Here is a 114,144-nt window from a genome sequence, read left to right as displayed (position 1 = left end):
CCACCGCCGCCGCGGCCAGCACCGCCGCCGCGGCCGCCGCGAGCACCACGGGCTCGACCCGGGAGAAGCGGCTGCGCGCCCCCACCGCGTTGCCGGCGAACAGCCCGATGCCGGCGGCCGCGCCGACCATCCCGATCACCACCAGCTGGCCCGCGGGATCGCCGTCGGGGGACTGCTCGGCCCCGGCCTTCACCACGAACGCGACGAACAGCGTGAGGAACCCGGTCAGCACCCGCACCGTGCTCGTGCCCCACAGCGCGACGAGCACCGCCCGCGTCGCGGGGGCGCGGGACCGGCGCTTGCCCGGCCGGGTGGCGGGCACCGCCGCGGTCACCTCGCCCGCGGTGGACTCGACCCGGCGGGGGATCCGCAGGCAGAGCACCGCACCGGCGACGCCGAGCACCGCCGTCCACCACAGCGGCCCGGCCCCGCCGACGGCCAGCGCCGCCCCACCCGCGACGGCCCCGGCGACCCCGCCCGCGGCCATCCCGAACGTGGTGAGCCGGGAGTTCGTCGTCGCCAGGGTGATCGTCGACGGCAGCACCCGCGGGGTCACGGCCGCCTTGAGCACCAGGAACGACTTGGACAGCACCATGATCCCCAGCGCGGCCGGGTAGAGCAGCCAGTCGTCGAGGTGGAACACCAGCACGACGGCGAGCACCGCGCGGCCGGCGCAGGACACCGCCATCGCGATCCGCCTGCCCCGCTGCAACCGGTCCAGCGCGGGACCGATCACCGGCGCCACCAGCGCGAACGGCGCGACGGTGATCGCCAGGTAGAGCGCCACGTTCGCGGTGGACTCCGCCGTCGCCGCCGCGAAGAACAGCGTGTTCGCCAGCGCGACGGCGACCGCCGCGTCGAGCGCGTAGGTCAGCATCGTGGCGTAGGTGAGCGCCGTCAGCCCGGACCGGTCGGCGCCGTCGGCGGTCGCGGCGCGCCGGAACAGCGCGACCGCGCGCCCGCCCAGCTCGCGGGTGCGGTGCACGGCGACCCGGGTGACCGTCGGCCTGCGGGGGACCGTGGCCGGGCCGGGGCGGGGCAGCTCGTCGGTGGCGGCACCGGCGGGGCGCGCACGGCGCAGCGCCGGGTCCGAGGCGATCGGGGTGGTGGTCGGGCCGGTGGTCGGGGCGGTGCGCGGGTCCGGGCCACGTCTCGACCCGGCCGCCCGGCGGCGGCTGCGGAACGGGTTCGGTGCCACGCGGTCATTGTGCAGGCGGGCACCGACGGTTCCGGTGATCCCGCCGAGTGGTGTCACCCGCCCGGCGCAGCGCGGGTCAGGCCGGGGGCACCGGGAGCCGCACCCGGAACGTCGTCGGCCACAGCTTTCCGGTGAGCAGGTACTCGTCGCCGTCGACGTGGGCGATGCCGTTGAGCACGTCGGCCCCGGCCCGCTGCCCGGCCGGCAGCAGCCCGGTCGCGTCGACCACGGCGTCGACCACCCCGGTCGACGGGTCGATCCGCACCAGGTCGTCGGTCTGCCAGACGTTGGCCCACACCCGGTCCCCGACGCACTCCAGCTCGTTGAGCCGGGTCACCGGGGCGCCGTCCAGGGTGACGGCCACCGAGCCGGTCCCCGCCAGGTCGGCCGGGTCGTGGAGGAACAGCCGGTCGGTGCCGTCCGAGCGCACCACCCGGTCGCCGGAGCCACCGGAGAGCAGGCACAGCCCCCAGCCCTCGCCGTCGACGGGCACCTCGCGCAGCGGCCGCAGCGTCGCCCGGTCCCACTCGACCGCCACCCCGTCCTGCCAGGTCAGCTGCCAGATCCGGTCCCCGACGACGGTGATGCCCTCCCCGAAGTACGCCGGCGGCAGCGGGCTCGCCGCCCGCACCGCGCCCGTCGCCGGGTCCAGCGCGCGCAGCTGCGAGCGACCCGCCCGCCCGGTCCCCTCGTAGAGCGTCCCGTCGCGCAGCTCCAGGCCCTGGGTGAACGCCTGCGGGTCGTGCGGGATCTCGGCCAGGACCTGCGGGCGGACCACCGGTACCGGGCCCGGGGCGGGCAGCCCCGGCGCCGGTGCGGCGGCCCCGCAGGCGGCCAGGGCCAGCAGGAGGGGGAGCAGCCCCGTCACGGAGGGGCGGCGGAGCAGCGCTCGGGCGGGCACCCGCCCAGGATGCCCGGGCACGGGTGGCACACTGGTGAGGTGAGCACTGGTGAGGTGGGTGTCGAGGTCGGCGACTCCGGTGACGAGCGGGCGGAGACGCCGCAGCCCCGGGTGACACCCGCGCCGTCGCACCTGGTCGACGCGGTCGACGACGCGCGGGCCGCGGCCGTCGAGGAGGCGGCCGACGAGCTGGGCGACGACGCGGCCGTGGCCGCCGTCGGCGCGCACCTGGGCACGACCGTCGAGGACGACGGCTCGGTCACCCACTCCTTCGCCGCGCACCTGCCCGGCTACCGCGGCTGGCGCTGGGCGGTCACCGTCGCCGCCGCGGCCGGTGACGGGCCGGTGACGGTCTCGGAGTCGGTGCTGCTGCCCGGCTCGACCGCACTCGTCGCGCCCGACTGGGTGCCGTGGGACCAGCGCGTGCGCCCCGGTGACCTCAAGCCCGGCGACCTGCTGCCCACCCCGGCCGACGACCCCCGCCTGGTGCCGGGATACGTCGACTCCGGGGACCCGGCCGTCGACGCGCTGGCCCGCGAGGTCGGCCTCGGCCGCGAGCGGGTGCTGTCGTTCGAGGGCCGCGCCGCCGCCGCCGAGCGCTGGCAGGACGGGGAGCGCGGCCCGGCCGCCGACCTCGCCCGGTCCGCGCCCGCGTCCTGCGGGACCTGCGGGTTCCTGGTGCCGCTCGCCGGGTCGCTGCAGGGCGTCTTCGGGGTCTGTGCGAACGGCTCCTCCCCGGCCGACGCCCAGGTCGTCGCCGTCGGCTTCGGCTGCGGCGCGCACTCCTCGGTCGCCGAGCCGTCCGGCTCCCCGGTCCACGTCTCGGCCCTGGTCTACGACGACGGCGTCGACCTCGAGCCGGTCGGCTCCTGAGCCCGACCGGCGTCGCGGGCGGCACCGATCCGTTCGGCACGGCGGCGCTGCGGGACGGGGTCCTGGCTGCCTGGTCGTCGTCGCCGACCCGGTTCCGGGAGGACGTCAACGCCGAGGACGACCTGCGCCGCGGCGGGTACGCCGACACCTGGGTCGCCGAGCTGCTCCAGAACGCCGCCGACGCCGCGCTCGCCGCGGACCTGCCCGGCCGGGTCCGGGCCGTCGTGGTGGACGGTGAGCTGCGCGTCGCCAACACCGGTGCCCCGCTCGACGCCGCCGGGGTCGCCGCGCTCGCCGCGCTGCGGGCCTCGGCCAAGCGGGACGCGGCCGGCGCGACCGGCCGGTTCGGCGTCGGGTTCGCCGCGGTCCTCGCCGTCTGCACCGCGCCCCGCCTGGTGACCGCCGCCGGCGGCGTCGCGTTCTCCGCGGCCCGGACCGCGGTCGAGGTGGCCGGGCTGGGCGGTGCCGCGGCCGCCGAGCTGGCCCGCGACGCCCGGGTGCCGGTGCTGCGGCTGGCCTGGCCAGCGCCGGAGGAGGAACCGCCGCCGCCCGGGTTCGCCACCGAGGTCCGGCTGCGCCCGGCGCCCGGCACCGACCCGCACGGCCTGCTCGACGAGCTCGCCCGCACCGCCGGGGACCTGCTGCTGGCCCTGCCGGGGCTGGAGTCGGTGACGGCGGGCGCGGTGACCGTCGCCCGCACCGACCTCGGCGACGGCCGGGTCCGCATCGGCGACGCCGGGTACCTGCTGGTCACCGGGGAGGCGGGTGTCCGCTGGGCGCTGCCGTTGCACGGCGACCGGCCCGCCCCGTACGGACCCGACGACGGCGAGGTCCTGCACGCCCCCACCCGCAGTGCCGAGCAGCTGTCGCTGCCCGCCCGGCTGGTCGCACCGTTCCCGCTGGACCCGGACCGGCGCCGGATCCGCGCCGGCGACCCGGGCGTCGACGTGCTGGTCGACGTGGCCGCGGCCGCCTACGCCGACCTCGTCCGGCGGGTCGACCCCGTCCGGCGGACCGCGCTCGTGCCCGGGCCGGGCTTCCCGCGCTCCCCGCTGGACGGGCGCCTGCGCGACGCCCTCTCCGCGACCCTCGCCCGCACCCCCTGGCTGCCCGCCGCCGCACCCCCCACCGGCACCGCACGAACGGACCCCTCGTCCGACGGGTCCGCACGAACGGCCCGTTCGTGCGGCGACGCGGGGCTGCTCGCGCCGGAGCGGGCGGAGTGGCTCGACGTCCCGGGCGACGGCCTGCCGGAGCTGCTCGCGGAGGCCGACCCGGCGTTCTCCCGGCTCGTCGCCTCCGGGGTCGTCCCGCCGGCGGGGCTCGGGGTGGACCCGGTCGGCGCGGCCGCGCTGGCCGAGCGGCTCACCGGCGTCGACGCGGCCCCGGGCTGGTGGCGCGCGCTGTACGCCGCGCTCGCCCCGGCCGTCGACACCGTCCCGGGTCTGGCCGCCGAGCTGGGCGCGCTGCCCGTCCCGCTCGTCGACGGTCGCCCGGTGCCCGGGCCCGCCTCGGTGCTGCTGCCCGTCGGGGGCGACCCGACCGGCGCGGCGGTGCTGCCCGAGCTGCGGATCGCCCACCCCGACGCCGTCCACCCGCTGCTGCGCCGCCTCGGCGCCGCCGACGCCGACCGCGACACCCTGCTCGACGCGCCCGCGCTGCACGCGGCCGTCGAGCGGTCCGCCGACGACGCCGAGGCGGGCCTGGACACCGTGCCGCTGGCCCGCGCCGTCCTCGCCCTGCTGGACACGACCGCCGCGCCGGACCCGCGGTTCGGCGCCCTCGCCCTCACCGACGACGACGGCCGCCCCGCCCGCGCGGACGAGCTGGTCCTGCCCGACGCCGCCGTCCGGGACCTGCTCGACCCGGACGCCCCGGTCGGCGTGCTGGGGCCGGAGTGGGCCGACGTTCCCCGCGACGCCCTGGTCGCCGCGGGCGTGCTGGACCGGTTCACGGTCGTCGCGTTCGACCCCGACGTGCTGCACGACGCCGAGCACTACCCCGGCGACGGCGACCCCCCGCCCGCCGTCCGCGACCTCGACCTCGTCGCCGACGATCGCTGGCCCGCGGCGCTGGCCGTGCTCGCCGGCGACCGCGACACCCGGGCCGCGCTGCTCACCGGCTACACCGCCTGGTGGCTGTCGCGCCACGTCCGCCTCGACGGCCGGCTGGCCGGCACGTGGCGGCTGCGCTCGGCGACCGGGCTGACCGGGCTCTACGACGAGGTCGGCGCCCTGCCCGGCGTCGACGACGCGGTGCTCGCCGCCGTCGGCGTCCGGGACCGGGTCGTCGTCGACGGGCCGGACGAGGTCGCCGAGCTGCTCGACCGGCTGGCCGATCCCGCGCGCACGGTGACCGGGGAGGTGGCCGCGGCCGCCTACTCCGCGCTCGCCGCGGCCGTCGCCGACGGCCGGGTGGACCTCGACGACGTCGACCCGCCGGACCGGGTCCGCACGGTGACCGGGTCGGTCGCGCCGACCGACCGCGCCGTCGTCGTCGACGCGCCGTGGGTGCTGCCCGCGCTGGACGCGCTGCCCGCCGTCCCCGGCGGGCCCGATCCCGCCGCACTCGCGGAGCTGCTCGACGTGCCGCTGGCCTCGGACCGGGTCGCCGGGACCGCCCGCGGCACCGGCACCCCCGGCCCGTGGACCGCCGACCCCGAGGTCGTCCTGGCACTGGCCGCGCTGGGGGAGACCGCGCCCCCGGGGCGGCTGCACCGGCACGACGAGCTGGTCGTCGACCTCGACGACGGCGGGACGGTGACCGTCCCGGCCTGGCCCGGCCGCGGCGACGACTGGCACGCCGCGGACCCGCTGCGGGCTCTGGTGGCTGCGCTGGCGCTCCGGCGCCGTGTCAGGATGCTCCGGTGAGTGAGCGACTGCCCCGACGGGTCGCGGTGCTGTCGGTGCACACCTCCCCGACCGAGCAGCCCGGCACCGGCGACGCCGGCGGGATGAACGTCTACGTCGCGCAGACGGCGATCCGGATGGCCCGCCGCGGCGTCGAGGCGGAGATCTTCACCCGCGCCACGTCGTCGGAGCAGCCGCCGACGGTGGAGCTGGAGCCGGGCGCGACGGTCCGGTTCGTCGCGGCCGGCCCGTTCGAGGGCCTCGGCAAGGACGACCTGCCGAGCCAGCTGTGCGCCTTCACCGCGGGGGTGCTGCGGGCCGAGGCCCGCCACGACCCGGGCTGGTACGACGTCGTGCACTCCCACTACTGGCTCTCCGGCCAGGTCGGGTGGCTGGCCCGGGACCGCTGGGGGGTCCCGCTGGTGCACTCCGCGCACACCCTGGCCAAGGTCAAGAACGCCGCGCTGGCCGCCGGGGACACCCCCGAGCCGCGGGTGCGGGTGATCGGCGAGGACCAGGTCGTCGCCGAGGCCGACCGGCTGGTCGCCAACACCGAGATCGAGTCCAAGCAGCTGCTGGACCTCTACGACGCCGACCCGCACCGCACCGTCACCATCCCGCCCGGGGTGGACACCGACCGCTTCCGGCCCGGGGACCGGGCCGCGGCCCGCGCCGGGCTGGGCCTGCCCGCCGGTGCCGTGGTGCTGGCGTTCGTCGGGCGCATCCAGCGGCTCAAGGCCCCCGACGTGCTGCTGCGCGCCGCCGCCGAGCTGGTCGCGCGGGCGCCGGAGCTGCGGGAGCGCCTCGTCGTGCTCGTCGCGGGCGGGCCGTCCGGGTCCGGCCTGGCCGAGCCGACGTCGCTGCACGAGCTGGCCGCCGAGCTGGGGATCACCGACCTCGTCCGGTTCCTGCCGCCCCGGGCCGGCGACGAGCTGGTGACCGTCTACCGGGCGGCCGACGTCGTCGCCGTCCCGAGCCACAACGAGTCCTTCGGGCTGGTCGCGCTGGAGGCCCAGGCCTGCGGGACGCCGGTGGTGGCGACCCGGGTGGGCGGGCTGCCGGTCGCCGTCGCCGAGGGCCGGTCCGGGCTGCTCGTGACGGGGCACGACATCTCCGACTGGGCCGACGCGCTGGGCGAGCTCGCGCTCGACCCGGGCCGTCGCGAGCAGATGGGGCGGACCGCGGCGACGCACGCGCACCGCTTCTCCTGGGACCGCACGACCGACGCCCTGCTGGGCGCCTACGACGAGGCCCGCACCGAGTTCGCGGCGCGGCGACGGAGGGACGTATGAGCGACCTGGAGCAGCGGATCGGGGCCGCGCTGGCCGACTCCGGCGCCGAGCACGTCCACCGCGGGCCCGGACAGTGGCTGGTCACCCTCCCCGGCGAGGCCCGGCTCCAGACCCAGACCTGGCTGATCCTGCGCGAGCAGACCCTCGCGGTGCAGGCGTTCGTGTGCCGCAGGCCCGATGAGAACCACGAGGGCGTCTACCGGTTCATGCTGCTGCGCAACGCCAAGCTCTACGGCGTGCACTACTGCCTGGACCGGGTCGGGGACATCCACCTCGTCGGGCGGCTGGCGCGCCACGCCGTCACCGCGGACGAGCTCGACCGTGTCCTCGGTTCGGTGCTGGAGGCCGCCGACGGCGACTTCAACACCTTCCTGGAGCTGGGCTTCGCCTCCTCCATCCGCCGCGAGTACGCCTGGCGCAGCGAGAACGGCGAGTCGACCGCGAACCTGGCGGCGTTCGAGCACCTCTTCCAGTGACCCACGGGTAACTTTTCACCGCGCTACGGGGACGGCACCTGGAGGGTGCGCCTAGCATGGCGCGAACCCCCGACCGGACGTCCGTCACGTCCGGCCCGCAGGACCTCGCGAAGGAGCGAACCTTGTCGTTGCGCAGCCCGTACCCGGACGTCGAGATCCCCGACGTCTCGCTCACCGAGTTCCTGTTCGCCGACGGGTTCGGCGACCGGGCGGACGCGCCGGCGATCGTCGACGGCACCACCGGCGACCAGCTGACCTACACCGAGTTCCACGGCCTGGTCGAGAAGATCGCCGGCGGGCTCGCGGCCCGCGGTGTCGGGACGGGCGACGTCGTCGCGCTGTTCGCGCCGAACCTGCCGCAGTGGGCGGCGCTGTTCCACGGCATCCTGCGCGCCAACGGCATCGTGACCAGCGCGAACTCGATGTACACCGGCGGCGAGCTGGCCCACCAGCTCAAGGACTCCGGCGCGAAGATGGTCATCACCGTCTCGCCGTTCCTCGACCGCGCCGTGGCCGGGGCGAAGGAGGCCGGGCTGTCCTCCGACGTCGTCCTCACCATCGACGCCACCGAGGGCCACGACTCGCTGCGCGACCTCGTCTCCTCGGGCGCGCCGGCCCCGGAGCTCACCACCTCCGCGGACGACACCGCGGTGCTCCCCTACTCCTCCGGCACCACCGGCCTGGCCAAGGGCGTGGTGCTGACCCACCGCAACCTGGTGGCGAACCTGCTCCAGATCCAGGTCATGGGCGACGTGACCAGCGAGACCAAGATCATGGCGTTCCTGCCGTTCTTCCACATCTACGGCATGACCGTGATGATGAACCAGGGTCTGCACGCGCGCGCCACCGTCGTCACCATGCCGAAGTTCGACCTCGAGCAGTTCCTGACCATCACCCAGGACCTGCAGGTCGACCGCCTCTACATCGCCCCGCCGGTCGCCGTCGCGCTGGCCAAGCACCCGATCGTCGACAAGTTCGACCTGTCCTGCGTGACGACGATCTTCTCCGGGGCCGCCCCGCTGGACGGGGAGCTCGGCCGCGCCGTCGCCACGCGGCTGGACTGCACCGTGCTGCAGGGCTACGGCATGACCGAGCTGTCCCCGGTCAGCCACTGCATGCCCGACGACCGCGGCGACCTCGACCTGAACTCGTCGGGCTTCGCGCTGCCGAACATCGAGTGCAAGCTGGTCGACCCGGAGTCCGGCCAGGAGGTCGGCGTCGGCGAGCGCGGCGAGCTGTGGGTGAAGGGCCCGAACGTGATGGTCGGGTACCTGAACAACACCGACGCCACCGACGCCACCAAGGACGCCGACGGCTTCCTGCACACCGGTGACATCGCCGTCGTCGACGACGAGGGCGTCTACTCGATCGTCGACCGGGTCAAGGAGCTCATCAAGTACAAGGGCTACCAGGTGCCGCCGGCCGAGCTGGAGGCGCTGCTGCTGACCCACGACAAGATCGCCGACACCGCGGTCATCGGGGTCAAGGACGCCGACGGCGAGGAGGTCCCGAAGGCGTTCGTGGTGAAGCAGGCCGCGGGTGCGGACCTGACCGAGGACGACGTCATGAGCTTCGTCGCCGAGAAGGTCGCGCCGCACAAGAAGGTGCGCGTGGTCGAGTTCATCGAGCAGATCCCGAAGTCGGCCTCGGGCAAGATCCTGCGCAAGGACCTGCGGGCCCGGGAGAACGAGAAGGCCTGACGCTCTGAGCGGCCGTTCCGTCGTCGGCACCCTTCCCGGCCCCGCACCCGAGCTGCCGGCACGGATCCGCGGTCCACGGGGAGGGGCTCGGCCGTGCCTCGGTGACGGCCCGGGGCGTCCGGGACGACCGCGGCCGGCTCCTCGCCGCGTGCGGGTCGAGGTGTGCGACGACGTCGCCCGGGTGGACCGCCTGGTCGTCGCGCCGGACCGGCAGGGGCAGGCCTCGGGTCGGACTGCTCGCGTCGCGTGGTGCCGGCTCGGCGACGCCGTGACGACGGTCGCGCTGTTCACCGGCGAGCACAGCGCGGGCAACCTCCGCCTGTGCCGGCGGGCCGACTACGCCGAGACGCACCGGACGGGCACCGGCACCTACGTGCCGGTCCACCTGACCCAGGCCGGCACGTCGTTCTCGGGGTGACGGGCGGGTGCGACGGGGCGGGTGCGGGTCAGCGGCCCGCGGTCTGCTCGGGGGTCTCGCCGAAGGCGCGCGTGTAGGCCACGCGGAACCCGCCCGGGCGCACGAAGCCCCACCGGCCCGCGATGCGGCCGACCGAGGTCGCGTCGCCGGAGGCGCGGAGGTCGGCGCGCACGCCGTCGAGCCGGGCCCGCCACAGCACGGCGCCCGGGTCGGTCCCGGCCCGGCGCAGCCCGGCGACCGCGGCGCGGGCCGGGCCCCCGGTCAGCCGGGCCAGCTCCGCGGGGTCGACGGGACGGTGCGCGTGGGCGCGCAGGTGCTCGGTGACGCGGCGGACCAGCCGGGCGGGCAGGGCCGGGGTGCGGGGCCGGCCGCGCCGGGCGACCTCGTCGAGCACGGTGTTCGGGAACGTCTCCAGGAACCGCGACGCCAGCAGCCCGAACGCCTCGTCGACCGCGACGGACCCGTCCAGCAGCATCGGGTTGCCGAGCACCCGGTCGCGCACGTGCACCACGGTCGCGGCCCAGCGCTGCGCGTGCGCCCCGCTCAGCGGGGTGATCCCGGACAGCCGCACCCGGTCGACCACGACGCCGTGCACCTGCCCGGCCCAGCGGGTCAGGGCCGCCGCGTCGAGGGCGACGACGTCGAGGTCGATGTCCTCGGCGAGGTCCCGGAAGCGGCCCTCGGGCGGGAGCACGCCGACGTCGCCGGGCTGCAGCAGCACGGTGCCGTACGCCTCGGTGTCCATGCGCATGCGTCCGCCCTGCACCAGGTCGATCATGAAGTCGTTCTCGACCGGGTCCACCGTCGCGTCGATCTCGGCGGTCACCCACAGGTCGCTCAGCGAGAACCCCGGGGCGGCGAGGGTCTCGTTCCCCACCTCGAAGTCGCGGCCGTCGCCCATCGGCCGCACGACCGCGCCCGCGTAGAACTCCGCGGCGAACCGTTCGACGTCGGCCGCCGACCCCATGCGGAGGCTCAGGCGTCGCACTCCGTTGCCGGGCGGTTGTCCGTTCACTCGCCCTCCACCGGTGCACCGGGTGATCGGATGCGGAAAGCTACCCCGTGACCGGGCGTCGGCGCGACCCGCGTCACCGCGGAACGGCCGGGCCCCGGCCGTAGCCTCCACACATGGCGACCCCCTGGACGATCACCGTCGACTGTGCCGACGCACGCCTGCTCGCGGAGTTCTGGAGCGCCGCGCTCGGCTACGCCCCGGCCCCTCCGCCGACCGGGTTCGCGACCTGGGAGGCGTGGATGGTCCACCACGAGGTGCCCGCCGACGAGTGGGGCGACGTCGCCGCGATCAGCGACCCGGACGGTGCGGGCCCGCGGATCTCGTTCCTGCGGGTCGACGAGCCGCGCACGGTGAAGAACCGGCTGCACCTGGACCTGCAGGTCTCCGGCGGCCGGCACCTGCCCGCCGAGCTGCGCGGCGAGCGCCTGGCGGCGGAGGCACGTCGGCTGTGCGCGCTCGGCGCCCGGGTCGTCGAGGAGCACCTGTCCCCGGGTTCTCCCCATGTGGACCACCTGTGGATGGCCGACCCGGAGGGCAACGACTTCTGCATCGTGTGAGCGGTCAGGGGGCGTCGGCGAGGTCCGCGACGTCGTCGGCGCAGCCCCAGGACAGGGTGATGCCGGAACCGCCGTGCCCGTAGTCGTGGATCACCCGCGGCCGGGTCGCGGTGGCGGGCTCGGCCTCCAGCCGCACCTCCGGGCGGGCCGGGCGCAGGCCCGCGAGGTGCTCCAGGACCTCGGCGTCACCCAGGGCGGGGACGATGTCGCGGCAGCGTCGCAGGATCGCCTCGCCGGCGGCCGGGTCCGGCGTCGCGTCCCAGACGCCCTCGTCGAGGGTGCCGCCGAGGACGCAGTCGTGCGCGCGGGGGTGCACGTACGCGCGTCCGCCGGGGTGCGCCTCGTCGCGGACCGACATCGTCAGGCCGGGGTTGGTGACGCGCACGATCTGTCCCCGCACCGGGGTCACCGCGGTGTCACCGACCAGTGTGCGCGCGCCCATCCCGGAGCAGTGCACGACGAGGTCGGCGTCCCGGCCGGCCTCGTCGAGCGAGGTGACGCGGCGGCGTTCCAGGACGATCCCGAGGCGCCCGGCCTCGGCGGCCAGCCAGGGCAGGTGCACCGGCATCTCGACCAGCGGCACGGCGAAACGCAGGCCGTGGGCGTAGCCGGGTGGCAGCTCGCCGGGCCGGGCCGGGCGGACCTCGCCGACGGCGTCGGCCCACCACTGCGGCTCCGGCTCGGTCCGGTAGAGGGTCAGCGACTCCCGCATCACGACGCCGGGGACGCCGTCGGCGGCCTGTCGGGCCAGCTCGGTGAAGGTGCGCCGGCCCCAGTCGAGGACCTTGTCCCGCGGCCCGGCGCGGGTCGGGAACCACACGGCCGCGGCCAGGTGCGACGTCGACGCCTCCACCGGTGCGTCGGCCAGCACCCGCACCGACCAGCCCCGCTCCCGCAGCCGGACCGCGCAGCTCAGGCCCGCGATCCCGGCGCCGACCACCACCGCCCGCCGGTTGCCTCCCATGCCGGCGATCCTCGCAGCCACCGGCCCCGGATCGTCATCCGGACGTCGACGCCCGGCCACCCGCGGGGCGCACACTCGGCCCGTGACCGCACCGCTGCTGACCGGCCCGGCACTGGCCCGCCGGGCCGCGCTCGTCCTCGCCGTCCCGCTGCAGGCCGCGCTGGGCGCCCGGCTGCTCGACGACGCCGACCCGGCCGCCGGGGTCGCGTTCACCGTCGACGAGCTCGCCGACGGCGGCGCGGGCGGTGCGCACGCCGGTGCGCTGGCCGTCGGGCTGGAGGTGGCCGCGCTGCTCGCGGTCCTGCCGCACCTCACCGAGGCCGAGCACGCGGTGTCGGTGTCCACCGCGGTCACGCTGCCCGCGCAGGCCCCGCGGGGCCGGGAGGTCGCGTTCCGCGGAACGCTCGACCGGCGCACCGGCCGCTCCGCGTTCACCGCGGTGACGGCCGTCTGCGACGGCGTCGTGGTCGCCCGGGCCCAGGTCGTGAAGGCCGTCGTCGGCCTTCAGCCGGGGTAGGCGGCGTCGAAGAACGCCAGCTCCAGATCCACCGCGCGCACGAACAGTGCCGCGACACGCTCCCGCTGGGCGGTGTCGAGCCGGTCGGCGGCGCGGTCGAGCTCGTCGCGCAGGAACGCGACCCACTCCTCGAACTCGACGCCGCGGTGCAGCTCGATCCACTCACGGGAGATCCGGTCGTCGGGGGTGGTGGCGCCCGGCCGTGTCGCCCAGTCCAGGTACAGCCACTCGGCGACGACCAGCACGGCCAGCGTCTCGGCGTACCCGGCGTCGCGCGCGGAGTCCATCAGGTCGACGAACCCGACGGTCGGCGCGGTCCGCTCCGGCTCGGTGTTCCCGTCCAGCTCACCGAGCGAGCGCTCGAAGTAGTCGTTCTCCGGGCCCGCGACCAGCCCCAGCTGACGGGCCAGCCGGACCCGCGGGCCGGGCCGGTCGGCCGTCGCGACGGCGGCGCCGAGCAGCGCGAGGAACGAGTCGACGAACTGCAGGTCCTGCTCCAGGTAGTGCCGCAGCACGCCGCGGTCCAGGCTGCCGTACCACAGCTCGTCGACGAACCGGTGTCCGACCGCCGCGTCCCAGGTCGCGGCCGTCGACTCGCGCAGCTGCACGCTGAATCCCATGCCGCCCAGGCTAGGCGCAGCCCCCCGGACGCGGCCCGGGGTGTGACAACGGGCGACGCCCGGGTGACCATTGCGCAACGCACCGGCCGCCGCCGGCTGTGGCACCGAGGAGGGGAGGCGCCATAACGGAGACCGCGAACCGGACGGAGGCCGGTGGCGAGCTGAAGGCGGGGCTGCGCGACCGGCACGTCACGATGATCAGCATCGCCGGGGTGATCGGCGCCGGGCTGTTCATCGGCTCCGGCAGCGCGATCGCCACCGCGGGCCCCGCGGTGCTGCTGGCCTACCTCTTCGCCGGGACGCTGGTCGTGCTGGTGATGCGGATGCTCGGCGAGATGGCGGCCGCGCAGCCGGACTCCGGCTCGTTCTCCACCTACGCCGACCGGGCGATCGGGCCGTGGGCCGGGTTCACCGTCGGCTGGCTGTACTGGTGGTTCTGGGTCCTCGTGATCCCGGTGGAGGCCACCGCGGCCGCGGTCATCCTCCATTCGTGGCTGCCGGGGGTGCCGCAGTGGGGCTGGGCGCTGGCCGTCACCGTGCTGCTGACGGTGACCAACCTGTCTCCGTCGCCAACTACGGCGAGTTCGAGTTCTGGTTCGCACTCCTCAAGGTGGTCGCGATCATCGCGTTCATCGTCGTCGGGGTGCTCGCGGTGCTGGGCCTGTTGCCCGGCTTCGTCGGCGACGACTCGTCGGTGTCGGGGCTGTCCCGGCTGGTGTCCGAGGGCGGGTTCCTGCCGAACGGGCCGGGCGCGGTGGTCGCCGCGGTGCTGGTGACGATGTTCAGTTTCATGGGCACCGAGATCGTCACGATCGCGGCCGCGGAGTCCGGCGACCCGGCCCGCGGGATCGGCCGGGCCACCCGCTCGGTGATCTGGCGGATCGCGGTGTTCTACCTGGCCTCGATCCTGCTCGTCGTCGCGATCGTGCCGTGGAACGACCCGCGGCTGCCCGAGGTCGGCTCCTACCAGGCGGCCCTGGAGGCGCTGGGCGTCCCGTCGGCCAAGCTGATCGTCGACGTCGTGGTGCTCGTCGCCGTCGCCAGCTGCCTGAACTCGGCGCTGTACACGGCGTCGCGGATGCTGTTCTCCCTCGGTCGCCGCGGGCAGGCCCCGGACCTGGTCAACCGGACCACCGGGCAGGGCGTGCCGCGGTTCGCGGTGCTCGGGTCGACGCTGGTCGGGTTCGTCGCGGTGATCGCGAACTACGCCTTCCCGGAGGAGGTCTTCGCCGCGCTGCTCGCGACCTCCGGCGCGATCGCACTGCTGGTCTACCTGGTCATCGCGGTGTCCCAGCTGCGGATGCGCCGGGTGCTGGAGCGCGACGGCGTCGCGATGCCGGTGCGGATGTGGGGCTACCCGGTGCTCACCTGGGCGGTGATCGTCGTGATCCCGGTGGTGCTCGTCTACATGGCCACCCGCGAGGGCTCGCGCTTCGAGCTGGGCATGACCGCGCTCATCGCGGCCGGCGTCGTGGGTGTCGGCGTGCTGCTCACCCGGCGTCGCGCGCGGGCTGCCGTGCGGTGACCCCACGGCGCTCGCCTACGGTGATCACGCGCGAGGGGGTGGGGCGATGACGGCGCGAGCACTGGTCCGCAACGGGGCCATGCCGCTGTGGCAGCAGCTGTTGGCGGACCTGCGCCGCCGGCTGTCCGACGGCGAGTTCGACGAGGCGCTGCCCGGCGAGTTCGCGCTGGCCGCCGACTACGGGGTCAGCAGGCACACCGTGCGCGAGGCGCTGCGCCGGCTGCGGGACGACGGCGCCGTCGTCGCCGGGCGGGGGCGGGTCGCCCGCCCGACCGTGCGCTCGGAGATCGAGCAGCCGCTCGACGAGCCGTACTCGCTCTACGTGGCGGTCGAGTCCGCCGGGCGCACCCAGCGCAGCGTGGTGCGGACCTTCGAGGTCCGCGCCGACGGCGTGGTCGCGGCCCGGATGGGGCTGGAGGAGTCCACGCCGCTGGTACACCTGGAGCGGCTGCGTCTCGCCGACGCCGAGCCGCTCGCCGTCGACCGGGTGTGGCTGCCCGAGGAGCTGGCGGCGCCGCTGCTCGACGTCGACTTCACCCACACCGGCATCTACCCCGAGTACCGGCGCCGCTGCGGGATCCGCGTCGACGGCGGCATGGAGAACATCCGGGCCGTGCTGCCCGGGCGCGGCGAGCGGGAGCTGCTCGGCATCGACGAGGGCGTCGCCGCCCTGTCGATCGAGCGGCTCGGCCTGTCCGCCGGGCGCCCCGTGGAGTGGCGGCACACCCTGGTCCGCGGCGACCGGTTCTCGGTCACCGCCCGGTTCTCGTCCCGCTCGGGTTACCGGGTGGACCTCAACGAGCCCGGCTGAGACGGGCTCAGGCCGGGACCGAGACGCCGATCCCGCCGCGGGTGTCCGCGCCGTAGCGGGCGATCTCGGCCGCGATGTCGAGCGGCTCGATGCGCATGTCGTGGTCGTCGCCGTCGATCAGGGCCGCCGGGACCAGCCAGCACACCTCGAACTCCAGACCGTCGGGGTCCTTCGCGTAGAGCGCCTTGGTCGTGCCGTGGTCGGAGGCGCCGACCAGCGCCCCGGCCGCCTGCAGCCGCTCGCCGATCCGGGCGAGCTCGCCGAGCGTGTCGACCTCCCACGCCAGGTGGTAGAGCCCGACGGTCCCGCGGCCCGCCTGCGAGGCCCCGGCCTGCGCGCCGATCCCGAACAGGGCGAGGTCGTGGTCGTTGGTCGAGCCCTCGGCCTGCAGGAACGCGCCGCGCCCGCCCGGGAGCTCGACGACCGGGCGGAAGCCGAGGGTGTCGCGGTAGAAGCCGACGCTGCGCGGGACGTCGCGGACGTAGAGGACGGCGTGGTTGAGTCGCTGGACGGGCACGGCTGCTCCTTTGGTTGAACTCTCAATCGACTACGGTACGCGGTGTCCCGTGAGAGTTCAACGAGTCACCAGCCAGGTCAGGACCACGGCCGAGCGGGTGTGGTCGACGTTGGCCGCGAGCCGCAGCCGCTCCAGAGCGTCCTCCAGGGACCGCACGTCGCGCGAGCGCAGCAGGACCAGTGCGTCGGCCTCCCCGGTGACCGTCCCCGCCGTGACGACCTCGGGCACCGCCGACAGCATCCGCTGCAGCTCGGCCGGGGCCACCGTGCCGCGGCAGAACAGCTCGACGTAGGCCTCCACGCCCGGGCCCTGCTCGACGTCGGGGTCCACCTGCACGGTGAAGCCCCGCACCACGCCGCGGGTGGTCAGCCGGTCCACCCGGCGTCGCACCGCCGACGCCGACAGGCCCACCCGCTCGCCCAGCTCGGCCCAGCCGGCCCGCCCGTCGACCCGGAGGAGGTCCAGCAGTCTGCGGTCGATCGCGTCGATCCCGTCCACGACGCCGGATGCTAGACCGGAGCGCGCGGAACCAGCGCCGAACCGGGACGGCACGCGCAGATCGTGCGCCCGAAGCCGAGAAACGCACGGGGTAGGCGCGCCATGCTGTGCCCATGACCTCTGTGCTGATGTGCCGCCCCGAGCACTTCACGGTGAGCTACCGGATCAACCCCTGGATGCGTCCGGAGCAGGCGACCGACACCCGGCTCGCGCTGGCGCAGTGGGAGACCCTGCACGCGGTCTACCGCGACCTCGGGTTCGACGTCCGGCTCGTCGACCCGCTGCCCGGGTACCCGGACATGGTCTACGCCGCCAACGGCGGCACCGTGATCGACGGGACCGCGCTCACCGCCCGGTTCCGGCACACCGAGCGCGCCGCCGAGGGGCCTGCGTACGGCGCGTGGTTCCGGGCCGCCGGGTTCGCCGTGCACGAGGCCCGCCACGTCAACGAGGGCGAGGGCGACCTGCTGCTCGTCGGCGACACCGTCTACGCCGGCACCGGGTTCCGCACCGACCCGCGCGGGCACGCCGAGGCCGCGGAGGTGTTCGGCCGCGAGGTCGTGTCCCTGCAGCTGGTCGACCCGCGTTACTACCACCTCGACACCGCGTTCGCGGTGCTCGACCCGGCCGGCGGGCCGGGCGCGGTCGCCTACCTGCCCGGCGCGTTCGACGACGCCTCCCAGGAGGTGCTGCGGTTCCGCTTCCCGGACGCGGTGGTCGTCTCCGACGACGACGCGGCGGTGCTGGGCCTGAACTGCTTCTCCGACGGGCGCACCGTCGTCCACGCGCCCCAGGCCGAGAAGTTCGCCGCCGACCTGGCCGAGCGCGGGTTCGGCACCGTCGGCGTCGACACCTCGGAGCTGCGCCGGGGCGGCGGCGGGATCAAGTGCGCCACGCTGGAGCTGCGGTCGTGACCGCCGTGGTCCCGGGCACCGACCCGCAGATCGCCCTCGCCGAGGAGTTCGGCGTACGGAACTACGCGCCGTTGCCGGTCGTGCTGTCCCACGGCGACGGCGCCTGGGTCACCGACGTCGACGGCGTCCGCTACCTCGACGCGCTGGCGGGCTACTCCGCGCTCAACTTCGGGCACCGCCACCCCGCGCTCACCGCGGCCGCGCACGCCCAGCTCGACACGCTCACCCTGACCGCGCGGGCGTTCCACAACGACCGGCTGCCGGCGTTCCAGCGCGACCTCGCCGCGCTGACCGGCACCGAGGCCGTCCTGCCGATGAACACCGGCGCGGAGGCCGTCGAGTCCGCGGTGAAGGTCGCCCGCGCCTGGGGGTACCGGGTGAAGGGCGTGCGGCCGGGGACGGCGCGGATCGTCGTCGCCGGGGGGAACTTCCACGGCCGCACGACGACGGTGGTCTCCTTCTCCGACGACCCGGTCGCCCGCGACGACTTCGGCCCGTTCACCCCCGGCTTCGACCGCGTCCCCTACGGCGACGCCGACGCGCTGGCCGCCGCGCTCACCGACGACACCGTCGCGGTGCTGCTCGAACCGGTCCAGGGGGAGGCCGGGGTGCTCGTGCCGCCACCCGGTTACCTGCGCGCGGTCCGCGCGCTCACCGAGCGGCGGGGCGTGCTGCTGGTCTGCGACGAGATCCAGTCCGGGCTCGGCCGGGCCGGGGCCACGCTGTGCACCGACCTGTCGGGGGTGCGCGCCGACCTCTACACCCTCGGCAAGGCGCTCGGCGGTGGGATCGTGCCGGTCAGCGCCGTCGTCGGGCGGCGCGACGTGCTGGGCGTGCTGCGCCCCGGCGAGCACGGCTCCACCTTCGGCGGCAACCCGCTCGCCGCCGCCGTCGGGTCCGCGGTGTGCGCGCTGCTGGCGACGGGGGAGTACCAGGCGCGGGCCCGCGAGCTCGGCGCGCACCTCGACGCGCGGCTGCGCGCGCTGCCCGGGCTCACCGCCGTGCGCGGGGTGGGGCTGTGGTCCGGCGTCGACGTCGACCCGCGGATCGGCACCGGCCGCGACGTGTGCGTCGCACTCGCCCGGCGCGGGGTGCTGGCCAAGGAGACCCACGGCGTGACCGTGCGGCTGTCCCCGCCGCTGGTGGTCACCCACGACGAGGTGGACGTGCTGGTGGACACGTTCGGGGCCGCGCTCGGGGACCTTTCCCGGGGATAGGTGGCAGGCTGTCCGCCATGCCGACCCTCGTACTGCTGCGTCACGGTCAGAGCGACTGGAACGCGAAGAACCTGTTCACCGGCTGGGTGGACGTGCCGCTCTCCTCCCAGGGCGAGGCGGAGGCCCGCCGGGGCGGCGAGCTGCTGGCCGAGGCGGGCGTCGCGCCCGACGTCGTGCACACCTCGCTGCTGCGCCGCGCCATCTCCACCGCGAACATCGCCCTCGACGCCGCCGACCGGCACTGGATCCCGGTCAGGCGCGACTGGCGCCTCAACGAGCGCCACTACGGCGCGCTGCAGGGCAAGGACAAGAAGCAGACCCTGGAGCAGTACGGCGAGGAGCAGTTCATGCTCTGGCGCCGCTCCTACGACACCCCGCCGCCCGCGATCGAGAAGGGCTCGGAGTTCTCGCAGGACGCCGACCCGCGCTACGCCGGCGTCGACGCCCCGCTGACCGAGTGCCTGGCCGATGTCGTCGACCGGTTCCTGCCGTACTGGACCGAGGCCGTGGTGCCGGACCTGCGCGACGGGAAGGTCGTGCTGCTCGCCGCGCACGGCAACTCGCTGCGCGCGCTGGTGAAGTACCTCGACGGGATCTCCGACGCCGACATCGCCGGCCTCAACATCCCCACCGGCATCCCGCTGGTCTACGACCTCGACGACGACCTGACGCCGACGAACCCGGGCGGGCGCTACCTCGACCCGGCCGCGGCGCAGGAGGCCATCGCCGGAGTGGCGAACCAGGGTCGCTGACCCGTCGCCGCGCCCTCCGGCGCCGGGAGCGCCGGGGGGACGGACGGGGTTCGCTGAACCCACGGTGAACGGGGACCGAACAGTGTCGCGCGAAGGGGTCGCGGGCGTCACCATCCGGTGTCCGGCGCTGGTCAGGGGGTACCCCCGGCTGCCTACCATGCAGCCGTGACCACGCTCGCGTGGCTGATCTCGGCCCTCGCCCTGCTCCTCGGTCTCACCGCCGGGGCGGCACTGGCGCGACGGCCGTCGCACGGCCGGCCCAGCCCCGGCACCGGCCGCCCCCCGGCGGACCCCGTGGCCGCCGACGGACCCACCCTCGGCGAGCTGCTGCACCGCACGTTCCGCCAGTCGAGCTCCGGGCTCGCCGTCGTCGGGGCCGGGGGCGAGGTGCTCCTGCACAACCCGCGGGCCGCCGCGCTCGGCGCCGTCACCGGCGAGCGGCTCGATCCGCGCGCACTGGCCGCCTGCCGGCGGGTGCAGGGCGGGGACCGGCTGCTCGGCTCCGGCGACTACACCGTCGACCTCTCACCGCTGGACCGCACGCCCCGCCGCCCGGTCGCGGTGCAGGCCAGGGTCCGCTCCCTCGGCGACGGGTTCGCGCTGGTCGAGGCCGTCGACACCTCCGAGGTGGCCCGGCTGGAGGCGACCCGGCGCGACTTCGTCGCCAACGTCTCGCACGAGCTCAAGACCCCGGTCGGCGCGGTCGCGCTGCTGGCCGAGGCCCTGCTCGACAGCCTCGACGGCCTGGAGCCCGCCGGCGGCGGGGAGCCCGATCCGGAGGCCGTCCGCGAGGTCCGCCGGTTCGGCGACAAGCTGCTGCGCGAGGCGACCCGGATGGGGAACCTGGTCTCGGAGCTGATCGCGCTGTCCCGGCTGACCGGCGCCGAACGGCTGCCCGCGCTGGCCGCCGTCGACGTCGACGAGGTCGTCTCCGAGGCGCTGACCCGCAGCCGCATCTCCGCCGAGTCGCACGCCGTCGAGATCACCGCCGACGAGACCTCGGGGCTGGTCGTCGACGGCGACCGCACGCTGCTCGTCACCGCGCTGACGAACCTCCTGGAGAACGCGATCGCCTACTCCGCGGCGGACTCGTCGGTGTCGGTGAGCCGACGCGCGGTCGACGGCTCGATCGAGATCGCCGTGACCGACCGCGGCATCGGCATCGCCCCCGAGCACCAGCAGCGGGTCTTCGAGCGCTTCTTCCGGGTCGACCCGGCCCGCTCGCGGGCCACCGGCGGCACCGGTCTCGGCCTGGCGATCGTCAAGCACGTCTGCGCCAACCACGGTGGCGAGGTGCGGCTGTGGAGCCGCCCCGGCACCGGATCGACCTTCACCATGCGCCTGCCCGCCCGGATGGGCATCGGCGGCGCCCCCCACGGTGAGGCTGCCGCCGGCAGCTCCCCCCAGACCGCCGGAACCGGAGGATGAGATGACCAGGGTGCTGATCGTCGAGGACGAGGAGTCCTTCGCCGACCCGCTCGCGTTCATGCTGCGCAAGGAGGGGTTCACCACCGCCGTCGCGGCCAACGGCAACGACGCGCTGAGCGAGTTCGACCGCAACGGCGCCGACATCGTGCTGCTGGACCTGATGCTGCCCGGCATGAGCGGCACCGACGTCTGCAAGGCGCTGCGCTCCCGCTCCGCCGTGCCGGTGATCATGGTGACCGCCCGCGACAGCGAGATCGACAAGGTCGTCGGGCTGGAGCTCGGCGCCGACGACTACGTCACCAAGCCCTACTCGGCACGCGAGCTCATCGCCCGCGTCCGCGCGGTGCTGCGCCGCGGCGGTGAGACCGGCGGCGAGACCGAGGGCGGCACCGGTGTGCTGGAGGCCGGCCCGGTGCGGATGGACGTCGAGCGGCACGTCGTGTCGGTCAACGGCGACGAGGTCGCGCTCCCGCTCAAGGAGTTCGACCTGCTGGAGTACCTGCTGCGCAACGTCGGGCGGGTGCTCACCCGCGCCCAGCTGATCGACCGGGTGTGGGGCGCGGACTACGTCGGCGACACCAAGACCCTCGACGTGCACGTCAAGCGGCTGCGGTCCAAGGTCGAGGGCGACCCCTCGACGCCCAAGCACCTGGTCACGGTGCGCGGGCTCGGCTACAAGTTCGACGTGTGAGCCAGGGGTTGCCCGACGGTCGATAACGGCTCGGTAACCTGATCGGGTGCGCCTGGCCGTTCTCGACGTGGGGTCCAACACCGTTCACCTCCTGGTGGTGGACGCCCACCGCGGTGCTCACCCGAAGCCCATGTCGTCGGAGAAGGACCAGCTGCGCCTGGCCGAGCACCTCGACCGCAGGGGAGCGCTGGGCCGCGACGGCGTGAAGGCGCTGCTGGAGAGCGTGCACCGGGCCCGGGACACCGCCCGGGCCGCCGGCTGCGACGACCTCCTGGCGTTCGCCACGTCCGCGCTGCGCGACGCGACGAACTCCGCCGAGGTCCTCGCCCGGGTGCAGCGCGAGACCGGGGTGGCGCTGGAGGTCCTGCCCGGCGAGGACGAGGCCCGCTGGACCTTCCTCGCCGTCCGCCGCTGGTGCGGCTGGTCGGCCGGGCGCCTGCTCGTGCTCGACATCGGCGGCGGCTCGCTGGAGCTGGCCGTCGGGCGCGACGAGACCCCCGACGTCGCCGCGTCGGTGCCGCTGGGTGCGGGCCGGCTGACCCGCGAGGCGTTCACCTCCGACCCGCCGTCGCGGGCGGAGGTCGCCGCGCTGACCGAGCGCGTCCGCGACGAGATCGCCCCCGTCGCCGGACGGCTGCGTGCTGCGGGGCGCCCGGACCGGGCCGTCGGCACCTCCAAGACCTTCCGGACGCTGGCCCGGCTCGCCGGTGCCGCGCCGTCCAGCGCCGGGCCGGGCGCCCGCCGCACGCTGACCGCGCAGGGCCTGCGCCAGCTGTCGGCGTTCATCACCCGGATGTCGGGTCCCGACCTCGCCCAGCTCGACGGCGTGAGCGCCAGCCGGGCGCACCAGCTCGTCGCCGGGGCGGTCGTCGCGCAGGCCGCGATGGACGCCCTCGGCGTGACCGAACTCGAGATCTGTCCGTGGGCGTTGCGCGAGGGAGTGATCCTCCGGCGCTTCGACATGCTCGATGGGACGAACGGGGACGACCGCTCGGCGCAGACATCCCCGGGCGGGCTTGGACCCTTGACAACACACAGGGCACGGTGGTCGTGATGAGTGTGGACAGCGGAGAGCCTCGCCAGCGGACGGTCGCGGAGCTCCTGGCCGCCAACGGCGGCCAGCAGCCCGGACGACGCCGCCGTCGTCGCGCCGCGGAGGACGACGAGGGGCCCGGCGCCCCGTCGTCCGCGGCACCCGCGCGGACCGACGTGGCGGCCCCGCCGCGACGCCCGGCGGCCGGCGACCGTGTCCGCCCGCCCGAGGGCGCGGGCGGGTTCGCCCCGCGCGGCGGCGACGGTCCGCCCCCCACCGAGCACCCCTCGTTCCCGCCCGCGCGCCGCCCCGACCCCTCCGAGGGGCCGGCCGGGCGCGCACCGGAACCGTTCGTGCCGAACGGCAACGCCCCGAACGGCGGTGCTCCCCACGGCGGCGCCCCGAACGGCGGCGCCCCGAACGGCGGCGGCCCGAACGGCGGCGCGCCCCACGGGACCACGGCCTTCGGCGGCGCCCCGAACGGTGCCCCGCCCAGCAGGCCGCAGGGCCCGCCCCCCGGGCAGTGGTCCGCCGGTCCCGGCCCGGCCCCGCAGGCCCGGCCGCTGCCGCCCGAGCCGCAGGGCCCGCCGAACGGCCGTCCCTACGGCCACGACGACGGCCCCGCCACCCAGGCCTGGGGCCCCCGCGGCGACGGCCCGCGTCCGGCCGGTACGTACGGCCCGCCCGGTGCGGCCGACGACGTCCCCGACGAGATCCCCACCAGCAGGCTCGGCGCCCGCCGCCCGGCCCCCGCGACCGACGACGACGGCGGCCCGCCCACCCAGTTCGGCGCCCCGCCGCTGGACGACGAGCACGACGGCCCCCGTCCGCATCCGGCCGACGCGGGCCCGCCGACCGGTGCCTACGACCCGTACGCCGACGACGACCGGCAGGGCTACGACGACCGGGGCCGCGACGACCGGGGCTACGAGGACCCGGGCTACGACCCCCGCCACGACGACCGCCACGGCCCCGCCGGGTCCGAGGACGGGCCCGGCTCCTCCGACGGCGGCCGCACCGGTGTGCTCGCCCCCGAGCGCCCGCAGGACGAGGGCTACGACGACTACGAGGACCACGGCGAGCTCGCCGCCGGCGCCGCCGAGGAGGACGAGCCCCCGCGTCGCCGCTTCGGGCGCCGCGGCGCCGTCACCGACGGCGGTGCGCAGCCGCCCGCGGGCCTCGACGGCGACACCCCGGCCGGTGCGGCCGGGACCGGCCAGGCCTGGGCGGTCGTCATCGCCCAGTGGATCGGCGGAGCCGTCGCCGGTGCGGCGATCTGGGTGCTGTTCCGCTACCTGTGGACCTCGCTGCCGGTCGTCGCGATCGGTGTCGCGGTCGCGGTCACCATCGGTCTCGTGCTCGGTGTGCGGGCCCTGCTGCGCCAGGACGACCTGAAGACCACGTTGTTCGCGGTGCTCGTCGGACTGCTGTTGACCGTGTCCCCGGCCATGTTGGTGTTGGTGGACCGGTAACGATGGGCGACGGTGCGACGAGTCCACTATTCGTGGCACCGTCGCGTCTGACCACCGCCGACCTGACCGGGTCGGCCCCCGTCGCGCTGTCCACGGCCTCGGTCTACCCGGAGGGCGTCGCCGCCGGGTTCGAGATCGCCGGTGAGCTGGGCTATGACGGCGTCGAACTCATGATCTGGACCGACCCGGTCAGCCAGGACCCGCGCGCGGTCGAGCGCCTGGTGCACCGCCACGGGGTGCCGATCCTCGCGGTCCACGCACCCTGCCTGGCCGTCACCCAGCGGGTCTGGGGTGCCGACCCGGTGCACCGGCTGCGGCGCACCGTCGAGGTCGCCGCCCGGCTGGGCGCGCGCACCGTGGTGGTGCACCCGCCGTTCCGCTGGCAGCGCCGCTACGCCGACGTCTTCGCCGACGAGGTCGCCCGCGCCCACGAGGTCCACGACGTCACGCTGCCGGTGGAGAACATGTTCCCGGTGACCCGCGGCGGGATCAGCACCGTGCCCTACGCGCTGGGCCACGACCCGACGGGCATCGGGTTCGGCGCGTACACCCTGGACCTGTCGCACACCGCCGCGGCCGGCGTCGACGCGCTCGACCTCGCCGAGCGGATGGGGGACCGGCTCACCCACCTGCACCTCACCGACGGCTCCGGTGCCCCGCGCGACGAGCACCTGGTCCCCGGCCGCGGGGCGCAGCCGTGCGCCGAGGTGTGCCAGCGCCTGGCCGACTCCCGGTTCGCCGAGGACGGCGGCACCGTCGTCCTGGAGGTGTCGACCCGGCGCTGCCGGACCCGGCAGGAGCGCACCGCGCTGCTCGCCGAGTCACTGCTGTTCGCCCGGCTGCACCTCACACCGACGATGTCCGCCGTCGCTCCTACCCGTGGGTAACATGCCCGTATGAGCAGTACGACGGTCCGGCCGTTCGCCGACTCGCACGTGATCGAGACCCTCGGGGACGGCCGGTTCCGCGCCCGGCTCGACGAGACCTGGGCGATCGGGGACAAGGCCTTCGGCGGCCTGCTGATGGTGCTCATGGCCAAGTCCGGGCTGACCCGGCTCGCGGCCGACGACGCCCCCGCGCCCGACCCGCTGGCCGTCGCCGTGGACTTCCTGCGCGCGCCCGACCTGGGCCCGGTCGAGATCACGACCGACCCGCTCAAGATCGGGCGGACGGTGTCCACGGTCGCCGTGCGGCTGCACCAGGAGGGCAGGCTCATGCTGCACTCCACCGTCACCGCCGGCGTGCTGCCGACCGGGGCCCCGCGGCTGGACGACGGCTCCGCGCTCGCCGTCGAACCGGACCCGGACGCGCTCGACCCGGCATCGGCCGAGGGCGGCGCCCGCGGCCTCGCCGCCGCCTGCGAGCTGCGCTACCCACGCGGCGCGCTGCCGTTCCTGCGCGGCGAGACCGGGCCGCCGGAGATGACCGGCTGGGTCCGCCCGCGCGGCGAGGAGCCGGACGTGCTGTTCGCGCTGATGGCCGGCGACATCCTGCCCCCGACCGTGTTCAACCTCGGCGGGACGTTCGGCTGGGCGCCGACGGTGCAGCTCACCGCGCTGCTGCGGGCCCGCCCCGCCCCGGGCTGGCTGCGGGTCGGGTCCCGCTCGCGTGCGGTGTCGAGCCCGCCCGCCGGTGGCGGCGTGGCGAGCGCGCAGTTCGACGAGGACGTGACCGTCGTCGACGCGCGCGGCCGCACCGTCTGCCAGGCCCGCCAGCTCGCCCTGGCCCCGCTGGCCCGCTGAGGGGTTCCTACGCTGCCCCCATGACGAGGATCGCGGTACTGGGCGGGGGACGGATCGGCGAGGCGCTGCTCGGCGGGCTGCTGGCGGCCGGGCGGGACGCCGGTGACCTGGTGGTGGCCGAGCGGTACCCGGCGCGGGCGCAGGAGCTGACCGCGTCGCTGGGGGTCACCGCGGCCCCGGTCGACGAGGCGGTGCGCGGGGCCGGGACGGTCGTCGTCGCCGTCAAGCCGCAGGACGTCGTCACGCTGCTCGGCGAGGTCGCCGGGGCGCTGGAGCCGGGCGCGCTCGTCGTGTCGCTGTGCGCGGGCCTGCCGACCTCGCTGTTCGAGGGCGCCCTGCCCGACGGCACGCCGGTCGTGCGGGTCATGCCGAACACCCCGATGCTGCTCGGCGCGGCGATGTGCGCGATCTCCCCGGGCGCGCACGCGACCCCCGCGCACCTCGACGAGACCGAGGCGCTGCTGTCCACCGTCGGCGCGGTGCTGCGCCTGGACGAGGCGAAGCAGGACGCCGCGACCGCGCTGTCCGGCTCCGGGCCCGCGTACTTCTTCCTCGTCGCCGAGGCGATGATCGAGGCGGGCGTCGGGCTGGGCCTGACCCGCCCGGACGCGACCGAGCTGACCGTGCAGACCGCGCTCGGCGCCGCGCGGATGCTGCGCGAGACGGGCGAGCACCCCGCGGTGCTGCGGGAGGACGTCACCTCGCCGGCCGGCACGACGGCCGCCGCCCTGCGCGAGCTGGAGCGGCACGGGCTGCGCGCGGCCCTGGCCGACGCGGTCACCGCGGCGCACGACCGCTCGGTGGCGCTGGGTCGCGGCTGACCCGGGCCGCCGGTACCTCGTTCAGCTCATCGTATGACGCAAAGTCACACGGACGCGCCGTCCTGTAGCACGATCGGGCCCCCCTCTGGCGGACCGATCGTCACATCCGCCCCGGTAGACTGCACCTGCATCCCCCACCACCGGGCGAACCGGGGAACCCGTCTCGGGGGAGGAAGGCGGTGCCCCATGGTGGCGGAACGTCCCGAGCCCCTGCGGTCGTCCCAGGTCCAGTTCCTGACGGTGGCCGAGGTCGCGTCGATGATGCGCGTCTCGAAGATGACCGTGTACCGGCTCGTCCACTCCGGCGAGCTGCCCGCCGCGCGGGTCGGTCGCTCGTTCCGCGTGCCGCAGCGCGCGGTCGAGGACTACCTGCGCAACGCCTACTTCGACGCGGGCTGATCCCCGGTGGGGTGAAGGCCGGTACGCCCGGGTAGACTGGGCAACCGGCTGCCGACCCCCACCGGTCGCATCGCGTCGTCGCCCCGCTCCGGCGGGCGTCGCCCGGCCCGCGCCTCGTGTCCACGTACACGGATCGTGCGGGCGGCCCACTCCGAGGTCACCCGGTGGAGCGGTCGCTGACGATCTGCGTCGACACAGGAGGAGCACCCACATGGGCTCGGTCATCAAGAAGCGCCGCAAGCGGATGTCGAAGAAGAAGCACCGCAAGCTGCTGCGCAAGACCCGGGTGCAGCGCCGCAAGCTCGGCAAGTGACTCGCGCACCGGCCGCGCCCCCGCTCCCCGCGGGTGCGCGGCCGGTGTCGTTGTGGCGGTCCGCCCCCCGGACGGACGCGTCGCGCACCTCACGTGTCCGCGTACCTGCCCGGTGTGACGGGGCGGGACTACGATCGGCACGATCTCGCGTCAGCACCCGGTGAACGGAGCTCCCATGGACCGGCCGACCCCGAACGTCGTGCTGGTCACCGGGGTCAGCGGCTTCCTCGGCGGGCACCTCGCGGCCCGGCTGGCGGCCGACCCGGCCATCGACCGGGTGCTGGGCGTGGACACCGTCCCCCCGCCCCGGGACCTGCTGAAGCGGATGGGCCGCGCCGAGTTCGTGCGCGCCGACATCCGGAACCCGCTCATCGCGAAGGTCATCTCCTCGGCGAACGTCGACACCGTCGTGCACGCGTCGCTCTCGGCCAGCCCCGCCTCGGCGGGCGGCCGCGCGACGATGAAGGAGATGAACGTCATCGGCACGATGCAGCTCCTCGCCGCGTGCCAGAAGGCGACCAGCGTGCGCCGGGTCGTGCTCAAGTCGACGACCGCGGTCTACGGCTCCAGCTCCCGCGACCCCGCCGTGTTCGACGAGGCCATCGGGGCCAAGGACCTGCCCTCGGGCGGGTACGCCAAGGACGCCGCGGAGATCGAGGGCTACCTGCGCGGGTTCAGCCGTCGCCGCCCGGACGTCACCACGACGGTCCTGCGGTTCGCCAACTTCATCGGCCCGCGGATGGACACCGTGCTGTCGCGCTACTTCGCGCTTCCGGTCGTCCCCACCGTGCTGGGCTACGACGCCCGGATCCAGCTGCTGCACGAGGAGGACGGCCTCGCCGTGCTCGAGCGTGCCGCCACCCACGAGCTGCCGGGCGTGTTCAACGTCGCCGCGCACGGGGTGCTGATGCTGTCCCAGGCCATCCGGCGCGCGGGCAAGATCGCCGTCCCGGTGCCGAGCGGCGCGGTCGGCCCGGTCAGCCGGGTGCTGCGCGGCGCGCGCGTCGTCGACTTCTCCCCGGAGCAGATGCGCTTCCTCAACTTCGGCCGGGTCGTGGACCTCACCCGGCTGATCGACGACTTCGGCTTCGAGCCGCGGTGGACGACCACCCAGGCGTTCGACGACTTCGTACGCGGCAAGGCGCTGGCGCCGGTGCTCGGCCCGGAGCGGATCGCCTCGCTCGAACGGGGCGTGCTCGGCCTGGCCCGGTCGCTGCGGTGACGGGTCGGGACGGCGGCATGCGGGCACGCGAGCAGGGACGGCCGGGCGGCCGCGGTGGTACGACGGAGGGCGACGGCATGGCCGAGGCGCGGGTGATCCCGATCCGGGGCAACCGGGGGCCTGCCCGGCCCGCGCGGACGGAGGAGCCGTCGCTGCCCGCGCCGGTCGCCTCCGCACCCGAGCCCGAGGACGACGAGGGCGGCCCGGACCGGGAGGCCGCGCTGGAGCAGGTCCTGGAGTTCCTGCGCCGCCGGCTCGCGGGCGACTACCCGATCGACGATTTCGGCTTCGACCGCGAACTCACCGACGCGATGGTGCTGCCCGCCCTGCGTCCGCTCTACAAGCGCTGGTTCCGCGTCGAGACCATCGGCACCCACCACATCCCCGAGACCGGTGGCGCGCTGATCGTCGCCAACCACTCCGGGACGCTGCCGCTCGACGCGGCGATGACGACCGTCGCGGTGCACGACGACCACCCGTCGCACCGGCACCTGCGGCTGCTCGGCGCCGACCTCATGTTCACGATGCCGGTCTCCGGTTCGCTGGCCCGCAAGTCCGGCGCGACGCTGGCCTGCAACCCCGACGCCGAGCGGCTCATGACCTCCGGTGAGCTCGTCGGGGTGTTCCCCGAGGGGTTCAAGGGCATCGGCAAGCCGTTCCGGGACCGCTACAAGCTGCAGCGGTTCGGCCGCGGCGGGTTCGTCTCCGTCGCGCTGCGCACCGGGGTCCCGATCATCCCGTGCTCGATCGTCGGCGCCGAGGAGATCTACCCCAAGATCGGCGACCTGGCGCCGCTGGCCCGGCTGTTCGGGGCGCCGTACTTCCCGGTCACGCCGACCTTCCCGCTGCTCGGCCCGGCAGGGCTGATCCCGCTGCCGTCGAAGTGGTACATCGAGTTCGGCGAGCCGATCCGCACCGACGACCACACCCCGGCCGACGCGGACGACCCGATGCTGGTGTTCAACCTGACCGACCAGGTCCGGGAGACCATCCAGCACACGCTGTACCGGCTGCTGTCCCAGCGGCGCAACGTGTTCCTGGGCTGATCCGTCGGCCGGACCCGCTGCGGTGGCTCGGGCCCGCCGCCGGCGGACGGCCGCCTGCCCGGTACCGCGGGGCCCCGCCGCCCTGAGCCGTCGGGCGGGTCAGCGCTTGCGGTAGGCCATCCCGGCCGCCACCGCACCGGCGACGGCGCCCGCGCCGAGCACCGAGGGCACCCCGATCCGGGCGGCCTTGCGGCCGGTCCGGAAATCGCGGATCTGCCAGTTGCGGGCCTTCGCGACGTCGCGCAGCTCGGAGTCCGGGTTCACCGCGACCGCGGTACCGACCGCCGAGAGCATCGGGACGTCGTTCACCGAGTCCGAGTACGCGGTGCAGCGACGCAGGTCCAGCCCTTCCGACGCGGCCAGCGCGCGGACCGCGTGCGCCTTCGCCGGGCCGTGCAGGATCTCACCGACCAGCCGTCCGGTGTAGAGCCCGTCGACGGACTCCGCGACGGTGCCCAGCGCCCCGGTCAGCCCGAGCCGGCGCGCGATGATGCGGGCCAGCTCGATCGGCGTCGCGGTGACCAGCCAGACCCGCTGGCCGGCGTCGAGGTGCATCTGGGCCAGCGCCCGGGTCCCGGCCCAGATCCGGTCCGACATCAGCTCGTCGTAGATCTCCTCGCCGAGCGCGACGACCTCGTCGACCGGACGGCCCGCGACGAACGACAGCGCGGTGTCGCGGTGTCCCGCGATACCGCCCTTGTCCTCCCGGCCGCCGACCCGGAACTTGATCTGCTGCCAGGCGAAGCCGGCCATGTCGGAGGTGGTGAAGAACTTGCGCGCGGCCAGGCCGCGGGCGAAGTGGAAGATCGACGCGCCGACCATCATCGTGTTGTCGCAGTCGAAGAACGCGGCGGCGGTGAGGTCCGGCGGCGCGCCGTCCCCGCCCTCCGGGCCGTCGGGGTGGTCGTCGGCCTCGGCGGCGACGGCCGCTGCGGCGGAGGCCTGACCGGCCCGCTGCGCGGAGTCGAGTGCGGTCGCCCGCTCCAGCACCCCCGGCTCCTCCGAGAGCCCGGTGTGGGTGGGCGGGTGAGACTCGCGGGTCCCGCTCTGGTCGAGAGGGGGGACGGACCCGGGATCACTCACCACGGCGGCCTTCCTGGTGCGACGACGTCTCGCGTCCCGAGGGGATCGGGGCGCGGCCCCAGCCTACTGCCGGAACGCGGGAGCGGGCCCGGCCTCCGGTACGTGACACATGTCGACGTACCGGGGACCGGGCCCGTACCCGTGGTGTCCGGAGCGGATCAGCCGAGGGTGACCGGGCCGAGGCCCGGCAGCAGCGGTGGGATCGTGATCGGCGGCAGCAGGCGGTCCTGCTCCGACGACGACTCCGACGAGCTGCCCGACCCGCTGTCGGAGGTGGTCGAGCCACCGCCGTCCAGCAGCGGCAGCCCGCCGCCCTGCTGCGAGGACCCCGAGGTGGTCGGGGCCTGCGAGGTCGAGGTCGCCGGACCGGAGGTCGGCGAGGGCGACGGCGTGCCGGTCGCGGTCTCCGACGGTGTCACCGGCGCGGACTGCTCGACGGCCTGCGCCGAGGACGGCCCGCCCGCGGTGCGGCACTCGCCGGGCACCGGGCCGAGGTCGTCGACGGTGCCGCCGCTGTCCGCGGCGCAGCCGGTGCCGGCCCGCAGCGCCTCGGCCCGGGACAGCACCCGGTCCAGCAGGCGGATCGCCTCCGAGGTCTCCCCGCGGCTCTCGGCGGGCAGGTCGGACTGCAGACGGGTGATGCGCCCGGACTGGGCGGCCGCCCAGGTCCGCAGCTCGGCCAGGCGCGAGGTGTCCGCGCCGTCGGTGCCCGCGCCGGTCAGCATCAGCCTGCTGCCGGTGCTGGTGGCCCGGTCGAAGTCGCCCATCGCGGCCGCGACCGCGTCGGGCGACGGCGGTGTGGACCGCGCGACCAGGCTCTCCAGCTCGTCGACCCGGGAGCGGGCCAGGTCGAGCTGGCGGGCGGCCTCGGCCTGCTGGCCGACGGTGAACACCCCGCCGACGCTCTCGCTGGCGCGCTTCATGCCGTACATCGCGTCGCCGGGCAGGGCGTCGCGGCTGGCGGTCGAGGTCACGCCGGCGATCACCGCGAGCGCGGCGAATCCGCCGACGACGACGCCGAAGCGCTTGCGCACGCTCGGGCGGCGGCGGTCCAGCATCCGGGCGCCGGACTGCGCCGGGCGGGCGGAGTCGTCGCGGCCGGGGCCGGCCTCGGCGTCGCGGGCCGGCCCGGCCGGGGCGCCCACCTGCTCCGGGTGGTCCGGGTGGTCCGACGGCAGCACGTGGCGACCGCGGCGCGGACGGCTGCTGCGACCGGTCGGGTCGTCCGCCGCCGGGGCGTGCTCGCCGGCGGCGCGGCGGTTGGACACCGCGTCCCAGTCGAGGTCGTCGGCGATCGGCGGGCCGATCGGCGCGGTGAGGTCGGCCTGGTCGACGCGGTCGAACCGGTCGCCGAACGGGGACCCGCCGGACTGCTGCCCGACGCCCTCCTGGGCCAGCACCTCGAACAGCCGCGCCCGCATCCGGGCCGAGGCGTGCGGATCGGCCGAGAGATCACGCCGCGAACGGTCCAGCGCGGCGGCCAGCGCGATCTCGTGCGCCAGCTCCTCCGATGCAGGGGCACCCGCCGGCGCACGGTCGAAACCGTCGTCGCCGGGATACCCGTCGTCCCATGCCCTGGGCATGCCGTCCGTCCTCACTGCAGTCTCGCGCTGCTCGTCGGCGCGTGTGGCGCCGTCGGTGCGCGCCGGTCCGTACAACGACCGACCGCGGACGAGGTTACGGCCTTCCAACCGTTCACCGCATCGAGTAGTGCGTTCGGCGCAGTGGTCGACACACCCTCTCGCGTTCCGGCTGATCCGGCGGCAGACCCGCTCACCGCAGACCGTCCGGGAGGAGCTGCGCGAGACGACGCACCGCGCGGTGCTGCAGCGCCTTGACCGCACCCTCGTTGCGGTCCATCAGCTCGGCGGTCTCGGCGACCGAGAGGCCCTTGAGGAACCGGTACTGGATGCATTCGCGCTGGTCGGAGTTGAGCTTGGCGATCGAGGCCAGCAGCTCGTCGTTGGTGGCCATGTCGAGCACCTGCTGCTCGGGACCACCGGTGCTGGGCGACAGCTCGACGATCTCCGAGGTCGTCTGCTCCAGCCGGAACCGGCTGGACTTGACGTAGTCGAAGATCAGGTTCCGGGCGATGGTGACGAACCAGGCCCCGATGTCGCGGCCCTGGTAGCTGACCGAGGAGATCCGCCGAAGGGCGCGGACGAACGTCTCCTGCGTCACGTCCTCGGCGAAGGACCGGTCGCCCATCCGGAACAGCACGTACCGGTAGACGACGTCGTGGTAGCGCTCGTAGAGCTCGCCGAACGCGGCCGCGTCGCCGGCCTGGCAGGCCTCGACCAGGGCCCAGGAGCTGTTCGCGTCCTCGACGGCGCGGGCGGCCTCGTCGGCCGGGTCGGCCTCCGGGCGCCGCAGCTCCTGCGAGATCCGCGGTGCCTGGCGGGGCATCGGCATGTCCTGCTCGGTGCGGCCGGGCGGACCCGACCGGGTGGTCCGGCCGTCCGGGCGGTGTAGGGCGGGGCCTGCGGGGTACGTGGGGGGAGCGTCGACCAGGGGAGCGGACGCGATCGGCCCCGTCGGCTGGGACGGTGCAGAGGTCGCTGAAGTCACGGACACCTCCCCGTCCGGCTGGGGGCGGACGGTGTCGGGTCTGTCCTGGCCGGGTTCGGGGGCCCTGCTCGGACGGACGGTCTCGGGGATGGTCTCGGAGCGCTGCTGTCGGAGCAGGCGGTGCGGTCGCATCGGCCGGGTCATGGATCCCGGGGGGTCGGACGGGGTACGGCTCGGCGGGCGACCCGGCCGGCGGGGACCACCGGCGCGTCCCGCGCGGCGAGGCGCGGTGTGCGCCGTGGCGCGCTGGCGTCGAGCTGCATGCCACTCCCTCGGGTGAGTCGCGCGACGAACCGGCGGTTCGCGCGTTGAACGTCGTGTAGCGGCGGAGCATAGACGTCTGTCGAGTGGCGCAACGCACTCGCCGCCTCTCGTCGCGTGCCGGTCCGGCGAGCGGCCCGATACGCGCGGTGGACGAACCGTGCGCGAAGCGTGTCCACATCGACACGTGGCGTGCACAGCGGTGAGCGGTCCCTCGGGACACGACGGTCGTGGCCGGGTTTGGAACACTGGCGGCGACGCGTGCCGACGAGCCGACCCCGCCCCGGCGGGTCCGAGGATGGAGACCGCCGTGCCGAGTTCCGACCCCGTGCCGGGCCGCCGTCCCGACCGGCCCACCCACCTCGCCGACCTGGTGGCGCGCAACGCCTCCGAGCGTCCGGGGCACGACGCCGTCCGTGACCTGTCCGGCGCCGCTCCGCTCACCCTGACCTGGTCGGCGTTCGACGCCGCGGTCTCCGCCGAGGCCGCCCGGCTGCGTGCGGCGGGCGTCCGCCACGGCGACCGGGTCGCGGTCGGCCTGCCCGACGGCGCCGACTACTGCGTGGCGCTGTTCGGCGCGCTGCGGGCCGACGCGGTCGTCGTGCCGTTCGGCGCGGGCTCGGTGACCCGCGAGCTCGAGGTCGTGCTCGACCAGGCCCGGCCGGTCGCGGTCGTCGCCGGGCCCGACGACGCCGTCGCGGCCGGCTGTGCCGAGGGCGTCGGCGCGACGCTGCTGGGTCCGCCGGACCTGGCCGCGCCGGTCCCGGACGCCCCGGCCGACCGGGCCCCCGCCGACCCCGAGCGCCTCGCGCTGGTCGTGTTCACCTCCGGGACCACCGGGCGTCCGCGCGGAGTGCAGCTGTCGCACCGCGCGCTGCTGGCCAACCGCGAGCAGGCGGGCGCGCTCCGCCCGGCGCCGGTCAACGGGGTCGACCGGGTCCTGCTGGCGCTGCCCCTGTTCCACGTCTACGGCCTCGCCGCCGGGCTCCTGCAGGTCTGCTGGACCGGCGCGACCGTCGTGCTGCCCGGCCGGTTCTCCCCGGACCGGCTGGTCGAGACGGTCGTCGAGGAGCGGGTGAGCGTCGTCGCCGGGGTGCCGTCGATGTTCCGGACGCTGCTCGACCTCGGGCCCGAGCGGCTGCGCGCCGCGATGGCCGGGGTGCGGCTGTGCACCTCCGGCGGGGCGCCGCTGCCCGCGGGCTGGCTCGCGGACTTCCGCGCGGCGAGCGGGCTGGACCTGCACGAGGGCTACGGCCTCACCGAGGGCGGGCCCGTCGTCACCAGCAACGACCTGGGCCGACCGGCCAAGCCCGGCTCGGTCGGTCAGGTGCTGCCCGGCGTCGAGCTGCGCCTGGTCGACGCCGACGGGCAGCCGATGGAGCGCAGGCCCGCGCCGGAGCCCGAGCCGCGCGGCGAGGACCCGCTGGACGACCTGGACTACGACGACGACTCCGACCCGTCCGACGACACCGGGCTGATCGCGGTGCGCGGGCCCAACCTGTTCTCCGGCTACTGGCCCGACGGCTCCGGCGGCCCGGGCGAGGACGGCTGGTTCGTCACCGCCGACGTCGGCTACCTCGACACGGACGGCGACCTGCACCTCGTCGACCGGTCCTCGGACCTGGTCATCGTCAACGGCTTCAACGTCTACCCGCGCGAGGTGGAGCAGGTCGTCGCCGAGCTGGACGCGGTGGCCGAGGTCGCCGTCGTCGGGGTGCCCGACGACCGGACCGGCGCCGCGGTCAAGGCGGTGGTCGTGCCCGTCGCGGGCGCCGAGCTCACCGAGGAGACGGTCGCCGCGCACTGCGCGGCCCGGCTCGCCCGGTTCAAGCGGCCCGCGGTCGTCGCCTTCGCCGACGAGCTTCCGCGCACCCCGACGGGCAAGATCGCCCGGAGGACACTGGCGAGGATGTGAGATGCGGGTACGACTGCTGACCCGGGTGGGCTGCCACCTGTGCGACGACGCCGCCGCGGTACTGGCCCGGGTGTGTGCCGAGACGGGCACCGGCTGGGACACCGTCGACGTCGACTCCGACGCCGAGCTGCGCGCCGAGTACGGCGACCAGGTGCCGGTGGTGCTGCTCGACGGCCGTGAGCACGACTCGTTCCGGGTCGACGAGGAGCGCCTGCGCGCGGACCTGGCCCGGCCGTGAGCCCGGCCCCCGACGGCCCGGTCGCGACCCCGGGCGGTCCGGCCGGCGGGGCCCCGGACACGGACCGCCCGCCGGTCCGCACCGCACCGGCCGCCCGCACCGCCCTGGCCGGGCTCGCCGCGGCCGCCCTGGGCGTCGGCGCGGGGCAGGCGCTCGCGCTGCTGGTCGCGCCGGCCGCCGGGCCGGTGAACGCCGTCGCCGAGCAGGTCGTGGCGCTCACCCCGCCCGCGCTGGCCGGCGCGGCGACCGTCGGGGCCGGGGTCGGCAGCCGCTCCACCGTCGTCGTCGGGGTGCTCGTGGTCCTGGCCCTGGCCGCGGCCTCGCTCGGGGCGCTGTCGCGCCGCTCGCCGCGGCCGGGGGTGTGGGGGCTCGCTGCGCTCGGGCTGCTGGGTGTGGTCGCCGCGGCGACGGCCTCGGGCGCCGGTCAGCTCGACATGGTCCCGGCGGGTGCCGCGGTGGTCGTCGCGGTGACGGTCTTCCGGAGGCTGCACGCGCTGGCGTCCCGGATCCCCGCCCCGACCGTGCACGGGACGCTGCCCGACGGGCGGCCCGTCCGGTCGTCGCTGACGCGGCGGCGGTTCCTGCGCACCACGGCGCTGGCGGGGGCGGGCGGGGTCGTGCTGGGCACCGGGGCCGTGGTCGCCGCGCCGCTGCTGCCCGCGGGCCGGATCGGGCCCGAACGCGACGCGCTCACCGCTCGGATCCGGGCGCTCGCCGCGCAGGGCCGCATCGCGCCCGCCCCGGCGCTGCCCGCCGGAGCGCAGGTGCCCGGCGCGGCCGCGTTCACCACCGCCGTCGACGACTTCTACCGGATCGACACCGCGCTGCGGGTCCCGTCGGTCGACCCGGCGTCGTGGAGCCTGCGGGTGCACGGGCGGGTCGGGCGCGAGCTCACCCTCACCCTCGACGACCTGCTGGCCCGCCCGCTCGTCGAACGCTGGGTGACGATGGCGTGCGTCTCCAACGACGTCGGCGGCGACCTTGTGTCCACCACCCGGTTCACCGGGGTGGAGCTCGCGCCGCTGCTCGCGGAGGCGGCGCCCGACCCGGCGGCGGACCAGGCGCTGTCCACCTCCACCGACGGCTGGACGGCGGGCAGCCCGTCGTCGCTGCTGCTCGACCCCGCCCGCGGCGCGCTGCTCGCGGTCGCGATGGCCGGACCGGACGGCCCGGTCGCGCTGCCGCCCGAGCACGGCTTCCCGGTGCGGATCGTCGTCCCCGGTCTCTATGGCTACGTCTCGGCCACCAAGTGGGTCACCGGCATCGAGTTCACGACGTTCGGCGCCCGCGCCGACTACTGGCGCATGCGCGGGTGGGCGCCGCCCGGGCCGATGGAGACCGCCGCGCGGATCGAGTCACCCGCCTCGTACGCGAGCGTGCCCGCCGGCCGGGTCGTGGTCACCGGCACCGCCTGGGCGGTGCCGCGGGGGATCCGCCGGGTCGAGGTCGGTGTGCAGGACGGCGACACGGCCGGGTCGTGGGTCACCGCGGAGCTCGCGCCGGTGCCGGCCGGCGGGGCGACCTGGCGGCAGTGGCGCGCCGAACTGGACCTGCCGCCGGGCGGGTACACGCTGGTGTGCCGCGCCACCGACGGCGACGGCGTCGTCCAGACCGCCGAGCGCCGCTCCCCGCTGCCGGGCGCGGCGACCGGCCGGCCGACCCGCACCGTCACGGTGACCTGAGCGACGGTGACCTGAGCCTCGTCGCGCCGTCCCGGGCGGAGAGGTGTGTCACGGGCGGTCGCGAGGTATGCGTGACGGTGGTGTCGTGGGGGACGACGTGGCGCTCGTCGCACGACGAGCGGTTCCTGCCCGTCGATCACCGGTAGCTCCAGGTCAGGGGCCCGGGTCGAGCACGGAGAGGACCAAGATCGCAACTTTGTGCGTGCCTTCACAAGCGGCTACCGTGGGTTCCCGTCGCCGGACCCGGTGGCACGGTGCCCCCGCGGCGCCGAGGACGCCGGGCCTCGTCCGTCCGCAGCCCGACCGGCCCGTCCGGCCGGTTCGCGGGCGTGCCACGAGCGCGCCGACGACCGGCACCTGCACACCCCCGACCGGAGCACGCCCAGTCTCGATGACCGACCGCCCGCGGACAAGCCCCCGCGAGCAGGAGCGGGCACCGGGACACGGCCGCCCACGACCGACGCCCGAGGAGGACGGCCCGTGACCCTGCCGCCCGAGTCCGGTGCCGCCGCGCCCGACGGCAACGGCGAGCGCCCCGCGCGCCCGGTGCCGGAGGCCACCGTGTCCCGGCTCGCGGTGTACCTGCGGGTGCTCGGCGAGCTGCGCGAGGCCGGCGTCGAGACGGTGTCGTCCGAGGAGCTCGCCGGTGCCTCCGGGGTCAACTCGGCCAAGCTCCGCAAGGACCTGTCCTACCTGGGTTCCTACGGCGTGCGCGGCGTCGGCTACGACGTCACCTCGCTGCAGGGACGGCTGCAGGGCGAGCTGGGCGTGGACCACCGGCAGTCGGTCGCGCTGGTCGGCGTCGGCAACCTGGGCCACGCCCTGGCCGGCTACACCGGCTTCGCCGGCCGCGGGTTCCCGGTCAGCACCCTGTTCGACGTCGACGACGACCTCGTCGGCAGCGAGATCAACGGCATCCGGGTGCGGCACGTGCGCGAGATCCCCGAGGTGTGCGCCGGTGGCGGCGTCACCATCGGGATGATCGCGACGCCGGGCCCGGCGGCCCAGAAGGTCTGCGACCTGCTCGTGGCGGCCGGTGTGCAGTCCATCCTCAACTTCGCTCCGGTGCTGCTGACGGTCCCGGACGACGTCGAGGTCCGCAAGGTCGACCTGTCGGTCGAGCTGCAGGTCCTCGCGTTCCACGTGGCGCGACGGCACACCGGTGCCGCCGCGGTGACGGACAAGACGAACGAATCGGTGGTGTCGTAGAGCCATGAGCGTCCTCGTGGTCGGCCTGTCGCACCGCAGCGCGCCGGTCGAGGTGCTGGAGCGCCTCGCGGTCGCTCCGGGCGACGTGCCCAAGCTGCTCGAGGAGATGCTCGACCGCACGCACGTCGAGGAGGCGGTCGTCCTCTCCACGTGCAACCGGATCGAGATCTGCGCGGTCGTGGACGCGTTCCACGGCGGCCTCGGCGACGTCACCGACGTCCTCGGTACCCACGCCGGGTTCCCCATCGGCGAGCTGTCCGAGCACCTGTTCGTGCACTACGCGGGCTCCGCGGTCCAGCACCTGTTCGCGCTGGCGGCGGGCCTGGACTCGATGGTGGTCGGCGAGTCGCAGATCCTCGGCCAGCTGCGCGGCGCCTACGCCGCCGCGGACGCCGCGGGCGCCGTCGGCAAGGTCCTGCACGAGCTGGTGCAGCAGGCACTGCGCGTCGGCAAGCGGGTGCACGCCGGGACCGGCATCGACGAGGCGGGCGCCTCGGTGGTGTCCGAGGCCCTGCGCGACGCCGACCGCGAGCTCGGCGGCGTCGGCCTGGGCGGGACCCGCGCCGTGATCGTCGGCGCCGGGGCGATGGGCGCGCTGGCGGCAGCCCACCTGCGCCGTGCCGGGGCGGGCGAGATCGTCGTGCTGAACCGCTCGGCCGAGCGCGGCGAGCGGCTCGTGGAGAAGGTCCTGGAGCACGCCGAGCAGGGCACCACCGCGCGCTACGCGCCCATGGGGTCCCTGGCCCACGAGCTGCGCGACGCCGACCTGATGCTGGCCTGCACCGGCGCGATCGGGCACGTCGTCGACGTGGCCCCGGTCGCCGAGGCCCTGACCGGCCGCACCTCACCTCTGGTCGTGTGCGACCTGGGCCTGCCGCGTGACGTCGACCCGGCCGTCGGTGAGCTGTCCGGCGTGCGCATGGTCGACCTCATCACCCTGCAGCGCCGGCTGCTCGACACCGCCGACGGCGGTTCCGTGGCCGCGGCCCAGACGATGGTCGACGCCGAGGCCCAGCAGTACCTGGCCGGGCAGCGCTCGGCCGAGGTCACGCCGACCGTCACCGCGCTGCGCCGGCGCGCCTCGGAGGTCGTCGACGCCGAGCTGCTGCGCCTGGACTCCCGGCTGCCCGACCTGGACGGCCACGTCCGCGAGGAGCTCTCGCGGACCGTCCGCCGGGTCGTCGACAAGCTGCTGCACACGCCCACGGTCCAGGTGAAGCGCCTGGCCGAGGGCCCGGACGGGGACAGCTACGCCGCGGCGCTGCGCACCCTGTTCGAGCTCGACCCGCAGGCCGCCGCCGCGGTCGCCGCCCCGGTCCGGGGTGCCGACGCCAGCGTCGACGGCGGCGACGTCACCGCCGCCCTGCGCTTCAGTGACCCCACCGCGCCGTTCGACGCCACCCCGTCGATCGGGTCCCGTCCCCCGGAGCAGATCTCGTGAGCGTCCTGAAGATCGGCACCCGGCCGTCGAAGCTGGCGGTCGCGCAGTCCACCACCGTGGCCGACCGGCTCACCGCCGCGGGCCACCCGTGCGAGCTGGTCACCATCTCCACCAGCGGCGACCGCTCGTCGGCGCCGATCCCGCAGATCGGGGTCGGGGTGTTCGTCTCGCAGCTGCGCGACGCGCTCCACGCCGGTGAGATCGACGTCGCGGTGCACTCGTACAAGGACCTGCCGAGCGCGCAGCCCGAGGGGCTGACGATCGCGGCGGTCCCCGAGCGCGAGGACGTCCGCGACGCGCTGGTCACCGGCGGTCGCGTGCTCGGCGAGCTGGGCCGCGGCGCCCGGGTCGGGACGGGGTCCCCGCGCCGGACCGTGCAGCTGCACGCGCTCGGCCAGGGACTGGAGGTGCTGCCGATCCGCGGGAACGTGGACACCCGGATCGGGAAGGTGCGGTCGGGCGAGCTGGACGCGGTGGTCGTGGCCGCCGCGGGGCTGCGCCGGCTGGGCCGCGTCGACGAGGCGGACGAGCTGATCGACCCGCTGCAGATGCTGCCCGCCCCCGCGCAGGGCGCGCTGGCGATCGAGTGCCGCACCGCCGACACCGACCTCGTCGCGACGCTGCACGCGGTCCTCGACGACGCGGGCGTCCACCTCGCCGTCACCGCCGAGCGCGCGGTGCTGGCCGGGCTGGACGCCGAGTGCGACACCCCCGTCGGGGCGCTCGCCGAGGTCGTCTCCGACCTCGACGACGACGGCCGGGCCGTCGACCGACTGTCCCTGCGCGGTGCGCTGGGGATCGGGGACATCGCGGGGGGCGACGTGGTGCGCGCGTCGGCCACCGGAGACATGGACGACGCAGAGAAGCTCGGGGCCGCGGTCGCCCTCGAGCTCCTCGACCTGGGAGCCGAGGACCTGCCCCCCGCAGGTCCCGGTGGTCCCGCCAACCGCTGATTCGGGAGTTTCCAGAAATGACAGGACCTGCCAACACCTCGGGGCGGATCGCCTTCGTGGGCAGCGGACCGGGGGACCCGGCGCTGCTCACCGTGCGCGCCCGGGACGTGCTCGCCGGCTCGCCGCTGGTCATCACCGACCCGGACGTGCCCGAGGGCATCCTCGCCCTGGCCGCGGACGGCGCGGAGGTGCGCCCGGCCGTCGGCCAGCCCGCCGACATCGCGAGCGACCTGCTCACCGAGGCGGGCCAGGGCCGCTCGGTGGCCCGGCTGGTCTCCGGTGACCCGCTGACCAACGACGCCGTCGTCGCCGAGGCGATGGCCGTGTCCGCCTCGGGCACGCCGTTCGACGTCGTCCCCGGCGTCCCGTCCTCGACCGCGGTCCCGGCCTACGCCGGCGTCGCGCTCGGGTCGGCGCACGTCGAGGCCGACGTCCGTGCGGGCGTCGACTGGGCCGCGCTGGCCGCGAGCCCGGGCCCGGTCGTGCTGCACGCGACGAGCGCGCTGCTCGGCGACGTCGCCGCCGGTCTGACCGCCCAGGGCGTCCCGGACGAGACGCCGGTCGCGATCACCGCGGGCGGCACCACCTCCACCCAGCGGACCATCTCGTCGTCGGTCGGGCGGATCGCCGCCGACGGCGGCGACCTGGAGGGCGCGCTCGTCCTGACCGTCGGCGAGGCCGCCGGTCGTCGCGGCGAGCTGTCCTGGTGGGAGTCGCGCGCGCTCTACGGCTGGCGGGTCCTGGTGCCGCGTACCAAGGACCAGGCCGGAGTGATGAGCGAGCGGCTGCGGATGCACGGCGCCATCCCGGAGGAGGTGCCGACGATCGCCGTCGAGCCGCCCCGGTCGCCCGCGCAGATGGAGCGCTCGGTCAAGGGCCTCGTCGACGGCCGTTACCAGTGGGTCGTGTTCACCTCGACCAACGCGGTCAAGGCCGTCTGGGAGAAGTTCGGCGAGTTCGGCCTCGACGCCCGCGCCTTCTCCGGTGTGAAGATCGCCTGCGTGGGCCGCTCGACCGCGGAGAAGGTCCGTGAGTTCGGCATCGAGCCCGAGCTCGTCCCGGACATCGACGAGGCCCAGTCCTCGACGTCCGAGGGCCTGCTGGACATCTTCCCGCCGCACGACGACGTGCTCGACCCGGTCGACCGGGTGCTGCTCCCGCGCGCCGACATCGCCACCGAGACGCTGTCGGCCGGGCTGCAGGAGCGCGGTTGGGAGGTCGACGACGTGACGGCCTACCGGACCGTCCGGGCCGCCCCGCCGCCCGCGCCGATCCGTGAGGCGATCAAGACCGGCGGCTTCGACGCGGTGTGCTTCACCTCGTCGTCGACGGTGCGGAACCTGGTCGGCATCGCCGGCAAGCCGCACGCCCGGACCCTGGTCGCCTGCATCGGCCCGGCCACCGCGGAGACCGCGCGCGAGTTCGGCCTGCGGGTCGACGTGCAGCCGGAGGAGGCCCGCGTCCCGACCCTGGTCGACGCGCTGGCCAGCCACACCGCGAAGCTGCGCGCCGAGGGCAACCTGCCGCCGCCGAAGAAGGTGAAGGCGCGCCGCCGCTGAGCGTGTGCTCCCGTCGGGGCCCCGTACCGCCTCCCGAGGTGGTGCGGGGCCGACGTGTGTCCGGGCCGGTCGTAGCCTGGTCCGCATGGGTTTCCCGGCGCAGCGTCCCCGACGGTTGCGGACCACCCCCGCGATGCGGCGGCTGGTCTCCGAGACCGAGGTCCGTCCGCGGCAGCTGGTGCTGCCGATGTTCGTCCGTGAGGGCGCGACGGAGCCGGTCCCGATCGGCTCGATGCCGGGGGTCGTCCAGCACACCCGCGACTCGCTGCGCAAGGCGGCCGCGGAGGCGGCGGCCGCGGGCGTCGGCGGCGTGATGCTGTTCGGGGTCCCCGAGCACCACGACGCGACCGGCTCCGGCTCCGTCGACCCGGACGGGATCCTCAACGTCGGCCTGCGTGACGTCCGCGCCGAGGTCGGGGACGACCTGGTCGTCATGTCCGACCTGTGCCTCGACGAGTTCACCGACCACGGGCACTGCGGCGTGCTCGACGCCGACGGCGGCGTCGACAACGACGCCACGCTGGAGGTCTACGCCCGGATGGGCGTCGAGCAGGCCCGCGCCGGAGCCCACCTCGTCGGCCCCAGCGGGATGATGGACGGCCAGGTCGGTGTCATCCGCTCCGCGCTCGACGAGGCAGGGTTCACCGACACCGGCATCCTCTCCTACACCGCCAAGTACGCCTCGGCGTTCTACGGCCCGTTCCGCGAGGCGGTGAACTCGCAGCTCACGGGGGACCGCAAGACCTACCAGCAGGACGGCGGCAACGCCCGCGAGGCGCTGCGCGAGCTGGCGCTCGACCTCGACGAGGGCGCCGACCTGGTGATGGTCAAGCCCGCCCTGGCCTACCTGGACATCCTGGCCCGGGTGGCCGACGTCGCCGACGTGCCGGTCGCGGCGTACCAGATCTCCGGGGAGTACGCGATGGTCGAGGCCGCGGTCGCCCGGGGCTGGCTCGAACGCGAGCGGACCATCATGGAGACGCTGACCTCGATCCGCCGCGCCGGTGCGGACGTGATCCTGACCTACTGGGCGACCGAGGCCGCGACCTGGCTCTCGCGATGAAGGGTTTCCGCGGAGAAGACGGGCGCCGGGTGGCGACCCCCGGGGCCACCTGTCCGTGAATTCGCTTACCGGGTAAGCGAAATCGCCGCACTCCCTACCGGCGCCTCGACGAGCCCGGGCTCCTTCCGGAGCTCGACGAGACCGGGGCCCGACGCGGCGTCCCGGTTCGGCGGAGCGGCATCGCAGGGCCCCCGGCCGGGCCTGGCCGTACGGTGCCGGATCCCGCCGGGCGGCGACAGAAGGTGCCGGGCGATGCCGGGCGACCGCTCCACGAGGGGTGAATCGCGGCGTCGGGTACCGCCGAACGTGGCAAACCGGACACCGGCACGGCTACCGTGGAGGCCGTGAGCAGCAACCCCGGACAGCACGACGCCCCGCAGTACTACCGGCCCGGGCCGTCGACGGGGCGCTACCCGCAGTACCCGCAGAACCCGTACCCCCACGGCTGGCACGGCGGCTCCACACCGCCGGCGTCCCCGCAGCAGTCACCCGCCGCACCCGCGCCGCAGCCGGGCACCACCCCGCAGCCGGGCACCACCCCGCAGCCGGGCGCAGCGCCGCAGCCGGGGCAGCAGGCCGGGCAGGGCCCGCAGTGGAACACCGCGTCGGGCTGGGGGCCGCCCCCGGCGGGGCTCGGCAGCGGGCCGCAGGGACGTCCGGCCCGGCCGCGTCAGGTGGTCACCGCGCTGGTCGCACTGGTCGCCGCGGCGCTGCCGTTCGTCGTCATGGGCATCGGCGCGATGTTCGCGACGATCAACGACGCGGTCCTCGACGACACCGGGCTCCCGCGTGCCGACATCGACGCCGCGCTGGCCCAGACCGGGCTGACGATGGACCAGCTCACCCAGTTCGTGCGGGTGATGGGCGGGGTCTTCCTCGTCCTGGCGCTGGTGTGGATCGCGCTGGCCGTCGTCGCGTTCCTCGGGGCCGGTGGCGCCCGGATCGCGCTGGCCGTGCTGGCCGGCGTCTACGGGATCCCGCTCCTGCTGCTCATGGCGCCGACGACCCCGCTGTTCGCGGTGCTCGTCGTGGCGCTGTCCGTCGCCGGGGTCACGCTGCTGTTCGGGCGCCCGGCGAAGGAGTGGTACGCCACCCGCAAGCTCGGGGCCGCGAGCCGGTCCTGACACCGGCTGCGAGACTGGGGACGTGAGCACCGGAAGCGCAGGGACCGCCGTGAGCAACCCGGAACCGAAGGAGTCCGCCCGCCTCTTCGAGCGGGCGACCGAGCTGATCCCCGGCGGGGTGAACTCGCCGGTGCGGGCGTTCAACTCGGTCGGCGGCACCCCGCGGTTCATGGTCTCGGGTGAGGGCTGCCGCCTCACCGACGCCGACGGCGCCACCTACGTCGACCTCGTCTCCTCCTGGGGGCCGATGATCCTGGGGCACGCGCACCCGGCCGTCGTCGAGGCGGTGCGGTCCGCGGCGTCGCAGGGGCTGTCGTTCGGCACCCCGACCCCGGGCGAGATCGACCTCGCCGCCGAGATCGTCGACCGGACCCCGGTCGAGCAGGTCCGCCTGGTCAACTCGGGCACCGAGGCGACGATGAGCGCCATCCGGCTCGCCCGCGGCATCACCGGCCGCACCGTGATCGTGAAGTTCTCCGGCTGCTACCACGGCCACGTCGACGCGCTGCTCGCCGACGCCGGCTCCGGGATCGCCACCCTCGGCCTGCCGACCAGCCCGGGCGTCACCGGAGCCCAGGCCGCCGACACCGTCGTGCTGCCCTACAACGACCTCGACGCCGTCCGCCGGGTCTTCGAGCAGCGCGGCGCCGACATCGCCTGCGTGATCACCGAGGCCGCCGCGGGCAACATGGGCGTGGTCCCGCCGGTCGAGGGCTTCAACGCCGGGCTGCGCGACCTGTGCCACGCGCACGGCGCGCTGCTGGTGATCGACGAGGTGATGACCGGGTTCCGCGCGTCGCGGCAGGGCTGGTTCGGCTGCGACGGCGTCGCCGGGGACCTCTACACCTTCGGCAAGGTCATGTCCGGCGGGCTGCCCGCGGCCGCGTTCGGCGGGTCGGCGCAGCACATGTCGTACCTGGCCCCGGCCGGGCCGGTCTACCAGGCGGGCACGCTGGCCGGGAACCCCGTCGCCGTCGCCGCCGGGCTCACCACGCTGCGCCACGCCGACGACGCCGCCTACGCCACCCTGCAGGCCAACGCCGACCGGATCGGCGCGCTGGTCACCGCGGCGCTGGAACGGGAGGGCGTCGCGCACACCCTGCAGTACGCGGGCACGATGTTCTCGCCGTTCTTCACCGACACCCCGGTCACCGACTACACCGGGGCCAAGGCGGCCGAGACCTGGCGCTACCCGGCGTTCTTCCACGCGATGCTCGACCACGGCGTCTACCTGCCCCCGAGCGCCTTCGAGGGCTGGTTCGTCTCCACCGCGCTCGACGACGAGGCGTTCGAGCGGATCGAGACCGGTCTGGCCGCCGCCGCGACGGCCGCGGCCGCCGCCACCCGCCCGGACGGGGTCTGACCGTGGGCGACCGGACCAGCCCGCCCGCCTCGGGGCCGGTGACCGTGGTGCACGTCCTGCGCCACGGCGAGGTGCACAACCCCGAGGGTGTCCTCTACGGCCGCATCCCCGGCTACCACCTGTCCGACCACGGCCGGGCCCAGGCCAAGACCGTCGCCGCGTACCTCGACGGCGACGACGTCGCCGCCGTCGTCGCGTCGCCGTTGCAGCGCGCCCAGGAGACCGCCCGCCCGATCGCGGACGCCCACGGCGTCGACATCCACACCGACGAGGGCCTGATCGAGTCCGGCAACCTCTTCGAGGGCAAGCGGTTCGGCGTCGGCGACGGCGCGCTCAAGCGCCCGCAGGTGTGGCGGCTGCTGCGCGACCCGTTCACCCCGTCCTGGGGCGAGCCGTACCTCGCGATCGCGCACCGGATGCTCGGCGCCGTGCACGCCGCGCGGGCGCTCGCACCCGGCCGCGAGGTCGTGTGCGTGTCCCACCAGCTGCCGATCTGGACGCTGCGCCGCTACCTGACGGGTCAGCGGCTCTGGCACGACCCGCGCCGCCGCCAGTGCGCGCTCGCCTCGCTGACCAGCATCGAGTTCACCGGCACCCGGATGACCGGGCTGCGCTACGCCGAGCCGGCCGGCCCGAGCGGCGCGATGGTGACCGGGGCATGAGACGCCTGCTGCCCGCCCTGCTCGGGCTGCTGCTGCTCGTGGCCGGGTGCGGCGTCGGCCGCGACGCCGCGGGCGGGGGACCGGGCCAGGACTTCCAGTTCGTCGCCCCGGGCGGCCAGGTGCGCATCACCTACGACCCGCCGGAGAGCCGCCGGCCGATCACCGACCTGCGCGGCGAGAGCCTGCTGCGCGAGGGCACCCAGGTCGGCATCGGCGACTTCCCCGACACGGTGCGGGTCGTCAACATCTGGGGCTCCTGGTGCGGTCCGTGCCGGGCCGAGGCCCCCGAGCTGCAGGCCGTGGCCGAGGCGTCCCGGGGCAAGGCCGTCGTCCTCGGGATCGACGTCCGCGACGACCGGCAGGCCGCCCTGGACTTCGTCACCGACCGCGGCATCACCTACGACTCGATCTACGACGCGCCCGGCCGCACCCTGGCCCGGCTCGACGGCTACCCGCGCAACGTCGTGCCCTCGACGATCGTGCTCGACCGCGACGCCCGGGTCGCCGCGGTGTTCCTGGTCCCGGTCGGCAGCTCCGACCTGCTGCCGCTCATCACCCGGCTCGCCGCCGAGCCGCGGTCCGGTTCGTCCCGCTGACCGGGCGTGACGGCTCGGTCGCGCCCCGCCCGGTGAACTACACGCTGTAGAACCCGCCGCGCGGTACCCCGAGCAGGGCTTCTACCCTGGGATGCGATGGACGCGACGACGACGCTGGCGATCTCGGGGCCGCTGCTGCTCGCAGTGCTGGTCTCGGTCGCCGCGGGGCTGGTGAGCTTCGCGTCGCCGTGCGTCGTCCCGCTGGTCCCCGGCTACCTCGCCTACCTCGCCGGGCTCGTCGGCGCGCAGTCCCCGCCGGTCACCCCGGCCGAGGCCACCGAACGCGCCGCCGCCCGCCGGGGCGGGACCGGGCCCGGGGACGGCGGCCAGGACGGCGTCGCGGGTGCCGCCGCCGTGACCGCAGCACCGGTCCGGGACGACGGCCGGTGGCGGGTCGCCGGAGCCGCGATGCTGTTCGTCGGCGGGTTCACCGTCGTGTTCGGCGCGATCATGGTCGGCGTCGTGTGGCTGTCCGACGTCCTCATCGACAACGAGGCGCTGCTGCAGCGCATCGGCGGCGTCGTGATGATCGTGATGGGGCTGGCGTTCGCCGGTGCCATCCCCGCGCTGCAGCGCGAGTACCGCTCGCACTGGACGCCGCGGGCCGGTCTCGCGGGCGCCCCGCTGCTGGGCGCGGTCTTCGGCCTGGGCTGGGTGCCCTGCATCGGTCCGACGCTGGCCGGCGTGGTCGCCGTCGCCGCCGGTACCGGGGGCGGCTCGGTGCGCGGGATCGTGCTGGTCCTCGCCTACTGCGCCGGGCTCGGGATCCCGTTCGTGCTGATCGCGCTGGGCGCGACCCGGGCGGTGCGCGCGCTGGGCTGGCTGCGCAGACACACCCGGGCGGTGCAGATCGCCGGGGGAGTGCTGCTGGTCCTCGTCGGGGCGCTGCTGGTGTCCGGTCTGTGGTCCCAGTGGCTGGTCAAGCTGCAGGTCTCGATCGCCGGATTCACCCCGCCGATCTGATGAGCTCCCCGCCCGACGCCCCGCCGCAGCCGTCCGTGTCGACACCGGACGGCGTGCCGCCGTCGTCGCCGCGGCCCGGGCCGCTCGCCCGCACGCTGGCGTTCCTGCGCAACACCTGGCGCGGGCTGACCAGCATGCGCACCGCGCTGGTACTGCTGTTCCTGCTGGCGCTGGCCGCGATGCCCGGGGCCCTGCTGCCGCAGCGTTCGCTGAACGCGTTCCTCGTGGAGGACTTCTACCGCGACAACCCCGCCGTCGCGCCGGTGATCGACGCGGTCGGTGGGTTCGAGGTGTTCGCGAGCCCGTGGTTCGCCGCCATCTACCTGCTGCTGATGATCTCGCTGGTCGGCTGCGTACTGCCCCGCACCGGCGAGTACTGGCGCGCGATGCGCCAGCAGCCGGTCCGCACCCCACGCAACCTGGAGAGGCTCCCGCATCACGACTCCGGCGTCGTCGCCGGCAGTGCCGACGACATCCGACGACGCGCCCTTGCGCAGCTCAGAGGGTGGCGTCGGGCCGAACGGACGGAGCCCGACGGGGCGTGGGCCGTGTCCGCGGAGAAGGGCTACCTGCGGGAGGCCGGCAACCTCGTGTTCCACCTCAGCCTGATCGGGATCCTGATCGGGATGGCGGGCGGGAAGCTCTACGGATACGACGGCGACGTGATCGTCCGCGCCGACGGCAGCGAGTTCTGCAACAGCTCCATCCTCGGGTACGACTCGTTCAACGCGGGCCTCCGGGTCGACGGCACCGACCTCAACCAGTTCTGCGTGAAGGTGGACCGGTTCGACGGGACCTGGCTGCCCAACGGACAGGCTTCGTCGTTCGCCTCCCAGATCGGGTATCAGACCGCTGCGGACCTGGACGCGGGATCGACGCAGTGGAGACCCTACGAGCTGGCGGTCAACCACCCGCTGCGCACGGACGGGGACCGCGTCTACATGACCGGCTACGGGTACGCCCCGACGTTCACGGTGACCTGGCCGGACGGTCGTAGCCGGACCGGCGAGGTCCAGTGGCGGCCGGTCGACCAGGGCGGGACACAGCTGTCGGAGGGGGCGACCAAGTTCGAGCGGCCGGGTGTGACCGACCCGACGCTCCGCCGCACGTCGCAGCTCGCGGTGACGGGGCTCCTGGCCCCCACCGGTGCGGTCGACCCGGAGGGCCGGCTGGTCTCGGTCCACCCCGACCTGCGGTCCCCGGTCGCCGACGTCGACGTCATGCTGGGCGACCTGGGGATCGACGACGGTCGTGGGCAGTCGATCTTCTCGGTGGACCAGCGCAACATCGACGAGGGGAAGCTCCGGTCGGTCGCGACCGCGCGACTGGCGATCGGCGACACCGTCGCCCTGCCGGACGGGACGGTCGTACGCTTCGACGGCGTCACCCCGTGGGTGAACCTGCTGATCGGCCACGACCCCGCCCAGGTGTGGGTGCTCGTCGCCGCGATGACGATGGTCGGCGGACTGACCCTGTCCCTCACCGTGCGACGGCGCCGGGTGTGGATCCGGGTCGTCCCCCGTGAGGGGGACGCCCGCGTCGAGCTCGGGGGCCTCGCCCGGACGGACCGGGCCGGGTACGGCGAGGAGTTCGAGCGCATCGCACGCACGATGCTGCGGGAGAACCACGATGAGGACGGACGGATGAGGACAGATGTTGTTTGACCCGGTGCTGTCGCAGTGGAGCGACCTGCTGTTCGAGGCGACACTCGTCGTGCTGCTCCTGGCGCTGGTCTTCAGCACCCTGGAGTACGCGGCCCGGCGTGTGGCGCGGCTCGGGACCGGGGTGCTGACCACCGTCGGCTCCGGGAGCGACCGCCCGGCCGAGGAGCCGGTCGACCCGCCGTCCACCGAGCAGCCCGGCACACGGACCCGCGCCGACCGCTACGGACGCATCGGCATCGCCCTCACCGTGCTGGCCGTGGGCACCCACATCGGGTCCATCGTGCTGCGCGGTCTCGCCGCGTACCGCTGGCCGCTCGGCAACATGTACGAGTTCACGTCGGCGTTCTGCCTGATGGCCGTCGTGGTCTGGCTGGTACTGGTGCGCAACTACCCGGGTCTGCGGTCCGCCGGGGCGTTCGTCCTCACGCCGATCGTGCTGCTGATGTTCCTCACCGGGACGGTCCTCTACCTGCAGGCGGCTCCCGTGCTCCCCGCCCTGCAGTCGTACTGGATCATCGTCCACGTCACGACGATCACGACGGCGTCCGGGATGCTGCTCGTCCCCGGCGTGTCCAGCGTCCTGTTCCTGCTCACACGGTCCGACCGGTTCGCCGGGCGGCTCCCGTCGGCCGACCTGCTCGACCGGCTCGCCTACCGCGTCACCGTGCTGGCGTTCCCGCTCTACACCTTCGGCATCATCACCGGCGCCATCTGGGCCGAGGCCGCGTGGAACCGGTTCTGGGGCTGGGATCCGAAGGAGACGGTGGCCTTCGTGGCCTGGGTGCTGTACGCGGCGTACCTGCACGCCCGGGCGACCTCCGGCTGGAGGTCGACCCGCGCCGCGTGGATCAACGTCCTGGGGTTCGCCACGATCGTGTTCAATCTGTTCTTCATCAACATGGTGGTGGCCGGGCTCCACTCGTACGCGGGCTTCTGACGTCTCGACCACCCGGATCGTCCCGACTACCGTCGTTTCCCGTGAGTGAGAACGGTTCCGGCGAGCAGCCCGACGGGTCGGTAGGCCGCTACGTGCGGGAGCGCTGGGCCACGTCGGAGTCGCCCGGCCGGTCGTTCGGACGTCGCAGGCGCACGGGCGGTGACGACGCTGCGGAGCCGGGCCCGGAGGCCGGGGACGGCCCGTCGAGTACCCCGTCGGCGGCCGAGCGCGCCGCCACGGCACCCGCCCCCGGGCGGGCCGCCATCGGGACCCGCACCCCGCCCGCCGGATCGGCGTGGGGCAGCGAGCTGCCCGAGATCGACGACGACCTCGTCGACGAGATCGACCCGTCCACCCCGCCGCACGGGATGGACCTGTCCGCGCTGCGCCAGACCCCGGAGCCGCCCGGCCCCGCCGACACCGGGCCCGTCACCGGCGACGACCGGGTGCCGTCCTCCGCGGGCGACCCCCGGCACCGGCGCGACGACGCCGACCCGGACCCGGCCGTGCGCGACCACGGTCCCGACGACACCGGTCTCTACCGCGCCGCGGGCGCCGACCCGGAGCCGTGGTGGGCGGTGCCCGCATCCGAGGTGCCCGACGACGACCCCGACGCCGACCTCATCTGGCGCCGCTCCGACCGGGCCGCGGGCCACTCCGCCGACGCAGCCGCCGACGCAGCCGCCGACGCAGGCGCCGCCCCCGGGTACGCCGATCCGGCCGCCGCCCCCGGCTCCGCTGCCCCCTCGGTTCCCGCTGACCCCGCTGACCCCGCTGCCCCGGCGGTCCCCGCTGCGCCGGCCGTCGCGGCGGATCCCGGGCACGCGGGCGTCGCCGAGGCCGAAGGCCGCGCGACCTCGGACGCCTACCCGCCGTACGCCCAGCCGGCCCCGGCGCCGTCGACGCAGGCCACGGGTCCCGGGTACGCGGAGCCGGCGCAGCCCGCCCGACGGTCCGGGGAGACCGGGCCGCCGGTGCCCGACGGTCCACGGACGGAGCCGGACGCCTCCGGTGCGGACCCCGCGACGTCGTCCGGGGACGGGCCCACCACCTCCACCGCCCCGCGCGACGACGCCGTACCGGAGCCCGTCGTCGGAACCGGCCCGGCCGCCCGGACCCGGACGGACCGTTCCCGCGACGACCGCCCCCGCGACGACCGGCGCCCCCGCCAGGGGGACCGTCCCTGGCGCGCCGCCCGGGACGACGGGTCCGCGGAGACCGGGCCGCAGCGCACGCCGACCCCGCCGCGCGGCCGTCCGCAGACGGGGGTGAAGCGGCCCCGCTGGACGGCCCCCGAGGCGATCGAGGCCCGGGCCGCGCAGCACCGCCGCGGCGACGAGCCGCACGGCGGCCTGGACCTCGCTCCGTCGCGCACGGGGCACGGCAGCGCGGGCCGTCCGCCGACGAGCGGGTGGCGTCGCTGGGTCTACGTGCTCACCGGCGGCCTGGTGAACCCGGGGGAGAGCCCCGCGGAGCTGCACCGGCGCGACCTCGTGGCCCGCGCGAACCGGCCGCTGATCAGCTCGCACAAGATCGCGATGCTGAGCCTCAAGGGCGGGGTCGGCAAGACGACGGTCACCGCGACGCTCGGTGCGACGTTCGCGTCGCACCGCGGCGACCGGGTCGTGGCCGTCGACGCCAACCCCGACCGCGGCACGCTGAGCCAGAAGATCCCGCTGGAGACCACCGCGACCGTCCGTCACCTGCTGCGCGACGCCGACCGGGTCCGCCGCTACAGCGACGTCCGCGCCTACACCTCGCAGGGTGTCTCCCGGCTCGAGGTACTCGCCAGCGAGCAGGACCCGGCGGTCTCGGAGGCGTTCAGCGAGGACGACTACCGGCGCGCGGTGGACCTGCTGGAGCACTTCTACAACCTGGTCCTGACCGACTGCGGCACCGGCCTGATGCACTCCGCGATGTACGGCGTGCTGGGGATGGCCGACCAGATCGTCGTCGTGTCGTCGGGCTCGATCGACGGCGCCCGCAGCGCCTCGGCGACCCTGGACTGGCTCGACGCCCACGGCTACGGGGCGCTGGTCCGCAACGCCGTCGTGGTCATCAACACCGTCTACCGGCGGGCCGGTGGCGGGGTGGACCTCGACCGCGTCGCCGAGCACTTCTCGGGACGGTGCCGGGCCGTGGTCAAGGTGCCGTTCGACCCGCACCTGGAGGAGGGCGCGGAGATCGACCTGGAGCGTCTGGAGGAGACGACCCGGACGGCGTTGCTGGAGCTGGCGGCGGCCGTCGCCGACGGCTTCCCGGTCTGATCCCGGGCCGCGACGACCCCCGCCGCTCTCCGGGATGTGACCGGAGACACCGAAGGGCGGTCCGCCCGGTGGGGTGGACCGCCCTTCGGTAAAGGCGTCATGAGGAGGTGCCGGCCGGAGCGAACCGCTCAGGGACGCTCGGGCGGGTCCTCCTGGTTACGGACCTTCTCGTCGAGCTCGCGCAGGAAGTCGGGATCGTCGTCGGGGCCGGTCGCGCGCGGCTTCTCGGCCCGCTGGCCCGACGACCAGGGGAACTCCGCGCGGGGGATGCGGTCGGAGACCACCTGTTCGGACCGCAGGGTCCGCACGAGCAGCACCGCGACCACGGCCGCGCCGACGAGAAGGATCAGGAAGAACAACATCAGGCCACCTCCGCTGACCAGCGTAGCGAAGGTGGCCTGACGTCCGGGTGAAGTCGAGACCCTCACCCCATGTGTGCGCCCGGGATCAGCGGAGACCGGTGTTCGCCTCGCTGGTCAGGTCGGCCAGCAGGCCGCGGACCTCGGACTCGCGGAACCGGCGGTGCCCGCCCGGCGTGCGGATCGAGCCGATCCGCCCGGCCGAGGCCCAGCGGGTCACGGTCTTGGGGTCGACGCGGAAGAGCGTGGCCACCTCACCCGGGGTGAGGAGACGCTCGGGTGCCTGAGTCGGAGCTGCCATGGGGATCCTCCCGAAGTGCACGTGGAGTCTGTGTCACGGTGCTCGCCGGAGGCATCCGGCCGGGTACCGCTCTCGGTTTCCGGGCCATCGTGACACCACAGACCCCGGGTACTCGAACGGTGTTGTCGGAGTAAAGGGTTCTTAAAGGGCAAAAACCGCGATTGACCCAGGGCGACTAGAGCGGACGTCTGCCCCTGAATCGGACACTCCACGTTCGAGGGGCCGTTCGGGCTATCTCTGCTGCTGCAGATGACGCATACCTGACCTACGCTCGGAGGGACGGCGCTGCCTCGCCTGTCCGCTCCAGCAGGGCCGATCCGCACCTCGCGTCCGTATCAGCGTCCGTATCAGGAGGACTCATGAGTAGATCGATTCGTACGATGTCGCTCGGAGTCGCGGCGTGTGCACTCGCCTCGTTCGGAGGGCTCGTCGGCCCTGCCCCGGCCGCGGAGGCGGTCGCGTGCGGATACAGCCAGCAGCTCGAGGAAGTACCCGCCAGCGGGCTGAGCGCCTCCCTCGGGCCGATCAGCGCGCCCATCGGCGGCGGGCAGAGACAGATCGGGCACTGGGGCAACTGCTCCCCCGGTAACCAGCAGATCGTCGTCCAACAGGCCAACGGAGCCGCTCCCACCTTCTGCGTCACACGGGGGGACACGAGGCTCGGTCTCGCCACCGGGTCCGAGGCGGTCACGGGCGCCCGGGCAGTGGGAGGTTGCTGATGCGCCGCACGCCTACTCGGATCGGCGCGCTGGTGGCGGTGTCGCTCGTCGCGATGTGTACCGGTCTGGTCCTCGTCGCCGTCGGGACCACCGCGCAGGCGGCCAAGTGCGGGTACTCCACGCTGGAGAACGACACCACCAACAACAAGGCCAACTATCTCAACTGCACGACGGGGAACCAGCGGATCCGGGTCGAGTACACCTATGCGACCGAGGAGATGTGCGTGACCCCGGGGGACACGCCGTTGTTCGCGAACCCGAATCTCGGCGCGGTCCGCAACGCTGTTCCCATCGGTACCTGTTGAGCCACCGGCTGCCGTGCCGCCTTCCGTTTCCTGCGGGAACGGCGTGGCGCGGGTGGGCAGGACGCTCGGGGTGATCCGTACCCTGGAGACCATGACGTCTCCGACCCCACCGCAGGCCGCGGCGCGGGAGCGCGCCGGTGAGCCCGGGCCGGCCACCACGGTGGCGCTCTACACGCTCGCGCGGCTCGGTCTGCTCGCCGTGGTGACGGTCGTGCTCGCGCTGATCGGCGTGCCGTGGCTCGTCGCGCTGCTCGTGGCGCTCGTCGTCGCACTGCCGCTGTCGATGGTGCTGTTCCGCGGGCTGCGGCAGCGGCTGGACCGGGCGATCGCCGCGTCGACGGCCCGCCGGTCGTCCGAGCGGGCGTCGCTGCGGGCCCAGCTGCGCGGTGACGTCGGCCCGCCGCCGTCCCCGGACACGTCCGTCGCGCCGCCGCCCTCCCCGGACGCACCCGTCGCGGACGGGGCCGAGGTGTCGACCGGGTCCGACCCGGCCCCGTCGGCGGGTGACGGCCCCACCCGCTGACGGTCCGAGACCCGGTCCGAGGTGTGGACGGGGCGGATCGGCCGGGGTCGCGGCGGCCGGAGGCACCCGGCGGTGGTGCCGGGAGCGCACTCAGCCGAACGCGAGCCCGACCGCCACCGCGACACCCCAGGCCAGCAGGAGCAGGCCGGTGTCCCTGAGGACCGGGACGAGTGCGGGGCCCTGTGCCCCGCCGACCACGATCCGCACGGGCCGCACGGCGGCGGGCAGCGCGAGCAGCGCCACCAGCACCCCCGGCCGGTCGAACGCGGCACCGACCGCGACGACGAACGGCACCAGCACCAGCGCGAGGTAGAGCATCCGGGTTCCGTGGTCCCCGAGCCGCACCGCGAGGGTCCGCTTGCCGACGACCCGGTCGCCCGGGATGTCGCGCAGGTTGTTCGCGACCAGCACGGCGCACGTCAGCAACCCGACACCGACCGCGGCCCCGACGGCGCCGGCGTCGACGTACCCGGCCTGGGTCAGCATGGTGCCCAGCACCGCGACCGGGCCGAAGAACACGAAGACCGCGACCTCGCCGAGCCCGGCGTAGCCGTAGGGCCGCGCGCCCCCGGTGTAGTACCAGGCGCCGACGATGCACAGCGCCCCGACGAGCAGCAGCCACCACTGGCCCGAGATCGCGGTGAGCACCAGCCCGGCGACGGCGGCGACCCCGAAGCAGGCGAACGCCGCGGCCTTCACCGTGGCCGGCTCGGCGGCCCGGGAGCCGACCAGACGCTGGGGGCCGACGCGGTCGTCGTCGGTGCCGCGGATGCCGTCGGAGTAGTCGTTGGCGAAGTTCACCCCGATCACCAGCGCGACCGCCACCAGGAGGGCGAGCAGCGCGGAGCCGGGGGCGAGGGCACCCGCGCCGAGCGCGGCGCCGGTCCCGACGAGGACGGGGGAGATCGCGGTGGGGAGGGTGCGCGGCCGCGCGCCCTCGACCCACTCTGCCGTGGTGGCCACCCCGGAAACCTATCCCGCCGCGCCGCCGTCCGACGGAGCCGTCCCACGGCACGACCACACCCCTGCGCCGGTCGTCACACCCGCTGCAACGGGTGTGCGGACCGGCGCAGGGGTGTGGCTGCCGGGCAGGACGGTCAGGAGGTGCCGGAGGGCGCCCGCTGGGCCGAGCCGGGGGTCACCCGGGCGGCCTGGTTGTCGCCGGTGGGGACGCCGGTCGCGGGGGTGGGCGCGGTGGCGGACCCGGATGAGGGGGTGCCCGCCGTGGACCCGCCGGCGGCCGGTGCCCCGGCTCCCGGCCCCGTCGCCGCGGAGGGCGTCGAGGAGGACGGTGCCGAAGAGGACGGCGTCGACGAAGACGGTGCCGCCGCGGACGGGGTGGCCGCGGACGGTGCGGCGGGGGCGGCCGGGACCGGAGCCGGCGAACCGCCCACCGCGACGGAGGCGTCGGGCGCCGCGGGAGCCGCGGAGGTGCCGGGCGCCGGAGAGGCCGTGGAGGCGTCGGGCGCCGACGGAGCGGCGGAGGCGTCGGGCGCGGTGGGGGCCGCGGGGGCCGCGGGGGCCGCGGGCGAGGGAGCCGCGGGCGAGGGGGCGGCGGGTGCGGACGGGGCCGCCGCGTCGCAGGCCGGGACGTCGCCCGGCAGCCCGGTGAACGCCGTCGCCGGGAGGTACTGGCCGTCGCCGATCCGGACGAACGCGCCGGAGGTGCACTGCACCGGCACCTCGGTGGCGTCGACGGCGATCCCGACCGACTCCGCGCCGGCCTCGGGCCGGGACAGGATCCGGATGTCCGGGGTGCCCTCGGTGCGGATCGCGGACAACCGCTGCGACCCGGTCCACAGGTAGTCGACCTGGACCTGCGAGTTGTCCTTCAGGCCGAGGACGTCCCAGAAGATGCCGTCGCCCAGGTCGATGCCCGCCGGGTTGGCGACCCGGCGCCCGAACTGGTCCTTGCCGCCGTTGTGCCCGTTGCGCGCGGCCGCGGCCTGCGGCACGCCCTGGGGCAGGTCCTTCCACATCTCCCGCTGGTTCGACGGGTTCCAGTAGTCGTCCTTGGTGTTCCACGGGCCGATGTCCCAGACCGGGGCGATCGCGCAGCGCCCGTTGGGGGCGCAGACCTTGACCGAGTAGTCGGTCTTGCCGTTGGCCGAGAGCGCCCGGCGCGACGGCAGCGCGACGAAGCGGTCCCGGTTGACGATCTTGTGGCCGTTCGCGGTGGTGCCGCCGACGAGCCCCTCGCGGGTCGCGAACACCGAGTAGCTGCGCGGCGCGGCCTCGGTGACCTGCTCGCTCTCGGCGCCGGAGCCGGGCGTCGCGGTGAGGGTGAGCTCCCGCACGGTCGGGTCGGCCGCACCGGTGGCGGTGAGGACCAGGCGTCCCTGCACCTCGGTCACGGCCTCCGGCAGCGCGGTGCGGGAGTCCCGGGCGGGGATCCACTCGGTCCAGCCGCCGCCCGCCCGCTTCCCGCGGACGTCGACCGACGCCGTCGAGCCGGGCGGGGTGTCCGCGACGAGCCGGGAGTCGACCTCCCGGGTCGGGGCGTCCAGGGTGCGCGGCGCGAGGGTCAGCAGCCCGGTCGGGACGACCTCGGCCGGGTCCGCGGAGGACTCCGTGTCCCCCTCGTCCGCCGGGGCCCCGAAGGCCGTCGACCGGTCGAACCGGGCCCCGTCGGGCGAGACGACGACACCGTTGCCGGTGCCCTCGCTCAGCTCCGGCTGCCACGTCGTCCCCGGCTCGTCGGCCATCGCCGGGACCGTGGCGGCGGCACAGAGCGCGCCGGTCGCGGCGAGCAGACCGACGGCCCGCAGCCCGGCCCGCGTGATGCTGCGCATGGACAACCCCCGCTGATCGCTGTGACTCGTGTGACGACGGGGAGCCCTGTGATGGATGAGGGCTCTGTGTCGCCAGTGGTCGAAGCACACTCGATGTCAGGGGTGCGCGCAACGCACGCTGCGTGAACCAACTCCAAGGTGTGTACACGGATCGGGTGGTGGAGACCGTGACGCAACGCCGCGATCCGACTCCCGCCCGTGACGAACGACTCCGTTGGGTGAGCGGTCAGGTGCGGCGCGCCCCCGCCAGGATCTCCGCGACGGCGGTGCGGTCGGGCTTGCCGATCCCGCGCTCGGGCACGGTGTCGGCCCGCAGCAGCAGCCGCGGCACGGCGGCCCGGCCGCACGCCGCGTGGACCGCGGCACACAGAGCGTGATCGTCCGGAGTGGCCCCGGAGGGCACCACGAGCGCGGCCACGATCTGGCCCCACTCGTCGTCGGGGAGGCCGACGACGCACGCCGCGCGGACGCCGTCGACCGCGAGGAGCGCCCGCTCCACCGCGGCCGGCGCGACCTTCTCGCCCCCGGTGTTGACGACGTCGTCGACCCGGCCCAGGACGGTCAGCGTCCCGTCCGGCGCGAGCGCGCCGAGGTCCCCGGTCCGGAACCGGCGGACGCCCCCGTCGGACACGAAGGCCTCCGCGGTCGCCCCCGGCGCGTCCAGGTACCCGGCGGCGACGACCGGCCCGCCGAGCACCACCCGTCCGTCGGCCGGGTCGAGGGTGATCTCGACGCCGTCGAGCGGGACGCCGTCGTAGACGCAGCCGCCGCAGGTCTCGCTCATCCCGTAGGTGGTGACCACCCGGACCCCCTCGGTGAGCGCGCGCCCGCGTAGCCGCGGGTCCAGGGCGGCCCCGCCGACGAGCACGGCGTCGTACCCGGCCAGGGCGTACAGCGGGGCGCTCCCGTGGTCGAGGATCCGCGCCAGCTGGGTCGGGACGAGGCTGGTGTAGCGACGGGTGCCGTGCGCCATCCGTCCGGTGGCGCGGGCCAGGCCGCCGGGCCGGAAACCGTCGCGGACGTCCTGGACCACGCAGGCCGTACCCGCGAGCAGGGCGCGCAGCACCACCTGGACCCCGGCGACGTGCTCGGCGGGCAGCGTGAGCAGCCACGCCCCCGGGCCGCCGAGGCGGGCGTGCGTCGCCGCGGCCGAGGCCCGCAGCGCGTCCGCGGTGAGCGCGACGTACTTGGGCTCCCCGGTCGACCCCGAGGTGGCGACGACCGCGGCGAGCCCGTCGGGCAGCGCCCCGGCCGCGGCGGCCCGGGCCACCGGCCCGGGCAGCGCATCCGGCCCCGCGGCGCCCGGCCCCGGCCCGGGGCCCGGCTCGGCGCGCACGGGCAGCACCGCGGGACCCGTGCCGTCGACGGCGGCCCGCAGCGCGGCCGCCAGCCGGGTCACCGACTCCGCGGAGCCGTCCACCGCAAGTGCGCGCACAGTCATGCTGTCAACCTTGTCAGTCGTGACGCACGCAACCGGGAGCGGCGTCCGAACGGCGTCTTCATCAGATTCGGGGAACGGTGTAGGGCAGGTGCAACGCGGGGGGCCTCCCACTCGACTCAGGGGGTGAGAGCGGCGGCGCACCCGCCCGCCGGTCACGGGTTCGAAGGAGCTCACCATGCCGTACACCGCCACCGCCGACGCGTCCCCGACCGGCAGCCCGCGCTCGCTGCGCTGCCGCCGGCCCGCCGGCTACGGGCACCGTGCGGTCGCCGGCGAGCTCGCGGCCCTGGCCTTCGACGTGCCGTCCGGCCCGGCGCCCGCGGTGCCGCAGCGCCCGGCGGTCGCCGCCCCGCAGCAGAGCGGCCCGCGGGCCGTCGTCGCGGCGCGGCCGGTGCCCGTGCCCCGGCCGCGCCCCGCCGCGGAGTGACCTAGTAGTGCCAGGGGAACGGCGACCAGTCCGGGTCCCGCTTCTCCAGGAACGAGTCCCGGCCCTCCACGGCCTCGTCGGTCATGTACGCCAGCCGGGTCGCCTCACCGGCGAAGAGCTGCTGGCCGACCAGGCCGTCGTCGGCGAGGTTGAAGGCGTACTTCAGCATCCGCTGGGCCTGCGGTGACTTGCCGTTGATCTCCGTCGCCCACTGCAGGGCCTCGGTCTCCAGGTCCGCGTGGTCGACCACGGCGTTGACCGCGCCCATGTGGTGCATCTGCTCGGCGCTGTAGGTGCGGCCGAGGAAGAAGATCTCCCGGGCGAACTTCTGGCCCACCTGGCGCGCCAGGTACGCCGAGCCGTAGCCGCCGTCGAAGGAGCCGACGTCGGCGTCGGTCTGCTTGAAGCGGGCGTGCTCGCGGGAGGCGATCGTGAGGTCGGCGACGGCGTGCAGCGAGTGCCCGCCACCGGCGGCCCAGCCGTTCACCACGGCGATGACGACCTTCGGCATGAACCGGATCAGCCGCTGGCACTCCAGGATGTGCAGCCGCCCGGCCCGGCCCTGCTCGACGGTCTCCGCGGTGTCCCCGGAGGCGTACTGGTAGCCGGTGCGGCCACGGATGCGCTGGTCGCCGCCGGAGCAGAAGGCGCGCTTGCCGTCCTTCGGGGAGGGGCCGTTCCCGGTCAGCAGGACCGCGCCCACGTCGGCGCTGGTCCGGGCGTGCTCCAGGGCGCGGTAGAGCTCGTCGACGGTGCCCGGCCGGAAGGCGTTGAGGACCTCGGGACGGTCGAACGCGATCCGCACGGCGCCGGTGCGGCGGGCGCGGTGGTAGGTGATGTCGCGGAAGTCGAACCCGTCGACCGGCGTCCACGCGTCCGGGTCGAAGGTCTCGGAGACGGTCATGACCGAACCCTAGGGACTCACTCCGCGACGAGTGGCGCCAGCCGTCGGGCCACGGCCAGCGCGGGGCCCGGGCCGTCCCACCCGGCGTCGCCGTCGGCGTCCCACACCTCGGACAGCACGCACACCGCGAACCCCCACGCGACGGCGCGGTCCCACCCGATCCCGACGGCGTCGGCGAGCCGTTCCAGCCGGTCCGGCGCGCGGCGGGCCAGCTCGGCCGGGTCGGCGTCGAGCGGGTTGTACAGCAGCTGGCCGCAGTCGTAGCCGGGGTCGCCGGCCCGTCCGTGCGGGTCGATCGCCAGCCACGGCTCCCGGGTCGCGGCGAGGACGTTGTGCTGGTGCAGGTCGCCGTGCAGCAGCACCTCGCGCTCCGCGGAGCCGCACAGCTGCGTCCACAGCGATGCCGCCCGTTCCACCAGCGGCCGGGGCAGCACCGCGTCCGGGCGGGCGAGGTGGGCGTCGAACGCGGCCCGCTCGACCGCGACGTGGTCGACCCCCGGCGGGACGGGGGCGGTGTGCAGGCGGGCCAGCAGCCCGCCGACGACGTCGACGGCGTCGTCGTCGGGCAGGACCGTGAGCTCGGTCCCGGGCCGCGCGCGCTCCAGCAGCAGCGCGCCGCGGTCCGGGTCGGCCCACAGCAGGCGGACGGCGCCGTTCCCGGCCCAGGCGCGCAGCGCGGCGATCTCGGCGTCGAGGTGACCGTCCGGCACGCCCGCCTTCAGCACGGCTGGGGTCCCGTCGGCGCAGGTCGCCGCCCGCACCGCGTGGTAGGTCTGCGGCAGCGCCGGGCCGGGCTCCAGGCCCAGCTCGGCGGCCAGCCCGGCCAGCAGCGGGCCGAGTCCGGCGAGCCAGGCCGCTCCCCGGTCGCCCCAGACCCGGACGACGGTGTCGGCGAGCTCGTCGCGGTGCACCGGGGCAGCCTGGTGCGGCGATCCGGATCACCGCAACCGCCGTCCCGGCACGGGCGGGGCCCCGTGGGGCGCGGGGTAGCGTCTCGGGTGCCCCGGACGGCCGAGAGGAGCCCCGTGACCATCGAGAGTGCGCGCCCCACCACCGCGTACCGCGCCCTGGAGAACGACCTGCGTGCCGCCATCGGCGGTGAGGTCCGGTTCGACGCGGGCAGCCGCGCGATGTGGTCGGCGGACGCCTCGAACTACCGGGGCGTCCCGATCGGCGTGATCTGCCCGCGCGACGCCGCCGACGTCGAGGCCGCCGTCGCCGTGTGCCGCACCCACGACGTGCCGGTGCTGCCGGTCGGGTCGCGCACCTCCATCGCGGGCCAGGCCGTCAACACCGCGGTCGCGATGGACTTCCGCACGCACATGGACGCGATCCTGTCCGTGGACCCCGACGCCCGGACCGCGACCGTGCAGCCCGGTGCCGTCTGCGACGCCGTGCGCGACGCGGGCAGGCCGCACGGGCTCACGTTCGGCCCGGACCCGTCGACGCACAACCGCTGCTCCATCGGCGGGATGATCGGCAACAACGCCTGCGGCTCGCACTCGGTGGCCTGGGGCAAGACCGTCGACAACGTCGCATCGCTGGAGGTCCTCACCTACCGCGGGGAGCGGCTCGTGCTGGGCGGCGACGGCACCGAGACCGGCGCGATCCCGGACGCGCTGCGCGCGCTGGGCGCGCGGGTCGCCGGCGACGTCGAGAAGCACGTGCCCGAGCTGACCCGGCGGGTGTCGGGCTACAACCTCGACCAGCTCGTCCCGGGCAACGTGAACCTGGCCAAGGCGCTGGTCGGCACCGAGGGCACCTGCGCGACGATCCTGTCCGCGACCGTCGACCTCGTCGAGTCCCCGCCCGCCCGCGCGCTGGCCGTGCTCGGCTTCCCCGACGCCTACCACGCCGCGGACAACGTGATGATCGTCCGCGAGCACTCGCCGCTGACGATCGAGGGCATGGACGCCGGGCTGATCGCCTCGCTGCGCGCCCTGCGTCCGAACGAGACGACGAGCCGGATGCTCCCCGAGGGCAAGGGCTGGCTCTACGTCGAGACCGGCGGCGCCACCCGCGCCGAGGCGGAGGCGGCCGCGCAGGCCGTCGCCGACGCGATGACGGCGTACACGACCGGTGCGGTCGTCGTCGGCGAGCCGGCCCGGATGGCCGCGCTGTGGAAGATCCGCGAGGAGGGCGCTGGCCTGCTGACCCGCTCGCCCGAGGGCGGCGAGGCCTGGCCCGGCTGGGAGGACGCCGCCGTCCCGCCGGAGCGCTTCGGCGCCTACCTGCGCGAGTTCGACAAGGTGCTGGAGGCCCACGGCCGCAAGGGCATCTACTACGGCCACTTCGGCGACGGCTGCCTGCACGTGCGGATCGACTTCGACCTGCTCACCAAGCCGGGCGTGCAGAACTTCCGGGACTTCATGACCGCGGCCGCGGACCTCGTCGTCGCGCACGGCGGGTCGCTGTCCGGCGAGCACGGCGACGGCCAGGCCCGCGCCGAGCTGCTCCCGCGGATGTACCCGCCGCAGATCATCGCCGCGTTCGAGGACTTCAAGGGGATCTGGGACCCGGACGACCGGATGAACCCCGGCCGCGTCGTGCGTCCGGCGACGATGGACGAGAATCTGCGCGTCCAGCTCGGCATGCCGACCATGCCCGACGAGCCGACGCTCGCCTTCGGCCACGACCGCGGCTCCTTCCACCGGGCCACCCGGCGCTGCCTGGGCGTCGGCAAGTGCGCCGTCGACACCGGCTCCGGCGTGATGTGCCCCAGCTGGAACGTGACCAAGGAGGAGAAGCACTCCACCCGCGGACGCGCCCGGCTGCTGTTCGAGATGGCGAACGGCGAGATCATCACCGACGGCTGGCAGTCCGACGAGGTCGCCGAGTCCCTCGACCTGTGCCTGTCGTGCAGGGGCTGCAAGTCCGACTGCCCGGTCGGGGTCGACATGGCCTCCTACAAGACCGAGTTCCTCGCGAACCGCTACCACCGGAAGCTGCGACCGCGGTCGCACTACTCGATGGGCGCGCTGCCGCGCTGGATGCGGCTCGTCGGCACGCTGCCCGCGGCCGCCGTCGACGGGCTGAACCGGCTCGCGCAGGTGCCGTTCCTGGCCGGGGTCGCGAAGAAGGCGGGCGGTATCGACGCCCGTCGCGCCATCCCGCCGATCGCCCGGGAGACCTACACCGCGCAGGCCGCGAGGGGCCTGCCGATGTCGACGGTGCCGGACCTCGGCGTCGCGCCCGGCAGCCGCGGCCCGCTGCTGCTGTGGACCGACACCTTCACCGACCACTTCGACCCGGAGATCGCCGCCGACGCCGTCGCGGTCCTCACCGGGCTCGGGTACCGCGTCGAGCTGCCGCCGAAGAACGTGTGCTGCGGCCTGACCTGGACCTCCACCGGCCAGGTCACCGCGGCCCGCCGGGTGCTGGCGCGCAGCCTGCGCGCGATCGGCCCGTCGCTCGACGCCGGTGTCCCGGTCGTCGGGCTGGAGCCCTCGTGCACCGCGGCGCTGCGCAGCGACGCCGCGGAGCTGCTGCCCGACGACCCGCGGGTGCCGCTGCTGGCGCGGCAGGTGTCGACCTTCGCCGAGCTGCTGGCCCGGCACGCCGACGAGCTCGCCGCCGTCGCGGGTGAGGGCAACGGCGCGGCGCTGGTGCAGATCCACTGCCACCAGCACGCCGAGCTGGGTTCCGAGCCGGACCGCGCGGTCCTCGCCGCGCTCGGCGTCGACGCCACCGTGCTCGACTCCGGCTGCTGCGGCCTCGCCGGCAACTTCGGGTTCGAGGACGGCCACTACGACGTGTCGATGGCGTGCGCCGAGCGGGCCCTGCTGCCCGCGCTGCGCGCCGCCGACGAATCCGTGGATCTGCTCGCCGACGGCTACTCCTGCCGGACCCAGGTCCGGCAGGCCGGTGAGCGGGAGCCGGTGCACCTGGCCCAGATCGCGGCCCGCGCACTGCGGGGGTGACGGTCTCCCGCGGCGATCGTGCAGGAGACCGACGAGGGAGGACCCCATGTCCGACGACCGACGGGCGCTGGTACTGGGTGGCGGCGGGCTGACCGGCATCGCCTGGATGTACGGGCTGCTGGCCGGGCTGCTCGCCGACGGCGTCGACCTGCGCGACGCCGACCTCGTCGTCGGGACCTCGGCGGGGTCGGTGGTGGGTACCAACCTGGCGGTCGGGCGTGACCCGGCCGCGCTCGCCGCGACCCAGCTCGCCCCGCCGTCCGGGGAGATCGCCGCGACCCTCGGGCTGAGGCTGGCGGTCCGCTACGGCGTCGCCGCGCTCGCCGGACCGCGTGACGCGACCCGGGTCCGGGCCCGGATCGGCCGTCTCGCCCTCGACGCCGACACGGTCGACGAGGCCGAGCGGATCGCGGTGATCCGGTCGCGGCTCGACGGCGCGGACTGGCCCGCCGACCGCGACCTGCGGGTCACCGCCGTCGACGCGCACACCGGCGCGTTCCGGGTCTTCGGCCGCGACGACGGCGTCGAGCTCGCCACCGCGGTCGCCGCCAGCTGCGCGGTGCCCGGCGTCTGGCCGCCGGTCACGGCCGCGGGCACCCGGTGGATCGACGGCGGGGTCCGCTCCATGGCCAACGCCGACCTCGCCGCAGGCCACGGCCGCGTCGTCGTGGTGGCGCCGCTGTCCGGTGGGCTCGGCGGGGCCGCGCCGCCCCGGGTCCAGGCCGAGGCGCTCGGCGCGCTGGCCCGGGTCGCCGTCGTCGAGCCGGACCGGCGCTCGCGCCGCGCGTTCGGGCGCAACCCGCTCGACCCGGCCCGCCGGGCGCCCTCGGCGCGGGCCGGCCGGGCGCAGGCGGCGGACGTCGCCGCCGAGGTCGCGCGCGTCTGGGGCTGAGCCGCGGCGCATTCCCGCCGAGACGCATCCCACGGGGTCGCATGGGCCTGCCGGCGCACGGGTAGCCGTCGGTCATGAGCTTTCCCACCATCAAGCTGAACGACGGCCGCGAGATCCCGCAGCTCGGGTTCGGTGTCTTCCAGATCGAGCCGGGCGACACGGCGGAGAAGGTGAAGGCCGCCCTCGACCTGGGCTACCGGCACATCGACACCGCCCAGATGTACGGCAACGAGGAAGGCGTCGGGAAGGCGATCGCCGACTCCGGCATCCCGCGCGACGAGCTGTGGATCACCACCAAGCTCAACAACGACGGGCACGGCCGCGACACCGCCGTGAGCAGGCTCGACGAGAGCCTCACCAAGCTCGGCCTCGACCACGTGGACCTCTACCTCATCCACTGGCCGCAGCCGAAGCAGGACCGCTACGTCGAGACCTGGCAGGGCTTCGAGGATGCGCACACGGCGGGCAAGGCGCGTTCCATCGGCGTCTCGAACTTCCAGGCCGACCACCTCGACCGGCTGGCGAAGGAGACCTCCACGGTCCCCGTGATCAACCAGATCGAGTTCCACCCGCACCTCGTGCAGCGCGAGCTGCGCGAGTACCTCCAGCAGCACGACATCGCGTTGGAGGCGTGGAGCCCGATCGGCCAGGGCAAGGGCCTGCTCGACGCGCCCGAGCTCGAGGAGATCGCCGAGCGGGTCGGCAAGTCCGCCGCGCAGGTCGTGCTGCGCTGGCACATCCAGCTCGGGAACATCGTGTTCCCGAAGTCGAACAACCCGGAGCGGATCAAGGAGAACTCCGAGATCTTCGACTTCGCGCTGACCGAGGACGACCTCGCCGCCGTGGAGAAGCTCCACACCGGCAAGCGCATCGGGCCGGACCCCGACGACTTCGGCTGATCCGCACCCCGCGACACCACGGCCCGGCACCCCTCCCCAGGGGCGCCGGGCCGTCGTCGTGCCGGACGGGTGACGCGTGTCACCCAGGACCGTGTGCGGTGGGCACGGCGCCGGTCGTCACCCGATGGGGACCGGACCCGGGGCGGTCCGCTGGACGTGAGCGCACACGTCCGTACGGTGGGGACGATGTTGGCGATCACCGAGAACGCCGCCGAGGCGATCAAGACCCTGAGCACCGACGCAGAGCTGCCCGACGACGGGGGGCTGCGCATCTCCGCACCCGACCCGGCGCAGGGCCTCGAGCTGGCCCTCGCCCAGGGGGCCGACGACCAGGACACCGTCCTGCGCGGGGAGGGCATCACCGTGTTCCTCGAGCCCGCCGCGGCCGAGATCCTGGACGACAAGGTCCTCGACGTACAGCCCGTGCAGACCGACGAGGGCGGGCAGGAACTCCGCTTCGCGATCGTCACCCAGCCCGGTGACGAGCCTCCCGCCTGACCACCCGGACCCCGCTCCTCCCGGCCCGCCCCCCACCCCACGGCGCACTCATGGAGCTTAGGTCCGGTGCCACCGGACTGAAGCTCCATGAGTGCGACCCCCCGGGGGCGCCGGCGGGAGATCCGTGACGGCGAGCCCCGGGGGGCGGGTCAGAGTTCGACGACGGTCCCGTCGCGGACGTCCCACCGCCGGGTGGCGCGGACCGTGTCGAGCATCCGGCGGTCGTGGGTGACCAGCAGGACGGTCCCGTCGAAGTCCTCGACGGCCTGCTCCAGCTGCTCGATGGCGGGCAGGTCGAGGTGGTTGGTCGGCTCGTCGAGCACCAGCAGGTTCACCCCGCGCGCCTGCAGCAGAGCCAGCGCGGCGCGGGTCCGCTCACCCGGCGAGAGCGACGACGCCGTCCGCAGCACCTGGTCCGCGCCCAGCGAGAACTTCGCGAGCAGCGTCCGCACCTCGGACTCCGGCCAGTCCGGCACCTGCTCGCCGAACGCGCGCAGCAGCGTCGCGTCCCCGAGGAAGGCGCCGCGGGCCTGGTCGATCTCGCCGACCAGCACCCCCGACCCGAGCCCCGCCGAGCCCGAGTCCGGGGCGATCCGGCCGAGCAGCAATCCGAGCAGCGTCGACTTGCCCGCCCCGTTCGCGCCGGTGACGACGACCCGGTCCGCCCAGCCCACCTGCACCGTGGCCGGGCCGAACGCGAAGTCCCCGCGCCGCACGGCGGCGGCGTCGGCCCGCGCGACGACCGACCCGGACCGGGGCGCGGAGGCGATCTCCATCCGCAGCTCCCACTCCTTGCGGGGCTCCTCCACGACCTCCAGCCGCTCGATCGCCCGCTCGGTCTGCCGGGCCTTCGCGGCCTGCTTCTCGCTGGACTCCTGGCGCTGCGCGCGGACGTTCTTGTCCGGGTCCCTGGTCTTGCGCCGGGCGTTGCGCACGCCCTGGGCCATCCAGTTGCGCTGCATGACCGCGCGCTGCTGGAGGGTCCCGAGCTTCCCGGCGTACTCCTCGTAGTCCTCGCGGGCGTGCCGGCGGGCCACCTCGCGCTCGGCGAGGTAGGACTCGTAGCCGCCGTCGTAGACGTCGATCCGCTGCTGGACCAGGTCCAGCTCGACGATCCGGTTGACCGTGCGCGCCAGGAACTCCCGATCGTGGCTGACCAGCACCGTCGGCGTGCCCTGCCGGGCCAGGCCGCCCACGAACCGCTCCAGCCGCTCCAGGCCGTCGAGGTCGAGGTCGTTGGTGGGCTCGTCGAGCAGCAGCAGGTCGTAGCGGGACAGCAGCAGCGCCGCGAGGTTCGCCCGCGCCGCCTGCCCGCCGGACAGCCCGGTCGTCGGGGCGTCCGGGCCGACCGCCAGCCCGACCTCGCGCAGCACCTCACCGGAGCGCTCGTCCAGGTCGGCGCCGCCGAGGGCCAGCCACCGGTCCAGCGCGGCGGCGTACCGGTCGTCGGCGCCGGGGATCCCCGACGCCAGCCCCTCCGCCTCGGCGTCCATCGTCGCCTGCGCGTCGGCGACGCCGGTCCGGCGCGCCAGGAACCCCGCGACCGTCTCCCCGGGACGCCGGTCGGGCTCCTGCGGCAGGTGCCCGACGGTCGCGTCGGGCGGGGCGAGGGTCAGCGACCCGCCGTCCGGGGGCCGCGAGCCGGCCAGCACCGTCAGCAGGGTGGACTTGCCGGCGCCGTTGGCACCGACCAGCCCGATGACGTCGCCGGGCGCGACGACGAGGTCCAGCCCGGAGAACAGGGGTCGGTCGCCGTGGCCCGCGGCCAGGCCGCTCACGTGAAGGGTCGCGCTCATGTCGAGCGCAGACGCTACCCCTACAGGTTCGCCCCGAAGAGCCGGTGCAGGGCGTCCCAGTGCCGCTGCTCGGCGTCGTCGTCGTGGGTGGGGGCGTCCGGCACCGCGAAACCGTGCGCCGCCGCGTAGCTCTCCAGGGTCGCCGACACCCCGGCCGCGGACAGCGCGTCGCCGAGGCGCTGCTTCTGCTCGTCGGGGAAGGAGTCGTCGTCGGTCGCGCCGGCCACGTAGACCTCGGCCCGGATGCGGTCGGCGAGCCGGTGCACGCTGGCCGGGTCGTCGGTGGCGAGGTTGCCCCCGTGGAACGACGCCGCGGCCGCGACCCGCTCGGGCTGCGTCGCGGCGGTGCGCAGGCTCATCACCCCGCCCATGCAGTAGCCGGTGGTGCCGACCGCCCTGCCGCCGACCTCCGGCCGGTCCAGCAGCGCGGTCACCCACGCCTCGGCGTCGACGGCGACGAGCTCGGGCGTCAGCGAGCCCACCATCCCCATCAGCCGGGCCCGCTCGGGCCTGTCGGAGAACACGGTGGCGAAGTCGAACGGGGCCCAGTCGCCGTGCCGGTGGTAGACGTCGGGCAGCAGCACCGCGTACCCGAGCGACGCCAGGTGCGCGGCCATGTCGTGGATGGCCGTCCGGACACCGCCGGCGTCGGGGTAGAGGAGCACGCCCGGCCACGGGCCGTCGCCGTCCGGGGTGTGCAGGGTGGCGGCGGCGTCGCCGTCGGGGGTGCTGATCGTGAACTCGGTGCGCGGCACGGGTCCGGCCTCCCGGGGGTGATCGACGGGTCGACCCCGTTCTACGCCCCCGGGAGGCGTTCCGCCGGACCGCGGCGCGGTTCGGGTGGTGCGTACCGGATCAGGTCCTGGTCAGCGCGTCGTCGTCGTCGAGGCGCCGGGTCCGGGTCTCCGAGTAGCTCGCCACGGCGATGATCGTGACCACCGACGCGATCGCGATGTACACCGCGATCGAGTAGCCGGTACCCGTCGCGACCAGCAGCGACGCCGCGATCAGCGGGGCCAGGCCGCCCGCGAACACCGACGCCAGCTGGTAGCCGATCGAGATGCCCGAGTAGCGCACCTTGGTCCCGAACAGCTCGGACAGGAACGCCGCCTGCGGGCCGTACATCGCGCCGTGCAGCACCAGCCCGACCGTCACCGCGACGGCGGTGAGGGCGAAGCTCTGCGTGTCCACCAGGAAGAAGAACACGAACGCCCAGACGCCGACGCCGGCGGCGCCGAACAGGTAGACCGGCTTGCGGCCGACCCGGTCGGAGACCGCACCCCACATGGGGGTGGTCACCAGGTGCACCGCGGCACCGATCAGCACCGCGCCCAGCACGAACGACGACGGCAGCCCGAACTGCTCCTTCACGTACGTCGAGATGACGATCGTGAAGATGTAGTACGAGACGTTCTCGGCGAACCGGGCGCCCATCGCGGTGAGGACCTCGCGCGGGTAGAGCCGCAGGACGTCCAGGATCGGCATGGTGTCCTTCTCGCCGGCCGCGGCCCGTGCGGCGGCCCTGGCCTGCGCCTCCCGGAAGACCGGGGACTCCTCGACGGCGAGGCGGACGTAGAGGCCGATCAGGACCAGCACCGCGGACAGCAGGAACGGGATCCGCCAGCCCCAGGCCAGGAACGCCTCCTCGGACTGCACCAGCGCCATGATCGCGAGCAGGCCGTTGGCCAGCAGCTGACCGGCCGGGGCACCGGCCTGCGGCCAGCTCGCCCAGAACCCACGGTGCTCGGGCTTCCCGTGCTCGGAGACGATGAGGACCGCGCCGCCCCACTCACCGCCCAGCGCGAAGCCCTGGATCAGCCGCAGCACGACGAGCAGCAGCGGCGCGGCGATCCCGATCGTGGCGTAGGCTGGCAGCAGGCCGATCGCGAACGTCGAGGCGCCCATCATCATCAGCGACAGGACCAGCAGCTTCTTGCGGCCGATCTTGTCGCCGTAGTGGCCGAAGACCAGGCCGCCCACCGGGCGCGCGATGAACCCGACCGCGAACGTGCCGAGCGAGAGCAGGGTCCCGGTCGCGCCGTCGGACTCGGGGAAGAACACCGCCGGGAACACCAGGGCGGCGGCGACGCCGTAGAGGAAGTAGTCGTACCACTCGACGGTCGTGCCCAGCATGCTCCCCGCGACGACCTTCGCGATCGGGGTGCGCGGCTGGTCGGACGCGGGTGGTGTCGGTGAATCCGGCGCGGTGGCGCCGGTGTGCGTGTCGGACACGGTCTCTCCCCATCGACGAGACTTCTGCGGTGGCGTCACGGTAGGTCCGACCTGCGTCGTTTTCACCGGTTCCGGCCACATCGGTACCCCGACCGTGACGTGTCCCAGCCACATGCGGTCGCGACTGCGCGGCAGACTGGTCCATATGGCCGACCTGCTGCCCCTGCCGGAGGACTTCGAGCGCGCCCTCGTCGTGGTCGCCCACCCCGACGACATGGAGTACGGCGGCTCCGGGGCGGTCGCCCGATGGACCGCGCAGGGCCGCGAGGTCGTCTACCTGCTGGTGACCCGCGGCGAGGCAGGCATCGACACGATGGACCCCGCCGAGTGCGGACGCGTGCGCGAGGCCGAGCAGCGCGCGGCCTGCGCCGCCGTCGGCGTCACCACGTGCGAGTTCCTCGACCACCCCGACGGGCTCGTCGAGTACTCGGTGGCGCTGCGCCGCGACATCGCCGCCGCGATCCGCAGGCACCGCCCGCAGCTGGTGGTGACCGGCAACTTCCGCGAGTTCTGGGACGCCGGTGGGACGCTCAACCAGGCCGACCACGTCGCGGTCGGTCGGGCGACGGTCGACGCCGTCCGGGACGCGGCGAACCGCTGGCTGTTCCCCGAGGCCGGGGAGCGCTGGGACGGGGTCACCGGCCTCGCCGCGGCCTCCTCGCCCGCCGCGCGGCACGCCGTCGACATCTCCGAGCACCTCGACGCCGCCGTCGCGTCGCTGTCCGCGCACCGCGCCTACCTCGACGGGCTGGGCGGCGGCCCGATGACCGATCCCGGCACGTTCCTGCGCGCGGCCGCCGAGCGGACGGCGGAGCAGCTGCCCGGGGCCACCGCGGCCACCCCGTTCGAGTACCTGCGGCCCTGAACCGGCCGGAACGACGATGATCCGTGCCTCAGCCGACCGGCCTCGGTGGGGATCGCGGGCGGTACGCCGGTACCGTCGTCGTGAGGGGTGATGGGGTGAACGGCTCGACCGCGCAGGCGCGCGTACTCGTCGACGAGCTGGCGCGGGCCGGTGTCACCGACGCGGTCCTGTGCCCCGGCTCCCGCAACGCGCCACCCGCGTTCGCGCTGGCCCGGGCCGACGAGCGGGGCACGGTCCGGCTGCACGTGCGCATCGACGAACGGGCCGCCGGCTTCCTCGCGCTCGGCCTGTCGCTGGCGTCGGGCCGCCCGGTCCCGGTCGTCGTCACCTCCGGGACGGCCGCGGCGAACCTGCACCCCGCGGTGCTGGAGGCGTCGCACTCGGGGGTCCCGCTGCTGGTCCTGACCGCGGACCGGCCGCCGGAGCTCGTCGGCACCGGCGCCAGCCAGACCGTCGACCAGGCCGGTCTGTACGGCGGCGCCGTGCGCTGGGCGGGCGCGCTGCCGGTGCCGGTGGGCACCACCGAGCCGGAGGCGCGGCGCTGGCGGGCGGTCGTCGCGCGGATGCTCGCCGCGGCCGTCGGTGCCGGCGCGGGCGCGCCCGGTCCGGTGCACCTGGACCTGCCCTACACCGACCCGCTCGTGCCCGACGACGACCCGGCCGGACCGGACACCGGGCACCGCGACGCCGGTCTGCCCGGAGCGGACCTCCCCGCCGGACGGCCCGGCGGTGCGCCGTGGACCGCGGTGTCCCGCCCGGTCCGCGCGCTGCCCCCGCTGGAGCTCGACCCGGGGGCGCGCACGCTCGTCGTCGCCGGGGCGGGCGGGCCCGCCGCGGACCCCGGCCTGCTCGGCGGGGCCCCTCTGGTCGCGGAGCCGTCGTCGTGCTGGTGGGCGCACGCGCTGCGCACCGGGCCGTGGCTGCTCGATCGGCCGGAGCTGCGCCCCACCCAGGTCGTCGTGCTCGGCAGGCCCACCCTGCACCGGGGCGTCGCCGCGCTGCTCGCCGACCCGTCGGTGGCGGTGTTCGCCGACCCCGGTCCGGACGGCGCCCCGTGGACCGACGTCGCCGGCACGGTCCGGGCCGTCGGGGCGCTGCCCGCGCTGTCCCCGCCCGAGGACTGGGTGCGGTCCTGGCGCGACGCGGACCGGGCCGCGGCCACGTCCCTCGACACCGCGCTCGACGACGGCACCGCCGCCGGCGCACCCGGTCTGCGGCTCGCCCGCGACCTCGTCGCCGCCCAGCCCGACGGCGGCCAGCTCGTCCTCGGTTCGTCGAACCCGGTCCGCGACGTCGCGCTGGCCGCCGTGCCCCGCTCCGGGCTCACCGTGCGGTCGAACCGCGGGGTCGCGGGCATCGACGGGACGGTGTCGACCGCCCTCGGCGCCGCGCTCGCCCACCCGGGCCCGACGGCGCTGCTGCTCGGCGACCTCACGCTGCTGCACGACACCACCGGACTGGTCGTCGGCCCGGGGGAGCCGTCCCCGGACCTGACCGTCACCGTCCTCGACGACGACGGCGGCGGCATCTTCCACCTGCTCGAACAGGGCGGTCCGTCGCACGCCCACGCCTTCGAGCGCATCTTCGGCACGCCGACCGGCGTCGACCTCGTGGCCCTGGCCCGGGCGGCGGGCTGGCGGGCGGCCGACTGGGGCGGCGACGCGGGCGAGCTCGCGGCCCGCCCCGGCTCGGGACGTCGGCTGGTCCGGGTCGCGGCGCACCGTGCCGGGCTGCGCGACGCGCACGCCGAGCTCCGCCGGGTGGTCGCCGCGGCGCTGGACTGAGCCGGTCCCGCCCGCGTCCGCGCCGCGGGCACGTGGTGCGGACGCCCCGGCGGACACGGCGTCGGCCCGGCCCGTGCCGGGCTCAGCCCTCCAGGGACTCGCGGACCGCGCGCATCTTGGCGGCGGCCTCGCGCACCTCGCCGTCGGGCTCGGAGTCGGCGACGATCCCGCACCCGGCGTACAGCCGCGCCGTGCGTCCCTGCAGCTCCGCGCAGCGCAGCGCGATGCCCATCTCGCCCGCGCCCTCGGCGTCGACCCAGCCGACCGGGCCCGCGTAGCGGCCGCGGTCGAGACCCTCGATCTCGGAGATGAGCGCCGTCGCGTCCGGGGTCGGGGTGCCGCCGACGGCGGCGGTCGGGTGCACCGCGCCGATCAGCGTCAGCAGCGACGCGGGCCGGGCCGGGTCGAGGCGGGCGTGCACGTCGCTGGACAGGTGCGACACGTTCGGCAGGGTCAGCACCGACGGCGCGTCCGGCACGTGCAGCTCGGCCACCAGCGGGCGCAGCGACGCGGCGAGGGAGTCCACGGCGTAGGCGTGCTCGCGACGGTCCTTCGACGAGCCGATCAGCGCGCCCGTGGTGTCGGCGTCCGGTCCGGAACCGGGCCACATCGTGCCCGCCAGCACCCGCGACTCCACGGTCCGCCCGCGCAGCCGCAGCAGCAGCTCGGGGGTGGCGCCGACCAGGCCGTCGACGGCGTAGCTCCAGCACGTCGGGTAGCGCCGGGCCAGCCCGCGGAGCAGGAACCGGGAGTCCAGCGGGCGGTCGGCGACGGCGAGCAGGTCGTGCGCGAGCACCACCTTCTGCAGGTCCCCGTCGCGCATCCGCCCGACCGCCGCGGCGACGGCGGCCCGGTACCGGTGCGCGGAGACCTGGCCGTCGGCGTAGCGCAGCCGTCCGCTCGGGCGTACCGGCGACGGGACCGGCAGCCTGCCCGGGTTCTCCGGGGCGTCGGTGGGGGTGATCTCGGTGATCCAGGCGCGGTGCCCGCGCCGACCGACGATCACCCGCGGCACGACGAGCACCGAGCCCGGGCAGCCGTCGGCGAAGGTGAACGAGGCGAACGCGAGGGCGCCGGTGCCGGGGAGGCGGACGTCGTCGTAACCGGCGCCGGCGTCGAGCCGGTCGACCACGCGGCGCCACCAGCGGTCGGCCTCGGCGAAGCGCTCGGGCCCCGACGCGGTGAACCGCGCGACCTCGCCCCAGCCGACCACGCCCTCGCCGTCGCGCACCCAGGACAGCGCCCCGGCGTCGGCGGGCAGCACGTCCAGCAGCCGCCCGTCGAGCCGTAGCGGGCGTGTCCGGACGCGCAACGCGGTGCTGGCCGGTGCGACGGTCACCCTTCGAGAGTAGGCAACTTCCTCCGCGGGGGCGGGCGCCAGGGTGCGAGGCACCGGACACACCCGGGTGCCGGAGCGCTCCTAGAATCGGGTCCCGTGACCAGTCCGAGCGGCCGTCCCACCGGCGATGTGCTGACCGAGACCTCGGCCGTCGCAGCCCGGCTCCTCGGCCGGACGCGGTACCACCTGCCCGAGATCGTCCTGGCCCTCGCGCTGGCGTGGACGCTGGTCGCGCTGGTGGCGCTGGGCGGTGCGTTCCTGGAGGACGCGGCGATCGACGGCAACCGCGGCACCACCGCCGCGACCGTCCTCGACGGCTCGGACTACTGGCGCACCCTGGTCAGCTTCGTCGATGACGAGGGCCGGCTGCAGACCCCGGCCGCGGGCATCTCCTACCCGGTCGGGCTCACCCCGGGGGAGAACATCTACGTCGAGTACGACACCGCCGACCCGACGCACGTGCGCGTCGCGGGCCGCACCGCCGTCGACGGGATCCTTCCGGTCGCCGGGCTGATCGCGGGCGGCTGGGTGCTCCTCGGGCCGCTGTACGTGTGGCTGCGCCGCCGCCGGGCCCGCACCGGCACCGTCTGACGGCACCCGCACCGGTCGGACCGCCCCGCACCGGGCTCAGCCCCGCCAGAGCCCCCCGACCTCGACGGCGACCTGCGGTGCGGCGACGAGCAGACCGCCCTCGGGCAGCGGCGTCGACCGGCCGTCGCGGCCCAGCACCAGCGCGCCGGCCTCGGTGGCGAGACAGAGCGCCCCGGCGACGTCCCACTCGTGGTAGCGGGTCAGCACCGCGGCGACGGCGTTGCCCAGCGCGACCTGGGTGACTGCCAGCGCGGCCGAGCCGAGCACCCGCACCCCGACGTGCGCGACGCGGGCGCGCTCGACGAACCCGGGGTCGGGATCCTCGGCGCAGATCAGCGACCCGGCGACCCGGGCGGTGCGCCGCGACGACACCGGCACGCCGTTGGCCCGGAAGCCGCGCCCGCGGGCGGCGGCGTAGATCTGCCCGCGGCCCGGGTCGGCGACGACGCCCACGGCCGGGCCGTCGCCGTCGACCAGGGCCAGGCTGTAGGCGCACCAGGGCAGGCCGGCGACGTAGTTCGCGGTGCCGTCGACCGGGTCGACGACCCAGCGCAGCGGTGCGGTGTCGGCACCGGCGTCGGCACCGAACTCCTCGCCGACGACCGGGCAGCCGGGGAACTCCGCGGCCAGCACCCGGCGGGTGTGCCGCTCCAGGGTGCGGTCGGTGTCGGTGACCCAGTCGAACGGGTTGGCCTTGGCCGACGCGTCGAGCGATCCGGTGTGCTCGCGACCCAGCGTCGCGGTGATCACCTCGGCGGCGTCGTTGGCCAGCCGGCCCGCGGTCTCGAGCGCACGGGAGAGCAGCGCCGGGTCCACCGGCCGGGGGGACGGCACCGGGGGCGGCGCCGTGTGTGGCGGGGTGTGGGGCACGGCCGTCATGCGACCCGAGTGTCCGGGCGGGTGATGTCCCGGCGACGACGCGCGGGTGTCCACCCCGTGCCGGACGTGCCAACTCGTGACCCGCCCACCCGATGTTCGCCCAGGGTTGGGTGGTTGATCACGCCAGTGACCCGGACCGCTGTCCCGGCCCCGTCACCGTTCCGGCCGTGCGCGTCGCAATCGTCTCGGAATGCTTCCTGCCGGTGGTCAACGGCGTCACCAACTCGGTGCTGCGGGTGTGCGAGCACCTGCGGGCAGGGGGTCACGACGTCGTGGTGATCGCGCCGGGCACCGGGGAGCCGGACTCCCACGAGGGGATCCCGGTCGTGCGGATCCCGGCCGTCGAGCTGCCGGTCGTGAACTCGATGCCGGTCGGGGTGCCCAGCAGGCGGATCCTGACCGCACTGCGCCGGTTCCGGCCGGACGTGGTGCACCTGGCGGCGCCGTTCGTCGTGGGGGCGCGGGGGCTGGCGGCGGCGCGACGCCTCGGCGTGCCGACGGTCGCGATCTACCAGACCGACGTCGCCGGGTTCGCCTCCGCGTACGGGCTCGGGCTGACCGCGCGGGCCGCGTGGCGCTGGACCTGCCGGCTGCACGGCCTGGCCGACCGGACCCTCGCGCCGTCGAGCTGGGCGACCGGGGCCCTGCGCGAGCGCGGCGTCCCGCGGGTGCACCAGTGGGCGCGCGGCGTCGACACCCGCCGGTTCACCCCGTCCAAGCGCAGCGACGCACTGCGCGGCCGGCTCGCCCCGAACGGCGAGCGGCTCGTCGGCTTCGTCGGCCGGCTCGCCCCGGAGAAGCAGGTCGAGCGGCTCGCCGTGCTGGGGGAGCTGCCCGGGACGCGGCTGGTCGTCGTCGGCGACGGCCCCAGCGCCGACGGGCTGCGCGAGCGGCTGCCCTCGGCGGCGTTCCTCGGGCACCGCGGCGGCGACGAGCTCGCGCAGATCTACGCCAGCCTCGACGTGTTCGTCCACACCGGCCAGGCCGAGACGTTCTGCCAGGCCGTGCAGGAGGCGCTCGCCTCGGGCGTCCCCGTGGTCGCGCCCGACGCGGGCGGCCCGCGCGACCTCGTGCTGCCCGACCGCACCGGCTACCTCGTGGCGCCCCGCCCCGACGGCGGGGAGCCCGGCGACCCGGCCACCGACGCCGCCGACCGCGAGCTGGTCGGGGCGGTCGCCGCGCTCTGCGAGCCGCAGCGCAACCGGGAGTTCGGCCTGGCCGCCCGCCAGTCGGTGCTGCGCCGCACCTGGACCGCGGTCGGCGACGAGCTGCTCGCCCACTACGGCGACGTGCTCCGCGCCGCGGCGCCGGAGCGCGTCGCGGCCTGACCCGGCTGCGTCCCGGCCGCCCCGCCGTTCCCGCCGTGGCACGGCACCCGGCCCGCGTCCCGCCGTGGCGCGGTGCCGGTTCGCGTCCCGACGGGGCCGGGCAGGCTCCGTAGTCGTGCGGATCCGTCGTCGCGGCCCGGCGGCGACGGTGGACCCATGAGCCGCACCGTCGTCGTCGCGCCCCGTGGTGAGCTCGCCACGGTCGACACCTCCGCCACCGTCCGCCTGATGTCCCGGCTGCTCGACCCCGCGCCCGCGGTCCGTGGCGCCGCCCGCGCCGAGGTCCTCGACGCCCCGCACCGGCAGATGCCGCCGGTGCTGTTCGCGCTGTCGGAGAACCTCGTCGCCGAGGGCGCGATGCCCGAGGCCGCCCGCTGGTTCTACGCGGGCCAGCTGCGGGCCCGCTACGACGCCTGCCGCTGCACCGACACCACCGCCGCCCAGGCGCTGGCCGTGCTCCGCGACCGGTTCGGCGAGCCGGTGAACCGCTGGGCCTTCGCCGACCCGGCCCGGGTCCGCCGGGCCGCGATCCGCGCCGTCGCCTGGGACCGGGCGGCCCCGCACGACTACGACCACCGCTGGATCGCCCTGCACGGCATGGGCGCCTTCACCGGCGACGGCAACGGCGTCAGCACGCCGTCGGACGAGTGGGCGGGCGTCGCCGCCCGGGTCCGCGCCGACTACCTGAACGGCCTGCGTGAGGTGCTGCGCGAGCAGTTCGGGCAGCGGTGAGGCGACGGCCGGGTCGGTAGGCTGTGCCCGTGTCCCGCGCCGAGCTCGACAAGAACCCGACCGACGTCGCCCGCATGTTCGACGGCGTCGCCCGGCGCTACGACCTGACCAACACCGCGCTGTCGGGCGGCCAGGACCGCTACTGGCGGATCCAGACCCGCCGTGCCCTCGGCCTGCGCCCCGGGGAGAAGGTCCTCGACCTCGCCGCGGGCACCGCGGTCTCGACCGTCGAGCTGGCGAAGGACGGCGCCTGGTGCGTCGCCGCGGACTTCTCCCTCGGCATGCTGCGCGCGGGCGCCCGCCGCGACGTCCCGAAGGCCGCCGCCGACGCGCTGCACCTCCCCTTCGCCGACGGCAGCTTCGACGCCGTCACCATCTCCTTCGGCCTGCGCAACGTGAACGACACCGTCGCCGGCCTGCGCGAGATGGCCCGCGTGACCCGCCCCGGTGGCCGCCTGGTCGTCTGCGAGTTCTCGACGCCGACCTGGGCCCCCTTCCGCGTGCTCTACCAGAACGCGGTGCTCGGTCACGCCCTCCCGGCGATCGCCCGGACGGTCTCCTCCAACCCCGAGGCCTACCTGTACCTGGCCGAGTCGATCCGGGACTGGCCCGACCAGCCCGCACTCGCCGGGAAGATCGCCGACGCCGGCTGGGAGCGCCCCGCCTGGCGGAACCTGACCTTCGGCGCCGTCGCGTTGCACCGGGCGTACAAGCCGGCCTGAGCCCCGCCGCCGCCCTGGTCAGGGCCCCGGTCGGGCGAATCCGCTTACCGGGTAAGCGAATTCGCAGAAGAACGCACCGGTCCAGGGATCGCGCTCGACCCCGTGCGCCGGGCCCGGCGTCCGGCCCGGAGCCACCACACGACGATGTGGTCCTTCCTCCGAATTCGCTTACCGGGTAAGCGAGTTCAGAGCAGGGAGGGTCCGGGGAACGCGCCGGTCCCGCTGCCTCAGCCCACGCGGCGAACCGCGCGGCGATCACGGGTGCAGCGGTCAGCGCTGTGGCGGTCGGCAGAGCGACACCCGGCGGTCGGTGGCGGCGGCGCCGGAGGTCGGCGGCCCGGCACCGGCCGTCACCACCCACTGACCCCGCGTCGACGCGCGTTGCGCCGCAAGGAGTCCCGCGTCGTCGCCCGATCCGCCCACGCGATCACGGCGGCGTCGTCCTACACTGCTCGCGCAGTTCGTGAACTTTTTCACAAGGGTGGTGGGAGACGCACGACCCGGATCGCGCCGAACTGCACGGATGCGGATCACATGTGACCCGCACCCCGTCACAGGTAAGGCTCGCCTGGGTTCTTGGTCACAGGGGACCGGACATAGGGTCGCCGCGACCGGCTCGTCGATCACCACCAACGACGGTGGCGCCGCGACAACGAAGGTGTAGGAATGCTCGATCCCTATCTCCCGCTCGTCCTGCTGTTCGTGTTGGCGGCGGGCTTCGCGGTGTTCTCGGTGGCGTCCGCGCCGTTGATCGGTCCGCGCCGGTTCAACCGGGCCAAGCTGGACTCCTACGAGTGCGGCATCGAGCCCTCGCCGCAGCCGGTCGTCGGCGGCGGGCGCGTGCCGGTCGCCTACTACCTCACGGCGATGCTGTTCATCCTGTTCGACATCGAGCTGGTGTTCATGTACCCGTACGCCGTCGTCGCCGACGCGGTCGGTGTCTTCGGGTTCGTGGCCATCACGCTCTACATCGCCACGATCGCCTTCGCGTACGCCTACGAATGGCGTCGCGGCGGGCTCGAGTGGAGCTGAGGCCGTCATGGGACTCGAGGAGAACCTGCCCAGCGGCGTCCTGCTGACCAACGTCGAGAAGCTGGTCAACTGGACCCGGAAGTCGTCGCTCTGGCCTGCCACGTTCGGCCTGGCCTGCTGCGCCATCGAGATGATGACCACCGGCGCCCCGCGCTACGACCTCGCCCGGTTCGGCATGGAGGTCTTCCGGGCCTCGCCGCGCCAGGCGGACCTGATGATCGTCGCGGGCCGGGTGAGCAACAAGATGGCGCCGGTCCTGCGCCAGATCTACGACCAGATGCCCGAGCCGCGCTGGGTGCTCGCCATGGGCGTGTGCGCCAGCTCCGGCGGCATGTTCAACAACTACGCGATCGTCCAGGGCGTGGACCACGTCGTCCCGGTCGACATGTACCTGCCCGGCTGCCCGCCGCGGCCGGAGATGCTGATCGACGCGATCCTCAAGATCCACGCCAAGATCATGGACGAGCCGCTCGGCCCGAAGCGGGCCGCCGAGCTCGCCGAGTCCGGGTACCGGACGCCGATGGTGCCCTCGTCGGTCAAGTACGCGCCGAAGCACAAGCAGCTCGGGGCGCTGAAGACCACGCACACCCCCGACGTCCCGAACTACCTGGAGCCGGGCTCGCAGCCCAAGCCGGCCCCGAACGCGCTCGCGCCGGGGGAGACCCCGGAGCTGCCGTCGCTGGCCGACGCCGCCCGCGGAGGTGACGCGAAGTGACCGAGCCGACCGGCACCTCCAAGGACGGGGCCGAGCCCACCGGCGGCGCGCACTCGTCGTCGCAGGAGAGCGGCGCCGCGGCCGAGGAGCAGCGGGCGGCGGGCGGCGAGGCCCCCGGCGACCTGGCCGCTCCCGAGGACGCGGCCACCCCCTCGGACGCGCTGGGCGGCGCCCGCCCCGCGCAGAAGATGACCGAGACCCGTACGCGCTCGGGCATGTTCGGCGTCCGCGGCTCCGGCGACACCTCCGGCTACGGCGGCCTGCGCCTGCAGGGCTGGGCCCCGGCCCCGGCCGAGCGGCCCTTCGGCGGCTGGTTCGACGAGTTCGCCGACGAGCTCGGCGCGGCCCTCGACGAGCGCGGCGTCCCGCGCGCCGCGATCGAGCAGGTCACGATCGACCGCGACGAGATGACCCTCTACGTCGAGCCCGCCCGGCTGCACGAGGTCGCCCGCACCCTGCGCGACGACCCGGGCCTGCGCTTCGAGTTCTGCTCCGGCGTGTCCGGGGTGGACTACTCGGCGCCGGACGGCGCTCCGGTCGGCCGGCCGCTGCACGTCGTCTACCACCTGCTGTCGATGACCTACCGGCGCCGGGTGCGCCTGGAGGTCGCGCTCGACATGGGAGACGCCGCGAACCCGCCCACCGTGCCCAGCGTCGTCGACGTCTACCCGACGGCCGACTGGCACGAGCGCGAGACCTGGGACATGTACGGCGTCGTCTTCGACGGCCACCCGGCGCTGACCCGGATCCTCATGCCGGACGACTGGGACGGCCACCCCCAGCGCAAGAGCTACCCGCTGGGCGGCATCCCCGTGGAGTACAAGGGCGCGGAGATCTCCCCGCCCGATGAGCGGAGGGCCTACTCGTGACGACTGACGCCGACCCCACCACCGACCCGTACGCCGCGCCCGGCCGGGAGACCACCGAGGGCACGGTCTACACCGTCACCGGCGGCGACTGGGACGACCTGCTCGAGGCCGAGCACGACGACCGCATCGTCATCAACATGGGCCCGCAGCACCCGTCGACGCACGGGGTGCTGCGCCTGGTCCTGGAGCTGGAGGGCGAGACCGTCACCCAGGGCCGCGCGGTCATCGGCTACCTGCACACCGGTATCGAGAAGAACTGCGAGTACCGGACCTGGACCCAGGGCGTCACCTTCGTGACCCGCGCGGACTACCTGGCCCCGCTGTTCAACGAGGGCGCCTACTGCATGGCCGTCGAGAAGCTGCTGGGCGTCGAGGTCCCGCAGCGGGCCGAGCACCTGCGGGTGCTGCTCTGGGAGCTGAACCGGATCGGCTCGCACCTGGTAGCGCTGGCCACCGGCGGCATGGAGCTGGGCGCGCTGACCGGTATGACCTCCGGCTTCCGCGAGCGCGAGGAGGTGCTCCACCTGCTGGAGTTCCTCACCGGCCTGCGGATGAACCACGCGTTCATCCGGCCCGGCGGCCTCGCCCAGGACATGCCCGAGGGCTGGCAGGCCAAGGTCCGTGACTTCCTCACGGTCATGAACTCCCGGCTGCCCGACTACGACCGGCTGCTCACCGGGCAGCCGATCTGGAAGCAGCGCCTGGAGGGCGTCGGCTACCTGCCCGTCGACGGCTGCCTGGCCCTCGGCGCGTCCGGGCCGATCCTGCGCTCGGCGGGTCTGGCCTGGGACCTGCGCAAGCACATGCCGTACTCGGTCTACGACCAGTACGACTTCGAGGTCCCGACGGCCACCGAGGCCGACTGCTTCGCCCGCTACCGGATGCGCGTCGCCGAGATCCACGAGTCGCTCAAGATCATGGAGCAGGCGGTGACCAAGCTCGACGAGCTCGGCCCGGGCCGCGTCATGGTCGACGACCCGAAGGTCGCCTGGCCGGCGCAGCTGTCGGTCGGCAGCGACGGCATGGGCAACACCCTCGAGCACGTCCGCAAGATCATGGGTCAGTCGATGGAGTCGCTGATCCACCACTTCAAGCTGGTCACCGAGGGCTTCGGAGTCCCGCCGGGGCAGGCCTACGCGGCCGTCGAGTCCCCCCGCGGCGAGCTCGCGGTGCACGCCGTGTCCGACGGCGGCACCCGACCGGTCCGCATCCACGTCCGGGACCCCAGCTTCGTGAACCTGCAGACGATGCCCGCGATGAGCGAGGGCGGCCAGGTCGCCGACGTCATCGCGGCCGTCGCCTCGATCGATCCCGTGATGGGAGGTTGCGACCGATGACGGTCCCCCCGCAGGAGAAGAGCCCCGTCTCGCCGGTGTTCGACGAGCTGACCCGGCAGCGCACGACGGAGATCATCTCCCTCTACCCGGAGTCCCGGTCGGCGCTGCTGCCGCTGCTGCACCTGGTCCAGTCGGTCGAGGGGTACGTCAGCCCCGACGGCATCCGCTACTGCGCGGAGGCGCTGGAGCTGACCACCGCCGAGGTGTCGGCGGTCGCGACGTTCTACACGATGTACAAGCGCACCCCGTGCGGTGAGCACCTGGTCAGCGTGTGTACCAACACGCTGTGCGCGGCGCTGGGCGGCGACGAGATCTACGCCCGCCTGCGCACGCAGCTGGGCACCGAGGACCGTCCGCTGGGCCACGAGGAGACGGCGGGGGAGCCCGGCAGCACCGGCTCGGTCACCCTCGAGCACGCCGAGTGCCTCGCGGCCTGCGACCTCGCCCCGGTGCTGCAGGTCAACTACGAGTACTTCGACAACCAGACCGTCGAGTCCGCGGTGGAGCTCGTCGACGCCCTGCGTCGCGGGGAGCGCCCGCAGCCGACCCGCGGGGCGCCGCTGACCGACCTGCGGACCGTCGAGCTGGAGCTGGCCGGGTTCACCGACGACGCCGCGACCGTCGACACGACGGCCCGCGTCGAGGGCCCGTCCGGTGCGATCGAGTCGGTGCGCGGGGCCCGGATGGCCGAGGAGAACGGCTGGACCGCCCCGGCGCTGCCCGACGAGCCGCCGGCGATGCCCGCGCTACCGGAGAAGAAGTGATCGCATGAGCACCACGGAGCCTGTGCGCAAGCCGGACCCGATCACGCCCGTCCTGACCCGGCGCTGGCTGTCGCCGCGGTCCTGGTCGATCGACACCTACGAGCAGCTGGAGGGCTACACCTCCCTGCGTACCGCGTTCGCCGCCCACCCCGACCAGCTCATCCAGCTGGTGAAGGACTCCGGGCTGCGCGGCCGCGGCGGTGCCGGGTTCCCCACCGGCATGAAGTGGGGGTTCATCCCGCAGGACGACGGCAGCGGCACGGGCCCCGGCGCGAAGCCGAAGTACCTGGTCATCAACGCCGACGAGGGCGAGCCGGGTACCTGCAAGGACATCCCGACGATGATGGCCGATCCGCACTCCCTCATCGAGGGCTGCATCGTCACCAGCTACGCGATCCGCGCGAACTTCTGCGCGATCTACGTCCGCGGCGAGGCGCTGCACTGCATCCGTCGGCTGCGGGCCGCCGTCCGCGAGGCGAAGGCGAAGGGCTACCTCGGCCGCGACATCCTCGGCTCCGGGTTCGACCTGGAGATCGTGGTGCACGCCGGGGCGGGCGCCTACATCTGCGGCGAGGAGACGGCGCTGCTCGACTCGCTGGAGGGCCGCCGCGGGCAGCCCCGGCTCAAGCCGCCGTTCCCGGCGACCGCCGGGCTCTACGCCTGCCCGACCGTCGTCAACAACGTCGAGACGATCGCCAGCGTCCCCGCCATCGTCAACGGCGGCGCGGCCTGGTTCCGCTCGATGGGCCGCGAGAAGTCGCCCGGCCCGAAGATCTACTCGGTGTCCGGGCACGTCGAGCGCCCCGGCCAGTACGAGGCGCCGCTGGGCATCACGCTGCGGGAGCTCCTCGAGCTCGCCGGCGGGATGAAGGACGGGATCCCGCTGAAGTTCTGGACCCCGGGCGGCTCGTCGACGCCGCTGTTCACCGCCGAGCACCTCGACGTCCCGCTGGACTTCGAGGGCGCGGCCGAGGCCGGTTCCATGTTGGGGACGACCGCGGTGCAGGTCTTCAACGAGACCGTCTCGGTGCCGTGGGCGGTCATGAAGTGGACCGAGTTCTACAAGCACGAGAGCTGCGGCAAGTGCACCCCGTGCCGCGAGGGCACCTACTGGCTGGTGCAGGTGCTGCAGCGGATGGTGCGCGGCGAGGGCACCCCGACCGACATCGACACCCTGGTCGACGTCTGCGACAACATCCTCGGCCGTTCCTTCTGCGCCCTCGGCGACGGCGCGACGAGCCCGATCACCAGCGCCGTGAAGTACTTCCGCCAGGAGTTCCTGGACCTGATCGCCGACCAGCCGGACGTCGAGCGCCCGGAGCAGCTGGCCGCACTCACCGGAGCGAGCGCATGACCCTCACACCGGAGCGGAACGCCACCGAGGAGACACCCGTCCCCGAGGGCCACGTCCGCCTCACCATCGACGGCCAGGTCGTCGACGCCCCCAAGGGCGAGCTGCTGATCCGCACCTGCGAGCGCCTCGGCATCGTGATCCCGCGGTTCTGCGACCACCCGCTGCTCGACCCGGCCGGCGCCTGCCGCCAGTGCCTGGTCGAGGTCGAGATGGGCGGCCGGCCGATGCCGAAGCCGCAGGCCAGCTGCACCATGACCGTCGCCGACGGGATGGTGGTGAAGACCCAGCACACCTCCGAGCGGGCCGACAAGGCGCAGCAGGGTGTGATGGAGCTGCTGCTCATCAACCACCCGCTGGACTGCCCGATCTGCGACAAGGGCGGCGAGTGCCCGCTGCAGAACCAGGCGATGGCGCACGGCCGGTCGGACTCGCGGTTCGTCGAGAAGAAGCGGACCTTCCCCAAGCCGCTCCCGATCAGCTCGCAGGTGCTCCTGGACCGCGAGCGGTGCGTGCTCTGCCAGCGCTGCACGCGGTTCTCCGAGGAGATCGCCGGCGACCCGTTCATCGACCTGCTCGAGCGCGGTGCGAACCAGCAGATCGGGATCGCCGAGGACCAGCCGTTCCAGTCCTACTTCTCCGGCAACACCATCCAGATCTGCCCGGTCGGAGCGCTCACCAGCGCCGCGTACCGGTTCCGGTCGCGACCGTTCGACCTGCGCTCCACCCCGGGCGTGTGCGAGCACTGCAGCTCCGGCTGCGCCTCGCGCACCGACTCCCGTCGCGGGACCGTGCTGCGCCGGCTGGCGGGCAACGACCCGGAGGTCAACGAGGAGTGGCTCTGCGACAAGGGCCGGTTCGCCTTCCGCTACACCGGTAGCCAGGGCCGCATCACCCGGCCGCTGGTCCGCCGCGCGGACGGCACCCTGGAGGAGGCCTCCTGGACCGAGGCGCTGCAGGTCGCCGCGGACGGGCTGCTCGCGGCCCGGACGGGCGGCGGCATCGGCGTCCTGCCCGGCGGACGGCTGACCGTCGAGGACGCCTACGCCTACGCCAAGTTCGCCCGCGTCGTCGCCGGCACCAACGACATCGACTTCCGCGCCCGCCCGCACTCGGGCGAGGAGCTGGAGTTCCTCGCCGCACACGTCGCCGGCGGGACGCCCGAGGACTCGGTGACGTTCGAGCGGGTCGAGAACGCGCCCGCGGTGCTCACCGTCGGCACCGACCCCGAGGAGGAGTCGGGCATCGTCTTCCTGCGCCTGCGCAAGGCGTACCGGAAGAAGGGCCTGCGCCACTTCCAGGTCGGGCCGTTCACCAGCTACGGCGCCGAGAAGACCGGCGCCACCGTGCTGCACGCGGTGCCCGGCGCGGAGGCCGCGGTCGTCGCCGACCCGGGCGCCGAGGTCGTCGCCGCGCTGGAGCAGCCGGGCGCGGTGATCCTGGTCGGGGACCGGGCCGCGGAGTCGCCGGGCCTGTACTCGGCGGTGTCCGCGCTCGCCGCCCGCACCGGTGCGGCGATCGGCTGGCTGCCGCGCCGGGCCGGGGACCGCGGTGCGGTCGAGGCGGGCGCGCTGCCCACCCTGCTGCCCGGCGGCCGGCTCGTCACCGACGCCGCCGCCCGCGCCGAGCTGGAGCAGGTCTGGGGTGCCCCCGTCCCCTCCGCCCCCGGGCGCGACGGCGACGCGATCCTCGCCGCCGCCGCGTCCGGTGAGCTGGCCGCGCTCGTCGTCGGCGGGGTCGACCCGCAGGACATGGCCGACCCGACGGCCGCGATCACCGCGCTGCGCGAGGTCGGCTTCCTGGTCAGCCTGGAGATCCACACCTCGGCGGTCACCGAGCTCGCCGACGTCGTCCTCCCGGTCGCCCCGGACGCCCAGCGTGCCGGGGCCTACGTCAACTGGGAGGGCCGCCGCCGCGGGTTCGACGTCGCCCTCGACGCGACCGGCGTGCTCCCGGACTGCCGGGTGCTCGACACCCTCGGCGTCGAGATGGACGCGGACCTGTTCACCCAGACCCCGGCCGCCGCGGCCGGCGAGCTGGAGCGGCTCGGCTCGCGCCGCACCGCCGGCGCCGCACCGGACCACACGGCGGGCCGGGCCCGGCGTCCCGGCTACGGCCAGGCGGTCCTCGCCACCTCGCGCCAGATGATCGACGACGGCAGCCTCCAGATCGACGAGCCCGCGCTCGCCGGCACGGCACGGCGGCCCCACGTCAAGGTCAACGCGGCCACCGCGGAGCGGCTCGCACTGGTCGAGGGCGCCGAGGCGACGGTCCGCACCGACCGCGGGGCGATCACCCTGCCGGTCGCGCTGACCGACCTGCCCGACGGCGTCGTCTGGCTGCCGACCTGCTCGCCCGGCTCGCACGTCCGCCCCACGCTCGGGGTGGGCCACGGTGACCTCGTGACGGTCGGTCCGGCCGGGAACGGAAGCGCGTCGTGAACCTGTCCCAGGTGCCGCCCGCCCCGGTGGACCAGCTGACGACCACCCAGGCGCTGCTCGCCGACGACCCGCTCTGGCTCATCCTGCTCAAGGTCGTCGGGCTGTTCGCGCTCGGCGTCGTGCTCACCCTGTTCATGATCAACTGGGAGCGCAAGGTCGTCGGGCGGATGCAGCACCGTCCGGGCCCGAACCGGACCGGCCCCGGTGGCTGGCTGCAGAGCCTCGCCGACGGGCTGAAGCTGGCGTTCAAGGAAGACATCATGCCGGCCAACGCCGACAAGAAGGTCTTCTTCATCGCCCCGGTGATCTCCACGATCCCGGCGTTCGTCGCCTTCTCGGTGATCCCGTTCGGCGGGCCGGTCACGATCTTCGGCGAGGAGACCGTGCTCCAGCTCGTCGACGTCCCGGTCGGGGTGCTGGTCGTGCTGGCCTGCTCCTCGATCGGCGTCTACGGCATCGTGCTCGGCGGCTGGGCCTCCGGCTCGCCGTACTCGCTGCTCGGCGCGCTGCGCTCGGCCGCCCAGGTCATCTCCTACGAGATCGCGCTGGGCCTGGCCGTGGTCGGCGTCGTCCTCTACTCCGGCTCGCTGTCCACCGCGACGATCGTCGGGGCGCAGGCGTCGGGCTGGTACTTCTGGCTCCTGCTGCCGAGCTTCGTGGTCTTCGTGATCGCGATGGTCGGTGAGACCAACCGGGCCCCGTTCGACCTCCCCGAGGCCGAGTCGGAGCTGGTCGGCGGGTTCCACACCGAGTACTCGTCGCTGAAGTTCGCGCTGTTCTTCCTGGCCGAGTACGTGAACATGGTGACCGTCTCGGCGATGGCGGTGACGCTGTTCCTCGGCGGCGGCATGTGGCCGTGGCCGCTGAGCTTCCTCAACGAGTACGGCTGGCTGCAGTTCGCCGCCTTCATCATCAAGGTGCTGCTGTTCCTGTTCGTGTTCATCTGGCTGCGCGGGACGCTGCCGCGGTTCCGCTACGACCAGTTCATGAAGCTGGGCTGGAAGGTCCTGGTCCCGGTCATGCTGGTCTGGATCGTCGCGATCTTCGGCATCCGGGCCTTCGTCAACACCGGCTCGGACAACTACGTGCTGCTGCTGTCGCTGATCGGGTTCGCGCTCGCCGTCGTCCTGGCGGTGGCGTTCCTGCTGCCCGACCGGCAGACCGAGGCGCCACCGGTCGAACCGGCCTCGGACTACCCCGTCCCGCCGCTGGACCTGGTGGTCCCCGACTCACCCCCGAAGCGTCGGAAGGCCGTCACGGCCGGAAAGGACGCGCACTAGATGTTCGACTTCTTCAAGGGATTCGGCGTCACCTTCTCGACGATGTTCAAGAAGGTCGTCACCGAGGAGTACCCCGAGGACTTCCCGCCGGCGGCGCCGCGCTACCACGGCCGCCACCAGCTCAACCGGCACCCGGACGGGCTGGAGAAGTGCGTCGGCTGCGAGCTGTGCGCCTGGGCCTGCCCGGCCGACGCCATCTACGTCGAGGGCGGGGACAACACCGAGGAGGCGCGGTACTCGCCCGGTGAGCGCTACGGCGCGATCTACCAGATCAACTACCTGCGGTGCATCGGCTGCGGCCTGTGCATCGAGGCCTGCCCGACGCGCTCGCTCACGATGACCAACTTCTACGAGCTGGCCGACGACAACCGGCAGGACCTCATCTACACCAAGGAGCAGCTGATGGCGCCGCTGCTGCCGGGCATGGAGCAGCCGCCGCACCCGATGCGCCTGGGCTCCGACGAGCAGGACTACTACGTCTCCGGCCCGACACTCGCGAAGGTCAGCGCGCAGGACCAGACCAAGGAGCAGACGCGATGAGCACCACCGCGGTGCTCGCCCAGGCCGCGGGCGAGGTGAGCACCGGCGAGGCGGTCGCGTTCTGGATCCTCGGACCGGTGGCACTGGCCGGCGCGCTCGGCCTGGTCTTCGCCCGGCACGCGGTGCACGCCGCGCTGCTGCTGGTCCTGACGATGTTCTCGATCGCGGTGCTGTACCTGGTGCAGTCCGCCCCGTTCCTCGGGTTCGTGCAGATCATCGTCTACACCGGCGCCGTGATGATGCTGTTCCTGTTCGTCCTCATGCTGGTCGGACGGGACTCCAAGGACTCGGTGATCGAGGTCCTGCGCGGGCAGCGGGCCGCGGCGCTGGTGTTCGGGGTCGCGCTGGCCGCGCTGCTGGTCGGCGGGCTCTCCCGCGGCCTGACCAGCGTCACCCCAGCGGGGCTGGCGCAGGGCGGGCTCGGGTGGAACGGCAACGTCCCCGGCCTCGGCCGGCTGATCTTCACCGACTACCTGCTGGCGTTCGAACTGACCGCGGCCCTGCTGATGGTCGCCGCGCTCGGCGCGATGGTGCTGTCCGGCTCGCAGAGCAGCCAGCACACCAAGATCGGCCAGCGCGCGACGGTGCTGAAGCGACTGCGCGGCGAGCACGCCCGCATCTCCCCGCTGCCCGGCCCCGGCGTCTACGCGACGGCGAACTCCGTCGCGGTCCCGGCGATCCTGCCCGACGGCTCGATCGCCCCGGAGTCGCTGTCGGAGATCATCGAGTCGGTCGCGGTCGACGTGCCGGACACGACGACGCCGGACGCGCACGCGCTGACCGGCCGCCCCGCACCCGACCGGACCGCCGCCTCCGGTGAGGCCGCCGACACCCGCGGGTCGCGGTCGATCGACACCGGGGAGCACCGATGAGGCCCGAGTACTACCTGCTGCTCTCGGCGCTGCTGTTCACCATCGGCGCCGTCGGCGTCCTGGTGCGGCGCAACGCCGTGGTCGTGTTCATGTGCATCGAGCTCATGCTGAACGCGGTGAACCTGACCCTGGTCACGTTCTCGCGCATCAGCGGCGACCTCGACGGCCAGGTGATGGCCCTGTTCGTCATGGTCGTCGCGGCCTGCGAGGTCGTCGTCGGGCTCGCGATCATCACGGCCATCTTCCGCACCCGCCAGTCGTCGTCGGTGGACGACGCGAACCTCTTGAAGTACTAGGAGCGCGCTGGTGACCGTCCTTCTCGCACAGGCCGCCCCGCAGGCGACCGGCGCCGCCTCGCTGGCCTGGTTGCTGATCGCGCTCCCCGCGGCCGGTGCACTCGTGCTCTTCCTCGCCGGGCGGCGGGCCGACGCCTGGGGCCACTGGCTCGGTGTCGCGACCGTCGTCGGCGCGTTCGTCGTCGGTGTGACGATATTCCTGCAGACCCTCGGCCTGCCCGCCGACGAGCGGCTGCGCGAGCAGTCGCTGTGGTCCTGGATGTCCTCCGGCGCGCTGGAGGTCGACTTCGGGCTCCGGATCGACACGCTGTCGCTGACGTTCGTACTGCTGATCACCGGGGTCGGGGCGCTCATCCACCTCTACTCGGTGGGCTACATGAGCCACGACCCGAACCGGCGGCGGTTCTTCGCGCAGCTGAACCTGTTCGTCGCCGCGATGCTGGTGCTGGTCCTCGGCAACAACTTCGTGATGCTCTACCTCGGCTGGGAGGGCGTCGGTCTGGCGTCGTACCTGCTGATCGGCTTCTACCAGGACCGGCCCTCCGCGGCGACGGCGGCGAAGAAGGCGTTCCTGATGAACCGGGTCGGCGACGTCGGCCTGGCGATCGCGATCTTCCTGCTCTGGCTGGAGCTCGGGACCCTGCAGTACACGGAGGTCTTCGCCCGCATCGGCGAGGTCGGCGGCGGCACGGTCCTGGCGATCACGCTGCTGCTCCTGCTCGGCGCCTGCGGCAAGTCCGGCCAGTTCCCGCTGCAGTCCTGGCTCCCGGACGCGATGGAGGGCCCGACCCCGGTCTCGGCCCTGATCCACGCGGCCACGATGGTCACCGCGGGCGTCTACCTCATCGCCCGGGCCTCGCCGATCTACAACCTGTCCGAGACCGGACGGCTGGTCGTCGCGGTCATCGGTGTCATCACGCTGATGATCGGCGCGATCATCGGCTGCGCCTACGACGACATCAAGAAGGTCCTGGCCTACTCCACGGTGAGCCAGATCGGGTACATGATCCTCGCCGTCGGGCTCGGGCCGGCCGGGTACGCGCTGGGCATCCTGCACCTGCTGACGCACGGTTTCTTCAAGGCCGGGCTCTTCCTCGGCGCAGGTTCGGTCATGCACGCCATGAACGACGACGTCGACATGCGCCGCTTCGGCGGCCTGTGGCGGAAGATGCCGGTCACCTTCGTGACCTTCGGCCTCGGCTACCTCGCGCTGATCGGCTTCCCGTTCCTGTCCGGCTACTTCTCCAAGGACGCGATCATCGAGGCCGCGTTCGCCCAGGAGGGCTGGCAGGGCTGGGTGTTCGGCGGACTCGCGACGCTCGCGGCCGGTCTGACCGCCTTCTACATGACCCGCCTGATGATCATGACGTTCTTCGGTGCGGAGCGCTGGCGCACGGTGCAGTCCACCGACGGCCGCGACTACCACCCGCACGAGTCCCCGGCGACGATGACCGTCCCGATGATCGTGCTGGCCGTCGGCTCCGTCTTCGGTGGCGGCGTGCTCTACGGGATGATCCCGGAGTGGCTCGCCCCGGTCGTGGGGGAGCGCCTCGAGCTCGAGGGCGGCGCGCTGCCGCACGCGGTCATCCCGTGGCTGGTCGTCGGGGTCTCGCTGCTCGGTGTGCTGGCGGGCTACCTGTTCGTCGGCCGCTCCCCGGTGCCGGTGGAGCGCCCGCAGCGGGTGTCGCCGGTCGTCGCCGCGGCCCGTGCCGACCTCGGCGCGAACGCCTTCAACGAGGCGTTCATCGAGCGGCCCGGCATCGTCCTGACGCGGGCGCTCGCCTGGTTCGACGACCGCGGGATCGACGGGGCCGTCAACGGCACCGCGTCGGCGTTCGGCGGCGGTTCCAGCCGCCTGCGCCGGCTCCAGACCGGCTTCGTCCGGTCCTACGCACTCTCGATGCTCGGCGGGGCGGTCATCGTCGTCGCCGCGATGCTGGCGGTGAGGTTCGTCTCATGACCCCCCTGGACACGGCTCCCATCGTCCCCGGCTCCGGGGGCGACCCGTTCCTGATCGTGCTGCTGCTGGTGCCGGTCGTCGGCGCGCTGGTCATGTACCCGCTGCGCGCCAACACCGGGCTCGCGAAGTCGGTCGCGATGGCGACGGCGCTCCTGGAGCTGGTGCTCGTCGTCGTCGCGTGGGCGCTCTACTCCATCCCCGCGGCGCAGGCCGGCGCCCGGTTCCAGCTCGAGTTCTCGATGTCCTGGATCCCCGCGTTCGGCACGCACATCGCGTTCGGCGTCGACGGCATCGCGCTGGCGCTGATCGGGCTCACCGCGTTCCTGGTGCCCGGCCTGATGCTGTTCGCGTGGGCGGAGAAGCTGCCCGAGGGCCGCTCGGCCGCCGGGTACTTCGCGCTGCTGCTGGCGACCCAGGCGACGCTGGTCGGCGTCTTCGCCGCCACCGACGTCTTCCTGTTCTACGTCTTCTTCGAGGCCATGCTGGTCCCGATGTACTTCCTGATCGGCCGCTTCGGCGGGCCGCGCCGGCAGTACGCGGCGGTCAAGTTCTTCCTGTACTCGCTGCTCGGCGGCCTCGTCATGCTCGCGTCGCTGATCGGGCTGTTCGTGGTCAGCGAGCAGCAGCTGGGCCAGGGCACGTTCACCTGGGCGGACCTGCAGGCGATGGCGTCGAGCGTGCCGGAGTCGACCCAGATCTGGCTGTTCCTCGGCTTCTTCGTCGCGTTCGCGATCAAGGCGCCGCTGGTGCCGTTCCACACCTGGCTGCCCGACGCCGGTGCCGAGGCTCCGATCGTCGGCGCGGTGCTGCTGGTCGGCGTGCTGGACAAGGTCGGCACCTACGGCTTCCTGCGCTACCTGCTGCCGCTGTTCCCGCAGGCGTCGCAGGCCCTGGCGCCGCTGGTGCTGGTGCTCGCCGTCGCCGGGATCGTCTACGCGGCGCTGCTCGCGGTCGCCCAGACCGAAATGGGCCGATTCGTCGCCTACACGTCGGTGGCGCACTTCGGCTTCATCGCGCTCGGGGTGTTCGCGTTCTCCTCGCAGGCCTTCGCCGGCGCGACGCTGTACATGGTCAACCACGGTCTCTCGACGGGCATGCTGTTCGTCATGGTCGGCGTGCTGATCAGCCGCGGCGGCTCGCGCCTGATCGCCGACTACGGCGGCGTCGCGAAGCTCGCCCCGGTGATGGCGGGCTGCCTGCTGCTGGCAGGCATGAGCTCGCTGGCGCTGCCCGGCACGAACTCGTTCGTCTCCGAGTTCCTGGTGCTGGTCGGCTCGTTCCCGAACCGGCCGGTGTTCACCGTGATCGCGACGATCGGCATCATCTTCGCCGCGCTCTACGTGCTGTGGTTCTACCAGCGCACGATGCAGGGCCCGGTGCGCGGCACCGCGGTCATCGCGGCGCTGGAGCGCGGTGGCGCGGGCGGCCCGGGGTCGATGATCGACCCGGCGGTCCACGCTCGGCGCAAGGGCTCCGGCTTCCCCGATCTCACGGGTCGTGAGATCGGCGTGCTCGCGCCGCTGATCGTCGCGATCGTGGTGCTCGGCTTCTACCCGGGCCCGGTGCTCGACCTGATCAACCCGTCGGTGACGGCGACGATGACCGAGCTCGGGCTGCCCGACCCGGTCGTGGCTGGAGGGATCTCCCGATGAGGGCACTCGCGCAGGTCGCGCCGATCGAGATGCCGGCGGTCGACTGGGCGGCCACCGCGCCGCTGTGGATCGTGTTCACCGGCGCCTGCGTGTCGGTGCTGCTGGAGGCGTTCCTCCCGCGGCACCAGCGCTGGCCCGTCCAGGTCGTGCTGACCGGGCTGACCCTGGTCGCGGCGCTCGTCGCGCTGGCCGGGTACGCGCTCGGGTCCCCGGCAGCGGTGCTGACCTTCGGCACCGCGCTGTCGGTGGACGCGCCCTCGCTGTTCCTGTGGGGCACGCTGATCGTCCTCGCGATCCCCAGCCTGCTGCTGATCGCGGACCGGTCGGTGGAGCCGGGCGGGGTGTTCGTCGCCTCGGCCGCCGAGCGGGCCGCGGTCCGCTCCGGCGGCGGCCCGGCCACCCCCGCCGGCGGCGAGCACGTCGACCGCTCCTACGGGGCGCCCGACGAGACGCCGACGATGCAGACCGAGCCGTTCCCGTTCGTGCTGTTCGCGCTCGGCGGCATGATGGCGTTCGTCGCGGCGAACGACCTGCTGACGATGTTCATCGCGCTCGAGGTCCTGTCGCTGCCGCTGTACCTGATGTGCGGGCTGGCGCGGCGCCGCCGGCTGCTGTCGCAGGAGTCCGCGGTCAAGTACTTCCTGCTCGGCGCGTTCGGCTCGGCGTTCTTCCTCTACGGCATCGCGCTGCTCTACGGCTACGCGGGCTCGGTGCGGCTCTCGGCGATCTCGCAGGCCGCAGCGGGCACCCTGGCCTCGGACACGTTGCTGTTCGCGGGTCTGGCGCTGCTGCTGGTGGGGCTGCTGTTCAAGGGCTCGGTCGCCCCGTTCCACACCTGGACCCCGGACGTCTACCAGGGTGCTCCGACGCCGGTCACCGCGTTCATGGCGGCCTGCACGAAGGTCGCCGCGTTCGGCGCGATCGCACGGGTGCTCTACGTCGGCTTCGGCAGCACCGTCTGGGAGTGGCGCGGCGTGCTGTGGGTGGTCGCGGTCGTCTCGATGGTCGTCGGCGCGGTGCTGGGGCTCACCCAGACCGACGTGAAGCGCATGATCGCCTACTCGTCGATCGCGCACGCCGGGTTCATCCTGCTCGGCGCGATGGCGCTGACCCCGCAGGGCACGTCCGGGCTGATGTTCTACCTGCTGGCCTACGGCTTCACGACGGTCGCGGTCTTCGGGATCATCTCGCTGGTCCGCACCGGCGACGGCGAGGCCTCGGACCTGGCGGCCTGGGCGGGCCTGGCGAAGCGGTCGCCGCTCGTCGCCGGCATCATGACGTTCCTGCTGCTCGCGCTCGCCGGCATCCCGCTGACCAGCGGGTTCACCGCCAAGTTCGCGGTGTTCTCGGCGGCGTCGGCGGACGGCATGGTGCCGCTGGTGGTGATCGCGCTGGTCGCGTCCGCGGTGGCCGCGTTCTTCTACCTGCGCATCGTGGTGCTCATGTACTTCTCCGATCCCGCCGAGGACGGTCCGACCGTCGTCGTGCCCGGGGCGTTCACCACCGTGGCCATCACCCTGGGCACGCTGGCGACCCTCGTTCTCGGGATTCTTCCCACACCCGTCCTCGAATGGGCCGCCAGCGGCGCGTTCTCGGGCTGACGTTCGTAGGCTGTGGGAGTGGAGACACAGAGTGTGGCCGGGATCCGGATGGCGGATCCGGTCCTGGCCGAGGCCACCGCTGACGGGCTCAAGCGGGTCGAGGACCTGCTGCACCGTGAGGTGCACAGCGACTACGAGTTCGTCACCGAGACCTCGTTGCACCTGATCGACGCGGGTGGCAAGCGGTTCCGTCCGCTGTTCACGCTGCTCGCGGCGCAGGTGGGACCGCATCCCGAACGCGACGAGGTGATCACGGCGGCCGCCGTGGTGGAGCTGATCCACCTGGCGACGCTGTACCACGACGACGTGATGGACGAGGCGTCCATGCGGCGGGGCGCGGAGTCCGCGAACTCGCGCTGGGACAACTCGATCGCGATCCTGACCGGGGACTTCCTGTTCGCGCACGCGTCGCGTCTGGTCGCCGACCTGGGCCCGGACGCGGTGCGGATCATCGCCGAGACGTTCGCGCTGCTCGTGACCGGTCAGATGCGCGAGACCCGCGGCCCCAAGGCCTCCGAGGACCCGGTGCAGCACTACCTGCGGGTGGTCGCGGAGAAGACCGGGTCGCTCATCGCGACCTCGGGTCGCTACGGCGGCATGTTCTCCGGCGCACCCGCCGAGCACGTCGAGGCGCTGCGGACCTTCGGCGAGGTCATCGGGGCGGCGTTCCAGATCTCCGACGACATCATCGACATCGCGTCGCCGTCGGACGACTCGGGCAAGACGCCCGGCACCGACCTGCGCGAGGGCGTGCACACCCTGCCGATGCTCTACGCCCTGCGCGACGGCGACGACTCCGCCGACGCGTGCAGGCTGCGGCAGCTGCTGGCCGCCCCGATCAGCGACGACGACGAGGTGGCCGAGGCGCTGGAGCTGCTCCGCTCCGGTGACGCGCTGGTCAAGGCCCGGGAGACCGTCGCCGGGTACGCCGACCGGGCGCGCGCCGAGCTGGCGGTGCTGCCGCCGTGCCCGGCGATCGAGGCGCTGCGGACGCTCACCGACTACACCGTGGAGCGGGTGGGCTGAGGCGACGGTGGGCGTCGCCGTCGCAGCAGGTCGACGGTGAACACCACCAGCGCCAGCCAGACGAGGGCGAACCCGGCCCAGCGGGCCGGGGACATCGTCTGCCCGACCACCAGCACGCCCCACAGGAACTGCAGCGTGGGGTTGATGTAGAGCAGCACCCCGAGGGTCGTGAGCGGCAGCCGTCGCGCCGCGGAGCCGTAGAGCAGCAGCGGCAGCGCCGTCGCCGGGCCCGCGGACAGCATGAGCAGCAGGTGCCACGGCCCGTTCCCGGTGAACGTGCCGCCGCCGGAGAGCTGCAGGACGAGCAGGAACACCGCGGCCGGCACGACGAGCACGAGGCCCTCCGCGGTCAGGCCGGCCGCGGCGGGCAGCGGCGCGGTCGCCTTGAACAGCCCGTAGATCCCGAACGAGCAGGCCAGCGCCATCGACAGCCACGGCACCGTGCCGTTCCCGACCGCGATGACGATGACGGCCGTCGCCGCCAGCCCCAGCGCCACCCACTGCGCGGGCCGCAGCCGCTCCCGCAGGACGAGGACGCCGAACAGCACCCCGACCAGCGGGGTCATGTAGTAGCCGAGCGCGGACTCGACGACCAGCCCCACCGAGACGCCCCAGATGAACAGGCCCCAGTTCAGTGCGATGAAGACCGCGGCGGCGGCCGTCGCGAGCCACCCGCGGACGCCGAGCCCGCGCACGTCGCCCCAGCCGCGCAGCACGGTCAGCACCACCGACATCAGCACCGCGGTCCACAGCACGCGGTGGGCGAGCACCTCCAGCGGCGCCGCGGGGTCCAGCAGCGGCCAGAACGCCGGGAACAGGCCCCACAGGACGTACGCGCCGACACCCGCGGTGAGCCCGGCGGGGTTCCGCTCACTCCGTTCGGGTGTGGTTCGTTCGGGGGAACGGGCGGTGGTCACGGTCGCCTCGGGTGGTCGGTCACGTGCACGATGATCCGGTACGGGTGTGCTCCCGCGCGAGACGACGGCGGGGCGGGCACGATCCGTGATACCAAGCACGGCGACAGCGGTCCGGGACGGTCCCGGGCGGACGGAGGTCCGGCATGGGCTGGATGTGGGTACTGCTGGCGGTGCTCGTGGTTCTCGTGGCGGCGGGGGTACTGGTGTCCCGGCGCCGCGGGGGGACCGTCGAGGGCGGTCCGGACGCCACGGGTGCGCCCGACGCGGCGGAGGCGTCCGACGGGCCGGGCCCGGGGCACGACCCCGGCACCGTGGGGCTGTTCGACACCGCGGGAGTGGTCGACCCGTCCGCCGCGGCGGCCGGGGCGCACACGCCGTCGCCGGACGTCGCACCGCCGCCCGCTTCAGGGAACGGTGCGGCGGAGCGGTCCGGCTCCGGGGCGACCGGGGGCGAACCCGCCGAGCACGGCGGAACCGGCGGTGCACAGGCGGGGAACGGGCTGCCCGGCGGGACGGGGTCCGACGCGGCTCCCGGGACCCGGCCGGCGGACGCCGTGCCCGGCGCCACGGCGACGGCCCCGGACACGCCCGGTCCGGAGGCGTCGGGTCGCGGCGCCACCGTGGACGGAGCCGACGGGGACGGCGTCACCGCGGGCGGGACCGGTCCGGTCGGTGAGCCCAGGCCCACGACCGACGGCGCCGCCGCCCTGTCCCAGGACGGTGCGGCGCAGGACGGTGCGGCGCAGGACGGGGCGGCGCAGGACGGCGCGGTTCTCAACGGTGCGGCCCAGGACGGTGCGGCCCAGGACGGTGCGGCCCAGGACGGCGCGGCCCAGGACGGTCCGGCCGACGACTGCGCGGCCGACGACGGCGCGGCCGACCCCGGCCCGGTCCCGGACGAGCCGGCCGGCGCCACTGCGACAGCGGACGGTGCCACGGCCCCCGAGGTACCCCTCCCGCGCGCCGGGAGCGACCCTGCGCCGCAGGACGGGCCGTCCGAGGGCGACGACGAGCCGGCAGGCCGCCACGCCCTGCGCGACGACGTCGAACCGGCCCCGCTGCCCGAGCCGGGCCCCGCGCCGGCCGACGACGGCCCGCCCGCACCGCTGCTGATCCCGTCCCGGCCGCGGCAGGGCACCGGTGGCTCGGCGCTGGCGGCGCTCGACTCCCGGATCATCGGCCCGTCCGCGGCGTCCGCGCCGCTGCCCCCGGGCGTGCGTCCCGGCCCGTACCCGGACTCGGTGCTCGCCCCCACCGACGGCGACGACCCGCCCGAGACGCACCGCGTGAAGGTGCACAGCGGGTCGCGGCGGTTCCACCCGCCCGAGTCGCCGTACTACGTCCGGACCCGCGCGGACCTGTACTTCACCGCGGAGGGCGCCGCACGGGCGGCCGGGTTCATCGCCTGGCACGAACGTCCCGGGGCCCGCTGAGCCCACCACCTCCGGACACACGACGGCCCCGCTACTCCGAGGAGTACCGGGGCCGTCGTCCGTCGCGGGCCGGGTCTAGACGATGGTCCAGGTGTCGCGGCCGTTGAGCAGGGCCTGCAGGTCCGCGTCGGGCTCGGCGTCGCGGGCCGCCTGGACCTGGGCGCGGGCGGCGTCGTCGTAGGTGGGGCGGTCGGTGCTGCGGAAGACCCCGGTGACGGTGTGGGTGAGGTCCTGGTCCGACAGCCGGGACAGGGCGAAGGCGAGTTCGTGGTCGGCCTGGTCGTGGACCACGATCCGCGCCGCGTCGACCGACGCGGTCTCGACGACCCTGAGCCTGAACCCGTCCTGGACGACGGCGTGCGAGCCGCGACCGTCCTCGCCGGGGGCGCCGAAGGTGATCGGCTCGCCGTGGACGACGGGGATGAGGCGGTTCTCGGTGTCGCCCTTGCGCAGGACGTCGAAGCTGCCGTCGTTGAAGATGGGGCAGTCCTGGAAGATCTCGACCAGCGCGGAGCCGCGGTGCTCGGCGGCGGCCTGGAGGACCGCGGTGAGGCTCTTGCGGTCGGAGTCCAGGGCGCGGCCGACGAAGCTCGCCTCGGCGCCCAGGGCCAGCGAGATCGGGTTGAACGGGTGGTCCAGTGATCCCATGGGGGTGGACTTGGTGACCTTCCCGACCTCGGAGGTCGGGGAGTACTGGCCCTTGGTCAACCCGTAGATGCGGTTGTTGAACAGCAGGATCTTGATGTTGACGTTGCGGCGCAGCGCGTGGATCAGGTGGTTGCCACCGATGGACAGGGCGTCGCCGTCGCCGGTGACGACCCAGACGCTGAGGTCCTCGCGGGAGGTGGCGAGGCCGGTGGCGATGGTGGGAGCGCGGCCGTGGATGGAGTGCATCCCGTAGGTGTTGAGGTAGTACGGGAACCGCGAGCTGCAACCGATGCCGGAGACGAAGACGGTGTTCTCGCGCTTGATCCCCAGGGTGGGAAGGAACTGGCGGACGGCGGCGAGGACGGCGTAGTCACCGCAGCCGGGGCACCAGCGGACCTCCTGGTCGGAGGTGTAATCCTTCGCGGTCTGCTTCGCGTCCGTCGTCGGGACGCCGTCGAGCCCGCCGATGGACGGCAGGCCCAGGTCGGTGGCGGTCATGCCTGCGCTCCAGTGGTCTCGTTGGCGATGTCGGCCGCCGACTCCGGGTGCTTGCCGGTGAGGTAGTCCAGGAACACGTCCTGGAGCTCCTCGGCGCCGAACGGGAGCCCGGCGACCTTGGTGTAGCTCTTGACGTCGACCAGGTGCTCGGCGCGCAGCAGCATGGCGAGCTGGCCGAGGTTCATCTCGGGGCAGAGCACCGTCCGGTAGCCGCCCAGGATCTCGCCGAGGTTGCCCGGCATCGGGTTGAGGTTGCGCAGGTGCACCGTGGCGACCGAGTGGCCCAGCTTGCGCACGCGCCGCGCGGCGGCGTTGATCGGCCCGTAGGTCGAGCCCCAGCCGATGACGAGGAAGCCGGCGTCGCCGTCGGGGTCGTCCACGACGAGGTCGGGGACGGTGATGCCGTCGATCTTGGCCTGGCGCAGCCGGACCATGCGGTCGTGGTTGTCCGGGTCGTAGGAGATCGAGCCGCGTCCGTCGGCCTTCTCCAGCCCGCCCACGCGGTGCTCGAGCCCCGCGGTGCCCGGGATGGCCCACGGGCGGGCCAGGGTCTCGGGGTCGCGCAGGTAGGGCCAGAACTCCCCGGACCCGTCGGGGGCGTTGGGCTCGGTCGCGAACCCCGGGTCCACCGTCGGCAACGACTCGACGTCGGGGATCTTCCACGGCTCGGAGCCGTTGGCCAGCGCCCCGTCCGACAGCAGCATCACCGGGGTGCGGTACTTCACCGCGATCGCGGCGGCCTCCACCGCGGCGATGAAGCAGTCCCCCGGGGTGCAGGGGGCGATCACCGGTAGCGGCGCTTCGCCGTTACGCCCGTGCAGGGCCTGGAGCAGGTCGGCCTGCTCGGTCTTGGTCGGCAGCCCCGTCGACGGCCCACCGCGCTGGACGTCGATGACCAGCAGCGGCAGCTCCAACGCCACGGCCAGGCCGACGGTCTCGGCCTTGAGCGCGATCCCCGGCCCCGACGTCGTGGTGACACCCAGTGCCCCACCGAACGCCGCCCCGAGGGCGGCGCCGACACCGGAGATCTCGTCCTCGGCCTGGAACGTGGTCACGCCGAAGGCCTTGTGCTTGGACAGCTCGTGGAGGATGTCCGAGGCCGGCGTGATCGGGTAGGTACCCAGGAACACCGGCAGGCTGGTCGTGCGCCCCGCGGCGATCAGCCCGTAGGCCAGGGCGACGTTCCCGGTGATCTGCCGGTAGGTCCCCGGCGCGAGGCGGGCCGGGGCGACCTCGTAGGTCACCGCGAACGCCTCGGTCGTCTCCCCGTAGGCGTGGCCCGCGCGGAAGGCCAGGATGTTGGCCTCGGCGATGTCGGGCTTCTTGGCGAACTTCTCCCGCAGGAACCGCTCGGTCGACTCCGACGGGCGGTGGTACATCCACGACAGCAGACCGAGGGCGAACATGTTCTTCGCCCGCTCGGCGTCCTTCTTCGACAGCCCCGTCTCCTCCAGAGCCCCACGGGTCAGGGTCGCCATCGCGACCCCGTGCACCGCATAGGGTTCCAGGGAGCCGTCCTCCAGAGGGTTCGCCGCGTAGCCGACCTTGGTCAGGTTCCGCTTGGTGAACTCGTCGGTGTTCACGATCAACACCCCACCCTGGGGCAGATCACCGATGTTCGCCTTCAACGCCGCCGGGTTCATCGCGACCAGCACATCCGGACGGTCCCCCGGGGTCAGGATGTCGTAGTTCGCGAAATGCAGCTGGAACGACGACACCCCCGGCAGCGTCCCGGCAGGAGCCCGGATCTCAGCGGGGAAGTTCGGCAGCGTCGACAGGTCGTTGCCGAAGTTCGCGGTCTCGGAGGTGAAACGGTCACCCGTCAGCTGCATACCGTCACCGGAGTCGCCGGCGAACCGGATGACCACCCGGTCGCGCTGCACGACCTCGGAGTCGCGTGCCTCGACGGGAGTGTCGCTGGTCGTCATGGGCTGATGGTCCCCAGTTCGGCGTCGAATTGTCCCTCGATACATCGAGGCTAACTCCCGGTTCGTCCCCCTGTCCGGAGACCCGGGATCACGTCACATAACCCAGGTTACGTTCGTGGTGCGGATCACTTCTTGCTGATCTTCTTCTGCAGCGCCGCGACGCGCTCCGCGAACGCCTCGGAGTGCACCGTCTCGGCCTGCGCGCGCACCTCGATGTCGGTGGCGTCGGCGTGCGCGTCGAGCCGGGAGGTGATCCGCATCGTCGCCTTGGTGGTGACGATCAGGTCCCGCGGTGCGGCGGCGGCCCGGCCCGCGAGCTCGCGGGCGCCGGCCATCAGGTCCTCGTCACTGTCGTAGGCGCGCCAGGCCAGGCCGACGCGCTCGGCCTCCCGGGCGTCGAGGACGTCGCCGAACAGGGTCATCGCTGCGGTGCCCTGGGCGCCGAGGGCGCGCTGGGCCATCCACGTGTAGCCGCCGCCGGGGTGCAGGCCCAGCTGCATGAAGCGGACGTCGAACTCGGCGGTCGGGCCGGCCAGCCGGACGTCGCAGGCCAGGGCCAGGTTGATCCCGGCGCCGACCGCGGCGCCGTTGACCGCGGCCAGGGTCGGCAGCGGGGACGAGGCGATGGCGAGGAAGCCGGAGTAGACGCGCTTGAGCGTCGCCGGGTCGGCCTCCTGCAGCTCCGCGAGGTCACCGCCCGCGCAGAACGCGGGTGCCTGCCCGGTGACGACGATCGCGCCGACCGCGTCGTCGGCGTTCGCGGCCTCGACGGCGGCGACGAGCCTCTGCGAGAGGTCCAGGTTCAGCGCGTTGCGCCGCGCCGGGTTCGACACGGTGAGCACCGCGACACCGTCGGTGACCTCGGTGCGGACCTCTGCCGTGACATCGCCGTCGCTCATGGGCCCGACTCTTCCACGACGGGTCAGCCTCCCGCACATGACGGCTGTACAGGCGACCGAGCGGTCCGGTGCGCTGCAGCACCGTCTCGACGGCTACCGCGTGACCGCGGAGCGGACCACCCGCTACCGGGCGTCCGTTCCGCTCGGCACGACGCCGCACCTCGACGCGGTGATCGAGTCCGTCGCGGGGCGCGAGCTGCGGGTCCGCGGTGCGGGCAGGCTCGACGCCCCGGACGGCACCGTCGCGGGGTCGGCGACGGCGCTCGTCCTGGGCGCCACCCTCGACCACTTCCGCCGGTGGGCCCCCGAGGGCACCCGGTCCCGGGAGCGGCGCGCGCGTCGAGCCACGGCCGGGCCCGGGTCACACCCGGGAACGCGCTGCCCGGTTCGTCCGTTGACCAGGGTGACCCCCGCAGGACCGCACGGAGAGGTGACCCCGGCGTGCACAGCCACATGAACGGTCTGAAGACGGCCGTCCTCCTCGGCGCGATGAGTGCCCTGATCCTCGCGATCGGCGGGGTCCTGGGCGGGCGCGGCGGACTGGTCATCGCGCTCGTCATCGCGTTCGCGGTGAACGGGTGGGCCTATTTCAACTCGGCGAGGACGGCGCTGCGGTCGATGCACGCCCAGCCGATCACCGAGGCCGAGTACCCGCAGCTGTTCCGGATCGTCCGCGAGCTCAGCCAGCGGGCCCGCCAGCCCATGCCGTCGCTGCACATCAGCCCGACCGACGCGCCGAACGCGTTCGCCACCGGCCGCAACCCGCGGCACGCCGCGGTCTGCGTGACCACCGGTCTGCTGCACCTTCTCGACGAGCGCGAGCTGCGCGCCGTCATCGGCCACGAGCTCAGCCATGTCTACAACCGCGACATCCTGATCTCCTCGATCGCCGGCGCGCTCGCCTCGGCGGTGTCGTTCCTCGCCAACTTCGCGATGTTCGCCTCGATCTTCGGCGGCGGCGACGAGGACCGCCCGAACCCGATCGCGATCATCCTGGTCGCGATGCTGGGCCCGATCGCGGCCGGCGTCGTGCAGATGGCCGTCAGCCGGTCCCGCGAGTACCAGGCCGACGCGTCGGGCGCCGAGCTCACCGGCGACCCGCTGGGGCTGGCCTCGGCGCTGCACAAGCTCGAGTACGGCACCGCGGCCGCCCCGCTGCCCCCGGACCCGCGGCTCACCGCGCAGTCGCACCTCATGATCGCCAACCCGTTCCGGCCCGGCGAGAAGATGGCGAGGTGGTTCTCCACCCACCCGCCGATCGAGGACCGGATCGCCCGGCTCCAGCAGATGGCCCGCCGCTGACTGACCGTTCCGGGGGTGGTTGCGTGTCCCCGGGTCGCTGTTCCGTAACGGTTCGGGGTGCCGCGAGCGATGGACCTCCCAGAGCAGAGCTCCCCCTGCGGAAGAGGACCCATGAGCGAGACCCCGTCCCAGAAGCCCCGCCACGCGCTCACCGACACCGGTGGGACGCCGTCGGTGCCGCTCCAGGGCGGCCCGGTCGAGGTGCCGTCACCGGCGCGCCCGGGGGACGACGTGGTCACCGGGACCGGCCCGGGGGAGCAGGTCGCGCTGCCGGCGGCCCGGACGTCCTCGGACGCCGACGCCCCGGTCGCGCCGACCGCCGCCGATGCGGACGTCCCGGCCCCCTCCGACACGGACGCGCCGGACGCGCCCACCCCGGACGCGGAGCCAGAGACGCCGGAGCCCCGGGCCCCCCACGCGGCCGCGCCGGACCCGGCGCCCGACGGCGGGTCCGCCGACGACGCGCCCACCACCGCGCTGCCCGTCCTCCCGCGTCCCCGCGACGCGGCCGGTCCCGGCCGGCAGCGGCCCGTCGGCGACCCGACCCGGCAGGCCCCGGGCGCCTACGTCCCCGGGCAGTACGCCGCGGCGGCCCCGCGACACCCGTCCGGTTCGACGGAGGCACCGCATCCGCCGGCGGCCCGGCACCCCCTCGCCGCACGGCACCCGATGGCGCAGCGTCCGCCCGCGGGGTTCCCGTCGGGGCCCGCGGCACAGGCCCCGGCCGTCCAGCGGCTCCCCGGGCCGTTCCGCGCGGCGCCGTTGCCCGAGGGCGGCGGTACCCGGACCTCCGGTGGCTTCCGGCTGCCCGACTTCCCGGCCCGCACCCGACCGGTGCTGCCCGCCGTCCTGGGTGCGGCGGCCGCGGTCGTCCTGGCCCTCGGTGTCGTCACGGGGGTCACCGGTACGTCGGACGCGTCGCCGGCGCCGGCGCCCGCCCCGGTGTCCACCCCCTGACCGATCTGCTTGTATCCCCGCCGTGGGGATCTCCTGGGACGACTACCGCAGCCACGACGCCGTCGGGCTGGCCGCACTCGTCGCCGCGGGTGAGGTGAGCGCAGCGGACCTGCTGGAGGCCGCCATCGCCCGCGCCGACGCCGTCGAGCCGGGCCTCAGCTCCATCCGGCTGCGGCTCGACGACGCCGCCCGCTCCCGCGCACGCGGCCCGCTGACCGGCCCGTTCGCGGGCGTCCCGTTCCTGGTGAAGGACCTCGCCCAGCACATCGCCGGGGTCCCGACGGCGTCCGGCTCCCGACCGCTCGCCGACCACCCACGCCCCGAGACGTCGACGGTGGTCCGGCGCTGGACCGAGGCCGGTCTCGTCGTGTTCGGACGGACCGCCACCCCCGAGTTCGGTGCGCGCGCCGTCACCGAGCCCGCGCTCGGCGGCCCGACCCGCAACCCGTGGGACCCCGGCCGCACCCCCGGCGGCAGCTCCGGCGGGTCCGCCGCGGCCGTCGCCGCCGGGATCGTCCCCGCGGCCGGCGCGAGCGACGGCGGCGGCTCCATCCGCATCCCGGCCGCCGCCTGCGGGCTGTTCGGCCTCAAGCCCGGCCGCGGCGTGACGCCGTCCGGGCCGGACGTCGCCGAGGGGTTCCACGGCGCGGCGGTGCAGGGAGTGCTGTCGCGGACCGTGCGGGACTCGGCCGTCCTGCTCGACGTGACGGCCGGGCCGGAACCGGAGGGCCCCTACGTCGTGCGCCCGCCGGAGCGCCCCTACGCCGACGCCGTCCGGGACGACCGGGCGCCGTTGCGGATCGGGCTGGCCACCGCGTCGCCGCTGGGCACCGACGTCGACCCCGAGGCGGTCGCCGCGGCCACCGACGCCGCCGAGCTGCTGACCTCGCTCGGGCACGTCGTGGAGGAGTCCGCCCCCGCCCTCGACGGCCGGGCGCTGGCCACCGACTTCCTCACCACCTGGTTCTCCACGATCTCGGCCCAGGTGGCCTCGGCGCGGGCGCTGACCGGGTGCGGCGACGACGCCTTCGAGACCGAGACCCGGGTGATGGCCGCGATCGGCCGCGCCACCCCCGCGCCGGACCACCTCGCCGCGCTCGCCCGCCGCCAGGACCACACCCGCGCGCTGGCCGCGTTCCACGAGCGCTACGACCTGCTCCTCACCCCCACCCTGGCGCGTCCGCCGTGGCCGATCGGGGAGCTGGCCTTGCCCGCCCCGGCCCGGATCGGCGCGCAGGCGCTGCTGCGGGCCGGCGCGTCCGGCCTGTTCGGACGGCTCGGTCTGGTCGAGAGCCTGGTCGACGCCAACTTCGCCCCGGTGCCCTACACCCAGCTGGCGAACCTGACCGGGCGGCCCGCGTCGTCGGTGCCGCTGTACCGGACGGCGACCGGGCTGCCGCTGGGCGTGCAGTTCGTCGGGCGGCCGGGGTCCGAGCCGTTGCTGCTCGCCCTGGCGGCGCAGCTGGAGCGGGCGCGGCCGTGGGCGCACCTGCGGCCCGCGGTCTAGGGGTCGACGAGCCGCGCGAGTTCCCGCACACCCGCTCCCGCTGCACTCCGGCCACGGCCGGCGCGTGGTGCAGCAGACCGTCGACGGCGTGCACCAGGGTGCGCGCGAGCCCGTCCGGGTCCGCCGTGCCGGGCCGCCGTGACAGGTGGAACGCGACCTCCCGGACGCAGTCCTCCCGCAGCGCCTCGACGGCCGCGACGCCGTGCGGGGTGCGGGTCGCGAACGCGGCGAACAGCGCGTGCAGACGCGGGTGGTCGGCGTGCAGGGCCACCGCGGTGTCGGCGATGCGCAGCAGCGCGGTGCGCGGCTCCGGCGGGTCCGCCCGCAGCTCGGCGCAGATCGCGTCCAGAGTGGACCGGGCCTCCCGGACGTGCCGGGCGACCAGCTCGTCGAGCAGGGCCTGCTTGTCCGGGAAGTACTGGTACAGCGACCCGACGGCGACGCCGGCCCGCGTCACCGTCCGGGGCCGGTGTGCCCGGGAGGCTGCGGCGGGACGCATCGAGGGGTGTGCGTCCGGCCGGGAGCCGGCCCGCCCGCCCGCGACCCGACCGCCACGATCGGCGACAGCCTGTCGATCGTGGGCGTGTGGCGTGGCGGGCGGGAGGTGTCCGGCCGTGCCGGGGCCGGCCCGGCTACCGGTAGTTGGTGAACTGCAGCGCGATGCCGAAGTCCTTGGACTTGAGCAGCGCGATGACGGCCTGCAGGTCGTCCTTCTTCTTGCCCGAGACGCGCAGCTGGTCGCCCTGGATCTGGGCCTGGACGCCCTTGAGCTTCTCGTCGCGGATGGCCTTGCTGATCTCCTTGGCCTTGTCCTGCGCGATGCCCTGCAGGATCTTGCCGCCGGCCTTGTAGGCCTTGCCCGACAGCTGGGGCTCGTCCACCTCGAGAGCCTTCAGGCTGATCGAGCGCTTGATCAGCTTCTCCTTGAACACCTCGATCCCGGCGAGCAGCCGCTCCTCGGTGTCGGACTCGAAGGTCACGGCCTCCTCACCGGCCCATGCGACCGTCGTGTTGGTGCCGCGGAAGTCGAAGCGCTGCGACAGCTCCTTGGCGGCCTGGTTCAGGGCGTTGTCCACCTCCTGGCGCTCCACCTTGCTCACGACGTCGAACGACGGGTCGGCCATCGGTCACTCCCTCGGGGTCGGTCGGGGCCCCCTCGTCGGGGGCCGTCGGTCGTGTCGTATCCTCGTTCACGCACTCAGCGAGAGCGACGTGCACCCCGGCTGGTTGCCCGAGCGGCCAAAGGGAGCGGACTGTAAATCCGTCGGCGTAGCCTTCCCAGGTTCGAATCCTGGACCAGCCACCAGGGTAGAGAAGGGTCCCCGACCAGCGGAAACGCTGGGACCGGGGGCCTTTCTCGTTGTCCAGCTGTGTTCGGCTCCGCGCCGGTCTCTACGGGTGTTCACGGACGCATCACGGACGCGATCATGAACGACCGTCGCGGAGTGCCCGCTCGACCCGGCGGCGGAGCGCGTCGTCCTGGCCGGCGATGCACTTGGCGTAGACCCGAAGTAGGACGTTGACGCTGTGGCCGGCCCATTGGGCGACCTGCGTGGCGGGGACGCCGCCATTGAGCCAGGTCGACACGGCGGCGTGCCGGAGGTCGTAGGGCCGGCGCGCGAGCGGCGACGCGGCCTCGTCGAAAGTGAGCGCGGCGAATCGAGCAGCGGCCCACAGGCGGCCGTAATGGCTCTCGGAGAGCGCTCCACCGCGGGCACCGCGAAACAGTCGACCATCCGATGTGGTCCCATGTTCGACGAGGTGATCACGCAGGATGGTCGTCAACTCCGGGGGGCTGGGGACGACGCGCACCTCGTCCACGCTGCGATGCTTGAGCTGGCGCGGTTCGCGGCGGTTCCCGGACTCACTCCACGACCGGCCGGCAGCCGGAGCCGAGGTGCTCAGGTATAGCTCGCCCCATCCCGACTCGGGCAGCGCGAGGGCATCCTTCCGGAGATCCACGGCCTCCCCGGGGCGCAATGCGGCGTAGTACATTACAGCGAAGAACGCGACGAGCGGCGGGCCGGAGCCCAGTTGCCGAACGGCTGAGAACAGCGCACGGGCTTGGCCGTGGTTGATCACAACGCGTGGGTCCACCGCCTCAGCCAGCTTTGGTGCCCGCCACTTCATCGAGGTCAGAGGGTTCCCCGCGAGGTGTCCGCGTTCCACCGCGTACTCGACAGCGTTGAAGAGGATCGCGCGCTTCCGGCTGACCGTGGACGGCGCGGCCGGCCTCCCGTCGAGGCGCAGGGCCAGGGTGTCGAGCACCGGCCGCGGTCAAGTCCGCTGGTGTGGTGTGTGACGGCTGCCGCGTGATCTTCTGTTCTGTCAGGCGCGGAGCGCCGGGATCGTGTGGGTGGGGGTCACCTCCTCGGTGCCGGTCGGGGTGTCGGGGACGGGTGTGACGCGGGCGCGGGCCAGGACGTCGAGGCCGAGGTAGCGGCGTCCTTCGGCCCATTCGTCGTGCTGTTCGGCCAGAACGGCGCCGACCAGGCGGATCAGGGAGTCGCGGTCGGGGAAGATCCCGACCACGTCGGTGCGGCGACGGATCTCGCGGTTGAGTCGCTCGCTGGGGTTGTTCGACCAGATCTGGCGCCAGACCCCCTTCGGGAAGCTGGTGAAGGCCAGGACGTCGGCACGCGCGGTGTCGAGGTGCTCGGAGACCTTCGGCAGCTTCTCGCAGAGTGCGTCGAGGACCCGGTCGAACTGTGCGTGGACGCTCGCGGCGTCGGGCTGGTCGTAGACCGAGTGCAGCAGCGCCCGCACCCACGGCCAGGAGGACTTCGGGGTCGCGGCCATCAGGTTCGCCGCGTAGTGGGTCCTGCAGCGCTGCCAGGCCGCGCCGGGCAACGTCGCCCCGATCGCGGCGACAAGGCCCTGGTGGGCGTCGCTGGTGACGAGCTTGACCCCGGACATACCGCGGGCGGTCAGGTCGCGGAAGAACCCCAGCCAGCCGGCGCCGTCCTCGGCGGAGGTGACCTGCAGGCCGAGGATCTCCCGGTGCCCGTCACCGTTGACCCCGGTGGCGAGCAGGGCGTGGAGGTTGACCACCCGCCCGTCCTCGCGCACCTTCACGACCAGGGCGTCAGCGGCGACGAAGGTGTAGGGGCCCTGGTCGAGCGGGCGGGTCCGGAACTGCTCGACCTGGTCGTCGAGGTCGGCGGCCATGATCGAGACCTGGGACTTCGACAGCCGGGTGATGCCCAGGGACTCGACGAGCTTCTCCATGCGCCGGGTCGAGACCCCGAGCAGGTAGCAGGTCGCGACCACCGTCGTGAGCGCTCGCTCGGCGCGGCGGCGGCGTTCCAGTAACCAGTCGGGGAAGTAGGAGCCGTTGCGCAGCTTCGGGATTGCCACGTCGATGGTGCCGGCGCGGGTGTCGAAGTCGCGGTGGCGGTAGCCGTTGCGGGTGTTCGTCCGCTGCTCGGAGCGCTGGCCCCAGGCGGCTCCGCACACCGAGTCGGCATCGGCGGACATGAGGGTGTTGATGAACGTGGTCACCATCTGGCGCAGCAGGTCGGGACTCGCCTGGGACAGCTGCTCGTGCAGGAACTCGGTGGGGTCGATACTGGAGGGCGCGGTCATCGCGTGATCCATCTCCTGTTGGCTGTGAGAGGCGTTCAGAAGATCACGCGGTGGCCGCCCTACACGATGCCTCGCCCGTCACCGAGCCGGTCGCACACCACCTTGGTGGACGCCACTCCGCGCGCGCGGCGCTCCACAGGTGGTGGTGGGCATCCAACCGCCTGCCGCGCAGAACCTCGGGGGATGAGTCATCGGCACTCCTGACGCGCGTTCGGGACGGTCGGCGGGCTCCGGGTTAGAACGCGGCCATGGCCGCCTCGACGACGACCTGGTCCTGCTCGCCGGTGCCTCCGGAGACTCCGACACCGCCGACGACATTGCCGTTGCTCCCGCGCAGTGGCAGACCTCCAGCGAAGATCATCACGCGGCCGTGGTTGGAGTCGCTGATGCCGTAGAACTGCTCGCCGGGCTGGGAGTTCTTCGCGAGGTCACCGGTCGAGGTGTCGAAGGCCCGCGCGGTGAAGGCCTTGTTGATCGAGATGTCGATGCTGCCCATCCAGGCGTCGTCCATCCGGATGTGTGCGACCAGGTTCCCGCCCGCGTCGACCACGGCCACGTTGCTCGGAGACCCGATCTCGCGGGCCTTCTGCTCGCCCGCGGCGATGACCCTGCGGGCATCGTCGAGGGTCACTGTCTCGATCTGTCTCATCGTCGCCTCTTTCGTGGTCTGGTCGCCGGGTTAGGCGGTCAGATCGGGTTGATTCAGCTGGGCTGGGTGGGGTTGAGGACGACCTTGGTCCAGCCCTCGTCACGGGCGTCGAAGTGCTGGTAGGCCTCCGGTGCCTGGTCGAGGGTCAGGTTGTGGGACACGATCCAGGACGGGGTGATCTTGTCTTCGGCGATGAGGTTGCGCAGGTGGCGGTTGTAGCGCTTGACCGGTGCCTGTCCGCAGCCCATCTGCTGGCCCTTGAACCAGAAGGTGCCGAAGTCGAAGCGGGCCTTGCCCTGTTGGGCGAGCTCGTCGGGGGCACCGGGGTCTTGGGGGATGAACACGCCGACGGTGCCGATGCCGCCGGTGAACTTCACCGAGGCGACCAGGTTGTTGAGGGTCAGCGCGTTGTCCTCGTTGCCCTGGGGGTCGTGGGCCTGGTAGCCGACGCACTCGGCGCCGCGGTCGGCGCCGCGGCCGCCTGTCTGCTCCATGACCTGGTCGACCGGGGAGCCCTTCGAGTCGTCGATCGGGATCGCGCCGATCTGTTCGGCCAGCTTGAGCCGGTCGGGGTGGCGGTCGACGACCATCACCTTCGCCGCGCCCTTCACCGTCGCTGACAGGGCGGCCATCAGACCGACCGGACCGCCGCCGTAGATCACGATGGTCTCGCCCGGAGTCAGCCCGGACATCTCCACTGCGTGCCAGCCGGTGGGCAGGATGTCGGAGAGCATCGTGTAGTCGTTCTGCTTGCCCTTGGCGTCCTCGGGCAGGCGCAGGCACTGGAAATCGCCCCACGGGACGCGCAGGTACTCGGCCTGCCCGCCGGCCCAGCCGCCCATGTCGGCGAACCCGTAGGCGCCACCTGCTACACCGGGTTCGTTGGCGGTCAGGCAGTAGTTGGTCAGTCCATGTTCGCAGTTGTTGCAGTGCCCGCAGCTGACGTTGAACGGGACGGACACCATGTCCCCGACCCGGATCTTGTCGACGCCGCCGCCGACCTCGATGACCTCGCCGAGGTTCTCGTGGCCGAAGATGCGGCCCTGCTCGAAGTCGGTGCGTCCTTCGTACATGTGCAGGTCCGACCCGCAGATGTTGGTCGAGGTGATCTTCACCAGGACGTCGGTGGGCTTCTCGATCCGGGCGTCGGGGACCTCGTCGACGCTGACCTGGCGGGGACCGTGATAGACGAGTGCCTTCATGAGCACGTTCCTTTCCTGGTTCGGTTCCTTGGCGGTCGGTACTGGTCAGGCCGTGGCCGGGACGGCAGCGAACTGTTCGACGATCGCCGCGCAGAACGCGGGCAGGTCGAACGGTGACCGGCTGGTGATGAGCTGGCCGTCGATGCAGACCTCTTCGTCGACGACCTCGGCACCGGCGTTGCGCAGGTCGGTGCGGATGCTCTGCCACGAGGTGAGTCGTCGTCCCCGGATGACATCGGCCTCGGCGAGGGTCCAGGGGCCGTGGCAGATCGAGGCGACCGGCTTGCCGGTGCCCACGAAGGCGCGCACGAACTCCACCGCGGTGGGGTCGGTGCGTAGCTGGTCGGGGTTGACCGTGCCGCCGGGCAGCAGCAGCGCGTCGTAGTCGCTCACCGACGCGTCGCCGACCTGCTTGTCGACGGTGATCGTACCGGCCGGGTCCTTGTCCCACTCCCGTGCCCAGAGAGACCCGGTGTGCAGTGAGAGCACCTCGACGGTGGCGCCGGCTCCGTAGAGGGCGCCGCGGGGCAGATCGAGTTCGACACGCTCGACCCCGTCCGCGGCCAGGATCGCGACCGTGCGGCCGCGCAGTTCGTGGGCAATGACTGTTCCCCCTTGATCATCGGGCGGACCCGGGCTCAACGGGATCGCATTGCGTCTACCCCGTCCGCCGGATGCCAAATCATGTGGTGTTCATCAAGAGTCGGATGGTCCGATTCACCGGCGATCGGTGTCCGTGTCGGGGTGGTCGCGGTAGGGCGGTGAAGGGTCAGGGCGGAGTCGAGCCCGGTGAGCTGCAGCAGCCGCCGGGGGTGGCGGCCGAGTGGGTGAGCACCAGCCAGCACGGGTAGGCGCGGAACTGGCGGTTGGCGCCCACAAGGACCCGGAGGCTCCCGGCCGCGCCCAGGAACTCCAGCTCGCGCAGGTCCAGGACCAGGTAGTAGACCCCTGTCTCACACAGCCCGTCGAGCAGCGTGACCAGAGTGGGCGCGGTGGCCAGGTCCAGCTCACCGCGCGCCGGGACCCGGCAGCGGGGCGGACGGCCCCCGTGGGCTCAGCGACCCGTCCACATGGGCAAGATCTTGAACACGACGGCACCGCAGTATGAGACGTCCGAGAAGTCCTCGACCCGGTTAACAGACGCCGTGATCGAGTACGCCGGTCCAATCGCGCATCGCCTTGAACCGCCCCGGCGTGTCGGGAGACTTGATCTTCTGAGGAGATGGAGTCATGACACGTCGTTCCCAGCCGCCGTATCCGCCGGAGTTGCGTGAGCGGGCGGTGCGCATGGTCGCCGAGGTCGAGT

The 114,144-nt window shown here is 74.3% G+C and carries 104 protein-coding genes, 1 tRNA gene and 3 pseudogenes (1 of these 108 only partly in view); 74 read left to right on the top strand and 34 right to left on the bottom strand.

Going from position 1 to position 114,144, the window contains the following annotated elements; all coding sequences use genetic code 11:
* On the bottom strand, positions 1–1,198 hold the 5' portion of the coding sequence (locus WHI96_RS13675; RefSeq protein ID WP_345640325.1) for an MFS transporter. It extends 329 nt beyond the left edge of the window; the window shows 1,198 of its 1,527 coding nt (coding positions 1–1,198); the start codon lies at positions 1,196–1,198; its stop codon lies off the left edge, out of view.
* A 76-nt stretch (positions 1,199–1,274) separates the two neighbouring features.
* Positions 1,275–2,099 (bottom strand): glutaminyl-peptide cyclotransferase, encoded by an 825-nt coding sequence (locus tag WHI96_RS13670; protein WP_345640328.1) that lies wholly within the window; start codon positions 2,097–2,099, stop codon positions 1,275–1,277.
* A gap of 39 nt (positions 2,100–2,138) precedes the next feature.
* On the opposite strand from WHI96_RS13670, the gene WHI96_RS13665 reads away from it, so the two are divergent.
* The 6 genes from WHI96_RS13665 to WHI96_RS13640 all read left to right on the top strand — a co-directional run bounded on the left by WHI96_RS13665 (position 2,139) and on the right by WHI96_RS13640 (position 9,707).
* On the top strand, positions 2,139–2,972 hold the full coding sequence (locus tag WHI96_RS13665; RefSeq protein ID WP_345640331.1) for a DUF3027 domain-containing protein: 834 nt from the start codon (positions 2,139–2,141) through the stop codon (positions 2,970–2,972).
* Positions 2,969–5,842: a sacsin N-terminal ATP-binding-like domain-containing protein gene (locus WHI96_RS13660; RefSeq protein WP_432422461.1), complete on the top strand. Its 2,874-nt coding sequence runs from the start codon at positions 2,969–2,971 to the stop codon at positions 5,840–5,842. Before WHI96_RS13665 ends, WHI96_RS13660 begins: the two co-directional genes overlap by 4 nt.
* Positions 5,839–7,113: a D-inositol-3-phosphate glycosyltransferase gene (gene mshA, locus WHI96_RS13655; RefSeq protein ID WP_345640338.1), complete on the top strand. Its 1,275-nt coding sequence runs from the start codon at positions 5,839–5,841 to the stop codon at positions 7,111–7,113. The genes WHI96_RS13660 and mshA overlap by 4 nt, the downstream gene beginning before the upstream one ends.
* On the top strand, positions 7,110–7,589 hold the full coding sequence (locus WHI96_RS13650) for a type III secretion system chaperone family protein (protein ID WP_226353960.1): 480 nt from the start codon (positions 7,110–7,112) through the stop codon (positions 7,587–7,589). Before mshA ends, WHI96_RS13650 begins: the two co-directional genes overlap by 4 nt.
* A 122-nt stretch (positions 7,590–7,711) precedes the next feature.
* Positions 7,712–9,289 (top strand): AMP-binding protein, encoded by a 1,578-nt coding sequence (locus WHI96_RS13645; RefSeq protein ID WP_345640345.1) that lies wholly within the window; start codon positions 7,712–7,714, stop codon positions 9,287–9,289.
* Positions 9,290–9,437: 148 nt separating this feature from the next.
* Complete coding sequence (locus WHI96_RS13640; RefSeq protein ID WP_345640348.1) at positions 9,438–9,707, top strand: hypothetical protein; 270 nt, start codon at positions 9,438–9,440, stop codon at positions 9,705–9,707.
* A gap of 28 nt (positions 9,708–9,735) precedes the next feature.
* On the opposite strand, the gene WHI96_RS13635 is transcribed toward WHI96_RS13640, so the two are convergent.
* Complete coding sequence (locus WHI96_RS13635; RefSeq protein ID WP_345640351.1) at positions 9,736–10,722, bottom strand: helix-turn-helix domain-containing protein; 987 nt, start codon at positions 10,720–10,722, stop codon at positions 9,736–9,738.
* A 113-nt stretch (positions 10,723–10,835) separates the two neighbouring features.
* On the opposite strand from WHI96_RS13635, the gene WHI96_RS13630 reads away from it, so the two are divergent.
* Positions 10,836–11,279 (top strand): VOC family protein, encoded by a 444-nt coding sequence (locus tag WHI96_RS13630; RefSeq protein ID WP_345640355.1) that lies wholly within the window; start codon positions 10,836–10,838, stop codon positions 11,277–11,279.
* A gap of 4 nt (positions 11,280–11,283) precedes the next feature.
* Here the strand turns inward: WHI96_RS13630 and WHI96_RS13625 are convergent, their stop codons facing one another.
* The gene (locus WHI96_RS13625; RefSeq protein WP_345640358.1) at positions 11,284–12,243 is read right to left on the bottom strand and encodes an FAD-dependent oxidoreductase; all 960 of its coding nucleotides are present in this window, start codon (positions 12,241–12,243) and stop codon (positions 11,284–11,286) included.
* An 82-nt stretch (positions 12,244–12,325) separates the two neighbouring features.
* Between WHI96_RS13625 and WHI96_RS13620 the strand changes: the two genes are divergently transcribed.
* On the top strand, positions 12,326–12,760 hold the full coding sequence (locus WHI96_RS13620; RefSeq protein WP_208818914.1) for a thioesterase, FlK family: 435 nt from the start codon (positions 12,326–12,328) through the stop codon (positions 12,758–12,760).
* Here WHI96_RS13620 and WHI96_RS13615 read toward each other — a convergent pair.
* Positions 12,748–13,380: a TenA family protein gene (locus tag WHI96_RS13615; protein ID WP_345640368.1), complete on the bottom strand. Its 633-nt coding sequence runs from the start codon at positions 13,378–13,380 to the stop codon at positions 12,748–12,750. The genes WHI96_RS13620 and WHI96_RS13615 overlap by 13 nt on opposite strands.
* Positions 13,381–13,574: 194 nt before the next feature.
* Here WHI96_RS13615 and WHI96_RS13605 point away from each other — a divergent pair.
* Together WHI96_RS13605 and WHI96_RS13600 are read left to right on the top strand one after the other, a co-directional pair.
* Positions 13,575–14,905, top strand: a pseudogene (locus WHI96_RS13605) (amino acid permease).
* Between the two features lie 46 nt (positions 14,906–14,951).
* Positions 14,952–15,716: a GntR family transcriptional regulator gene (locus tag WHI96_RS13600; RefSeq protein WP_345640370.1), complete on the top strand. Its 765-nt coding sequence runs from the start codon at positions 14,952–14,954 to the stop codon at positions 15,714–15,716.
* A 7-nt stretch (positions 15,717–15,723) separates the two neighbouring features.
* Here the strand turns inward: WHI96_RS13600 and WHI96_RS13595 are convergent, their stop codons facing one another.
* Positions 15,724–16,233, bottom strand: a complete 510-nt coding sequence (locus tag WHI96_RS13595; protein ID WP_100878790.1) for a VOC family protein — start codon at positions 16,231–16,233, stop codon at positions 15,724–15,726.
* 57 nt (positions 16,234–16,290) lie between these two features.
* Positions 16,291–16,722, bottom strand: a complete 432-nt coding sequence (locus WHI96_RS13590) for an Lrp/AsnC family transcriptional regulator (protein ID WP_345640492.1) — start codon at positions 16,720–16,722, stop codon at positions 16,291–16,293.
* A gap of 122 nt (positions 16,723–16,844) precedes the next feature.
* Here WHI96_RS13590 and ddaH point away from each other — a divergent pair, with 122 nt between their 5' ends.
* The 14 genes from ddaH to WHI96_RS13520 all read left to right on the top strand — a co-directional run bounded on the left by ddaH (position 16,845) and on the right by WHI96_RS13520 (position 29,781).
* A complete protein-coding gene (gene ddaH / locus WHI96_RS13585; RefSeq protein WP_345640373.1) occupies positions 16,845–17,645 on the top strand; it encodes a dimethylargininase in 801 nt (266 codons plus the stop codon).
* Positions 17,642–18,862 (top strand): ornithine--oxo-acid transaminase, encoded by a 1,221-nt coding sequence (gene rocD, locus WHI96_RS13580; RefSeq protein WP_425571501.1) that lies wholly within the window; start codon positions 17,642–17,644, stop codon positions 18,860–18,862. Before ddaH ends, rocD begins: the two co-directional genes overlap by 4 nt.
* A gap of 17 nt (positions 18,863–18,879) precedes the next feature.
* Positions 18,880–19,614 carry a phosphoglyceromutase gene (locus tag WHI96_RS13575; RefSeq protein ID WP_345640376.1) on the top strand — a complete coding sequence of 245 codons (735 nt, stop codon included), beginning with the start codon at positions 18,880–18,882 and terminating at the stop codon, positions 19,612–19,614.
* A gap of 165 nt (positions 19,615–19,779) precedes the next feature.
* Positions 19,780–21,042 (top strand): sensor histidine kinase, encoded by a 1,263-nt coding sequence (locus tag WHI96_RS13570; protein WP_345640379.1) that lies wholly within the window; start codon positions 19,780–19,782, stop codon positions 21,040–21,042.
* 1 nt (position 21,043) lies between these two features.
* The gene (locus WHI96_RS13565) at positions 21,044–21,733 is read left to right on the top strand and encodes a response regulator (protein WP_062398072.1); all 690 of its coding nucleotides are present in this window, start codon (positions 21,044–21,046) and stop codon (positions 21,731–21,733) included.
* A 46-nt stretch (positions 21,734–21,779) separates the two neighbouring features.
* A complete protein-coding gene (locus tag WHI96_RS13560; RefSeq protein ID WP_345640384.1) occupies positions 21,780–22,787 on the top strand; it encodes a Ppx/GppA family phosphatase in 1,008 nt (335 codons plus the stop codon).
* A complete protein-coding gene (locus WHI96_RS13555; RefSeq protein WP_345640387.1) occupies positions 22,787–24,238 on the top strand; it encodes an Rv0497 family membrane protein in 1,452 nt (483 codons plus the stop codon). The genes WHI96_RS13560 and WHI96_RS13555 overlap by 1 nt, the downstream gene beginning before the upstream one ends.
* A gap of 32 nt (positions 24,239–24,270) precedes the next feature.
* Positions 24,271–25,125, top strand: coding sequence for a sugar phosphate isomerase/epimerase family protein (locus WHI96_RS13550; RefSeq protein WP_345640390.1), 855 nt, complete (start codon positions 24,271–24,273; stop codon positions 25,123–25,125).
* A 9-nt stretch (positions 25,126–25,134) separates the two neighbouring features.
* Positions 25,135–25,980, top strand: a complete 846-nt coding sequence (locus tag WHI96_RS13545; protein WP_345640393.1) for a thioesterase family protein — start codon at positions 25,135–25,137, stop codon at positions 25,978–25,980.
* 20 nt (positions 25,981–26,000) lie between these two features.
* On the top strand, positions 26,001–26,801 hold the full coding sequence (gene proC / locus WHI96_RS13540) for a pyrroline-5-carboxylate reductase (protein ID WP_345640397.1): 801 nt from the start codon (positions 26,001–26,003) through the stop codon (positions 26,799–26,801).
* 186 nt (positions 26,802–26,987) lie between these two features.
* Positions 26,988–27,200: a helix-turn-helix domain-containing protein gene (locus tag WHI96_RS13535; RefSeq protein ID WP_345640400.1), complete on the top strand. Its 213-nt coding sequence runs from the start codon at positions 26,988–26,990 to the stop codon at positions 27,198–27,200.
* A 211-nt stretch (positions 27,201–27,411) separates the two neighbouring features.
* Positions 27,412–27,513 carry a 30S ribosomal protein bS22 gene (locus WHI96_RS13530; protein WP_010241351.1) on the top strand — a complete coding sequence of 34 codons (102 nt, stop codon included), beginning with the start codon at positions 27,412–27,414 and terminating at the stop codon, positions 27,511–27,513.
* A 175-nt stretch (positions 27,514–27,688) separates the two neighbouring features.
* The gene (locus tag WHI96_RS13525) at positions 27,689–28,735 is read left to right on the top strand and encodes an NAD-dependent epimerase/dehydratase family protein (RefSeq protein WP_062398059.1); all 1,047 of its coding nucleotides are present in this window, start codon (positions 27,689–27,691) and stop codon (positions 28,733–28,735) included.
* 17 nt (positions 28,736–28,752) lie between these two features.
* Positions 28,753–29,781 (top strand): lysophospholipid acyltransferase family protein, encoded by a 1,029-nt coding sequence (locus tag WHI96_RS13520; protein WP_345640404.1) that lies wholly within the window; start codon positions 28,753–28,755, stop codon positions 29,779–29,781.
* A 99-nt stretch (positions 29,782–29,880) separates the two neighbouring features.
* Here WHI96_RS13520 and WHI96_RS13515 read toward each other — a convergent pair whose 3' ends face one another.
* From WHI96_RS13515 to WHI96_RS13505, 3 genes are all read right to left on the bottom strand, one after another.
* Positions 29,881–30,771, bottom strand: a complete 891-nt coding sequence (locus WHI96_RS13515) for an HAD family hydrolase (RefSeq protein WP_062398055.1) — start codon at positions 30,769–30,771, stop codon at positions 29,881–29,883.
* A gap of 251 nt (positions 30,772–31,022) precedes the next feature.
* A complete protein-coding gene (locus WHI96_RS13510) occupies positions 31,023–32,447 on the bottom strand; it encodes a DUF5667 domain-containing protein (RefSeq protein WP_345640408.1) in 1,425 nt (474 codons plus the stop codon).
* A 190-nt stretch (positions 32,448–32,637) separates the two neighbouring features.
* A complete protein-coding gene (locus WHI96_RS13505; protein WP_345640412.1) occupies positions 32,638–33,276 on the bottom strand; it encodes a sigma-70 family RNA polymerase sigma factor in 639 nt (212 codons plus the stop codon).
* Between the two features lie 727 nt (positions 33,277–34,003).
* On the opposite strand from WHI96_RS13505, the gene WHI96_RS13500 reads away from it, so the two are divergent.
* From WHI96_RS13500 to WHI96_RS13425, 16 genes are all read left to right on the top strand, one after another.
* Complete coding sequence (locus tag WHI96_RS13500; RefSeq protein ID WP_345640415.1) at positions 34,004–35,608, top strand: AMP-binding protein; 1,605 nt, start codon at positions 34,004–34,006, stop codon at positions 35,606–35,608.
* Between the two features lies 1 nt (position 35,609).
* Complete coding sequence (locus WHI96_RS13495) at positions 35,610–35,846, top strand: glutaredoxin family protein (RefSeq protein WP_345640418.1); 237 nt, start codon at positions 35,610–35,612, stop codon at positions 35,844–35,846.
* On the top strand, positions 35,843–37,528 hold the full coding sequence (locus tag WHI96_RS13490; protein WP_349302385.1) for a molybdopterin-dependent oxidoreductase: 1,686 nt from the start codon (positions 35,843–35,845) through the stop codon (positions 37,526–37,528). The genes WHI96_RS13495 and WHI96_RS13490 overlap by 4 nt, the downstream gene beginning before the upstream one ends.
* Positions 37,529–38,008: 480 nt before the next feature.
* Positions 38,009–38,737, top strand: coding sequence for a redox-sensing transcriptional repressor Rex (locus tag WHI96_RS13485; protein ID WP_345640424.1), 729 nt, complete (start codon positions 38,009–38,011; stop codon positions 38,735–38,737).
* Positions 38,738–38,741: 4 nt separating this feature from the next.
* Positions 38,742–40,178, top strand: a complete 1,437-nt coding sequence (locus WHI96_RS13480) for a glutamyl-tRNA reductase (RefSeq protein WP_345640428.1) — start codon at positions 38,742–38,744, stop codon at positions 40,176–40,178.
* Positions 40,175–41,131, top strand: coding sequence for a hydroxymethylbilane synthase (gene hemC / locus WHI96_RS13475; RefSeq protein WP_345640431.1), 957 nt, complete (start codon positions 40,175–40,177; stop codon positions 41,129–41,131). The genes WHI96_RS13480 and hemC overlap by 4 nt, the downstream gene beginning before the upstream one ends.
* A gap of 17 nt (positions 41,132–41,148) precedes the next feature.
* Positions 41,149–42,690 (top strand): bifunctional uroporphyrinogen-III C-methyltransferase/uroporphyrinogen-III synthase, encoded by a 1,542-nt coding sequence (locus tag WHI96_RS13470; RefSeq protein ID WP_178375914.1) that lies wholly within the window; start codon positions 41,149–41,151, stop codon positions 42,688–42,690.
* 85 nt (positions 42,691–42,775) lie between these two features.
* Positions 42,776–43,753: a porphobilinogen synthase gene (hemB, locus tag WHI96_RS13465; protein WP_345640436.1), complete on the top strand. Its 978-nt coding sequence runs from the start codon at positions 42,776–42,778 to the stop codon at positions 43,751–43,753.
* Positions 43,754–44,097: 344 nt separating this feature from the next.
* Positions 44,098–44,877, top strand: a complete 780-nt coding sequence (locus WHI96_RS13460; protein WP_345640439.1) for a hypothetical protein — start codon at positions 44,098–44,100, stop codon at positions 44,875–44,877.
* Between the two features lie 49 nt (positions 44,878–44,926).
* Entirely contained in the window at positions 44,927–46,240 is a 1,314-nt protein-coding gene (hemL, locus tag WHI96_RS13455; RefSeq protein WP_345640442.1) for a glutamate-1-semialdehyde 2,1-aminomutase, read from the top strand.
* A gap of 2 nt (positions 46,241–46,242) precedes the next feature.
* Complete coding sequence (locus WHI96_RS13450) at positions 46,243–46,902, top strand: histidine phosphatase family protein (protein ID WP_345640445.1); 660 nt, start codon at positions 46,243–46,245, stop codon at positions 46,900–46,902.
* A complete protein-coding gene (locus WHI96_RS13445) occupies positions 46,899–47,498 on the top strand; it encodes a TlpA family protein disulfide reductase (RefSeq protein ID WP_345640448.1) in 600 nt (199 codons plus the stop codon). Before WHI96_RS13450 ends, WHI96_RS13445 begins: the two co-directional genes overlap by 4 nt.
* A gap of 96 nt (positions 47,499–47,594) precedes the next feature.
* Positions 47,595–48,461, top strand: coding sequence for a cytochrome c biogenesis CcdA family protein (locus tag WHI96_RS13440; protein ID WP_345640452.1), 867 nt, complete (start codon positions 47,595–47,597; stop codon positions 48,459–48,461).
* On the top strand, positions 48,461–50,125 hold the full coding sequence (gene resB, locus WHI96_RS13435) for a cytochrome c biogenesis protein ResB (protein WP_345640456.1): 1,665 nt from the start codon (positions 48,461–48,463) through the stop codon (positions 50,123–50,125). The genes WHI96_RS13440 and resB overlap by 1 nt, the downstream gene beginning before the upstream one ends.
* Positions 50,115–51,062 carry a c-type cytochrome biogenesis protein CcsB gene (gene ccsB / locus WHI96_RS13430; RefSeq protein WP_345640460.1) on the top strand — a complete coding sequence of 316 codons (948 nt, stop codon included), beginning with the start codon at positions 50,115–50,117 and terminating at the stop codon, positions 51,060–51,062. Before resB ends, ccsB begins: the two co-directional genes overlap by 11 nt.
* A 974-nt stretch (positions 51,063–52,036) precedes the next feature.
* Entirely contained in the window at positions 52,037–53,329 is a 1,293-nt protein-coding gene (locus WHI96_RS13425; protein ID WP_345640497.1) for a MinD/ParA family ATP-binding protein, read from the top strand.
* Positions 53,330–53,457: 128 nt separating this feature from the next.
* On the opposite strand, the gene WHI96_RS13420 is transcribed toward WHI96_RS13425, so the two are convergent.
* Positions 53,458–53,691, bottom strand: a complete 234-nt coding sequence (locus tag WHI96_RS13420) for a hypothetical protein (RefSeq protein ID WP_062398018.1) — start codon at positions 53,689–53,691, stop codon at positions 53,458–53,460.
* A gap of 85 nt (positions 53,692–53,776) precedes the next feature.
* Positions 53,777–53,989 carry a BldC family transcriptional regulator gene (locus WHI96_RS13415; RefSeq protein WP_073576557.1) on the bottom strand — a complete coding sequence of 71 codons (213 nt, stop codon included), beginning with the start codon at positions 53,987–53,989 and terminating at the stop codon, positions 53,777–53,779.
* Positions 53,990–54,707: 718 nt separating this feature from the next.
* On the opposite strand from WHI96_RS13415, the gene WHI96_RS13410 reads away from it, so the two are divergent.
* Entirely contained in the window at positions 54,708–55,013 is a 306-nt protein-coding gene (locus tag WHI96_RS13410) for a DUF6355 family natural product biosynthesis protein (protein WP_345640465.1), read from the top strand.
* A gap of 91 nt (positions 55,014–55,104) precedes the next feature.
* The gene (locus WHI96_RS13405; RefSeq protein ID WP_345640468.1) at positions 55,105–55,536 is read left to right on the top strand and encodes a DUF4229 domain-containing protein; all 432 of its coding nucleotides are present in this window, start codon (positions 55,105–55,107) and stop codon (positions 55,534–55,536) included.
* 90 nt (positions 55,537–55,626) lie between these two features.
* Here WHI96_RS13405 and WHI96_RS13400 read toward each other — a convergent pair whose 3' ends face one another.
* The 3 genes from WHI96_RS13400 to menE all read right to left on the bottom strand — a co-directional run bounded on the left by WHI96_RS13400 (position 55,627) and on the right by menE (position 59,769).
* Complete coding sequence (locus WHI96_RS13400; protein WP_345640471.1) at positions 55,627–56,499, bottom strand: 1,4-dihydroxy-2-naphthoate polyprenyltransferase; 873 nt, start codon at positions 56,497–56,499, stop codon at positions 55,627–55,629.
* Between the two features lie 134 nt (positions 56,500–56,633).
* Positions 56,634–58,328 (bottom strand): DUF8814 domain-containing protein, encoded by a 1,695-nt coding sequence (locus WHI96_RS13395; RefSeq protein WP_345640474.1) that lies wholly within the window; start codon positions 58,326–58,328, stop codon positions 56,634–56,636.
* Between the two features lie 226 nt (positions 58,329–58,554).
* A complete protein-coding gene (gene menE, locus WHI96_RS13390) occupies positions 58,555–59,769 on the bottom strand; it encodes an o-succinylbenzoate--CoA ligase (protein ID WP_432422460.1) in 1,215 nt (404 codons plus the stop codon).
* Positions 59,770–59,944: 175 nt separating this feature from the next.
* On the opposite strand from menE, the gene WHI96_RS13385 reads away from it, so the two are divergent.
* Positions 59,945–60,196 carry a hypothetical protein gene (locus WHI96_RS13385; protein WP_349302384.1) on the top strand — a complete coding sequence of 84 codons (252 nt, stop codon included), beginning with the start codon at positions 59,945–59,947 and terminating at the stop codon, positions 60,194–60,196.
* Position 60,197: 1 nt separating this feature from the next.
* Here WHI96_RS13385 and WHI96_RS13380 read toward each other — a convergent pair whose 3' ends face one another.
* Both WHI96_RS13380 and WHI96_RS13375 read right to left on the bottom strand, forming a co-directional pair.
* Complete coding sequence (locus tag WHI96_RS13380; protein ID WP_345650964.1) at positions 60,198–61,100, bottom strand: 1,4-dihydroxy-2-naphthoyl-CoA synthase; 903 nt, start codon at positions 61,098–61,100, stop codon at positions 60,198–60,200.
* A gap of 17 nt (positions 61,101–61,117) precedes the next feature.
* A complete protein-coding gene (locus WHI96_RS13375) occupies positions 61,118–62,011 on the bottom strand; it encodes an aminoglycoside phosphotransferase family protein (RefSeq protein WP_345650961.1) in 894 nt (297 codons plus the stop codon).
* A 114-nt stretch (positions 62,012–62,125) separates the two neighbouring features.
* Here WHI96_RS13375 and WHI96_RS13370 point away from each other — a divergent pair, with 114 nt between their 5' ends.
* The 4 genes from WHI96_RS13370 (at position 62,126) to WHI96_RS13355 (ending at position 67,309) form a co-directional block, all read left to right on the top strand.
* Entirely contained in the window at positions 62,126–65,020 is a 2,895-nt protein-coding gene (locus WHI96_RS13370; RefSeq protein WP_345650958.1) for an FAD-binding and (Fe-S)-binding domain-containing protein, read from the top strand.
* Positions 65,021–65,066: 46 nt separating this feature from the next.
* Complete coding sequence (locus tag WHI96_RS13365) at positions 65,067–65,912, top strand: patatin-like phospholipase family protein (protein ID WP_345650955.1); 846 nt, start codon at positions 65,067–65,069, stop codon at positions 65,910–65,912.
* 74 nt (positions 65,913–65,986) lie between these two features.
* Positions 65,987–66,811 (top strand): aldo/keto reductase, encoded by an 825-nt coding sequence (locus WHI96_RS13360; RefSeq protein WP_345650953.1) that lies wholly within the window; start codon positions 65,987–65,989, stop codon positions 66,809–66,811.
* A 186-nt stretch (positions 66,812–66,997) separates the two neighbouring features.
* The gene (locus WHI96_RS13355) at positions 66,998–67,309 is read left to right on the top strand and encodes an adhesin (protein ID WP_345650951.1); all 312 of its coding nucleotides are present in this window, start codon (positions 66,998–67,000) and stop codon (positions 67,307–67,309) included.
* 149 nt (positions 67,310–67,458) lie between these two features.
* Here the strand turns inward: WHI96_RS13355 and WHI96_RS13350 are convergent, their stop codons facing one another.
* The 3 genes from WHI96_RS13350 to WHI96_RS13340 all read right to left on the bottom strand — a co-directional run bounded on the left by WHI96_RS13350 (position 67,459) and on the right by WHI96_RS13340 (position 71,238).
* On the bottom strand, positions 67,459–69,105 hold the full coding sequence (locus WHI96_RS13350; protein WP_345650949.1) for an ABC-F family ATP-binding cassette domain-containing protein: 1,647 nt from the start codon (positions 69,103–69,105) through the stop codon (positions 67,459–67,461).
* A gap of 20 nt (positions 69,106–69,125) precedes the next feature.
* A complete protein-coding gene (locus WHI96_RS13345) occupies positions 69,126–69,860 on the bottom strand; it encodes a dienelactone hydrolase family protein (protein WP_345650946.1) in 735 nt (244 codons plus the stop codon).
* 100 nt (positions 69,861–69,960) lie between these two features.
* The gene (locus WHI96_RS13340; RefSeq protein WP_345650982.1) at positions 69,961–71,238 is read right to left on the bottom strand and encodes an MFS transporter; all 1,278 of its coding nucleotides are present in this window, start codon (positions 71,236–71,238) and stop codon (positions 69,961–69,963) included.
* 244 nt (positions 71,239–71,482) lie between these two features.
* On the opposite strand from WHI96_RS13340, the gene WHI96_RS13335 reads away from it, so the two are divergent.
* Both WHI96_RS13335 and menD read left to right on the top strand, forming a co-directional pair.
* On the top strand, positions 71,483–72,202 hold the full coding sequence (locus WHI96_RS13335; RefSeq protein WP_251786729.1) for a PIG-L deacetylase family protein: 720 nt from the start codon (positions 71,483–71,485) through the stop codon (positions 72,200–72,202).
* 95 nt (positions 72,203–72,297) lie between these two features.
* The gene (menD, locus tag WHI96_RS13330; RefSeq protein WP_345650937.1) at positions 72,298–73,986 is read left to right on the top strand and encodes a 2-succinyl-5-enolpyruvyl-6-hydroxy-3-cyclohexene-1-carboxylic-acid synthase; all 1,689 of its coding nucleotides are present in this window, start codon (positions 72,298–72,300) and stop codon (positions 73,984–73,986) included.
* Positions 73,987–74,068: 82 nt separating this feature from the next.
* Here menD and WHI96_RS13325 read toward each other — a convergent pair whose 3' ends face one another.
* Entirely contained in the window at positions 74,069–75,325 is a 1,257-nt protein-coding gene (locus WHI96_RS13325) for an isochorismate synthase (protein ID WP_345650935.1), read from the bottom strand.
* A gap of 96 nt (positions 75,326–75,421) precedes the next feature.
* Between WHI96_RS13325 and WHI96_RS13320 the strand changes: the two genes are divergently transcribed.
* The gene (locus WHI96_RS13320; RefSeq protein WP_345650933.1) at positions 75,422–75,916 is read left to right on the top strand and encodes a DUF3592 domain-containing protein; all 495 of its coding nucleotides are present in this window, start codon (positions 75,422–75,424) and stop codon (positions 75,914–75,916) included.
* Between the two features lie 36 nt (positions 75,917–75,952).
* Here the strand turns inward: WHI96_RS13320 and WHI96_RS13315 are convergent, their stop codons facing one another.
* Positions 75,953–76,795: an inositol monophosphatase family protein gene (locus tag WHI96_RS13315; protein WP_345650931.1), complete on the bottom strand. Its 843-nt coding sequence runs from the start codon at positions 76,793–76,795 to the stop codon at positions 75,953–75,955.
* A gap of 167 nt (positions 76,796–76,962) precedes the next feature.
* Between WHI96_RS13315 and WHI96_RS13310 the strand changes: the two genes are divergently transcribed.
* From WHI96_RS13310 to WHI96_RS13225, 18 genes are all read left to right on the top strand, one after another.
* The gene (locus WHI96_RS13310) at positions 76,963–78,123 is read left to right on the top strand and encodes a glycosyltransferase family 4 protein (protein ID WP_345650929.1); all 1,161 of its coding nucleotides are present in this window, start codon (positions 76,963–76,965) and stop codon (positions 78,121–78,123) included.
* 156 nt (positions 78,124–78,279) lie between these two features.
* Positions 78,280–78,855, top strand: coding sequence for a hypothetical protein (locus WHI96_RS13305; protein WP_345650927.1), 576 nt, complete (start codon positions 78,280–78,282; stop codon positions 78,853–78,855).
* 29 nt (positions 78,856–78,884) lie between these two features.
* Positions 78,885–79,577 carry a demethylmenaquinone methyltransferase gene (locus WHI96_RS13300; RefSeq protein ID WP_062403809.1) on the top strand — a complete coding sequence of 231 codons (693 nt, stop codon included), beginning with the start codon at positions 78,885–78,887 and terminating at the stop codon, positions 79,575–79,577.
* Positions 79,578–80,243: 666 nt separating this feature from the next.
* On the top strand, positions 80,244–80,609 hold the full coding sequence (locus tag WHI96_RS13295) for an NADH-quinone oxidoreductase subunit A (protein WP_062397987.1): 366 nt from the start codon (positions 80,244–80,246) through the stop codon (positions 80,607–80,609).
* A 7-nt stretch (positions 80,610–80,616) separates the two neighbouring features.
* Entirely contained in the window at positions 80,617–81,324 is a 708-nt protein-coding gene (locus WHI96_RS13290) for a NuoB/complex I 20 kDa subunit family protein (protein ID WP_345650925.1), read from the top strand.
* A gap of 122 nt (positions 81,325–81,446) precedes the next feature.
* Positions 81,447–82,193 (top strand): NADH-quinone oxidoreductase subunit C, encoded by a 747-nt coding sequence (locus tag WHI96_RS13285; protein WP_425571684.1) that lies wholly within the window; start codon positions 81,447–81,449, stop codon positions 82,191–82,193.
* The gene (locus WHI96_RS13280) at positions 82,190–83,530 is read left to right on the top strand and encodes an NADH-quinone oxidoreductase subunit D (protein ID WP_345650923.1); all 1,341 of its coding nucleotides are present in this window, start codon (positions 82,190–82,192) and stop codon (positions 83,528–83,530) included. The genes WHI96_RS13285 and WHI96_RS13280 overlap by 4 nt, the downstream gene beginning before the upstream one ends.
* The gene (gene nuoE / locus WHI96_RS13275) at positions 83,527–84,294 is read left to right on the top strand and encodes an NADH-quinone oxidoreductase subunit NuoE (protein ID WP_345650921.1); all 768 of its coding nucleotides are present in this window, start codon (positions 83,527–83,529) and stop codon (positions 84,292–84,294) included. Before WHI96_RS13280 ends, nuoE begins: the two co-directional genes overlap by 4 nt.
* Before the next feature lie 4 nt (positions 84,295–84,298).
* Positions 84,299–85,648, top strand: coding sequence for an NADH-quinone oxidoreductase subunit NuoF (nuoF, locus tag WHI96_RS13270; RefSeq protein WP_345650920.1), 1,350 nt, complete (start codon positions 84,299–84,301; stop codon positions 85,646–85,648).
* The gene (locus tag WHI96_RS13265) at positions 85,645–88,086 is read left to right on the top strand and encodes an NADH-quinone oxidoreductase subunit G (RefSeq protein ID WP_345650918.1); all 2,442 of its coding nucleotides are present in this window, start codon (positions 85,645–85,647) and stop codon (positions 88,084–88,086) included. The genes nuoF and WHI96_RS13265 overlap by 4 nt, the downstream gene beginning before the upstream one ends.
* 35 nt (positions 88,087–88,121) lie before the next feature.
* Positions 88,122–89,366: an NADH-quinone oxidoreductase subunit NuoH gene (gene nuoH / locus WHI96_RS13260; RefSeq protein ID WP_345650977.1), complete on the top strand. Its 1,245-nt coding sequence runs from the start codon at positions 88,122–88,124 to the stop codon at positions 89,364–89,366.
* On the top strand, positions 89,367–89,906 hold the full coding sequence (gene nuoI / locus WHI96_RS13255) for an NADH-quinone oxidoreductase subunit NuoI (RefSeq protein WP_345650917.1): 540 nt from the start codon (positions 89,367–89,369) through the stop codon (positions 89,904–89,906). It begins immediately after the preceding gene.
* A complete protein-coding gene (locus WHI96_RS13250; protein ID WP_345650915.1) occupies positions 89,903–90,778 on the top strand; it encodes an NADH-quinone oxidoreductase subunit J in 876 nt (291 codons plus the stop codon). Before nuoI ends, WHI96_RS13250 begins: the two co-directional genes overlap by 4 nt.
* Positions 90,775–91,074 carry an NADH-quinone oxidoreductase subunit NuoK gene (gene nuoK / locus WHI96_RS13245; protein ID WP_345650914.1) on the top strand — a complete coding sequence of 100 codons (300 nt, stop codon included), beginning with the start codon at positions 90,775–90,777 and terminating at the stop codon, positions 91,072–91,074. Before WHI96_RS13250 ends, nuoK begins: the two co-directional genes overlap by 4 nt.
* Before the next feature lie 7 nt (positions 91,075–91,081).
* A complete protein-coding gene (nuoL, locus tag WHI96_RS13240) occupies positions 91,082–93,034 on the top strand; it encodes an NADH-quinone oxidoreductase subunit L (RefSeq protein ID WP_425571683.1) in 1,953 nt (650 codons plus the stop codon).
* Positions 93,031–94,686 (top strand): NADH-quinone oxidoreductase subunit M, encoded by a 1,656-nt coding sequence (locus WHI96_RS13235; RefSeq protein WP_345650910.1) that lies wholly within the window; start codon positions 93,031–93,033, stop codon positions 94,684–94,686. Before nuoL ends, WHI96_RS13235 begins: the two co-directional genes overlap by 4 nt.
* A complete protein-coding gene (gene nuoN, locus WHI96_RS13230) occupies positions 94,683–96,287 on the top strand; it encodes an NADH-quinone oxidoreductase subunit NuoN (protein WP_345650908.1) in 1,605 nt (534 codons plus the stop codon). The genes WHI96_RS13235 and nuoN overlap by 4 nt, the downstream gene beginning before the upstream one ends.
* 48 nt (positions 96,288–96,335) lie before the next feature.
* Positions 96,336–97,313, top strand: a complete 978-nt coding sequence (locus WHI96_RS13225; protein ID WP_345650974.1) for a polyprenyl synthetase family protein — start codon at positions 96,336–96,338, stop codon at positions 97,311–97,313.
* Here WHI96_RS13225 and rarD read toward each other — a convergent pair.
* On the bottom strand, positions 97,289–98,230 hold the full coding sequence (rarD, locus tag WHI96_RS13220; RefSeq protein WP_345650906.1) for an EamA family transporter RarD: 942 nt from the start codon (positions 98,228–98,230) through the stop codon (positions 97,289–97,291). The two genes, WHI96_RS13225 and rarD, sit on opposite strands and share 25 nt — an antisense overlap.
* Before the next feature lie 143 nt (positions 98,231–98,373).
* On the opposite strand from rarD, the gene WHI96_RS13215 reads away from it, so the two are divergent.
* Positions 98,374–99,663, top strand: coding sequence for a sunset domain-containing protein (locus WHI96_RS13215; protein ID WP_345650904.1), 1,290 nt, complete (start codon positions 98,374–98,376; stop codon positions 99,661–99,663).
* Between the two features lie 75 nt (positions 99,664–99,738).
* Here WHI96_RS13215 and WHI96_RS13210 read toward each other — a convergent pair whose 3' ends face one another.
* The 3 genes from WHI96_RS13210 to WHI96_RS13200 all read right to left on the bottom strand — a co-directional run bounded on the left by WHI96_RS13210 (position 99,739) and on the right by WHI96_RS13200 (position 103,636).
* Positions 99,739–100,809: a 2-oxoacid:ferredoxin oxidoreductase subunit beta gene (locus WHI96_RS13210; protein WP_345650902.1), complete on the bottom strand. Its 1,071-nt coding sequence runs from the start codon at positions 100,807–100,809 to the stop codon at positions 99,739–99,741.
* Complete coding sequence (locus WHI96_RS13205) at positions 100,806–102,737, bottom strand: 2-oxoacid:acceptor oxidoreductase subunit alpha (RefSeq protein WP_345650900.1); 1,932 nt, start codon at positions 102,735–102,737, stop codon at positions 100,806–100,808. Before WHI96_RS13205 ends, WHI96_RS13210 begins: the two co-directional genes overlap by 4 nt.
* Positions 102,738–102,862: 125 nt before the next feature.
* The gene (locus WHI96_RS13200) at positions 102,863–103,636 is read right to left on the bottom strand and encodes an enoyl-CoA hydratase (RefSeq protein ID WP_345650898.1); all 774 of its coding nucleotides are present in this window, start codon (positions 103,634–103,636) and stop codon (positions 102,863–102,865) included.
* A gap of 37 nt (positions 103,637–103,673) precedes the next feature.
* Here WHI96_RS13200 and WHI96_RS13195 point away from each other — a divergent pair, with 37 nt between their 5' ends.
* The 4 genes from WHI96_RS13195 (at position 103,674) to WHI96_RS13180 (ending at position 107,402) form a co-directional block, all read left to right on the top strand.
* Positions 103,674–104,093 (top strand): hypothetical protein, encoded by a 420-nt coding sequence (locus WHI96_RS13195; RefSeq protein ID WP_345650896.1) that lies wholly within the window; start codon positions 103,674–103,676, stop codon positions 104,091–104,093.
* A complete protein-coding gene (gene htpX, locus WHI96_RS13190) occupies positions 104,078–104,938 on the top strand; it encodes a zinc metalloprotease HtpX (RefSeq protein WP_345650894.1) in 861 nt (286 codons plus the stop codon). Before WHI96_RS13195 ends, htpX begins: the two co-directional genes overlap by 16 nt.
* Before the next feature lie 111 nt (positions 104,939–105,049).
* Entirely contained in the window at positions 105,050–105,895 is an 846-nt protein-coding gene (locus WHI96_RS13185) for a hypothetical protein (RefSeq protein ID WP_345650891.1), read from the top strand.
* A gap of 22 nt (positions 105,896–105,917) precedes the next feature.
* A complete protein-coding gene (locus WHI96_RS13180) occupies positions 105,918–107,402 on the top strand; it encodes an amidase (protein WP_432422459.1) in 1,485 nt (494 codons plus the stop codon).
* 43 nt (positions 107,403–107,445) lie between these two features.
* Here WHI96_RS13180 and WHI96_RS27855 read toward each other — a convergent pair.
* Positions 107,446–107,901 (bottom strand): annotated as a pseudogene (locus WHI96_RS27855) (TetR/AcrR family transcriptional regulator); the annotation flags it as partial.
* 133 nt (positions 107,902–108,034) lie between these two features.
* Entirely contained in the window at positions 108,035–108,526 is a 492-nt protein-coding gene (locus WHI96_RS13175; protein ID WP_062397949.1) for a YajQ family cyclic di-GMP-binding protein, read from the bottom strand.
* A gap of 97 nt (positions 108,527–108,623) precedes the next feature.
* Between WHI96_RS13175 and WHI96_RS13170 the strand changes: the two genes are divergently transcribed.
* Positions 108,624–108,708 (top strand) — tRNA-Tyr (locus tag WHI96_RS13170).
* Between the two features lie 119 nt (positions 108,709–108,827).
* Here WHI96_RS13170 and WHI96_RS13165 read toward each other — a convergent pair.
* From WHI96_RS13165 to WHI96_RS27850, 6 genes and pseudogenes are all read right to left on the bottom strand, one after another.
* A complete protein-coding gene (locus WHI96_RS13165; protein WP_345650888.1) occupies positions 108,828–109,670 on the bottom strand; it encodes a tyrosine-type recombinase/integrase in 843 nt (280 codons plus the stop codon).
* Between the two features lie 60 nt (positions 109,671–109,730).
* Positions 109,731–110,987, bottom strand: a complete 1,257-nt coding sequence (locus tag WHI96_RS13160; protein ID WP_345650886.1) for an IS256 family transposase — start codon at positions 110,985–110,987, stop codon at positions 109,731–109,733.
* 235 nt (positions 110,988–111,222) lie between these two features.
* Complete coding sequence (locus tag WHI96_RS13155; protein WP_345650883.1) at positions 111,223–111,636, bottom strand: GlcG/HbpS family heme-binding protein; 414 nt, start codon at positions 111,634–111,636, stop codon at positions 111,223–111,225.
* Between the two features lie 53 nt (positions 111,637–111,689).
* Entirely contained in the window at positions 111,690–112,838 is a 1,149-nt protein-coding gene (locus tag WHI96_RS13150; RefSeq protein ID WP_345650880.1) for a glutathione-independent formaldehyde dehydrogenase, read from the bottom strand.
* 45 nt (positions 112,839–112,883) lie between these two features.
* Entirely contained in the window at positions 112,884–113,441 is a 558-nt protein-coding gene (locus WHI96_RS13145) for a type 1 glutamine amidotransferase domain-containing protein (protein ID WP_345650970.1), read from the bottom strand.
* 166 nt (positions 113,442–113,607) lie between these two features.
* Positions 113,608–113,850, bottom strand: a pseudogene (locus WHI96_RS27850) (STAS domain-containing protein); the annotation flags it as partial.
* Between the last annotated feature and the right edge of the window lie 294 nt (positions 113,851–114,144).

The organism is Pseudonocardia tropica, from assembly GCF_040105315.1.
Lineage (GTDB): Bacteria > Actinomycetota > Actinomycetes > Mycobacteriales > Pseudonocardiaceae > Pseudonocardia > Pseudonocardia alni.
This window is presented reverse-complemented; position numbering and strand designations above follow the sequence as displayed.

What these genes read in the sequence shown, in the direction of transcription:
- WHI96_RS13415 (WP_073576557.1), bottom strand. Translation starts at nt 53,989, where the DNA reads ATGGCAGCTCCGACTCAGGCACCCGAGCGTCTCCTCACCCCGGGTGAG.
- WHI96_RS13295 (WP_062397987.1), top strand. Translation starts at nt 80,244, where the DNA reads ATGCTCGATCCCTATCTCCCGCTCGTCCTGCTGTTCGTGTTGGCGGCG.
- WHI96_RS13290 (WP_345650925.1), top strand. Translation starts at nt 80,617, where the DNA reads ATGGGACTCGAGGAGAACCTGCCCAGCGGCGTCCTGCTGACCAACGTC.
- nuoK (WP_345650914.1), top strand. Translation starts at nt 90,775, where the DNA reads ATGAGGCCCGAGTACTACCTGCTGCTCTCGGCGCTGCTGTTCACCATC.
- WHI96_RS13185 (WP_345650891.1), top strand. Translation starts at nt 105,050, where the DNA reads ATGAGCGAGACCCCGTCCCAGAAGCCCCGCCACGCGCTCACCGACACC.
- WHI96_RS13615 (WP_345640368.1), bottom strand. Translation starts at nt 13,380, where the DNA reads ATGGGATTCAGCGTGCAGCTGCGCGAGTCGACGGCCGCGACCTGGGAC.
- WHI96_RS13365 (WP_345650955.1), top strand. Translation starts at nt 65,067, where the DNA reads ATGTCCGACGACCGACGGGCGCTGGTACTGGGTGGCGGCGGGCTGACC.
- WHI96_RS13265 (WP_345650918.1), top strand. Translation starts at nt 85,645, where the DNA reads ATGACCCTCACACCGGAGCGGAACGCCACCGAGGAGACACCCGTCCCC.
- WHI96_RS13210 (WP_345650902.1), bottom strand. Translation starts at nt 100,809, where the DNA reads ATGACCGCCACCGACCTGGGCCTGCCGTCCATCGGCGGGCTCGACGGC.
- WHI96_RS13335 (WP_251786729.1), top strand. Translation starts at nt 71,483, where the DNA reads ATGGCCGACCTGCTGCCCCTGCCGGAGGACTTCGAGCGCGCCCTCGTC.
- WHI96_RS13160 (WP_345650886.1), bottom strand. Translation starts at nt 110,987, where the DNA reads ATGACCGCGCCCTCCAGTATCGACCCCACCGAGTTCCTGCACGAGCAG.
- WHI96_RS13470 (WP_178375914.1), top strand. Translation starts at nt 41,149, where the DNA reads ATGACAGGACCTGCCAACACCTCGGGGCGGATCGCCTTCGTGGGCAGC.
- WHI96_RS13200 (WP_345650898.1), bottom strand. Translation starts at nt 103,636, where the DNA reads ATGAGCGACGGCGATGTCACGGCAGAGGTCCGCACCGAGGTCACCGAC.
- WHI96_RS13155 (WP_345650883.1), bottom strand. Translation starts at nt 111,636, where the DNA reads ATGAGACAGATCGAGACAGTGACCCTCGACGATGCCCGCAGGGTCATC.
- WHI96_RS13630 (WP_345640355.1), top strand. Translation starts at nt 10,836, where the DNA reads ATGGCGACCCCCTGGACGATCACCGTCGACTGTGCCGACGCACGCCTG.
- WHI96_RS13215 (WP_345650904.1), top strand. Translation starts at nt 98,374, where the DNA reads ATGGGCTGGATGTGGGTACTGCTGGCGGTGCTCGTGGTTCTCGTGGCG.
- WHI96_RS13175 (WP_062397949.1), bottom strand. Translation starts at nt 108,526, where the DNA reads ATGGCCGACCCGTCGTTCGACGTCGTGAGCAAGGTGGAGCGCCAGGAG.
- nuoF (WP_345650920.1), top strand. Translation starts at nt 84,299, where the DNA reads ATGAGCACCACGGAGCCTGTGCGCAAGCCGGACCCGATCACGCCCGTC.
- WHI96_RS13625 (WP_345640358.1), bottom strand. Translation starts at nt 12,243, where the DNA reads ATGGGAGGCAACCGGCGGGCGGTGGTGGTCGGCGCCGGGATCGCGGGC.
- WHI96_RS13555 (WP_345640387.1), top strand. Translation starts at nt 22,787, where the DNA reads ATGAGTGTGGACAGCGGAGAGCCTCGCCAGCGGACGGTCGCGGAGCTC.
- WHI96_RS13525 (WP_062398059.1), top strand. Translation starts at nt 27,689, where the DNA reads ATGGACCGGCCGACCCCGAACGTCGTGCTGGTCACCGGGGTCAGCGGC.
- ccsB (WP_345640460.1), top strand. Translation starts at nt 50,115, where the DNA reads ATGTTGTTTGACCCGGTGCTGTCGCAGTGGAGCGACCTGCTGTTCGAG.
- WHI96_RS13510 (WP_345640408.1), bottom strand. Translation starts at nt 32,447, where the DNA reads ATGCCCAGGGCATGGGACGACGGGTATCCCGGCGACGACGGTTTCGAC.
- proC (WP_345640397.1), top strand. Translation starts at nt 26,001, where the DNA reads ATGACGAGGATCGCGGTACTGGGCGGGGGACGGATCGGCGAGGCGCTG.
- WHI96_RS13575 (WP_345640376.1), top strand. Translation starts at nt 18,880, where the DNA reads ATGCCGACCCTCGTACTGCTGCGTCACGGTCAGAGCGACTGGAACGCG.
- WHI96_RS13195 (WP_345650896.1), top strand. Translation starts at nt 103,674, where the DNA reads ATGACGGCTGTACAGGCGACCGAGCGGTCCGGTGCGCTGCAGCACCGT.
- WHI96_RS13440 (WP_345640452.1), top strand. Translation starts at nt 47,595, where the DNA reads ATGGACGCGACGACGACGCTGGCGATCTCGGGGCCGCTGCTGCTCGCA.
- WHI96_RS13535 (WP_345640400.1), top strand. Translation starts at nt 26,988, where the DNA reads ATGGTGGCGGAACGTCCCGAGCCCCTGCGGTCGTCCCAGGTCCAGTTC.
- WHI96_RS13545 (WP_345640393.1), top strand. Translation starts at nt 25,135, where the DNA reads ATGAGCAGTACGACGGTCCGGCCGTTCGCCGACTCGCACGTGATCGAG.
- WHI96_RS13385 (WP_349302384.1), top strand. Translation starts at nt 59,945, where the DNA reads ATGCCGTACACCGCCACCGCCGACGCGTCCCCGACCGGCAGCCCGCGC.
- WHI96_RS13305 (WP_345650927.1), top strand. Translation starts at nt 78,280, where the DNA reads ATGAGCCGCACCGTCGTCGTCGCGCCCCGTGGTGAGCTCGCCACGGTC.
- WHI96_RS13340 (WP_345650982.1), bottom strand. Translation starts at nt 71,238, where the DNA reads ATGCTGGGCACGACCGTCGAGTGGTACGACTACTTCCTCTACGGCGTC.
- nuoN (WP_345650908.1), top strand. Translation starts at nt 94,683, where the DNA reads ATGAGGGCACTCGCGCAGGTCGCGCCGATCGAGATGCCGGCGGTCGAC.
- WHI96_RS13650 (WP_226353960.1), top strand. Translation starts at nt 7,110, where the DNA reads ATGAGCGACCTGGAGCAGCGGATCGGGGCCGCGCTGGCCGACTCCGGC.
- WHI96_RS13360 (WP_345650953.1), top strand. Translation starts at nt 65,987, where the DNA reads ATGAGCTTTCCCACCATCAAGCTGAACGACGGCCGCGAGATCCCGCAG.
- WHI96_RS13350 (WP_345650949.1), bottom strand. Translation starts at nt 69,105, where the DNA reads ATGAGCGCGACCCTTCACGTGAGCGGCCTGGCCGCGGGCCACGGCGAC.
- ddaH (WP_345640373.1), top strand. Translation starts at nt 16,845, where the DNA reads ATGACCTCTGTGCTGATGTGCCGCCCCGAGCACTTCACGGTGAGCTAC.
- WHI96_RS13205 (WP_345650900.1), bottom strand. Translation starts at nt 102,737, where the DNA reads ATGACGACCAGCGACACTCCCGTCGAGGCACGCGACTCCGAGGTCGTG.
- WHI96_RS13495 (WP_345640418.1), top strand. Translation starts at nt 35,610, where the DNA reads ATGCGGGTACGACTGCTGACCCGGGTGGGCTGCCACCTGTGCGACGAC.
- WHI96_RS13520 (WP_345640404.1), top strand. Translation starts at nt 28,753, where the DNA reads ATGCGGGCACGCGAGCAGGGACGGCCGGGCGGCCGCGGTGGTACGACG.
- hemB (WP_345640436.1), top strand. Translation starts at nt 42,776, where the DNA reads ATGGGTTTCCCGGCGCAGCGTCCCCGACGGTTGCGGACCACCCCCGCG.
- resB (WP_345640456.1), top strand. Translation starts at nt 48,461, where the DNA reads ATGAGCTCCCCGCCCGACGCCCCGCCGCAGCCGTCCGTGTCGACACCG.
- WHI96_RS13380 (WP_345650964.1), bottom strand. Translation starts at nt 61,100, where the DNA reads ATGACCGTCTCCGAGACCTTCGACCCGGACGCGTGGACGCCGGTCGAC.
- WHI96_RS13355 (WP_345650951.1), top strand. Translation starts at nt 66,998, where the DNA reads ATGTTGGCGATCACCGAGAACGCCGCCGAGGCGATCAAGACCCTGAGC.
- WHI96_RS13405 (WP_345640468.1), top strand. Translation starts at nt 55,105, where the DNA reads ATGACGTCTCCGACCCCACCGCAGGCCGCGGCGCGGGAGCGCGCCGGT.
- WHI96_RS13445 (WP_345640448.1), top strand. Translation starts at nt 46,899, where the DNA reads ATGAGACGCCTGCTGCCCGCCCTGCTCGGGCTGCTGCTGCTCGTGGCC.
- WHI96_RS13420 (WP_062398018.1), bottom strand. Translation starts at nt 53,691, where the DNA reads ATGTTGTTCTTCCTGATCCTTCTCGTCGGCGCGGCCGTGGTCGCGGTG.
- WHI96_RS13410 (WP_345640465.1), top strand. Translation starts at nt 54,708, where the DNA reads ATGCGCCGCACGCCTACTCGGATCGGCGCGCTGGTGGCGGTGTCGCTC.
- WHI96_RS13565 (WP_062398072.1), top strand. Translation starts at nt 21,044, where the DNA reads ATGACCAGGGTGCTGATCGTCGAGGACGAGGAGTCCTTCGCCGACCCG.
- WHI96_RS13530 (WP_010241351.1), top strand. Translation starts at nt 27,412, where the DNA reads ATGGGCTCGGTCATCAAGAAGCGCCGCAAGCGGATGTCGAAGAAGAAG.
- menE (WP_432422460.1), bottom strand. Translation starts at nt 59,769, where the DNA reads ATGACTGTGCGCGCACTTGCGGTGGACGGCTCCGCGGAGTCGGTGACC.
- WHI96_RS13225 (WP_345650974.1), top strand. Translation starts at nt 96,336, where the DNA reads ATGGCGGATCCGGTCCTGGCCGAGGCCACCGCTGACGGGCTCAAGCGG.
- nuoE (WP_345650921.1), top strand. Translation starts at nt 83,527, where the DNA reads ATGACGGTCCCCCCGCAGGAGAAGAGCCCCGTCTCGCCGGTGTTCGAC.
- WHI96_RS13250 (WP_345650915.1), top strand. Translation starts at nt 89,903, where the DNA reads ATGAGCACCACCGCGGTGCTCGCCCAGGCCGCGGGCGAGGTGAGCACC.
- WHI96_RS13480 (WP_345640428.1), top strand. Translation starts at nt 38,742, where the DNA reads ATGAGCGTCCTCGTGGTCGGCCTGTCGCACCGCAGCGCGCCGGTCGAG.
- WHI96_RS13505 (WP_345640412.1), bottom strand. Translation starts at nt 33,276, where the DNA reads ATGCCGATGCCCCGCCAGGCACCGCGGATCTCGCAGGAGCTGCGGCGC.
- WHI96_RS13395 (WP_345640474.1), bottom strand. Translation starts at nt 58,328, where the DNA reads ATGCGCAGCATCACGCGGGCCGGGCTGCGGGCCGTCGGTCTGCTCGCC.
- WHI96_RS13600 (WP_345640370.1), top strand. Translation starts at nt 14,952, where the DNA reads ATGACGGCGCGAGCACTGGTCCGCAACGGGGCCATGCCGCTGTGGCAG.
- WHI96_RS13315 (WP_345650931.1), bottom strand. Translation starts at nt 76,795, where the DNA reads ATGACGGCCGTGCCCCACACCCCGCCACACACGGCGCCGCCCCCGGTG.
- nuoI (WP_345650917.1), top strand. Translation starts at nt 89,367, where the DNA reads ATGTTCGACTTCTTCAAGGGATTCGGCGTCACCTTCTCGACGATGTTC.
- WHI96_RS13235 (WP_345650910.1), top strand. Translation starts at nt 93,031, where the DNA reads ATGACCCCCCTGGACACGGCTCCCATCGTCCCCGGCTCCGGGGGCGAC.
- WHI96_RS13150 (WP_345650880.1), bottom strand. Translation starts at nt 112,838, where the DNA reads ATGAAGGCACTCGTCTATCACGGTCCCCGCCAGGTCAGCGTCGACGAG.